A 92,363-nucleotide genomic window follows, 5' to 3' on the forward strand; every position below is an offset into this window, starting at 1 on the left:
GGCAGCAATGTGTGCCGCCGGAACGCGACGATCATTGCCTCCTCTTCCTCGCTGAGAACGGTTGAACGCGTGGCTCTCGGGCCGGTCTTCTGATCCTCCACCGTCGCACGCTTGCGCCACTTCGCAACGGTCTTGGGGTTGATGCCCAGCTCCTTGCTCAGCTGCGCGAGCGAAGCTTGCGATCGCTGTATTGCAGCTCTGACAGCGTGCGTGGTCGTGGCGCTCCCGTGACGAACTTGTCCCATAATGCTTCCTTCCATTCCCGAGAAAGGATCGCACCATCAAACCATGGGATCAAACATCTAGGGGCTGGCCCCCTCGTCTTTGCAAAGCTAGGGTGAACCAACCGCAAAACTGCAAAGAAAGGGCGCCATGGCGACGCAGAAACTCTATGCCGGGGCAAAGCTGCGCGAGATCCGCCAGCGGCTCACGCTCACGCAAAAGGATTTCGCCGCCAAGCTCGGCGTGTCCCTGCCCTATCTCAACCAGATGGAGAACAACAACCGGCCCGTCTCCACCACCGTCGTTCTGGCGCTGGCGCAGGAGTTCGGCTTCGATGTCACGGAGCTTTCGACCGGCGATAGTGAGCGGCTGGTGTCGGATATGCGCGAGGCGCTGGCCGATCCGGTCCTGGCCGAGGTGGCGGTGCCGCTGGCCGATCTGCGGCTGACGGCCTCGAATGCGCCTGCGCTGGCGCGCGGCTTTCTCGAATTGCACCGCGCCTACCGGCAGACCCATGAGCGCCTTGCGTCCCTCGACGAGGCTCTGGGTCGGCAGGATGTGCAGATGCAGCCCAGCCCCTGGGACGAGGTGCGCGATTTCTTCCACTATTGCGACAACTATATCGACGCGGTGGACCGGGCCGCCGAACATTTCGCTGCGCGCGCCCCGGCGGCCGGCGGCATCCGCGCCGCCGCGATCCGGGCGCTGAACACCGCCGGGATCAGCGTGGAATTCACCGACACCGACGCGCTGCGCCACTACGATCCGGCCTCGAAAACCCTTCACCTGTCCACCCGCGCCGCGCCGCCCACGCAGCTCTTTCAGCTTCTGCTTCAGGTGGCGCTTCTGGAACGCAACGATCTGCTGGAGGCGACGCTCGATCTCGCGCGGTTCCAGACCGACGCCGCCCGCGCCATCGCCAAGATCGGGCTGGCCAACTATTTCGCCGGGGCCGCGCTCATGCCCTATGCGGTGTTTCTGGCCGCCGCGCAGGACACCCGCCACGATCTCGAAGTGCTCGCCAACCGCTTCTCAGCCTCCATCGAACAGGTGGCGCACCGACTGTCCACGCTGCAACGCCCCGGCGCCAAGGGGGTGCCCTTCTTCTTCGTGCGCGTCGATCAGGCTGGCACCATTACCAAGCGCCACTCTGCCGCGCGTCTGCAATTCGCGCGCTTCGGTGGCGCCTGCCCGCTCTGGAACGTGCACCGCGCCTTTGAGACCCCCGGCCGCTTCCTGCGCCAGCTTGCCGAAACCCCCGACGGGGTGCGCTATGTCAGCCTCGCACGCGACATCTCCAAACCCGGCGGACATTTCGGCGCGCCCGTGCGGCGCTATGCCATCGCCCTTGGATGCGAGGTCAAATATGCCGCCGCGCTGGTCTTTGCCGATCACATGGATATCGACAATCCCAACGCCTATGAACCCATCGGCATTTCCTGCCGCATCTGCGAAAGGCGCGACTGCCACCAACGCTCCGTCCCGCCGCTCGAACGCCAGTTGACCATAAACGAGAACGAACGCCACACCCTGCCCTATGAGGTCGGCTGAGCGGTCCTGCCCGTCTTCTCGGGTGGAAAATACCTCGGGGGTCCGGGGTCGCCGTCCCCGGCGCACGCAGGCTGCGCGCCGCAAGGCGCTCGATCCGGAAACACCCGCCCGTCAACCGAAGGACCTTGAAGCGTTCTGCAAAGCCACGAAAACCCCACCCCTGTCAGATCGGAGACATGAAAAACTCATGCGACGTGTGATCCGTGTCATCGTCCTGACCGCCGCCGTGCTGATCGCCGGCCTGGCGCTCTCGGGCCATGTGGAACGCTGGGTGCTCTACCCGTTCGATCCGGCGCGCGTGGCGCCGGAGGATGTCGGGCTGGCCGGTGTGACGGTGCGCGAGGTCGAAAGCGGCGGCGAAACGCTGGTGGTCTGGACCGCCCCGCCGCGCCCGGGACAGCCGGTGGTCGTCTACTTTCACGGCAATGCCGGCAATCTCGCAGCGCGCGCGGGCCGGTTCCGGCGCTTTCGCGCGCGGGGCTACGGGCTCATCGCGCCCGGCTATCGCGGCTCGTCCGGCAGCAGCGGCACGCCCACGCAGGCCGCGCTTGTGGCGGATGCGGGCGCGGTGCTGAACGCCACCGCCGATCTGTCAGGCCCGCGCCTGTTCTATGGCGAATCGCTGGGCGCGGCGGTGCTGACGCAGGTGCTCGGTCAAAGTCGGGGCGGGGCCCAGCCCGCGGCGGTGGTGCTGGAGGCGCCTTTTGCCTCCCTTGCCACCCTGGCCGCGGGAATGCATCCGGCACTGGCCCCGCTGTCCACCCATCTCGAAAACCGCTGGGACAGCCTTCGCCATGCCGATCCGGGGCTGTCCGCGCCGCTTCTGATCCTGCATGGTGATCGGGACACGCTGATCCCGATAGACGAGGGGCGGCGCCTTTTCGACGCCGCCCCGTCTCGGGCCAAACACTTCCTTGCCGTTCCGGGCGCCGGTCACACCGATCTGTGGCGTTCTGACACCCTGCCCCGGCTGTGGCGTTTCATCGACGCTCAGGCGGTCTCTGTCAGATAGCGATAGATCTCGTCCTTGAGCGCCGCGCGCTCCTTGCGAAGCTGCCCCTCGGCCAGATCCTCGAGCGGCTCGACGTTGGTTTCCGCCCGGTGCACCCGACGGTTGAGATCGTGATAGGCGTCCGACAGCTTGCCGAAATGGGCATCCTTGCCCTTCAGCGCGCGCATCTTCTCCACCAGATCGGGGAATTCCTCGGCCAGTTCGTGCGGGGTATGGGACATATCTGTTCGCTCCTTCTTGTCTGCTATGGCTGATACTAGGCGCCCGGCCCCGCGTCCACATTGACCCCGATCAAACGGGCGGCGCGGGAACGCAAAAAATCACCTTTGCATCTCCTGCCAGCCCGGATGCACCCAGGGCACGTCATTGGCCGGTGGCAGCATCCCGCGCCCGAGGATGTGATCGGCCGCCTTCTCGCCCGTCATGATCGACGGCGCGTTAAGATTGCCGTTGGTGATGCGCGGAAAGATCGAACTGTCGGCCACCCGCAGCCCCTCCACCCCGATCACGCGGGTCTCGGGGTCCACCACCGCGCCCGGGTCGTCCGCCGCGCCCATCCGGCAGGTGCCGCAGGGATGATAGGCGCTCTCCACATGCTCGCGGATGAAGCCGTTCAACTCCTCGTCCGATCGCACCGCGTCGCCGGGCTGAATCTCGTGTTTGACGAAGGGCCGGAACGCCTCCTGCGCGAAGATCTCGCGGGTCAGGCGGATACAGGTGCGGAAATCGTCCCAGTCCGACTCCTGCGACATGTAGTTGAAGCGGATCTCCGGCGCGGCCGACGGATCGCGCCCGGCCAGTGTGACCGCCCCGCGCGAGGCGCTGCGCATCGGGCCGACATGGGCCTGAAAGCCGTGCCCCTCGGCCGCCGCCTTGCCGTCATAACGCACCGCGATGGGCAGGAAATGATACTGGATGTCAGGATAGGCCACGCCCGCCCGCGAGCGGATGAATCCCGCGCTTTCGAACTGGTTCGACGCGCCGAGACCGCGCTTGCCGAGAAGCCAGCGCGCGCCCACCAGCGCCTTGCCCCACAGGTTCCAGTAACGATAGAGCGTGATCGGCTGCGATGACGCCATCTGGACATAAAGCTCCAGATGATCCTGAAGGTTCTGCCCCACGCCGGGGCGGTCCGCGATCACCTCGATCCCGTGCTCGGCCAGATGCGCCGCCGGCCCGATCCCCGACAGCATCAGAAGTTTCGGCGAGTTGATCGAACTGGCCGACAGGATGACCTCGCGCCGCGCATACACCACCTCGCGGCGCCCGCCCCGCTCGATCTCCACGCCCACGGCGCGGCCCTGTTCGATCACAACGCGGCAGGCCAGCCCCCGCAGCAACTCGCAGGTGTCCCGCTTCAGCGCCGGCTTGAGATAGGCGCTGGCCGCCGACCAGCGCCGCCCCTTGTGCACCGTCATGTCCATCGCGCCAAAGCCTTCCTGCATCGCGCCGTTGTAATCGTCGGTGCTCTGGTATCCCGCCTGCGCCCCGGCCGTCACGAAGGCCGCGTGCAGCGGGTTGTCGCGCGGCCCGCGCGTGACATGCAGCGGCCCGTCCGTGCCGCGCCAGCCCGCGTCGCCGCCATGCCCGCCATCGTCCCATGTCTCCATGCGCTTGAAATAGGGCAGCACGTCGGCATAGCCCCAGCCCGCCGCGCCGCTGTCCTTCCAGTGGTCGTAATCCCCGGCATGGCCGCGCACATAGACCATCCCGTTGATCGAGGACGACCCGCCGATCACCTTGCCGCGCGGACAGGCCAGCCGCCGTCCGCCCAGATGCGGCTCCGGCTGCGAGCGGTAGCCCCAGTCATAGCGCGCCATGTTCATCGGATAACTGAGCGCGCCGGGCATCTGGATGAACGGCCCCGCATCGCTTCCGCCATGCTCGATGATCAGAACGCTGCGCCCCGCCTCCGACAGGCGATAGGCCAGCGCGCATCCGGCAGAGCCCGCGCCCACGATCACGTAATCGGCATTCATTCCCGGCCCCTTCGGCTTGCGGTCCCGCCGACACGTCGCCCCATGCGACGCCGCGAGAAATTAAACTGTTCATATCATTTCTTGAATACTCATACAATTTTTATCAGAACAATCGGGATTGCATGTCCCGCGCCGCGCGGCAAAACTGCCCGCATGAGCCGCAAACGCATCCGCGACATCCGCAACGAGGAACTCATCGACGCCGCCATCACCGCGGTGCACAAGCGCGGCTACGCGGTTGTGACCATGGCGGAAATCGCGCAGGAGGCCGGCGCCTCCGCCGCCTCGATCAACTATTACTTCGGCTCCAAGGAAAGGCTGATGGAGGCGACGATGCGCCGCCTTCTGTCAACGCTGCGCGCCGCCCTGCTGGACCGCTATGAGCACGCGACAACCCCGCGCGAGCGGCTGCTCGCGGTGCTGGACGCCAATTTCGACGACCGCCTGTTCACGGTCGAGCAATGCAGCCTGTGGATGCAGTTCTGGGCCAACGCCCCCTATTCGGCGAGCCTTGCGCGGCTGCACCGCATCAACCGCCGCCGGGTGCAAAGCCATTTCCGCGCCGAGCTGCGCGCGCTCGTGCCCGCCCCGCGCCGCGAGACGGTGCGCGAGGCGCTGCAATGCTACATGGACGGTGTCTGGCTGGAGGCCGCGCAATCGCCCGCCCCGCTCGATCCCGCCCGCGCCCGGCAGGGCGCGCGCCGCGTGGCGGGCCTGTTGCTCGACACGCCCCCCCCGGCCTGATCGCCGCTCCTCACTCCCCGCGCGGAAAGCGCTGGTTCTCTTCGAGCACGTTGAGATCCATGTGGTTGCGCATGTAGCGGTCCGAGGCATCGCGCAGCGGCTGGTAATCCCACGGGTAATAGCCGCCCTGCCGCAGCGCCTCATAGATCACCAGCCGCCGCGCCTGGCTCTCGCGCACCTCCGCGTCGAACCGTTCCAGATCCCAGCGTTCGGCGGCGGCGATGCGGAAGCGCTCGATCACCTCGCTGTGCGCCGGATCGGCCGCCAGATCATTCCGCTCCTGCGGGTCGGCCTCCATGTCGTAGAGCTGTTCGGGATCAATCGCGCAGTTGGTGTATTTCCACCGCCCCACCCGCAGCGCCACCATCGGCGCATAGGAGGCTTCGGCGGCATACTCCATCGCCGCCGGGCTCTTGCGCGGCCCGCCCGACCCCAGCGGCACAAGGCTCTCGCCGGTGGTCCATGGCATCACCTCCTCCATGCTCACGCCCGCCAGCTCGCACAGCGTCGGGCACACGTCGATCGTGCTCACCGGCGCCTCAACGCGCCCCGGCGTCATTCCCGGCGCTGCCACCATCAGCGGCACCCGCGCCGACCCCTCGTAGAACGACATCTTGAACCAGAGCCCCCGCTCGCCGAGCATGTCGCCGTGATCGCTCACGAACAGGATGATCGCCTCCTGCCGCGTCGCCTCCAGCGCCTCCATCACCTCGCCGATCTTGTCGTCGAGATAGGAGATATTGGCGAAATAGGCGCGCCGCGCGCGGCGGATATTCTCTTCGGTGATGTCATAGCTGCGCCAGTCGTTGGCGTCGAAGATGCGTTTGGAATGGGGATCCTGATCGTCATAGGGGATCGCCCCGACCTCCGGTTGAAGATGCTCGCAATCCTCGTAAAGATCCCAGTATTTGCGCCGCGCCACATAAGGGTCATGCGGATGGGTGAAACTCACCGTCAGGCACCAGGGCCGCGCGTCCAGACCGCGCGACAGGTCATAGATCTTCTGCACCCCCTGAAAGGCGACATCGTCGTCATACCCCATCTGGTTGGAAATCTCCGCTACCCCGGCGCCGGTGACCGACCCCATGTTGTGATACCACCAGTCGATGCGCTCTCCGGGTTTGCGGTAATCGGGGGTCCAGCCGAAATCGGCCGGATAGATATCGGTGGTCAGCCGCTGCTCGAAGCCATGAAGCTGATCGGGCCCGACGAAGTGCATCTTGCCCGACAGGCAGGTCTGATACCCCGCCCGGCGCAGATGATGGGCGTATGTCGGGATCGAGGAAGTGAATTCGGCGGCATTGTCGTAAACGCCGTTCTGGCTCGGCAATTGCCCCGACATGAAGGCCGCCCGCCCCGGCGCGCACAGCGGGCTGGCGGTATAGGCATTGGCGAACCGGGTGGACCGCTGCGCCAGCTTGCGCAGGTTCGGCGCGTGCAGCCACTCGGCCGGCCCGTCGGGAAACAGCGTCCCGTTGAGCTGGTCCACCATGAAGATCAGGATATTCGGTCGTGTCATCGTCGCGCCTCGCCATTGCCGGGAAACCGGGGCGACGCGCATCGCCCGCCAGCCCCCTCGGACACCGTTCTGGGATAGAACGCGGCGGTTTGGCAACCCCCGGCGCATCGGGGGCGGGCGCCGCTCAGCTCTTGGTCGCGCCCACAAGCGGCGTGATATGCCGCCGCCGCAGCACCGCCTCGCGCCATGTGATGAAGCTGACCGCCGCGATGATCAGACCGCCGCCCGCCACGACCCAGACATCCACACCCTCGCCGAACACCAGCCAGCCCAGCAGCACCGCCCAGACCAGTTGCAGGAAGCTGACCGGCTGTGTCACCGTCACCGGGGCCGAGGCAAAGGCCAGCGTCATCGCGTAGTGGCCCGCCGTGGCGAAGAAGGCGACAAGAAACAGGATCGCCAGATCGAAGAGCGTCGGCGTCACCCAGACCATGATCGCCGTCGGCGCCAGCCCGATCGTCACCGTGATCGACAGCATCGCCACCACGATCCCCGCGCTCACCTCGCCCGACATGCGCTTGGCCAGAAGATAGCTGCCCGCGAAGGTCACCGCCGTGACCAGCATCGCCAGATGCCCCGGGCTGATCTCGCGGAAACCGGGGCGCAGGATGATCGCCGCCCCGACAAGAGCGACGACAACCGCCGCGATCCGCCGCGCCGCCAGCGCCTCGCCCAGAAACAGCGCCGCCCCGATGGTGACATAGACCGGCGAGAGATAGTTCATCGCCGTCACCTCCGCGATGGGGATCTGCGTCATCGCATAGAACCAAAGCGCCACGCCCAGCGAATGAAACGCCCCGCGCAGCCCGAAAAGCCCAAGCTGCCGGCGACTGAGCCGGACGCGCAGCAAGGGGCGAATCACCGGGATCAGGAACACCAACCCGAGCAGGTAGCGCAGGAACGCGCTCTCGGCGGCGGGCACGCGCGGGCCGAGATACTTCACAAGCGCAGTGACGGCGACGAAATTCGCCCCCGCCAGCAGCATCCACAGCACGCCCCGAACCGGGTGGCTGGCGGCTGGCCTTGCTATCGCATCATCGCTCATGTGCCATAAACACCAGCTTTGGCCGGGAATGTCGAGATGCCGAACAGGTTAAGCAGATTGGCCCGTTCGCGGCGGATCCGGGCCGCGCCGCACGTTCCGTCGACCGTGCCCATTCGCCCCTTGGCACCGACGCGATACCGACAAAATACCGACGTTTTACCGACGTGGGTTTTCCAGCGTTCGCAAGGGCTTGGGTCGAGTCGCCCCTATTGCGTCACAAGCCGCGCGGCAATCGCCCACATCACCAGCCCCACCCCGGCATCGAGCATCCGCCACGCACGCGGGCTGGCAAACACCGGCCGCAAGAGCTTCGCGCCGTAGCCCAATGAAAAGAAGAAGAAAAAGCTTGCCGCCACCGCGCCCGCCCCGAACATCCATGCCGGCTCGTATTGCGCCGACAGCCCGCCCAGAAGCACCACGGTATCGAGATAGACATGCGGATTGGCCCATGTCAGCATCAGGCAGGTCGCCACCGCCCGCCAAAGCCCCGGCGCCGCGCCCCGCGCCGCCTCCAGCGCCTGCCCGCCACGCCACGCCGCCCGAAGGCTCATCCCCCCGTAAACAATAAGGAAAATCGCCCCGCCCCAGCGCGCCACATCGACGACCCACGGCAGGCTGAGCACCAATGCGCCAAAGCCCGCGACGCCAAGCGCGATCAGCACCGCATCCGACACCGCGCAGACCAGAACCAATGCGAGAACATGCTCCCCGCGCAATCCCTGCCGCAGGATAAAGGCATTCTGCGCCCCGATCGCAAGGATCAGGGACAGCCCAAGAACAAAGCCCGCTGCCGCCGCACCCATGCCCGCCCCGCCTTCTGTTGCGCCGGGCCTGCAGGTTGCGGCGCCGGATTAACGCGATCTCAACACCTTCCTGTCAGAGGTGACAGACAGACAAAACGCGCCCGTCGTCAGGTGTTGAACAGGAAATGCACCACGTCGCCGTCCTGCACGGTATAGGCCTTGCCCTCAGCGCGCATCTTGCCGGCCTCCTTGGCGCCCTGCTCTCCCTTGCAGGCGACATAATCGTCATAGGCGATCGTCTCGGCCCGGATGAATCCCTTTTCGAAATCGCCGTGGATCACCCCCGCGGCTTGCGGCGCGCGCGTGCCCTCCCGGATGGTCCAGGCGCGCGCCTCCTTGGGGCCGACGGTGAAGTAGGTCTGAAGGTTCAAAAGCTCGTATCCCGCCCGGATCAACCGGTCGAGCCCCGGCTCCTCAAGGCCCATCTCCTCAAGGAACATCGCCGCTTCCTCAGGGTCGAGCTGGCTGATCTCCTCCTCGATCCGGGCTGAAATGATGACATGCGAATTGCCCTGCGCGGCGGCCATCTCGGCCACGCGCCGGGAATGGTCGTTGCCGTCGGCGGCTTCCGCCTCGGCCACGTTGCACACGAAAAGAACCGGCTTCGTCGTCAGAAGCTGAAGCATCGTCCACGCCTTCGCGTCCTCTTCCGCGACCTCGACCACCCGCGCCGGCTGCCCGTTCTCGATCGCCTCCTGCGCCTGCGCCAGAAGCCGATCCTGCTGCTGGGCCTCCTTGTCGTTGCCCTTGAGCTTGCGCTGGAGGTTGGCGCGCCGCTTCTCGATGCTTTCCAGATCGGAAAGCATCAGCTCGGTCTCGATCACCTCGGCGTCGGAGACCGGATCGACACGGCCCTCCACATGGGTGACGTCGCTGTCCTCGAAACAGCGCAGCACATGCGCGATGGCGTCCACCTCGCGGATATTGGCGAGAAACTGGTTGCCAAGCCCCTCGCCCTTGCTGGCGCCCTTCACCAATCCGGCAATATCGACAAAGGTCATCCGCGTGGGCACGATCTGGCGCGAGCCGGCGATTTTCGCCAGCGTCTCCAGCCGCGCGTCAGGCACGGCCACGTCGCCGACATTCGGCTCGATGGTGCAGAACGGGAAATTGGCCGCCTGCGCCGCGGCGGTGCGCGTGAGCGCGTTGAACAGCGTTGACTTGCCCACATTGGGCAGCCCCACGATCCCCATCTTGAAGCCCATTGCCGGCCCTCCTAGTCGTTGCCGCGCCGCTTCTATGCCGCAAAGGGGCCGCACGCAAGCGGTGCGCCGGGCCTGCCGGGCCACGCCTGCGGCGATAAATGCCCCGGCCCGGCGCGCGAGGATTGCGCGAGGCCCGCTTTTGCGGCAATGGACAGGGCAGCCGCAGAAGAAGGACCGCAGGGATGAGCCGCATCGACGCCAAGTTCGCAGAGCTGAGAACCGAAGGGAAAAAGGCGTTCGTCGCCTACGTCATGGCAGGCGATCCCGACTACGCCACCTCGCTCGATCTGGTGAAGGGGCTGCCCGGCGCGGGCGTGGACATCATCGAACTGGGTCTGCCCTTCACCGATCCGATGGCCGACGGCCCGACGATTCAGCGGGCCGGACAGCGCGCCCTCGAAGGCGGCATGACCCTGCAAAAGACCCTCGATCTGGTGACAGAGTTCCGCAAGGACGATGCTACCACGCCAATCGTGCTCATGGGCTACTACAACCCGATCTACAATCGCGGCGTGGAGCGGTTCCTCGACGACGCGAAAACCGCCGGCATCGACGGGCTGATCGTGGTGGACCTGCCGCCCGAGGAAGACGAAGAGCTTTGCATCCCGGCGCAGAAGGCCGGGCTCAACTTCATCCGGCTGGCCACCCCGACCACCGACGACAAACGCCTTCCCAAGGTGCTGGAGAACACCTCCGGCTTCGTCTATTACGTCTCGATCACCGGGATCACCGGCGCGGCGGCAGCGGACGCCGGCGACGTGGGCCCCGAAGTGACGCGCATCAAGGCGCAGACCGATCTGCCGGTGATCGTCGGCTTCGGCATCCGCACACCGCAAAGCGCGCAGGCCATCGCCGCGGTCGCGGATGGCTGCGTCGTCGGCTCGGCCATCGTGGCCGAGATGGCGGCGGGCAAGCCGGTCGAAGAGGTCACGGCATTCGTCCGCTCTCTGGCGGCGGGCGCGCATCGGGCCTGATCCGGGCAGGTATCTGTATTCGAAGATTTTTTTGCAACTCTGCCGCCCGCAGGGCTTGAACGCGGCGTTGATCATTCAAATATTGTCGGTGCGGGCGGCGGATGCCGGAGCGCCGCAGGGACGAAGCGCCCCGGCGCCACCTGCCCCGCTCGCCACGCGATGTCTGCTTTTGACGAGACGAAAGGAGGTACGCGATGAACATTCAAAGCCTTGCACCCTGGACCCACAGCGAACCCGCACAGTGGCAGCGCGAGCGTGACCCGTTCATGACGCTGCAGCAGCAAATGAACCGGCTGTTCGACGACGCCTTTCGCGGCGTTGGCGGCAGCGCTGCGGCGCGCGGCGTGTGGCCCGCCGTGGACGTGACCGACAACGGCGATCATCTCCGGGTCGATGCCGAAGTGCCCGGCCTGAACGAAGACGATCTTGAGGTGACGCTCAAGGATGGCGTGCTGACGCTCAGCGGCGAGCGCCAGACCGAGAACGCCGATGCCGACAAGCGCATCACCGAGCGGTTCATGGGCCGCTTCGTGCGCCAGATCCCGCTGGGGTTCGAGGTCGACGAAGACAACGTCAAGGCCAGCTTCGATAATGGCGAGCTGACCATTACGCTGCCCAAGACGAACGGCGACGGCGCCAAGCGAATCGAGATCGGCAAGGCGTCCTGATCGGCGCCGGTGCCGGTCGACAGCGGCGGGCCCCTGTCGGCGCGCTTTTTTCATGCGACCAGAGTCCTGCGATCAGTCGCACCGCCTGCGCGGCAAGCGGTGTGCATTGCGTCTCGGGACGGGCTTCGGTAAACCTTCTTTACCAATCACGTGAAGAGGCCGACATGCCCGTCATCACCTGTATAGACGACCTCAAACGCCTCTATCAGCGCCGCGCCCCGCGCATGTTTTACGACTACACCGAAAGCGGAAGCTGGACGGAACAGACCTTCCGCGAGAACACCAGCGATTTCGCCGACATCCGCCTGCGGCAGCGGATCGCGGTGGACATGTCGGGCCGTTCGACCGCCAGCACCATGATCGGAGAGGACGTGACCATGCCGGTCGCCCTCGCGCCGGTGGGGCTGACGGGGATGCAATGCGCCGACGGGGAGATCAAGGCCGCCCGCGCCGCAGAGGCGTTCGGCGTGCCCTTCACCCTCTCCACCATGTCGATCAACTCGATCGAGGATGTGGCCGAGGCGACGACCAAACCCTTCTGGTTTCAACTCTACACCATGAAGGACGAGGATTTCCTGCGCCGCCTGATCGAACGGGCGAAGGCCGCGCACTGCTCGGCGCTTGTCATCACGCTGGACCTCCAGATCCTCGGACAGCGGCACAAAGACATCCGCAACGGCCTTTCCGCCCCGCCCAAGCTCACCCCCGCGACGATTGCCAACCTGATGACGAAATGGCGCTGGGGCATCGGGATGCTCGGCGCCAAACGGCGGCATTTCGGCAATATCGTCGGCCATGTCGAAGGCGTCAGCGACGCGGCCAACCTCGGCGCATGGACTGCCGAACAGTTCGACCCCTCGCTTGACTGGGCCAAGGTCGCCAAGCTCAAGGAGATGTGGGGCGGCAAGGTGATCCTGAAGGGCATTCTCGACGCCGAGGATGCGCGCATGGCGTTGAAGGTCGGCGCCGATGCGATCGTGGTCTCCAATCACGGCGGACGGCAGCTCGATGGCGCGCTCAGCGCGATCCGCGCCCTGCCCGCGATCCTCGATGCGGTCGGCGACAAGGTCGAGGTGCATCTCGACAGCGGCATCCGCTCGGGTCAGGACGTGCTCAAGGCGCTGGCGCTGGGGGCGAGGGGCACCTACATCGGGCGCGCCTTCGTCTACGGTCTGGGCGCGATGGGCCAGGCCGGCGTCGAGACTGCGTTGGAGGTGATCCGCAAGGAACTCGACACCTCAATGGCGCTCTGCGGCCGGCGCAATGTCACCGATCTCGATCGCGACGTGCTGCTGATCCCCGAGGATTTCGAGGGACGCTGGCAGGACTGATCGCACGCTTTGACAGCAACCCGCCAGCGCGCGATAGTCATGAAAAAACGGGGCCCGCGCGCGTGCAGATCTTCATCAAGCAGAACCTCGCCATGCTGGCGGTGCCCAAGACAGGCTCCACCGCCTTCGAAATGGCCCTCCGGCGCGAGGCTGACATCATCTTCGCCAAGCGGCGCAAGCACATGACCGCCGGGCAGTTTCACCACAAATGCGCCCCCTTTCTCGCAGAGATGTATGATGCCCGGCCGGAGCGGATGGCCGTGATGCGCGATCCGGTCGAACAGATCCGAAGCTGGTATCGCTACCGCGCCGCGCCGCGCCTCAAAGGGCAGGTCAACAGCGCCGCCGGACAGAGCTTCGACGACTTCGTGCGCGACGTGATCTCGGACGCCCCGCCCCCGCCCGCACAGATCGGAAGCCAGCACCGCTTTCTCACGCTGAGCGACGGCACCCTGCCGCTGCATCACCTGTTCGCCTATGAACGGCAGGCCAAGCTGCGCGCCTTTCTCGAAGAACGGTTCGGCAAGCCGCTCGACATTCGGCGCAAGAATGTCTCCCCCCCCATCGACGCCCCTCTCTCACCCGAGGTGGCGGCCCGCCTGAAAGCCGCCCGCCCCGGGGAATTCGCCCTCTATGACCGGCTGATGGAGGCAGGCGGGCACCTGCGGCAATCGGCCGTCTGATCGCGCGCGTCTGGCGCGGTTTTCCCCGCCTGCCCCCTTGTCAAATCCCCGACCCTGGGCTATGCGCTGCGCTTCACGCGGGGTTACAGCCTTGGAGGAACCCCGCCCGAACATATGGAGTTTACAAAATGGCTGGACAGATCCCAGATCTTCACGCCGAGGTCCGGACGGGGACAGGCAAGGGCGCCGCTCGTCAAGCACGCCGCGATGGCATGGTCCCCGGTATCGTCTTTGGAGGCGACAACGACCCTCTTCCGATCAACATCCCCTTCAACGCGCTGATGAAACGGCTCAATCAGGGCCGGTTCAAATCGACCCTGTTCAACCTGAAGGTCGACGAAGCGGAAGATGTGCGCGTGATCTGCCGCGATGTGCAGCGCGATGTCGTGAAGGATCTGCCCACCCACTTCGACCTGCTGCGCCTACGCCGCACCACGCAGATCAACCTCTTCATCCATGTCGAGTTTCTCAACGAAGAGACCTGCCCCGGCCTGAAACGCGGCGGCGTTCTGACCATCGTGCGCCCCGATGTGGAGCTGAAGGTGACCGCCGGCGACATTCCCGAAAAGATCGTCGTCGATCTGGCCGGGCTGGACATCGGCGACACGATCACCATTTCCTCGGTCGATCTGCCCGCCGGCGCGAAACCGACGATCGACCGCGATTTCGTGATCGCCAACATCTCCGCTCCGTCCGGACTGCGCTCGGAGGATGCCGCCGAGGACGAGGAAGACGCCGCAGAGGCCGAAACCGAAGAGACCGCGGAGGAGTAATCCTCTCCCTGCCAGTCAGAACACACCCGAACGCGGCCCCCCCGGGGCCGCGTTCTTTTCATGCCCCTCGGTCCCTGACGCGCCGGAACCCGAGGATCCGGCCCGTCGATGTCACCGGATCATAGGTCAGCCCCGAGCGTGACATGCAATCCACGATTTTCTTGACCACGCTGTCGGGATACCGCTTCGGATGCAGTTCCAGCACCACGAAGCGCACGAACGGCGGCCAGGATCGGTCGAACAGGAACCGCTCCGCCCCTTCGATATCCATGATCACGAAGCGCGGCCGATGCAGCATCAGCAGATCGCCGAGCCGCAGCGCCGGCACCTCTTCGGCCCCCTCGCGCGCAGTGTCGGACATCAGGATGCTGCCGCCCCAGAACAGCGCGCCGGCGTTGAACGCCAGCGTTTCCGACTGCAGATCACCCTCGCTGACCGCGCCGTGAATGAGTGTCACCGCATCCGCCCCGTTGAGCGAGAGATTGTGGCGCACCACGTCAATCATCTTCGGGTTGGCCTCGACACTCACCACGTTTTCCGGCCCCGCCAGCCGGGCGCACAGCGCCGTGACATACCCGAGCCCCGCCCCCAGTTCGAGAACCGGCATCCCCGCGCGCACCCGTTGCATCACGGCACGGGCCTCATGCACCTCGTAGGCCCCGCGCGACAGCCGGTCCGCGATCGCACTCTCCTGCAACCACTCCGGCAGTTCCAGCCTGACATCGTTGAGCGTGTATTGCCTCACCGTCCCCCCCTGCCCCTTTGATTGATTCCTACGGGGCGATTGCGTATATCGCAAGCCAATCGGGCAACAGGCAGGGGCAAGGCGTGATGCAACTCTTCGTGGGGCTGGGCAATCCCGGCGCGAAATATGCCCGTAACCGGCACAACATCGGCTTCATGGCCGTGGACCGGATCGCGGAGGATCATGGCTTCGGCCCGTGGAAAGCGCGGTTTCAGGGACAGTTGACCGAAGGCCGCCTCGGCGACGAAAAGGTGCTGCTGCTCAAGCCGGAAACCTACATGAACCTGTCGGGCCAATCGGTGGGCGAGGCGGTGCGCTTCTACAAGCTCACCGCGCAGGATGTCACCGTTTTCCATGATGAACTGGACCTCGCCCCCGGCAAGTTGAAGGTGAAACAGGGCGGCGGACATGCCGGCCACAACGGGCTGCGCTCCATCGGGCAGCATATCGGCGCCGACTTTCGCCGCGTGCGGCTCGGCATCGGTCATCCCGGTCACAAGGATCTTGTCTCGGCCTATGTGCTGCATGATTTCGCCAAGGCGGACGACGGCTGGCTCGACGATCTGATGCGCGGCATCGCCGACGGCGCCCCGCATCTGGCCACAGGCGACGGTGGCAAATTCACCAATGCCGTGGCGCTGCGCATGGGGCCGCCCGCCGGCAAACCCGACAAGACGCCGGACAAGCCCGCGAAAACGCCTCCCCCACCGCCAGACAAGGCCGGGCCGGACACGCCCAGCCCGCAGGAGGAGGACCGGCGCTCGCCCCTGCAAAAGCTCGCCGACAAGTTCCGCTAGCGCGCGCGCTCCATCGGATTCATTCTGCCCGGGCCGCGTGCGACCCCAACGCGCAAACTCACGGCGCGGCACGCGCCGCCGCGCCGCGCCCGGCCTAGCCGGACCCGGCCCTGACCTTTGGGCAGCGGTCGGACTGGTCCTGATCCTGAAGCACGCTACGGCGCGAGGTCTTGAAATCGCCCCGCACGTGATCCCACCAGTAGCCGAGATAGGATTTATCGGCGCGGGCGCTGAACACCTCGGGCGCACCCTCCGCCAGATCGGGAAGCCGGGTCCATGCGACATTGGGGAACGTGTGGTGTTCGTTGTGATAGCCGGTGTTGAAAAACAGCCGGTTGACCCATCCATAGGTGGACCGGGTCGGCGTGTGCACATCATCCCCGGCATGCTCGCTCAGCGATTGGCCAAGGTTGCTGATGCCGAACTTGCCCAGAAAGATCGACAGCGCCCAGTTGTGATAGAGCCAGCCCCAGACCCCGAAGAGCAGCAGCAGCGCGACATTCATCGCCAGCGACCAGCCGATGAAAAGACGCATCTGCCAGCGCGGCGCGGAGGACGCTCCGATCCGGCGCTGCCGGTCGTGGACCTCATGCCCGGTCAGGCGCTTGTAGAGACGCGGGAAAATCTCGTCGCTGATGATGAAGCCGAAGGGCAGAAGATGCACGATCAGCGTGGCCACCGTCAGCACCCGTTGCAGGCGCGGATGATCGCGGATCACCATATCGCGCGCCTTGAAGGCGCAAAGATCCTCATGCTCGTAATCGCGTTCATAGTCTCCGATGAACGGGTGATGGCTCGACAGGTGCTCGTGCTGATAGATGAGTTGCTTGCCGAAGGAGGCAAGGATCGTCTCAAGGCCAAGATCGAAGGCCAGCTTCGCCCGGTTGCCGCGAAAGATCAGCCGGTGCGCCGTCTCATGCACCAGCGATCCGGCCGCGTGAATGACGAACTGCCCCAGACAGAAGGCGGCCAGGAACACCACCAGAAGGTTGCTGCCCGACACGGCCCATGCCACCCCCCAATGCACCGCCAGTAGCACCGGAACGGCCAACACGGTCCGGCGGTCCGGTCCCGAAAGGCGGCGCAGCTCGGGATGCCCGGCCAGCGCCTCCTTGCGCATCTGCAAATGCCGCCGCGATTGCGGCGAGATGCTCGCGCGGTCACTCTCGACGGTGGTCTGCGCGCTCGCAGCCTGCCTGATGTCTGCCACTTTATCCGCCTGCCTGTTTTCATGGTGCCCGCCTTCATTCCTCAGGCGCAACCGGGCCAAGATGCCCGCAGGCGGTTGCAAGATCAAGCGCCGACACACATGGACCGGCTGGCAAAGGGACCACCGCGGTCGATACACACCGCCCGCCTCTTCACCTTTGCCATATACTCATCGCGAAGCGTTCGGAAAATCCGCCGTCCGCGGCTCCGGTCTTCGTCCAACCAGCCGGCAAACAGAAAATCGGGGACCGCCCGGGATCGCCGCGCCGTCTCACGCGCTCTTGGCCCTGCCCACCGAACGCCCCTTTACCCGGACAGAATCCCGATACCGGCACCGACGCGATACCGACGTGATACCGACGTTTTACCGACATGGGTTTTCCTGCAAAAACAGGGAATTAACCAGATTCGCCCTGATCGGAGAGCAGAACCGCCGACACCGGCACAAGTGCCACTTCTTCGACCCGGTCCTGCAACGCCCACAAAAGCAGCGCAGACACCGTGTCGGGCCGCAACCGACCCAGCATGATTACCCCGCCCTCTTCCTGCCGCGCCTTGAAGGCCGCGTGGTCGAGAAACCGCCGCATCACCACCGGCGATTGCCCCTCGCCGTCGAAGTCGCGGAACACGGTCGCCGCCGGAATGCCCTCGCGTTCGGCCAGTTTCCGCGCTGTATTCAGACCCTTGGGATGCATCACCAGCCCGTGCCCCGTCTCTTTCAGAATCTCCGTCACCTGATCGGAGACCTCACGAGAGCCCTGCACCCCGTCTGCGGTGCCCTCCAGCACCGCCGCCGCCTCCGGCAACGCCTCCAGATGCGCCTGCATCGCGACCTCCACATCGCGCGCCGCCGCCGTTTCCGGCAGGTCGATCATCGCCAGCACCTCGAAGCCCCGGCTGCGATAATATTCCATCTTTTCACGGGCATCGGGGGCCAGCGTGCTGACCGCGAAGCTCAGCGGATAGGGAAAGCTCTCCAGCGCCTCGACCCCGATCGCGGCCTGCCCGTCGTCGATCAGAACAATCGACATGAGCGGCTTTCCAGCCGGATCGTCATGCGCCGCGCGATACAGGTCGATGGCCCGCCGCGGCGCCTGCGCGGCGGCATCTTCCGCCACTCCGGCCGGGGAGTTATCCTCTCCGACCGTGGGCAGGCGGTTCGACTTGAGCTGCGGAAAACTCTCGCTGAGATCGCCCGCGGGCTTGAGAAGCGTCTCCTCCGTCGCCGCATCCTGATCGCCGGGCGCCGCCATCTCCGGGCCACTGCCATCTTCGATCTCGGGCGCGGACCGCATGCCCGAAGAGCCGGTCTCCGCCTCCGGCACCGCATCCTGCGATCCGACAGCGTCCGGGGCCTCTGCTACGGGTCCCGTCTCCGGCGCCGGATCGTCACCGGGAAGGGCGGCGCCCGCATCCTCGCCGGGGGCGGTGATCTGGCCGGGTTCGTCAAAGGCGCCTGTCTCGGGCACGGGCGGCGGTGCGGGTTGCGCCGGGTCGGTGGAGATCGACAGATCTCCTTCGGCCTCCGGGACTTCCGGGGCGGGGGCAGCATTTCCGGCCACCGGCGCATCGTCGCCGTTCGTGGACGGGACGATCCCGCTTTCCGCGCCGGGGAAGGGGACGTCCATCCAGTCCGACGCCGTCCCGGTCTCGGGCACCGGCGCGGGGGCGGTATCGGTATCGGGCAGCGCATCGTCGCCCGCCGGCTCGGTCGCCGGACCGCCGTCGCCCGAGGCGACAGGCGCATCCGCCTGCGAGGTCTGGTCGAGCCCGCCGCCGCCGCCCGCATCCTGCCCGCCGCGCGTCGCGGCGGTTTCGGTCTGCGGGGTCACGGTTGCGGGCAGCGGCGCCAGCAACGATGCGACCGCAAGCGCCAGCACCGCAAGCACCGCTCCCCAGATCAGACCGCCGATCACACCTCGCAACATCTGCTCGCCCCCGAATTCACGTCCCTGACCGGGGCACGCCGGCCCCTTGCCCCCTTGACCCTATGCGCCAAGCCTGAACATGTATATCCCGACCGGGCCCCGTGGCTCCACCCCGTTTCTCATGCCGGGACGATGAACGCCAGATGTTGCTACTGATCGACAACTACGACAGCTTTACCTACAACCTCGTGCATTACCTGGGCGAGCTTGGGGCCGATGTCGCCGTGCACCGCAACGACGCGCTGAGCGTGGCGGAGGCGATGGAAATGGCCCCGGCGGGCATATTGCTCAGCCCCGGCCCCTGCGATCCCGATCAGGCCGGCATCTGCCTTGCCCTGACGCAGGCCGCCGCAGAGGCGCGCGTGCCGCTTCTCGGTGTCTGTTTGGGCCATCAGACCATCGGGCAGGCGTTCGGTGGCAAGGTGGTGCGCTGCCACGAGATCGTGCATGGCAAGATCGGCACCATCCACCACGGTGGAAAGGGCGTCTTCGCCGGCCTGCCAAGCCCCTTCGCCGCCACGCGCTATCATTCGCTGATCGTCGACCGCGCCAGCCTGCCGGGTTGTCTTGAGATCACGGCGGAGCTTGAGGACGGCACCATCATGGGGCTGCGCCACCGCGAGTTGCCGATCGAGGGGGTGCAATTCCATCCCGAATCCATCGCCTCCGAACATGGCCACGCGCTCTTGCGCCATTTCCTCGACCAGATGCAGGTGCCCGCATGAGAGACGACATCCGCCCCCTCATCGGTACCGCCGCCGACCGCCCCCTCACCCGCACGGAAGCCGAGAGCGCCTTTCGCATCCTCTTTGAGGGGGAAGCGACACCAAGCCAGATGGGCGGGCTGCTCATGGCGCTGCGCACCCGCGGCGAGACGGTGGATGAATACACCGCCGCCGCGAGCGTCATGCGCGCCAAGTGCCACGCGGTGCGCGCGCCCGAGGGGGCCATGGACATCGTCGGCACCGGCGGCGACGGCAAGGGCACGCTCAACATCTCCACCGCCACCGCGTTCGTCGTGGCCGGCGCGGGCGTGACGGTGGCCAAGCACGGCAACCGGAACCTGTCGTCGAAATCCGGGGCGGCCGATGCGCTCACCCAGATGGGGGTGAACGTCATGGTCGGCCCCGAGGTCGTGGAGCGCGCGCTCGCCCAATGCGGCATCGCCTTCATGATGGCGCCCATGCACCATCCCGCGATGGCTCATGTCGGGCCGACGCGGACAGAGCTTGGCACCCGCACGATCTTCAACATCCTCGGCCCGCTGACCAACCCCGCCGGCGTCAAACGTCAGCTCACCGGCACCTATGACCGCACCCTCAATCGCCCGATGGCCGAAACCCTCAAGGCGCTTGGATCGACGCATTGCTGGATCGTCCACGGCTCCGACGGCACCGATGAGCTGACGATCACCGGCACGAGCTGGGTCTGCGCGCTGGACCCCGACGGCGTCATCCGCGAGGTGGAGCTTCATCCCGAGGACGCGAACCTTCCCGTGCATCCGTTCGAGCAGATCCTTGGCGGCACGCCGCAGGACAACGCCCGCGCCTTCCGCGCGCTGCTGGACGGCGCGCCAGGCGCCTACCGCGACGCGGTGCTGCTCAACGCCGCCGCCGCGCTGGTGGTGGCCGATATCGTCTCCGATCTGCGCGAGGGAGTCGGGATGGCGCAGGCCAGCATCGATTCGGGCGCGGCGCGCGGCAAGGTCGAGGCGCTCGCGCGCCTCACCTCCGGGGCGGCCTGATGCGACAGGGCGCACCGCTCGGCGGCTGGGGTTTTCTGCCATTCTTCTCTCAGACTCTGCCACGCATCGACGCGGCCTTGCGCACGGAAATCGCCCCCATTCTTCCCCCCGCAAAAGAGCGGTTCGCCGCCCTCACCCTCACGCCGCCGGGGGCCACACGCGTGGTGATCCTTGGGCAAGACCCCTACCCCACGCCCGGCCATGCGCACGGACTTGCCTTTTCCGTCACGCCCGGCACGCCGCTGCCGCGCTCGCTGGTCAATATCTTCAAGGAACTGCAAGATGATCTGGGCTTTTCTCGGCAAAGCGGCGATCTGCGCGGTTGGGCGCGGCAGGGGGTGCTGCTGCTCAACACCGCGCTGACCGTGCGCGCCCGCGAGGCCAACAGCCACCGCGATCTCGGCTGGCAGACGCTTGCCCATCAGGTGCTCGATCATGTCTCGCAACGTCCGACCGCCTTCGTGCTCTGGGGCCGGCAGGCACAGGCCCTTGCACCGCATATCCGAAGCGGCGATCATCTGATCATCGAAACCGCGCACCCCTCGCCGCTCTCCGCGCGCCGAGGGTTCTTCGGCTCCCGGCCGTTCTCGCGCATCAATTCATGGCTCGCGGACCGCGACGAGCCCCCAATCGACTGGACCGCTGAATGACTGAAACCGTTCTGGACCGGATCAAGGCCTACAAGCTCGAAGAGATCGCCGCCGACAAATCCGCCAAACCGTTGGAAGAGGTCGAGGCCGAGGCGCAGGCTGCCCCCCCCACGCGCGGCTTTGGCGTGGCGCTGCGCGATGCGGCGCGGGGCGGCTACGGGCTCATTGCCGAGGTGAAGAAAGCCTCGCCCTCCAAGGGGCTGATCCGCGCCGATTTCGACCCCGAGGCCCTCGCCCGCGCCTATGAAGAGGGCGGCGCCGCCTGCCTGTCGGTTCTCACCGACACGCCCAGCTTTCAGGGCGCGAAAGAGTATCTGACACAGGCGCGCGCGGCGACCAACCTGCCCGCGCTGCGCAAGGATTTCATGTATGACACCTATCAGGTGGCCGAGGCGCGCGCCCTCGGGGCCGACTGCATCCTGATCATCATGGCCTCGGTCTCCGACGCGCAGGCGCAGGAACTCGAAGCGGCGGCGACGCACTGGGGCATGGATGCGCTCATCGAAGTGCACGACGAGACCGAGCTTAAACGCGCAACCGCCCTCACGTCGGACCTGATCGGGATCAACAACCGCGATCTGAAGACCTTTGAGACCTCCCTCGACATCTCCCGCCGGCTGGCGCGGCTGGTGCCCGCCGAGCGGATGGTCATCTCCGAAAGCGGGCTGAACACGCCCGACGATCTTGCCGATCTGGCCCGTTTCGGGGTGCGCACCTTCCTCATCGGCGAAAGCCTCATGCGCCACGACGACGTGGCCGCCGCGACCCGCGCGCTGCTCGCCAAACCGCTGGTGCAGCCGGGGGGATTGTAATGGCCGGGCTCACGCATTTCGATCAGAAGGGCGATGCCCATATGGTCGATGTCTCGGACAAGGCCGTGACCTCGCGCATCGCCACAGCCGAAGGCCATGTGACCATGGCCCCCGAAACGCTCGCCACCGTGATGGAGGGGCGCGCGAAGAAGGGCGATGTGCTCGGCGTGGCGCGGCTCGCCGGGATCATGGGGGCAAAGCAGACTTCCACGCTCATCCCGCTGTGCCATCCGCTGCCCATCACCCGCGTCGCCGTGGAGCTGGAGCCGGACGAGGCCCTGCCGGGCCTTCGCATCACCGCCACGGTGCGCACCACCGGCCAGACCGGCGTGGAGATGGAGGCGCTGACCGCGGTGAACATCGCCGCGCTGACCGTCTATGACATGTGCAAGGCCGTGGACAAGGCCATGACCATCGGCGGCATCCGCGTGACCCTCAAGGACGGTGGCAAATCGGGCCGGTATGAGGCCCCATGATCTCCGTTTCCGACGCCCTCGCCCATCTGTTCGATCTCGCCCGCCCGCTGCCCTCCGAGGTGGTGCCGCTCTCGCAGGGCAACGGCCGCGTTCTGGCCGCGCCGGTCACCGCGCGACGCGATCAGCCGCCCTTTTCCGCCTCTGCCATGGACGGATATGCCGTCCGCGCCGCGGAGGCCGCCCCCGGCGCGCAGTTGATCGTGGTGGGCGAATCCGCCGCAGGCCGCCGTTTCGACGGCGTCCTCGCCCCCGGTCAGGCGGTGCGCATCTTCACCGGCGCCCCGCTGCCCGGCGGCGCGGACCGCGTGATCCTGCAAGAGGACGTGACCCGCGCCGGCGATCTGATCACCCTTGGCGACAGGCTCGACACCGGCCCGCACATCCGCCCGGCAGGGGCCGATTTCTGCGCCGGAGAGACGATGGAGCCGCCGCGCCTTCTGCGCCCCGCCGACATCGCGCTTCTGGCGGCGATGAACATTGCCGAGCTGCCGGTGACGCGCCGCCCCGTGGTGGCGATCTTGGCCACCGGGGATGAGCTTGTGATGCCCGGCGAAGACCCCGGCCCCGACCAGATCATCGCCTCCAACAGCTTCGGGCTTCAGGCGATGCTGCGCGATCTGGGCGCCGAGGCGCGGCTTTTGCCCATTGCCCGCGACACCCGCGCCTCGCTGGAGACGGCGTTTTCGCTGGCCGACGACGCCGATCTTCTGCTGACCATCGGCGGCGCGTCTGTAGGCGATCACGATTTGGTCGGAGAGGTCGCCGCCGCGTTGGGAATGGAGCGCAGCTTCTACAAGATCGCCATGCGTCCGGGCAAACCGCTCATGGCCGGGCACCTGACCTCCGGCGCGACGATGATCGGCCTGCCGGGCAACCCGGTCTCCGCCATGGTCTGCGGCCATGTCTTCGTGGCCCCCGTGATCCGTGCCATGCTCGGGCTGGGCCGCGCTCCGGCCCCGCGCGCCGCCGCCGTCCTCGCCGAAGACCTGCCCGCCAACGGGCCGCGCGAGCACTACATGCGCGCTGATGTGCAAGGCGACCGCCTCACCGCGTTCGCGCGACAGGATTCCAGCCTGCTCACGGTTCTGGCCCGCGCCAACGCGCTGCTCATCCGTCCGCCGCACGACCCGGCCCGCGAGGCCGGCCAAAGCGTGGATTACCTGCCGCTGTGAATCGGGCACCGATCTGGTGCACTCCCTTCATCTTTGTTCCAAGTACTCCCGCCACAGGCGCCTTACGCTGGGAACAGACACACCCCGTTGACACAAAACGGGAACATCAGTAGAACAAAACAAACGAACAGCAAGGGGGCAGTCATGCTCACCAAGAAACAACGCGACCTTCTCCATTTCATCCACACCCGCATGCAACGCGACGGCGTCCCCCCCAGCTTCGATGAGATGAAGGACGCTCTGGACTTGCGGTCGAAATCCGGTATCCACCGCCTGATCACCGCGCTGGAAGAACGCGGTTTCATCCGCCGTCTCGCCCACCGCGCCCGCGCGATCGAGATCGTGAAACTGCCCGAGAGCCTTGGCGGTCCCTCCTCGGCAGGGTTCGAGCCGCGGGTGATCGAGGGGCCGCACCCGGCGCCCGAACGCCCCGCCAATACCCGCGATCTGGAATCGCTCTATGCGCGCGAGCTTCCGGTGATGGGCAAGATCGCCGCCGGCGTGCCGATCGAGGCGATCAGCCATGTGCACCATCACGTCGCCGTGCCCGGCCAGATGCTCAGCAGCAACGCCCACCACTATGCGCTTGAGATCAAAGGCGATTCCATGACCGGCGCGGGGATCAACGACGGCGACGTGGTGATCATCCGCGAGGCGTCGACCGCCGACAATGGCGATATCGTCGTGGCGCTGATCGAGCAGGAGGAGGCAACGCTCAAGCGCTTCCACCATCAGGGCAGGTCCATCGCGCTGGAGGCTGCGAACCCGGCCTATGAAACCCGCGTCTACCCCGCCGACAAGGTGAAGGTGCAGGGCCGGCTCGTCGGGCTGATCCGCAGCTACTGACCGGCGGTCCAGGGCCGGGCGCTGCCGGCCCGCCGCGCCGTGACCCGCTGCAGCGTTCCCTCCTCGCCTGAGTGGAACGCCACCGCCCCGGTCCGGCGCAACCTGCCCGAATCGAGGATCTCGCAGCCGCCGGGCAGGTTGTCACGCGCCACCGGCAGCACCACGATCTGCCCCGGCGCGCATGTGTTGATCGCCTCCGCCGCCCGCCGGCCCGTCGCGTGCACCAGCGTCACGCCTCCTAGGTCCACACGGCGCAGGCCGCTGTCCTCCTCCCCGCGCCAGCGCGCGGCGGCCTCCTGCTGATCGGCGCCGTCGCCATCGTTCTCAAGCCAGATGCGCGCCACGAACCCGGCCCCGCGCGGCTTGCTCAGCGCCCGGCCCGCCTCTGTCATCACCCCCACCAACGCACCGTCGCGCGAAACAAGGGCGACAGGGCGATCCGCCTGCACCCAGAGTGCAAGGCCAACCGCCACCGGCAGAACGCCAGCGAATCGCCATCGCCCCTGCCACAGAAACACGCCCAGCATCCCCAGCGACACAAGCGGCAGCACCGCGCCGGAAGGTTTCGGCACGGCCACCCGCGCGCCCTCCAGCCCGGCCACCCAATCGGCCACGCCGAGAATCCAGCCCAGCCCCTGCCCCATGATCCACAGTCCGACCCCCTCCAGCCCCAGCGGGAGGAGACAGGCCGCGAGCACCGCCGCCGGAATGACCACCGTGCCCATCACCGGCACCGCCAGCAGATTGGCAAGCAATCCGTATGGCGCCACATGATTGAAATGCGCCGCCCCGAACGGCGCCGTGGCCGCCCCGGCCACCGCCGAGGAGATCACCACCGCCATCGCCGGGCGAACCCATCGCGGCCCCAACCACCCCTCGCGCCCGCGCAGCGCCCCGAAGGCCGCCACAAGCGCCGTGGTCGCGGCAAAGGACATCTGGAAACCGGGGCTCAGCACCGCCTCCGGCCGCAGCAACAGGACGATCAGAGCCGCAATCGCCACCGCGCGCAGGCTGATCGCGCGCCGATCCACCATGACAGCAAATAGCGCCACGGCCGCCATCACGAAGGCGCGCTGCGTTGCCACGCTTCCCCCGGACAGCAGAAGATAGACCGCCGCCGCCATGAGCGACCCGGCCGCCGCCATCTTCCGGGCCGGCAACCGCAACGCCAGAAAGGGGATCAATGCCATCCCGACCCGCAGAGCGGCGAAAACGAACCCCGCCAGAAGCCCCATGTGCAGCCCTGAAATCGCCAGAAGATGCGCGAGGTTGGAGACGCGCAGCGCCTCGATCACCTCCATCGGGATGCCGCTTCGGTCGCCCGTCGTCACCGCCGCCGCAAAGCCGCCGCGCGCCCCTTCAAACCGCGCGCGGATGGCCCGGGACATCCGCATCCGTAGCGCAAAGACCCGCTGCGCCCCATCCGGCGGCGCCAGTTGCAGAACCGGCGTGCGGGTATAGCCGACCGCGCCCAGCCCCTGAAACCAGGCGTGGCGCTGAAAATCGAAACCGCCCGGCTCCACCGGCCCGGCGGGCGGCGACAGGTGCCCGGTCAGGATCACCCGCATCCCCGGCTCCGGCGTGATGTATCCCTGCGCGCCGTGCAGAGAGACGCGCACCCGTCCCGGTGTGCGCACGGGCGGCACACGGTCGAGCGCCACATCCCCAAGCGTCAGCCGCAGCTTGTCGGAGGCGGAGCGGTCGATCCCGACCACCGTTCCCTCCACCGGCCCGTAATAGCGCCAGCCCAGAACGGGCGCCTGCACCACCATGCTGCGCCCGAGGCCGAGCACCATCCCCGCCACGACGAGCAACACCGCCCACAACAGGGGCGCATAGGCGGGACCGATCCGCAACGCCCCAAGGGCCGCCCCGCCGCCAAGCGCGGCCAGCAGGGCCACCGCCATGCCCCCCGGCTCCTGCCAGAGCACGAAGTATAGCCCGATCCCCGCGCCAAGCAGAACCGGAGTCCACGCGAAGAGATGTCCGCGCTGCTCCAGAAGCGCGGCCCCGATGACCCCTGCGACGCGCAAGTCTTGTCCTCTCTCCGGCGGATCGCTAGACAGGGCGCCAACGTTAATCCAGACTTGGTTACTGAAAGGTTAAGCTGGCTCATGACAGGCTCGGTCGTCACCCGTTTTGCCCCCTCGCCCACCGGCTTTCTGCACATCGGCGGGGCACGGACCGCGCTGTTCAACTGGCTCTATGCCCGTGGGCGGGGCGGCAAGTTCCTGCTCCGGATCGAGGATACGGACCGCGCCCGCTCCACCCCCGACGCGACGCAGGCGATTCTGCAGGGGCTGAAATGGCTTGGCCTGGATTGGGACGGCGGCGTCGTGAGCCAGCACGAGGGCGCCACGCGCCACGCCGAGGTGGCCCATCAGCTTCTCAATGCCGGCAAGGCCTATAAATGCTTCTCCACGCAGGACGAGATCGCCGCCTTCCGCGATCAGGCGCGGGCCGCGGGCACATCCACCCTCTTTCGCAGCCCCTGGCGCGACGCTGCGCCCGCCGATCACCCCGACGCGCCCCATGTGGTGCGGATCAAGGCACCGCTGGAGGGCACGACCGTGATCCGCGACCGGGTGCAGGGCGACGTGACGATCGGCAACGATCAGCTTGACGACATGGTGCTTCTGCGCTCGGACGGCAGCCCCGTCTACATGCTGGCGGTCGTGGTCGACGATCACGACATGGGCGTGACCCACGTGATCCGCGGCGACGACCACCTCAACAACGCCGCGCGGCAGATGTTGATTTACGAGGCGATGGGATGGAACGTGCCGGTCTGGGCGCATATTCCACTCATCCACGGCCCCGACGGCAAGAAGCTGTCGAAACGCCACGGCGCGCTTGCCGCACGGGAATATCAGGCCATGGGCTACCCGGCGGCGGGGATGCGCAACTACCTCGCCCGATTGGGCTGGAGCCACGGCGACGCCGAGTTCTTCACCGACGAACAGGCGCTCGAATGGTTCGACTTCGACGGTATCGGCAAGAGCCCCGCGCGATTTGACACCAAGAAGCTGGAGAATCTCTGCGGCCGGCATATCGCGGCGACGGACGATGCTGCGCTGCTGCATGAATTGCAGGATTTCATCGCTGTGACAGAGCGGCGCGCCCTGACCCGAACGCAGGCCGAGACGATGGAACGGGCGATGTATTGCCTCAAGGATCGCGCCAGAACCTTCCCGGAACTTCTTAAAAAAGCTGCATTTATTCTCAACGACCGGCCCATCGTGCCGGATGAGACGGCGGCCGGGCATCTTGATTCAGTATCCCGTCGTATACTGGGTGAATTGACGCCGCATCTGCAAAGTGCTAGCTGGACGCGCGAAGGTCTGGAGGCCGCGACAAGCGCCTTCGCCGACGCGAAAGAGATCAAGTTCGGCAAGATGGCCGGCCCGCTCCGGGCGGCCCTTGCCGGTCGGTCGGTCACGCCGAGTGTCTTTGACATGATGCTGGTCCTTGGCCGCGAGGAAAGCCTCGCGCGGATCACGGAGGCAGCACAGGCCAATGCGGAGAAAGGACAGGGGTAACCCGCCCTTAACGCTCTGCACGCAACAACCCCTCTGGCGGTCCGCGCCAGGGCTTGAGAGGAAGGGATGAGTTATGTCTGACACGAAGAGAACCGCGACCCTGTCGTTTGATGGTCAGTCTTTCGACTTGCCGGTGTATTCGCCGACGGCCGGCCCGGATGTGATCGACATCCGAAAGCTGTACGGTCAGGCCGGCGTATTCACCTATGACCCCGGATTCACCTCCACCGCGTCCTGCGACTCGACCATCACCTTCATTGATGGCGACAAGGGGGAGCTTCTGCACCGTGGCTACCCGATCGACCAGCTTGCCGAGAAATCGCATTACCTCGAAGTGTGCTTCCTGCTGCTCTACGGCTATCTGCCCACCGCGACGGAGCTTGAGGATTTCGAAGAGCGCGTGACGCATCACACCATGCTGCACGAGCAGATGCAGTATTTCTTCCGCGGCTTCCGGCGCGATGCGCACCCGATGGCGATCATGGTCGGCGTCGTGGGCGCCATGTCCGCCTTCTATCACGACAGCACCGACATCACCGACGAGTGGCAGCGCGAAGTCGCCTCGATCCGGTTGATTGCCAAGATGCCGACGATCGCGGCATGGGCCTACAAGTATTCCATCGGACAGCCCTTCGTCTATCCGCGCAACGACCTCGACTATGCGTCGAATTTCCTGCGGATGTGCTTCGCCGTTCCCGCCGAGGAATACGAGGTCAACCCGATCCTTGCCCGCGCGATGGACCGTATCCTGACGCTTCATGCCGATCATGAGCAGAACGCCTCCACCTCCACGGTGCGGCTGGCCTCCTCATCCGGCGCCAACCCCTTCGCCTGTATCGCGGCGGGGATTGCCTGCCTGTGGGGCCCTGCGCATGGCGGTGCCAATCAGGCGTGCCTCGAAATGCTCAAGGAGATCGGCACCCCCGACCGCATCCCCGAGTTTATCGACCGCGCCAAGGACAAGGACGATCCGTTCCGCCTGATGGGCTTTGGCCACCGGGTCTACAAGAACACAGACCCGCGCGCCAAGGTGCTCAAGCAATCCGCAGACGAGGTGCTGGAGCTTCTCGGGGTCGACAACAACCCGCTTCTGCAAGTCGCCAAGGAGCTGGAAAAGGTCGCGCTCAACGATCCCTATTTCGTTGAGAAGAAGCTCTTTCCGAATGTCGATTTCTACTCCGGGATCATTCTTGAGGCGATGGGCTTTCCCACCTCCATGTTCACCCCCGTCTTCGCCCTGTCGCGCACCGTGGGCTGGGTGAGCCAGTGGAAGGAGATGATCGCCGATCCGCAGAACAAGATCGGTCGCCCGCGGCAGCTTTATCTCGGTGAAACGCTGCGCGACTACGTCGATATCGAAGACCGCTGACCTCGGGCCTTGTCGGTCCCTGATCTTGCGGGCATCGCGCCATTTTCGGCGCGGTGCCTTGACTGTCGCACCCCAGTTTTACTCAAAGTGATTCGGTATCCGCACCAGGGCCATGTTTCCACGCTTGGGACAATCTTCGACGGGCCCCCAAGTGTCCAACATCAGGAAACACCGCCCGCACAGAAAGCTTCTTGAAAATCAATGCCGTAGGCAGAATGTGATTTTTTTGTGTTCTTTGTGTGAAAAGTCTCGGCCTAAATTCTCCTGCCCCGCGCTCAAATTCTGCCCAACAAACTTCTGCGCGTTTGACCCGTATGGATTTCAGGAGGAACCGACATGACCGGAGATGTCACGGAAACACCGGAGAAAGAGTCCGTCAAGATTACCCTTGGCTGCGAACCACGTATCATTGTCACGGTTACTGAAACCGATGGAAACCTGATGTTCAGCCTCGCGCCCGAAGACCCGGACGCGGAAATGCCCGATCTGGATGGTTTCTTCTTCAATGTCACCGATGAGTCCAAACTTGACACACTGACTGTTTTCCCAAGCGTCAACGTTGAAAACAGCGACGGCCTCAAGGTTACAGGATACGAGGCCGAAGCTGACAGCGCCGACAGCCTGAGCAATGGGGCCACCCTCACAGAGCAATACGATGTCGGAGTGCAATTTGGCACCACCGATGATTCGACGGAAGGCGAGGTCAATGAGATCGCCTTCACCCTGTATTCGGGAGGCAACCTGTCGCTCGACGATATCGACCTCGAAAGCTTCGCCGCAGTGATCAATTCCGATACCGAGGATGGTCTGGTGCTGACCACGAATGACGAGCTGAATGAGGGCGAAATCGAAAGCTTCGAAGGCGACTCGAACGATGATGGCGACAAGGAGGACCCCGACACCTGCGCCTTCACCGTCGAAGGCGAGGTCAATGTCGAGGTCATCATGTCAGAGCTTGAGGACGGCTCGATCCAGTTCGACCTGTCCGTGCTTCAGGGCGACGACCCCGACGCCACCGGCTCCATCGGGGATCTGCGCGGGTTGTTTTTCGATGTTGCCGACGAGGGCATCCTCGAAGGGCTCACCATCACCGGCGACGATGTGACCCGTTCGGAGTTCGAGGCCGATGGCGTAACCAATCTCGGTCAGGGCAACAATCTGAATGGCGAGATCGTGAATGAAAACGGGGCCTTCGATGGCGGCGTCTCCTTCGGCACGCCGGGCGCGGGCAAGGATGACATTCAGGAAACCAGCTTTATCCTGAGCCATCCCGACGGGCTCAGCCTTGCGGATTTCGAAGGGCAGGACATCGGGTTGCGCCTGACCTCCGTGGGCGAGGAAGGCGGGGACCGTGACGGCTCTCTCAAGCTGATCGGGCAATGCCCGCCGGGCGGCGACGATCCCAAGGATCCCGAATGCGAATACCAGTATGAGCTTGAGGACGTCATGAAACTCATGACGATGGAAGAGTCGGAAGACGACTCCGCCCCGGAAGAGGACGAGGACGACGGCCCCGGCGGCCCGCCGGCCCATGTCCGCGCCATGCTGGAAGAACATGGGGTCTTCGCCTGATCCACGCCCCTGTCCGACAAGATCAGGTCCGTCTTGGGGAGGGGCGGGCCTGACCGCCGGCCGCCTGACTGCAAAAGGGGATTTTGCAGACGGCGGCCGGCTTTTTTGGCTTTGCCCGCGTCAGGCCCGCGCGCCTGCGCCGATCAGCGTCCTTCGAATTGTGCCGGGCGTTTTTCGAGAAAGGCCAGAACGCCTTCCTGAAAATCCCGCGAAGCGCCGCTTTTGCCCTGCAGTTTCGCCTCGAGCGACAGCTGCTCCTCAAGGTCATTGCCCCAGGTCGCGCGGATCGCCTCCTTGATATGGCGATAGGCGGCAGTCGGCCCTTCGGCAAGGAATGCGGCCCGCTCGTTTACCCTGTCCTCGAACCGCTCATCGGGCACCGCCTCCCAGATCAGGCCCCAGTCGTCGGCCTGCTTCGCGCTGATCCGGTCGGCAAAGAGCGCCGCCCCCATCGCCTTGGCCTGCCCCATGGCGCGCGGCATGGCGTAGGTGCCGCCCGCGTCGGGGATCAGCCCGATCCGCGCAAAGGCTTGCAGGAAATAGGCGCTCTCGCTGGCGATCACCACATCCGCCGCCAGAGCCAGATTGGCCCCCGCGCCCGCCGCCGCGCCATTGACAGCGGCGATGGTCGGCACCGGGCAACCGCTCAGCGCACGCAGCATCGGGGCGTATTCGTCGCGCAGGATACGCTCCAGATCAAGCTCCGCCGCGCTGCCGCCATCGCCCAGATCCTGCCCGGCGCAGAAGGCCCGCCCCGCCCCCGTCAGCACCACAACCCGCGCCTCCTCACCGCTGCGGCGAAAGGCATGGGTCAACTCGGCGCGCATCTGCGCGGTCATCGAGTTCATCACGTCCGGCCGGTTGAGCGTCACCCGCGCGATCCCGCCGCTGAGCTCATAGGTTATGGTCTGGTAATCCATTTCGCGCCCTCTTTGCGTTGCCTGTCGGGGCCAGCATACCCGCGCCGCCCCGCGATCAAAGCACAACCGCGCGTCAGTCCTTCAGGATTTCGTCGAGCCGCGCCTGCTCCTGCGCGCTCAGGTCGTCCTCGCTGCGTCCCGGCGACGCCGCCCGCCGCCGCAGATAAAACCCCGCCACGATCAGCGCCAGCAAGAGCCCCGCCGGCCCCGCCGCCCAGAGCATGATGTTGCTCCCGCCCGTGCCCGGACGCAGCAGCACGTATTCGCCGTAGCGCGCCACGATGAAATCCATCACCTCGGCGTCGCTGTCGCCGGCCACCAGCCGCTCGCGCACCAGTAGCCGCAGATCCCGCGCCAGTTCCGCGTTGCTCTCGTCGATGCTCTCGTTCCGGCACACAAGGCAGCGCAGATCCTGCGACAGTTCGCGCGCCCGCGCCTCCAGCGCCGGATCGTCGAGGACCTCATCGGGCTGCACCGCCATCGCGGGCAGCGCCAGTGCCGCCACCGTCAGTGCGGCCCCGATCAGTCGTCGCATATTCATTCCGCCGGCACCCCCTGCGCCGGGGCGACCGGGGTCTTGCGCGCCGCGCCCGCCGCCACGCGGAACCGCCGATCTGTGAGAGACAGCGTGCCCCCCAGTGCCATCAGAAGTGCGCCGAGCCAGATCCAGTTGGTCAGCGGCTTGATATAGGTGCGCACGGTATAGCCGCCCCCGTCCTGCGCATCGCCCAGCACCACATAGACATCGCGCAGGAACCGATAATCAATCGCCGCCTCGGTCGTCGGCATCCCGGCCACCGGGTAGACCCGCTTTTCCGGATGCAGAAGTGCAATCTCCTGTCCGTCCTGGAACAATCGCACATCGCCCATGGTCGAGACATAGTTCGGCCCCTCGACCTGGCGCACACCCTCCAGTGTCAATTCAAACGCGCCCACGGTGAAGCTCTCGCCAATCCGGGCCGCGCGAATATCCTCTTCCTGCCACGCCGTCAGCCCGGCAATGCCGAGCATCGTCACACCCAGACCGGAATGGGCCACCACCCGGCCCCAGTCCGCGCGGGGCAGCCGCAGATAGCGCCCGACGTTGAAGCCCCGCCCGGCCCGGCTCCACAGATCGGTGAGCGCCCCGAACACCAGCCACGCGCCGAGGAAAAGCCCGATCGGTCCCACAAGGCTCCGCCCCGTCTGCATGGTCCATGCCAGCCCGGCGATCGCCAGCGCCAGCCCCAGCGCGGGAAACAGCGGACGGATCGCCCGGCTGATTTTCGCGCGCTTCCACGGCATCATCGCGCCGATCGGAAGCACCGCACCCAGCACCATCATGAAGGGCGTGAAGGCCATGTTGAAGAACGGCGGCCCCACGCTCAGCTTGCGGTCAAACAGCATCTCGGCCACCAGCGGCCAGATCGTGCCGACGAAGACCACGAAACAGGCCACTGCCAGCAACACGTTGTTGAGCAGCAGAACACTCTCCCGGCTGACCATCGAGAACATGCCGCGCGCCTGCAACGCCCCCGACCGGACCGCGAAAAGCGTGAGAGAGCCGCCCATGAACACGGCCAGAATCGCAAGGATATACACCCCGCGCTCCGGATCATTGGCAAAGGCATGCACGCTCGTGATCACCCCGGATCGCACGATGAAGGTTCCGATCAGGGAAAAGCCAAAAGCCATGATCGCCAGAAGAATGGTCCAGCTCTTGAGCGATTCGCGCTTTTCCACCACGATGGCCGAATGCAGCAGCGCCGCCGCGAGTAGCCACGGCATGAAGCTGGCATTCTCGACCGGGTCCCAGAACCAGAAGCCGCCCCAACCAAGCTCGTAATAGGCCCACCACGATCCCAGAGCGATCCCGATGGTCAGGAAAATCCACGCGGCGAGCGTCCACGGCCGTACCCAGCGTGCCCAGGCGGCATCCACCCGCCCCTCGATCAACGCCGCCACCGCAAAGGAAAACGACATCGAAAGCCCGACATAGCCGAGGTAAAGGAACGGTGGATGGAACGCGAGGCCGGGGTCTTGCAACAGCGGGTTGAGATCCTGCCCGTCAAAGGGCGGCATGGCCAGCCGCGTGAACGGGTTGGAGGTAAAGAGGATGAATCCGAAAAACGCCACGCCCACGGCGGCCTGCACCGCAAGCGCCCGCGCCCGCAGGCCGGGCGGCAGGTTGCCCCCGAACCATGCAAGGCAAGCCCCGAACAGCGTCAGGATCAGCACCCAAAGCAACATGGAGCCCTCGTGGTTTCCCCATGTGCCGCTGATCTTGTAGATGAGCGGCTTGAGCGAATGGGAATTGGCCACCACCAGCCGCAGCGAGAAGTCGGACCCGATAAAGGCCCATGTCAGCGCGGCAAAGGAAAACCCGGTCAGCAGAAATTGAATTTTCGCTGCAGGTTCGGCCACCGCCATCAGGGCGGGCCGCCCCGTCTGGGCACCGATCAGTGGAAGCGTGGCCTGCACGATCGCGGTGCAGGCGGCGAGGATAAGGGCAAAGTGGCCGAGTTCTACTATCATATTGCAATCTATAAGACGCCCGCCGCCCCGCGCCAATGGCAAAGGTGCCACGCGGGCGATCACATTGTCGCGGCCCGGCCATCATGCCGCTGGTCTGCGCGCTTTCACCGCTGCGCACCGCGGTCCCGCCCCCAGTCGCGCAGGGCCGGATTCGCGTCCGCCCCGGTCTCATCCTGCGCGCCTACTCTGCTGTCCGGCGTGCGCAACCCGCGCAGATCCTCGATACTCTCCACCACCTGCGGCGCGCGGCTCAGGCTGCGGGCGATGTCGCGCTGAAACGCCTGCCCCTTCGCCTGATAGCGCGCCCCGAAATAAAAGCTCACGATCACGCCAAGCAGCCACCACAGCGGCTCCGGCACAAGCGCGATACCCTGCATCCGCTCCGCGAACCATACGGGCGCGACCATCGCAGCAATGAACAGCCCGATACACCCAAGCGCCATCATCGGGCGCGGCAAACGGTTGATCCCGTCCATGATCGCGTCGAACCGCGACCGGCGTTGCCCTGCGAACTCTGCGCCGAACTGCTGCATCGCCTGCGCCCGCGCATCCGCGCCCCGCGCCGCGCCGGATTCGGCGTTTTCGCGGAAAACCTCGGCGGTTTCGCGAATCACATTGCGTCCGCCGCCGAAAACCGCCTCCACAATCGCCGCGATCAGCCCCATGCCGCGACCCTCCGCTGAAACGCGGCGTCCGACAGGTGATAGCGCGGCGCAATGAACTCCTCGGCCCGGCGGATCCAGCCGCCCTTGCCGCCCGCTCGCGTGCGGGCGTACTTGCGGCTGGCCGGACGCCTGTCGGCCAGCGCGAAGTAGTAATTGCGCCGCTCGATCCCGTAGGCATCCGCGATAAGATCGGGCGCGGCCCGCGCCGCACGCTCCGCCGCCGCGATGGTCTGCGGGCCGATCACGCCATCCACCGTCAGCGCCTCGCCCATGTCATTGAGCAGCTCTTGCAGAATCTTCACCGCGTTGGCGCCCGCGTTCACATACATGTCGAACACCGTCGCGCGCAGCACCTCGGGCAAGTCGCCGATCCGGGGTGTCTCGTAGTAATGCGCAATGAAAATGTCCCTGGCCTGCGCCCGGCTCAACCGCCGGACATCGGCCGTGCCCACATCCCCGTCGCCGTTCAGATCGACGCCAAGGCGCCGCATCGTGTGGATCGTCACGCCGTATTTCGTGGCCCCGCCGGGATCGTCCGGGTCGTTCACGAACCCGCCTTCCCGCGCCACGATCTCTTCGGCAATCTGCTCAACGCTTTTCATCGGGTCCGCCTCGCCGCTGTGATCATCGCGGCGCAGACTGGCGCAGATCGGTTAAGCGAGCCCAAGCGCGCCGCGCGTTGCATGTCCGGGGCGCGCTCCGTTCATTGCGGCCCGAGCGGCCCCCGGCACCGACGCGATGCCGACAAAATACCGACGTTATACCGACGTGGCGTTCGCGGCGTTAACCATGATCCGGCGACTCACGAAAAAGGCCCGCGCTCTGCCGGGCGCGGGCCTTTCCGAAATACGGCACAGATGGGGGTGATCAGGCGTCGGGCTCCTTGTAGACGCCTTGCTCCTTGAGCGCGTCCATCACTTCCTTCGGCATGTAGGTCTCGTCATGTTTGGCAAGGATTTCAGAGGCCTCGAAGACGCCGTTGACGTAACGCCCGGTTCCCACCATCCCCTGATTCTCGGCAAAGAGATCGGGCAGCACCCCCTTGAAGGTCACCGGCACCGATGCGCCGCCATCGGTCACCGAAAAGCGCACCGTATCGCCCTGCCCGCGCACGATGCTGCCCTCCTCCACCAGACCGCCAATCCGGAACGTCTCTCCCGGCCCCGGCGGCTCCTCCATCACCTGACTGGGCGAGCGGAAGAAGTTGATCCCGTCGCGCATGGCGTATCCAATCAGCGCGGTGGACACCAGAAGTGTCAACACCGCTACCATAATCACTTGAATTCGCCGCTTTTTTTTCAGGTTTCGCATGGTCTCTCCTCACGGGAAACAGGGCGCGAGCATGAGACCCGACGTCTCTTCCTCGCCCAGCATTAGGTTGGCATTCTGGATCGCCTGCCCGCTCGATCCCTTGGTCAGATTGTCCAGCGCGGCAATCACGATCGCCCGCCCTTCGATCCGGTCTCCCGTCACCCCGACATGGCAGAAATTGGATCCCCGCACATGCCGCGTGCTGGGCGCCTGCCCGAAGGGCAGCACTTCAACGAACGGTTCCTGCGCGTAGGAATCTCTCAGCACCTTGTGAATGGTCTTCGCATCGCCCTGCACATAGACGGTGGCAAGGATGCCGCGGTTTGCCGGGATCAGGTGCGGCGTGAATTGCACTTTCACAGGACGACCGGCCAAGACACTGAATTCCTGATCGAATTCGCCCAAATGACGGTGCGTGCCACCCACCGCGTAGGCATGATATCCCTCGCTCAACTCAGCATGTAGCAGGTTTTCCTTCAAGCTCCGCCCCGCGCCGGAGACCGCGCATTTGAGATCGAGAATGATCTGGTCGAGGTCGATCACCCCAGCGCTGATCAGCGGGCGCAGCGCATACTGCCCCGTTGCCGCGTTGCAGCCCGTCCCCGCCACAAGCCGCGCGTTGCGGATGTCCTCACGGTAAAACTCGGTCAGCCCGTAGACCGCCTCTTTCTGCAACTCCACCGCATCATGCGCCCCGCCATACCAGCGGGCATAGTCCTCCGGATCGCGCAGACGGAAATCGGCGCTCAGGTCCACCACCTTCATATCCGACGGCAGCTCGCGAATGACGGCCTGACTTGTCGCATGCGGCAGCGCACAGAAGCAAAGGTCCACGCCCCAAAAATCAATTTCTTCTATCTTACAAAGCGTTGGAAGGCAAAGGTGACGCAGATGCGGGAATACCTCAGCCATCTCCTGCCCGGCCTTGCGGTCCGCGCTCATCGCGACGATCTCCATCGCTGGATGGGTGGCGATCAGCCGGACAAGCTCCGCGCCGGTATAGCCGCTGGCGCCCAGAATTGCGATCTTGTGTGTCATCTCGTCATGGTCTTTCGGATCGGTGCGGCTGCAAGCCCTGCTGGCCGGGCCGCCTGAGTATTTACATAAGAACAAAGGGCAAAGTCGATAGGGCGCAGATTGTCCCACCCAACCGATTTGTCATGCCGCCTCAAAGGTGATCTGTCGTCGCATGAATTGTGTCGCGCGTTCCGACACCTTTCGCGGATTGCCGGTCGTCAGGAATTTCGCCTGCGTACCCGGCCCGATCATCCCGGGATGGCGCGTCAGGTAATCGGCAAGGCTCTCGGCCACCAACCCAGCCTGCGAATAGACCGTAACCTCCGGGCCAAGCGCCTCCTGAAACACGTCCTGCATGAGCGGGTAATGCGTGCACCCCAGAATGGCGGCTTCCGGATGCGGCATCTTCCGCTTGAGCGCCTCCACATGGCTGCGCACCAGCGCCTCGGCGAGGATCATGTCGCCTTCCTCGATGGCATCCACCACCCCGCCACAGCTTTGCGCCTCCACGTCGACACCGATGGCGCGAAAGGCCAGTTCCCGTTGAAACGCGCGGCTTGAGACGGTGGCAGGCGTGGCAAAAAGTGCGACATGTTTCACCGCCACCTCCCGCGGCGGGGAGTTGTCGCCCCATTGCCGTTCGGTCAGCGCCTCGATCAACGGCACGAACACGCCGAGCACGCGCTTGTCGCGGGGCACGAAATTTTCCTGCATCCGCCGCAGCGCTGCGGCGCTCGCCGTATTGCAGGCCAGAATCACAAGGTCGCACCCCTCCTGCCAGAGTCGGCTTACCCCGGCCTTGGTCAGCTCATGGATGTCATCGGCGCCGCGCACGCCATAGGGCGCATGAGCGCTGTCGCCGTAATAGACAAACGGCACCTCTGGCAGACGCTTTGAGACCGCATCCAGCACCGTCAGCCCGCCAAGGCCACTGTCGAAGAGTCCAACCGCCATGTTCCGCCTGCTCTTTTCCGGGGTTTCAGTTCCGGTATCTGTCCTCGAATTCGAACCCGTAGAGCGCATCGCCCGGCGGTTTCGGTGACAGAGCATAGGTTTCCCGCCGCAGGAAGTCCATCAACGCCTTGCTGTCTCCGGCGCGGGCGTTCAGTTTCTCGGCTGCGATCGGCTCTCCGATCACGACCCGGACAGGCGTATCCACCCGCTTTTTGAATTCTCGGAGCAGGAACCCCATGCGCAGCATTGCATGCAGATGGCTGGCGATCTGGAACAGGCGGCTTGTGTGTCCGTCGAAATAGACCGGCACAACAGCCGCGCCCGACCGTGCCAACATCCGCGCCGTGAACCCGCGCCAGCCGGGATCGAGCGGGCGGCCAAAGGGGGTTTGCGCCGTGCTCACGGTGCCGCCGGGAAAGATGCCGATCGCCCCGCCTGCCCGCAGATACTCCAGCGCCACGCGGCGCGTCTCAAGGTTGCGCATTGCCGCCGCCTTGTCGTCGTCGAAGCTCACCGGAAGAACAACACGGTTCAGATCCTCCGCTTTGCGGAACACCTGATGAGCGAGAATACGGAAATCGCCGCGCGCCCGTGACAGGATATGGCCCAGCATCAGCCCGTCGAGAATGCCGTATGGGTGATTGGCAATCATCAGAAGCGGCCCCTTTGCCGGAATAGTGTCCAGCGATCCGCCCATGACCTCCAGCGTGAGTCCATAGCGTTCGGTCATCACCTGCCAGAAATCCCGCCCGGACGCGATCTCCCGCTCGTAGCCCTCCGCCCGCTTGATGAGAGAGATCCGCCCGGTGGCATTCTCCATCATCCGGATCATCGCCCGCCCGCCTCGCGTTTCCGCCGAATGGGCATAGCTGATCTCGCGGGCGATCCCGGACTGCATTCGCATGGTCGACCTCATCTGCTGCGCGCTCTAAATGCGCCCAAGAGGATAGGCCAGTGCCTGTAACAGCATGATGACCACGGGCCAGTTCGTGCGCAGCGACAGGCGCTATTCCGCCGCCTGCGGCACCTCGCCCCCGCTTCGCAGCGCGCTGAGAAGTTCCTCACGCCTCTTGGCCGCCTTGGTCTCGTTGCCGGCCTTGACGGGTCCGAAGCCACGTATTGACAGCGGCAATTCGGCGAGTGCTATCGCCGCGTCATGGGCCGTGTCGCCCTGACCCGGCAGAACGTCATTCATGTCGCTTTCATACTGTCGGATGAGCGCGCGTTCCATCCTGCGCTCCGCACCATACCCGAAGGGATCAAACGGCGTGCCGCGCAGGTGCTTCATCCGCGCCAGAAGCGGGAAGAGATGACCCACCCATGCACCGAACTCACGCTTTTTCGGGCGTCCGTCAGGTCCGGTCTTACCAAGCATGGGCGGCGCGAGGTGGTATTTCATCTTGAAATCGCCCTCGAAGACCTCCTCGGCCTTGGCACGGCTTTCCAGATGCAGGCGCGCGACTTCGTACTCGTCCTTGTACGTCAGCAGCTTGTGATAGCCTTTCGCCACCGCCTCTTTCAGACGCGGGTCGGCGATTCCATCCAGCATCCTGCGATAGCGTTTCGCAAGCCGCTTGCCCTGATACTTCACAAGGTGATCGGCACGAAAGGCGATCCTTTCGTCAAGTGTCTTTGGTTTACCGACCACATTGGGCGTTACAATCCGTTCGGCCTCCTGCGGGTGGAGAACGGCCCAGCGACCAATGGCAAAGGCGCGCAGATTGCCATCCACCGCCGCACCGTTGAGGCGGATCGCCTCTTCGATGGCCTCGCGGCTGACCGGGACATAGCCCTGCTGCCAGGCCGCGCCGAACACGATCGTGTTGGAAAAGATCGAATCGCCAAGCGCCACGCGCGCCAGTTCCGAGGCATCGAACAGCGCCACCCGTTCTTTCAACCGCGCCTGAAGAGCAAGCTCCAACTGCCCTGTCGGAATGCGAAATTCCGTGTTGCGGGTGAACTCTCCGGTGACGATCTCATGGCTGTTGACCACAGCCCCCGTCCGACCCGCGCGGGTCAGGCCAAGCGTCTTGGCCCCCGCGCTGACCACCAGATCTCCCCCGATGAGCGCGTCTGCCTCCCCCGTGGCGACGCGGATCGCGGAAATATCCTCGGGCCGTTCGGCCAGACGGCAGTGGATATGCACCGCGCCGCCCTTCTGGGCCAGACCGGCCATCTCCATCATCCCGGCCGCCTTGCCGTCGATCTGCGCCGCCTGCGCCAGCACCGCGCCGATGGTCACGACCCCGGTGCCTCCCACGCCGGTGATCACCACGTTATGCGTATCCACGATAGTCGCGATCTCCGGCTCCGGCATGTCGTCGGGAAGGTCGATGTCGGCTGTCGCCTGCTTGCGGATCTTCGCCCCCTCAAGGGTGAGGAACGACGGACAAAACCCCTTCAGGCAAGAGAAATCCTTGTTGCACGCCGATTGATCGATGGCCCGCTTCCGGCCCAGCTCGGTTTCTTCCGGCACGATCGCGATGCAGTTCGACTGCACCCCGCAATCGCCACACCCCTCGCAGACATCGGTATTGATGAACACCCGGCGATCCGGGTCGGGGAAACTGCCGCGCTTGCGTCTGCGCCGCTTTTCCGCGGCGCAGGTCTGAACATAAAGAATTGCGGATACACCTTTGACATCACGTATTTTTTCCTGAACGTCCGGAAGCGCGTCGCGGGGCTGCATGGTCACGCCTTTGGGAAAGGCGTCGTGGTCGATATCTTCCTTGTCGTCATAGACGACCGCGACCTGCTTCACGCCCATGGCCACCAGTTCGCGCGCGATATGCGGCGCGTCCAACCCACCCTCGTTGGGCTGCCCGCCGGTCATCGCCACCGCATCGTTGTAGAGGATCTTGTAGGTGATGTTGGTGCCCGCGGCGAGCGCGGCGCGGATCGCCTGAATGCCGGAATGGTTATAGGTGCCATCGCCGAGATTCTGGAACACATGCTCGGTGTTCGAAAACGGCGCCTCCCCGATCCAGTTCGCGCCCTCGCCGCCCATGTGGGTGAACCCGGTGGTCTCCCGGTCCATCCACTGCACCATGTAATGGCAGCCGATCCCGGCATAGGCGCGGCTCCCCTCCGGCACCTTGGTCGAGGTGTTGTGCGGGCACCCGGCGCAGAAATGCGGGATGCGCGTGGCGATCTCCTGCGCATTGTCGGCGCGGCGCGCATCGGCCAGTTCGGACAGCCCCGCCTTGATCCGGTCGGTGCCGCGCCCCTCTTCCACGAAGATACCGCCCAGTTTCTCGGCGATCAGGATCGGATCGAGCGCCCCGCGCGTCGGGAAAAGCTCTTCACCGTGCATGGACCCCGCACCGCCACCCTTGTGCCAGCCATAAACGCGGCGCCCTTGCTGATTGTCGAAGATCGCTTCCTTGATCTGCACCTCGATCAGTTTGCGCTTTTCCTCGACCACAACGATCAGGTCGAGCCCTTCGGCCCAGTCGTAAAACCCCTTCATGTCGAGCGGGAAGGTCTGCCCCACCTTGTAGGTGGTCACCCCGAGCCGTTCGGCCTCGGCCTCGTCGATCCCCAGCAGGCTCAGCGCGTGCACCAGATCGAGCCAGTTCTTGCCCGCCGCGACCAGTCCGATCTTCGCCCCAGGCTTGCCCCACATGCGCTTGTCCATCCGGTTGGCATGGGAGAACGCCTCTGCGGCATAGCGTTTGTAATCGATCATCCGCGCTTCCTGCGCGTGCGGGGTGTCGATCAGCCGGATGTTCAGCCCGCCCTCGGGCAGGTCGATCACCGGGTTCACAAGCTGCATCCGCTGCGGATCGCCATCGACGACCGCCGTGGCCTCGATCGTGTCCTTCATCGTCTTGAGCCCGACCCAGACCCCGGCAAAGCGCGACAGCGCATAGCCGTAGATCCCGTAGTCGAGGATTTCCTGCACCCCTGCGGGGCTGACAACCGGCATATAGGCATCGACCATCGCCCATTCGGACTGATGCAGAACGGTCGAACTTTCGCCGGTATGGTCGTCCCCCATCGCCATGAGCACGCCGCCATTGGGCGAGGTGCCGGCCATATTGGCATGGCGCATCACGTCACCAGAGCGGTCCACCCCCGGCCCCTTGCCATACCAGAGCCCGAAAACCCCGTCATACTTGCCCTCGCCGCGCAGTTCAGCCTGCTGGCTGCCCCAGAGCGCGGTCGCTGCCAGATCCTCGTTGAGCCCCGGCTGAAACGTAACTTGCGACTCGGTCAGAACCTTCTGCGCGCGGGTCATCATGCTGTCCACCGCCCCGAGGGGAGAGCCGCGATAGCCCGTGACATAGCCGGCGGTATTGAGCCCCGCCGCCTCGTCGCGCGCCCGCTGCGCCAGCATCAGCCGCACCAGCGCCTGCGTGCCGTTCAGAAGAACCGGCGATTTCGTCAGGTCGTAGCGGTCGTTGAGCGATACTTTCTGGATGCTCATCTGGCGCCTCCCTTCGCTTGATGATGTCATGGGCAGTATAGCGCGATATTAGGTCACAATAACTGACCAACCAAGGAAAAACTGCCCTGCGATCCCGAAATCGTGACTGTACAGGTTCCGTTATTGCGCTGATTCCCGTAAGCAAGCCAAAGGGACAGGAAAGTTGCCGGAATGGATTGGGACAAGCTCAGAATATTTCACGCCGTGGCCGACGCGGGTAGCCTCACCCACGCCGGTGAAACGCTGCATCTGTCGCAATCGGCCGTGTCGCGGCAGATTCGCGCGCTTGAGGAATCGCTCAACACGACGTTGTTCCATCGCCATGCGCGGGGTCTGATTCTCACAGAGCAGGGAGAGCTGCTGTTCGACGCCACCACTGCCATGCTCAAGCGCCTCGACGCCGCCGCCGCGCGCATCCGCGACAGCGAGGACGAGGTGTTCGGCGAGTTGCGCGTGACGACCACGATCGGATTCGGCACGCTCTGGCTCGCGCCGCGCCTGCCCAAGCTCTATGAGAAGTATCCCGATCTGAAGATCGACCTGATGCTGGAAGAGCGCGTGCTGGACCTGCCCATGCGAGAGGCAGATCTGGCGATCCGCATGAAGGAACCAAGCCAGGCCGACCTCATCCGCAAACGTCTAATGGGCGTGCGCATGCGGCTCTACGCCTCGCCCGACTATCTTGCGCGCCGGGGTATCCCCGAGACGCTGGAAGACATCAGCAAACATCGCCTGATCTGCCAGAATCCAAACTCGGCGCAGGTCGGCGCGGGTGCCTCCATGGTGCAGGAACTCATGTCTTATGACATTCCGTCCCTGCTGACCGTGAACAACTATTTCGGTGTGTTGCAGGCGGTTCTGCACGATCTCGGAATCGGGGTTCTTCCCGACTATCTGATTCAGGACTTTCCCGACCTCGTGCGCGTGCTGCCGGACTATGAATCCATCGAAGTGCCGGTTTTCCTCGCTTACCCCGAGGAACTGCGCCATTCCAAGCGGATCGCCGCCTTCCGTGATTTCGTGCAGGATGAAATTATTACACATCGCAAGTTACTCAAGGAAAAGGGTAAAACCTGATTTCTCCTCGCCATGCGTCAGGTGCATAGCGGGCATGTCGCGTATACGGCATTCTTTCTCTTGAACGTTTCAACGTTGACGCATAATTCAGCTTCCGAAGATGTTGGTTGCTGAAAAGCGCATCATCTTCATACCTCCCTGTTGGACTATGGCCGAGCTTATTAGCTCGGCCTTTTTTTGCGCGCCCCGCATCGTGCCCCGGCTCCCCCGGCGCCCCCCTTCCCCCTTTCCCCTCAACCATCTATAGACGCGGCAACACTGGCCATCCCGGGGGAATTCGCCACATGCAGGAACCAGCCATCACCGAAGAGTTGATCGCCGCCCACGGTCTCAAACCCGACGAATACGCGCGTATCCTCGACATCATGGGCCGAGAGCCGACCTTCACGGAGCTTGGCATCTTTTCGGCCATGTGGAATGAGCATTGTTCCTACAAGAGTTCCAAGAGGTGGCTGCGCACCCTGCCCACCACCGGTCCGCAGGTGATCTGCGGCCCCGGAGAGAATGCGGGAATCGTCGATATCGGCGATAATCAGGCCGTCGTCTTCAAGATGGAAAGCCACAACCACCCCTCCTACATCGAACCCTATCAGGGGGCGGCCACGGGTGTCGGAGGCATTCTGCGCGATGTTTTCACGATGGGCGCGCGCCCCGTCGCCGCGATGAACTCCCTGTCCTTCGGCGAGATCACTCACCCCAAGACGCGCCAGCTCGTCAATGGCGTGGTCGAGGGGATCGGCGGCTATGGCAACTGCTTCGGCGTGCCCACCGTGGGCGGAGAGGTGCGCTTTCACGCTGCCTATAACGGCAACTGCCTTGTCAACGCCTTTGCCGCGGGCCTCGTGGACGCCGACAAGATCTTCTACTCCGCCGCCTCGGGCGTGGGCATGCCTGTGGTCTATCTTGGCGCGAAAACCGGGCGCGACGGTGTCGGGGGCGCCACAATGGCCAGCGCCGAGTTCGACGAGAGCATCGAGGAAAAGCGCCCAACCGTGCAGGTGGGCGATCCCTTCACCGAAAAACGCCTTATGGAGGCGACGCTGGAGCTGATGGCGACTGGCGCGGTGATCTCGATTCAGGACATGGGCGCGGCCGGGCTGACCTGTTCGGCCGTCGAGATGGGCGACAAGGGCGGTCTGGGCGTCAAGCTCCACCTCGAACGTGTGCCGCAGCGCGAAGAGGGCATGACCGCCTACGAGATGATGCTGTCGGAATCGCAGGAACGCATGCTCATGGTCCTGCGCCCGGAAAAAGAGGAGGAGGCGCGGGCCGTCTTCGACAAATGGGATCTCGATTTTGCCATCGTCGGCGAAACCATCCCCGAGGATCGCTTTCTCATCCTGCACAACAATGTGGTGAAGGCCGATCTGCCGCTGGCCACCCTGTCGGGCTCCGCGCCCGAATACGACCGCCCCTGGGTCGAGACGCCCGCGCCAGAGCCGCTTCCGGATCTGCCGGGGATTGACCCGGTGGATGGGCTGCGCGCGCTGATCTCCTCGCCCAACTACGCCGCGAAACAATGGGTCTATGACCAGTATGACAGCATGGTCATGGCCGACACGGTGCGCGGCCCCGGTCTCGGCGCTGGGATCATCCGGATTCACGGCACCGACAAGAAGCTCGCCTTCACATCGGACGTGACCCCGCGGTACGTGCGCGCCAATCCCTTCGAGGGCGGCAAACAGGCCGTGGCGGAGGCGTTCCGCAACCTTTGCGCAATGGGGGCAAAACCGCTGGCCTCGACCGACAACCTCAATTTCGGCAACCCCGAAAAGCCCGAGATCATGGGGCAGTTCGTGGGCGCCATCAAGGGGATCGGCGCGGCGGTGTCCGCGCTTGACATGCCCATCGTATCTGGCAACGTCTCGCTCTACAATGAAACCGACGGTCAGGGCATCCTGCCCACGCCGACGATCGGCGCCGTGGGCCTGATCGCCGCCGATGAAGAGCCGATCATCGGCGAGGTGCGCGACGGTCATGTTGCCGTTCTCGTCGGGGAGACATCGGGCCATCTTGGTCAGTCCGCCCTTCTCCACGAGGTGTTCAACCGCGAGGATGGCGATGCCCCTCATGTCGATCTGGACGCGGAACGGCGCAACGGCGATTTCATCCGCGCCAACCGGGAGTTGATCAAGGCCTGCACCGATCTGTCGGACGGTGGGCTCGCGCTCGCGGCGTTCGAAATGGCCGAGTCCGCAGGTGTGGGCGTTTACCTTGATACCGCCGACACCGCGACACTCTTCGGAGAGGATCAGGCGCGCTATCTCGTGGCCTGCAATTTCGATCAGGCCGAGGCGCTGATGATCGCCGCCGGTCGCGCCGGGGTGCCGATTTCATCGGTCGGGCGCTTCACCGGAAGCACCGTGCGCTTCGGAAGGTCCGAGGCGCCGCTGTCAGAGCTGGCAGAGATCTACCGCAGCAGCTTCGCCGCCGCGCTGGCCTGACGCGCGAACCACTCCCACAGGGGCCTGTCGGCTTACTCCCCCGTTCGCGGTGTCCTGATCCGGTCCAACAGGAACCGCGTTGATCCATCCCAGCGGTCCGGTGCTGTCTCGCCCCGCACCGCGGGCAGGATGGCACCGGCCAGTTCCTTGCCAAGTTCGACGCCCCATTGATCAAAGGAGTTGATCCCAAGCACGACCCCTTCGACAAACACCCGATGTTCATACAGAGCGACAATCTGGCCCAGCACATAGGGTGTGAGCTTTGGATACAGAAGCGTTGTCGAGGGCCGGTTGCCCGTAAAAACCCGGTGCCGCGCCAGCCTGTCGAGTGTCTTGCCGCTCAGCCCCCATGCCTCCACCTGACCGCGTGCGGTCTCCAGATCCCGCCCGGTCATGAGCGCCTTTGACTGTGCAAGGCAGTGCGCCACAAGGATCTCATGATGATCGACCAGATCCGCCTCATGCCCTTCCGCGCCCAGAAGGAACTCGCAGGGCACCACCTCCGTGCCCTGATGCAGAAGCTGGAAGAACGCGTGCTGCCCGTTGGTCCCGGCATCGCCCCAGACCACCGGCCCGCTGTCCGACTCAAGCGCGCTGCCATCCATCGCCACGCGCTTGCCGTTCGATTCCATCTCAAGCTGCTGAAGATAGGCCGGCAGCCGCTCAAGCCGCTGCTCATAGGGGATCACCGCGCGGGTAGCATGACCGCAGATCTGACGGTGCCACAACCCCACGAGCGCCAGCATCACCGGCATGTTCCGCTCTGGCTCCGCGCTCTGGAAATGCGCATCCATCGCCTGCCCGCCCTTCAGGAAGTCGAAGAAGGCATCCGGGCCGATGGAGATCATCAGCGACAGCCCGATCGGCCCCCACACCGAATACCGCCCCCCCACCCAGTCGCCAAAGCCGAACATTCGCTCTGGCGGAATACCGAAGGCGGCAACCTCTTCCTTGGCGGTGGAGATCGCCGCGAACTGCTGCGCCGGATCCTTGACGGCACGCGCCATCCACGCGCGCACCGCGCAGGCATTGGCCATCGTTTCCTGCGTGGTAAAGCTCTTGGAGGCCACAAGCACCAGCGTGCGCGCCGGATCCAGGCCGCCGAGTGTATCGGTCAGGTCGGCGCCGTCGACATTGGAGATGAAATGACAGCGCGGCCCGTCGTGATAGGGCTTCAGAGCCCGCACCGCCATCGACGGGCCCAGATCCGAGCCCCCGATACCGATATTGACCACATCCGTGATCCGCCCCCCCTGCCCAGCGATCCGCCCGTCGCGAACATCGGCGGCAAAGTCGGCCATACGTTCAAGCGTCGCGCGCACGCCGGGCATCACGTCCTGCCCGTCCACCGTGACCGGATCGCCGTCGAGATTGCGCAACGCCGTATGCAGCACCGCGCGCCCCTCGGTCGCGTTGATCGGTGCGCCACTGAACATCGCCGCGCGCCGCCCGGCCACATCAGCAGTTTCGGTCAACGCCACAAGCGCCCGGCGCGTATCCGTGTCGATATTCGTCTTGGAGTAATCAAAAAGAAGACCGTCATGAGAAACGGAAAAATCCTGCGCCCGCCCGTCTTCGGCAAACAGATCCAGGATCCGGCGCTCAAGGCTCTCGCGATGGCACCGCTTCAACGCGTCATTCATACACTCACTCCGTCCAGTGAACCGTGGTCCCGCCCAGAACCGCCTGCACCGGCGCCTCCTCCGGCGGAAGTTTCAGGGCCCGTTCAAGCGCGGCGCGCTTCTCGTCCCCGGAAATCAGCAAATGCTTGGACAGCGCGCCATTGAGCACCCGCGCGGTCAGCGTCACGCGCGCTTCCTGGCGGCTCGGCTCACGCACCGCCATCAGGATCGGCGCGTCGGGCGCCAGCGCCTGCTCCAGCCCCTCCATCCCCGGAAACAGAGAGGCCACATGCATGTCCGGGCCCATCCCCATCAGCGCCACCGCGATGGGCAGCTCCGGCCCGATCATCGATTCCAGTTCGGCCAGAACCTCCTCGGGCTCATGCGCAGCCGTGTAAAGCGGCAGGAACCGAGCCGCTGCGGCGCGCGCGGTCAGAAGCCGCTCTTTCACCAGCCGCGTGTTGGAGCACGGATCGTCCTCGGGCACCCAGCGTTCGTCGGTCAGTACGACGTCGATCCGCTCCCATTCCAGGTCGGCGGCGCACAGATCGTCGAACACCGGCCCCGGGCTCGTGCCCCCCGGCACCGCCAGTAACACACGCGCGCTTTCGTCCTGCATCAGCGCACTGTTCAATTCCCCGGCGATCGTGTTGGCCAGGTCAATGGCGAGCATCTCCTCATCGGGATAGGTCTCCAGTTTCATGAACCGATCTCCCTCCATTCGCGCCCGTCCCGGCGGATCAGCATCGCGGCATCATCCGGTCCGGCGGAGTAGGCATCATAGGGTTTAGGGGCGTCCCCGCGCGATTCCCAGCCCCGAATCACCGGGTCGGTCCAGGCCCATGCCGCCTCGACCTCGTCGTCGCGCATGAACAGGGTCTGGTTGCCCCGGATCACATCCATGATCAGCCGCTCATAGGCATCCGGCGCGTCAGCGTCCGAACCCAGCGCCTCGGCGAAACTCATGTCGAGCGGGACGTCCACAAGTCGCATGCCCCCCGGTCCCGGATCCTTGATCGTCACCTTGAGCGTGATCCCCTCATCGGGCTGCAACTTGATCCGCAACTCGTTGCGGTGCCGACCCGCCTCTGGCCCGAAAATCGAATGCGGCGCGTCCTTGAACACCACCGTGATCTGGCTGTCGCGCGCACGAAGCCGTTTGCCCGTGCGCAGGTAGAACGGTGTGCCCGCCCACCGCCAGTTGCTCAGATGACACTTGAGCGCGATGAAGCTCTCGGTTCTTGATCTGGGATTGTCCACATCCTCGCGATAGCTGGCAACGCCTTCCGCGGCGGTATACTGCCCGCGCACGATGTGGTGCGGCTCCACCGGGTCGAGCGCGCGGATCACCTTGAGCTTCTCGTCCCGCACCGTGTCGGGCTCGAATTTCGCGGGCGGCTCCATCGCGATGAGACACAAAAGCTGCATCAGATGATTCTGCACCATGTCGCGCATGGCGCCCGCCTTCTCGTAGAACGCGGCGCGGCCGGCCACGCCCACGCGCTCAGCAACCGTGATCTGGATGTGATCGACATACTGCGAATTCCACAGCGGCTCGAACAGCATGTTGCCGAAGCGCACCGCCATCAGGTTCTGAACCGTTTCCTTGCCGAGGTAATGGTCAATCCGATAGATCTGGCGCTCGTTGAATCGGGCCGCCAGCGCCGCATTCAGCGCCTGCGCGCTCTCAAGGTCGTGACCGAATGGCTTTTCCACGACAATCCGGCTACCGGCATCGGTCAGCCCACCCCCGGCCAAACGCTCCGCCAGATCCCCGAACAAGCTCGGCCCGACGGAGAAGTAAAACGCCCGAAGCCGCCCCGGATGCAGCCGCGCGGCAAGATCGGCCCAACCCCGCTCTCCCTGCGCATCCAGAGAAATGTAATCCAGCAGCTCCAGAAACTCATTCAAGCCACAAATACTGCACTCTTCGCGTTTGCTGAACTCATGGATGGCGCTGGCGACGAACTCCCGGTAGCCCTGTTGGCCGATCTCGCTCCGACCGGCGCCGATAATCTCGGTCTCGGATGGAATCTGCCCCGCACAGAACCGCCGGAACAGTCCCGGCAGGATCTTGCGCCGCGCCAGATCCCCGGTGCCACCGAAGATGATCAGGTCGAAAGGATCGACGGGAATGACTCGCGAAACCATGAATTCCTCTTGCCCGTGCGTGGTTTACCCCGCTCAACGCGGGCCGCATCACGCCTTGCAGCCCAACTCTAGCAGCAATCGCTGCCATCACAACTCCGTCAAAGGTGCCAAAGCGGGTTTTGTGTTCTTCCCCAATTGACTACCAAGACGCCATAGACAGAAGAGGATACGATGAAAGACATCGCCAATACCGGAAAGTTCAACGACCGTTTCGTGACCGCCGACGGTCAGGATCGTGCCTCCGTGCCGCTCAGCGACCCGCAGACACTCTGGTTCAATACCGGGACCTTGTGCAACATCGAATGCAACAACTGCTACATCCTCAGTTCTCCCACGAACGACGCGCTGGTCTATATCACCCCCGATGAGGTCAGCGCCTATCTCGATCAACTCGAATCCCGCGACTGGCGCGTGCGTGAGATCGGCTTTACCGGCGGGGAGCCGTTCATGAACCCCGACATGATCGAAATGGCCCGACGGTCTCTGGCGCGCGGCTATGAGGTTCTGATCCTGACCAACGCAATGCGCCCGATGATGCGCCCGAAGGTGCAGGAGGGTCTGCGCGCCCTTCAGGCGGAGTTCGGCGACAGGCTCACGCTCCGAATCTCGCTCGATCACTGGCAGGCGGAGGTGCATGACGCCGAACGCGGCGCGGGCAGCTTCGCCCGCACGCTCGCCGGAATGCGCTGGCTGCGCGATGCGGGTTTGCGCATGACGGTGGCGGGCCGCAGCCTCTGGCACGAGGGCGAAGCCAAGGCGCGCGCCGCCTATGCCCGGCTCTACACTGAAAACGGCTTTGCCATCGACGCCGAAGATCCGGCGCAAACCGTGCTGTTTCCCGAAATGGACGAGACGGTGGACGTGCCCGAGATCACGACCGGATGCTGGGACATCCTCGGGAAATCCCAGTCCGACGTGATGTGTTCCAGCTCGCGCATGGTGGTTAAGCGCAAAGGCGCCGCGCGGCCCGCCGTGATCGCCTGCACCCTGCTGCCCTACACCCCGGAATTCGAGCTTGGCGAAACGCTTGCCGAGGCCGAGGGAGAGGTGCGTCTCAATCATCCCCACTGCGCGAAGTTCTGTGTGCTGGGCGGGGCAAGCTGCTCGTCCTGAACGGTGCGTTCGGCGCCTCCGCGCCGCAAGCGGTTCTCCCAACAGTGCGGCACGTTAACCGGCTCGGCTCATGCAAGGCCGGAAAACGATGCCGACGCGATACCGACAAAATACCGACGTTATACCGACGTTATACCGACAGGCGAAATCCGGCATTTCCGCGAATTTGTCGCAACGATTAATGCGGGCCCGCGTCAGTGGAAGGTGAACTCTCCGACCACATTGCGCCACTCGCCCGGAGAGATCATCTTGCGATGTGCGAAGCGGACTGAATGCAGCGGACCGTCGATCTCATTTTGCCAGAATTCTATGAATTCGAACAACCGCTTATGGTCCGGCGCCTGATCGTAATCCTGCCAGACAAAGCTGTTGATGACATGGATATGATCGGGCATCCGATAGAACATTTCCGCCGTGGTAAGCCCATACCCCTTGAGCATCATTTCGGTTTCGGACATGGCCATTTTCGCGCCTCCTGAACTGCCTTATAAACCCATGATGCCATCAATAATTTAATTATCAATAAAAACAATATGTTAGCAGCGCCTCTCCGTGGCTGCCAAAGCATCTGGGGAAGGCCCATTGCAGCCCATATCCTGCCTCTGTTATAAGTCGGGTAACAAGATATAGTCCGCGCAGAAAAAGCGAGCACATACGTGAGCGATACGCCAGAACCACCTGAAAACGAAGAAGAATCCGGCCCCGGCCATATGGCGCACGATGGACCTACAATTTCCATCGAAGACGAGATGCGGGCCTCCTATCTCGATTACGCGATGAGCGTGATCGTGAGCCGGGCCATTCCCGATCTTCGTGACGGTCTCAAGCCGGTTCACCGCAGAATCCTCTATGCGATGAACGAAACCGGCAACACCCACGACAAGCCCTACCGCAAATCGGCGCGGCCGGTGGGCGATGTGATGGGCCGCTACCATCCCCACGGCGACAGTGCGATCTACGATGCCCTCGTGCGCATGGCGCAGGATTTTTCCATGTCGCTGCCACTGCTCGACGGCCAGGGCAACTTCGGCTCGATGGACGGCGACAACGCCGCCGCCATGCGCTATACCGAAGTCCGCATGGACAAGCCCGCCTCCTACATGCTGGCGGACATTGACAAGGAAACCGTTGATTTCCAGGACAATTACGACGGCAAGGATCGCGAACCAATGGTTCTGCCGGCGCGATTTCCGAACATGCTCGTCAACGGCGCCGGGGGCATCGCCGTGGGTATGGCGACCAATATCCCGCCGCATAACCTCGGCGAGGTGATTGACGCCACCCTTGCGCTGATTGAGGATCCTGATCTGAGTTCGGAACAACTGCTCGCGTATGTCCCTGGCCCCGATTTTCCAACCGGCGGGATCATGCTCGGTCGGTCCGGTGCGCGCAAAGCCTATCTCGAAGGGCGCGGCTCGGTCATCATCCGGTCCAAAACCCGCGTGGAGGAACTGCGCAAGGATCGCTATGCCATCGTCATCGACGAGATCCCGTATCAGGTGAACAAGGCCACGATGATCGAGAAGATCGCCGAGGCCGCTCGCGAGAAACGCATCGAAGGCATCGCCCATGTTCAGGACGAATCCGATCGCTCCGGCGTCCGCGTGGTTGTTGAACTGAAACGCGACGCGACACCGGAAGTGGTGCTCAATCAGCTTTTCCGATTCACCCCGATGCAGACCTACTTCGGTTGCAACATGCTCGCCCTGAATGGCGGGCGGCCCGAACAACTTACGCTGCGCAAGTTCCTGACATCCTTCATTGATTTCCGCGAAGATGTGGTCGCGCGGCGCACCGCCTACCTGCTGCGCAAGGCCCGCGAACGCAGTCATGTTCTGTGTGGTCTGGCCGTCGCGGTGTCCAATGTGGATGAGGTGGTCGCCACAATTCGCGGCTCTGCCGACGCCGCCGAGGCCCGCGAGAAACTCATGACACGGCGCTGGCCCGCTTCCGACATCGCATTTTATATCAGGCTGATCGACGATCCGACCCACACGATGAACGAGGACGGAACCTACAATCTCTCCGAGCTTCAGGCGCGTGCCATCCTCGATCTGCGCCTGCAACGCCTGACCCAGATCGGCGTGAAAGAGGTAACGGACGAGCTTGAGGATCTGGCTGGCAAAATCAAGGAATACCTGGAGATTCTCTCTTCCCGCGACCGGATCAAGGGGATCATCGTGAGCGAACTGCAAGAGGTGAAAGACCTTTTCGCCGTGCCGCGCCGCACCGAGATCGCCGACTGGTCCGGTGATATGGAGGACGAGGACCTGATCGAGCGTGAGGACATGGTCGTAACCGTGACCTCCGGCGGTTATATCAAGCGCACCGCGCTATCCGACTTCCGCGCACAGCGCCGCGGCGGCAAGGGCCTCGCCGGGATGCAGACCAAGGACGAGGACGTGGTGACCACGCTTTTCGTGGCCAACACCCATACGCCGCTTCTGTTCTTCACAACGGAAGGGATGGTCTACAAGCTCAAGACCTGGCGCTTGCCGTTGGGCGGGCGCACCTCACGCGGCAAGGCGGTGGTCAATATCCTTCCCATTCCCACAGGGGTCGGCATCGCCGCGATCATGCCTGTGGACGTTCCCGAAGCAGAGTGGGACAACCTTCAGATCATGTTCGCCACCTCGGCGGGCAATGTGCGGCGCAACGCGCTCAGCGATTTCACCAACGTCAAGCGGAACGGCAAGATCGCCATGAAACTGCCCGACGGGGTGGAACTGGTGAATGCGCGCATCTGCACCGAGAACGATGACATCATGCTGGTGACGGATTCTGGCCGCGCAATCCGCTTTGCAACCACTGATGTGCGTGTCTTCAAGGGGCGCGATTCAACCGGCGTGCGCGGTATCCGGCTCAGCGATGGCGACCGTGTCGTGTCGATGTCGGTGATCCGCCATTTCGAGGCCACGTCCGAAGAACGCGCCGCCTACCTGAAGATGCGGCGTGCGGTTGCGGGACTTCCCGATGACGTCGAGGGTGATGAAGATACCGTGGAAGGCTCCATCACACAGGAACGCTATGCACAGATGTCGGCGGCCGAGAACCTGATTCTGACCATCACCGCCCGTGGCATGGGCAAGCTCAGCTCCAGCCATGACTACCCCCTGCGCGGTCGTGGGGGTCAGGGTGTGGCGGCCATGGACAAGGCAATGCGGGGCGGCGCTCTGATCGCGTCCTTCCCGGTGGACCTGGAGGATCAGATCATGCTTGCCACATCCAAGGGGCAGTCGATCCGGGTTCCGGTCGAAGGCATTTCCTTCCGCTCGCGCAGCGCCGGGGGGGTGAAGGTGTTCAACACCGGCCCCGATGAGGAGGTGGTCAGCGTGGCCTGGATCGCCGATCAGGGAGACGAGGACGCGGCAGAGGAATAATCTGCCGGCGCGACTGGCGGAACCATCCCCCGAAGGCGGCCTCTCAGGCCGCCTTCAGCGCATAAAGCGCCCCGAATTTCGCTTCGAGATAGGACAGCAACGGTTCCGGCCCCGGCTCCATACCGCTGGCATGGGTGATCGTCTCACGCGGAAGACGCAATCCGCCATGCCGTTGCAGATTGTCACGAAGCCACCCCGTTGCCGCCGACGTATCGCCCTCGGCAAGCTGCGCATCAAGATCCGGCACCGCACCGCGCAGCGCCTCATGCAGGCACCCGGCGTAAACATTGCCAAGCGCATAGGTCGGGAAATACCCGAACAGCCCGACCGACCAATGCACATCCTGCAAACAGCCGTTGGACGGTTTGTCCACCGCATAGCCGAAATCCGCCTCGAAGCGATCGTTCCACGCGGCCTCAAGATCGCTCACAGGCAGATCGCCCGCCATCATTGCGCGCTCCAGATCAAAGCGCAGCATGATATGCAGATTGTATTGCACCTCGTCGGACTCGGTGCGGATATAACCGTCATGCACCCGGTTCACCGTGGCATAGAAGGACTCTTCATCCGCAATTCCGATATCTCCAAAGGCATCACGCATCTGCCCGTAAAGCCATCCGGTAAAGGCCCGTGAGCGGCCAAGTTGATTTTCGTAGATCCGGCTCTGGCTTTCATGCACCCCCATGGACACGCCCTGCCCCAGAGGGCTGAGCAGATAGGCGTCGTCGATCCCTTGCTCATAGCAAGCGTGGCCGACCTCGTGGATTGTGGAGTAGAGGCAGTTGAACGGGTCGATCTCGGAGGTTCGGGTGGTAATCCGCACATCATGCCCCGACCCTGACGAGAACGGATGCACCGCCTTGTCGAGCCGCCCGCGCGACATGTCATAGCCGAAGGTCCTGGCAAGCTGACGCGCCAGCCGCATCTGGGTCTGCGCGTCGAAATGCCCGGCGAGTGCCGGGGGCGCGGGCCGGTCCAGAACCGCCGCGCGCAAGGCGACCAGGCGGGGCCGCATCGCACCGAATATCTCATCGAGCGCCGCCGCGCTCATGCCCGGCTCATAATCCTGCAACATCGCATCATAGACATCGCCGCCATCTGCCAGCGCTTGGCCCTCCTGCTGCTTGAGCTGCACGACCTCTTCCAGCACGGGCAGAAAGGCCGCGACATCTTCATTCGCGCGCGCGATCGCCCATTGGCCCTGCGCCTTGCTCGTCACCTTGGCGATCCGGGCCGCGAGATCCGCCGGAATCTTGCGCGTCCGTTCATAGCTGCGCCTGATCTCGCGTACCTGCGCGCGGCCCACGGGATCGAGCGTTTCGGGGTCGATCGCATCAAGCCATGCCCCCACACGCGGATCAATGCGGCGGGCATGCAGCACGGTTTCCATCGCGGCCATCTCGTCGGACCGCTGATCGGCCGCGCCGCGCGGCATCATCGTTTCCTGATCCCAGCCAAGCCGGCCAGCGACCTGTGCAAGCGCCTCCGTGTCATGCTGAAACCGCATCAGTTCGTCATAGGCAGACATGGCTTATCCTTCTCGAATGGAACGGGCGACAGGGTAGTGTGACAGAAAGCGCGCGCGCAGGATCAGAACCCAGACCACCACGGCCAGAAGCTGATGCAGGATCGCGAGTTGCCACGGCGCGATATAAAGCACCGTTACGATGCCCAACACGACCTGCGCCACCAGCGCCGCCAACATGGCGTTGAACGCGGACCGCGTGACCGCATGCGCGGAATGGCGCCCGCGCAGCCAGACCACCACCGCGAAGATCAGCAGCAGATACCCCCAGACCCGATGAATGAACTGCACGAGCCCCGGATTTTCGAAGAAGTTGCTCCAAAGCGGTGACAATCCGAACATGTCGGGCGGCAACACCCCCCCCGCCATAAGCGGCCAGTCGGTGAAGGTCCGGCCCGCGTCGATCCCCGCCACCAGCGCACCAAGCAGGATTTGCACGAAGGACGCGTGCAAAAGCCCGGTGGAGAGCGAAAAGAGTTTCCCCTCACGCCCGCGCCGCGCCTGCATCAGATCTCGCTCCGGCCTGCCAAGCAGAAACACATACCAGGCAATGAAGCCCAGGATCACGAAGGCCAGCCCCAGATGCACCGCCAGTCGATAGGACGCCACGCTCAACCGCCCGTCCCCCAGCCCCGAGGACACCATCCACCAGCCCACGGCTCCCTGCACCCCGCCAAGCGCCCCGATGAGGAACAGCCGGCCATGCCAGCCCGGCGGCACCCGCCGCGCCACCGCAAAGCCGAGGTATCCGAAAAGCCAGACAAAACCGATCACCCGGCCCAGTTGCCGGTGCCCCCACTCCCACCAGTAGATCGTCTTGAAATCCTCAAGACCCATCCAGTGGTTCTGCTCCGTGAACTGCGGGATTGTCTGATACTTGGCGAATTCCGCTTCCCATTCGGCTTGCGACAGGGGCGGGATGGCACCAGTCACCGGCCTCCATTCGGTGATCGACAGCCCGCTATCGGTCAACCGGGTCAGCCCGCCCACCACGATCATCGTCACCACGAGCGCGAACAGCACCATGAGCCACACCCGCACGCCGCGCCGGGCCCCCTTCGGCCGCTTGTCGATCAGGCCCGATTGCGGCCCCGGTTTGGCAGGTGTTCCGCCCACCTCCTCAAAGATACTGCGCTTGTTGCTCATGTTCGCTTTCCTCACGTTGGACCGAAGAGTAGGGCGCACCCCGTGGCGCTTCAAGCGGTTAGCCCCGGTCTTTCCAACGCACCATTTGACGCAGGATGCCATGCAGCATCTGCACATCGGCGCGTGTGAGCGGCATGCGCGACCACAGGTTGCGCAGGTTCATCTTCATCCCCTCGGCCTTCGTCGGCGGGAAAAAGAAACCCGCCTCGTCCAGCCGCTCTTCGTAGTGCTGGGCGAGCTTGTCCATCTCGACGTGGCTGGCCCATTCCGTTTTGGCCATCTCCATCGTCTCCGGCGGCGCCATGCTGGTCCGGCGGCGCCATTCATAAGCAGTCAGAAGAACGCATTGCGCCAGATTGAGAGAGGCGAATTCCGGGTTCACCGGCACGTTGATGATCGCATTGGCCCGGGCAATGTCGTCGTTTTCAAGCCCCGCGCGCTCCGGCCCGAACAAAACCGCGACCCGCCCCCCGGCGGCGATCTTGTCCTGCGCCAGTTCCATCGCGCGCTCGGGCGTGACCACGGGTTTCGTTAATCCACGCGCCCGCGCCGTCGTGGCAAAGACATAGGTGCAATCCTCCAGCGCCTCGGCCGTGGTGGCGCAGAGCCTTGCCTCGTCGAGTAGTCGCCCCGCCCCGCTGGCCATCGCCACGGCCTTCGAATTAGGCCAGCCGTCGCGCGGGGCAACCACGCGCATCCGATCGAGCCCGAAATTCCACATCGCACGCGCCGCACCGCCGATATTCTCCCCCATCTGGGGGCGCACCAGAACGAAGGCGGGCTGGGGGCTGGGGTCGGACATGGTATCCTCTGCATCCGGGGCGAACGCACCGCTGATAGCCCCACCCCGCCGGCATGACAAGCCGAGGGCACAAACCACGCTCGCAATCCACCGCCCGGCCCGCCGCCAGCGTAGCCAAGACGGTTTATCCGCGATATAGGGGCACGACTCACGGCAAGAAGACGGAGCCCGCAAATGGCCGATCCCGAGCACCCGCAGATCTACCTCGTCACGCCGCCAGAGATCGAGCTCAGCCGCTTTCCCGACACGCTGGCAAGGGTGCTCGACAGCACCGAGATTGCCTGCGTTCGGCTGGCGCTGGCCACCCGCGACGAGGATCATGTTTCCCGCACGGCGGACGCGCTGCGCGAGGTGACGCATGCCCGCGACGTCGCCCTTGTCATCTCCGAACACCTGATCCTTGCGGAACGGCTCGGTCTCGACGGGGTGCATCTGACAGATGGTGCGCGCTCTGTCCGCAAGTCGCGCAAGGCCCTTGGCGACGATGCCATCGTCGGCGCCTTCTGCGGCGCTTCCCGTCACGATGGGCTCAGCGCGGGCGAGGCCGGGGCCGACTACGTCAGCTTCGGACCCGTGGGCCGGACACCGCTCGGCGATGGCGAAGTGGCCGAGAGCGATCTGTTTGCGTGGTGGTCGGATGTCGTCGAGATCCCGGTTGTGGCCGAGGGCGCGCTGGATGAAGAGTCGCTGCGTCGCCTTGCCCCGATCACCGATTTCTTCGCCATCGGAGAAGAAATCTGGCGGGCCGACGATCCGATCACCCGTCTGGCAGAGCTTCGCGCGACCTTCATCTGAGGCGTTCGGCGCCGGATTGTCCGTTCGCTCAGCGGCGGCTTGCAGCCCCCTGTCGGCTTGGTCTATAGGGTGTCGAAACTCGGAACATATCAGGGCGAGGACGCATGGCCGGCCATTCCAAATGGGCAAATATCCAGCATCGCAAGGGGCGTCAGGATGCCGCGCGATCAAAGCTTTTCTCCAAGCTGTCCAAGGAGATTACCGTAGCGGCCAAGATGGGCGATCCCGACCCGGAGAAGAATCCGCGGCTTCGTCTGGCCGTCAAGGATGCCAAGTCGAATTCCGTTCCCAAGGACGTGATCGAACGCGCGATCAAGAAATCGCAGGGCGGGGACGCGGACGACTATGAGGAGATCCGCTACGAGGGGTATGGCCCGAACGGGGTCGCTGTGATTGTCGAGGCGATGACCGACAACCGCAACCGCACCGCGTCGAACGTGCGTTCCACCTTTACCAAAAATGGCGGCAACCTCGGGGAGACCGGCTCTGTCGCGTTCATGTTCGAGCGCAAGGGCGAAGTGACCTACCCCGCTGATGCGGGCGATGCCGATACGATAATGATGGCCGCGATCGAGGCGGGCGCGGAGGATGTCGAAAGCTCGGACGACGGGCATGTGATCTGGTGCGCCGATACCGAACTGAACGACGTGTCCAATGCGCTCGAGGCCGAATTGGGGGAGTCCGAGTCCACCCGTCTGGTGTGGAGACCGACAAACACGACAGAACTCGATCTGGAGGACATGCAAAAGCTGATGAAGCTGATCGACGCGCTGGAAGACGACGATGACGTGCAGCGCGTGACGACAAACTTCGACGCCTCCGACGAGGTGATGGCGCAGCTTTGATCGCAGGGGCGCTCAGCCCCGCGTCGCCAGCGCCTCCTGCAACATCTCGCGCACGGTATCGGTGGGCACATCCGAGGTGATGAAGGCCTGCCCGATCCCGCGCGCGAGGATGAAACGAAGCCGTCCGTCCACCACCTTCTTGTCCTGCGCCATCAGATCCAGAAGCGCGTCGGCATCCGGCAAATCACCCGGAATATCCGCGAGATCGACCTTCATGCCCATATCGCGCAGATGCGCGCGCACACGGCCCGGCTCTTCTTGCGGACAAAGCCCCAGCCGCGCCGAAAGCTCGAACGCCAGCGCGCATCCGATCGCCACGCCTTCCCCGTGCAGGAGCCGGCCGGAATATCCGGTCGCGGCCTCAAGCGCGTGACAGAAGGTGTGCCCGAGGTTGAGCAGCGCGCGATCGCCCTGTTCGGTCTCGTCGCGCGCGACGATTTCCGCCTTCATCTCGCAGGCACGTTTCACCGCGGCGATGCGCGCCGGCGCGTCCCCGGCGGCAAGGGCGGGCCCGTGCCTTTCGAGCCACTCGAAAAACGCCGCGTCCCCCAGAAGCCCGTATTTCACCACCTCGCCATAGCCGGCAAGGAAATCGCGCGGCGGGAGCGTGCCAAGCACATCGGTATCGGCGAGCACCAGCGCGGGCTGATGAAAGGCGCCGATCAGGTTCTTGCCCTGCGGCGCGTTGATCCCGGTCTTACCCCCAACGGAGCTGTCCACCTGCGCCAGAAGCGATGTCGGGATCTGCACGAATCCCACGCCCCGGCGCAACACGGCCGCGGCAAAGCCGGTCAGATCCCCGATCACCCCGCCGCCGAAGGCCACGACCAGATCGCGGCGTTCAACCTTCTGATCCAGAAGCCATTCCACCGTGCGCTCGAACTGCACCCAGCCCTTCGTCGCCTCACCGGGCGGCAGGATCAACGCCTCCATCGACACGCCGCCAGCTGCCAACCCCGCGCGCAGGCCATCGAGATGGGCGGCGGCGACGTTCTCATCGGTGACAACGGCGACGCGTGGACGCGCGAGGTGCGGGCCGATCAACGCCCCCGCCCGCTCCAGAAGCCCGGGACCGATGTGAATGTCATAGCTCCGCGCGCCAAGCCCGACGTGAACCGTCTCCATCATTGCACCGCCTCCAGAACATCGGGTCTTGTGCGCAGCGCCGCGATCACCGCGTCGGTCATGCGCTCGATTGAAAAGGCCGGATCGGCCTGCACACGAAGATCGGCAAGCGCATAGATCGGCACGCGCTCCTCGTAAATCGCCTTGAGCGTGGCATAGGGGGCTCTGGTTTGCAGCAAGGGCCGCGTTCCCTTGTGGCGCACACGTTGCCAGAGCAGGTCGAGATCGGCATCGAGCCAGACCGCCACGCCCTTTTCGGTGATGGCGCGGCGGTTTTCGCGGCACAGATAGGCCCCCCCACCCGTGCTCAGCACACCATGCCCGGCGTCGAGCAGCCGCGCGATCACCTGGCTTTCCTTGCGCCGAAAAAACGCCTCCCCGTCGCGGGCGAATATTTCGGCGATGGTCATGTTGGCGGCGCTTTCGATCTCAGCGTCCGAATCGAGGAACGGCACACCGAGCCGCGCGGCAAGTGACCGGCCCACGGCCGTCTTGCCAGCGCCCATCATGCCCACCATCACAACCGTCTTTTTCAGCCTCACGCAGGTCTCCGCTTCCGTCTCGTCCTCTGCCGGAAAAAATCCGGGCGGAATTTCGCCTCAGGCCATTGAATGACGTGAACTTGAGCAAAAGACCATATATAAACCAAAAGAAAACGGGCAGGCACATCATCGGGGAAATCTCATGGGCAGAGTGTTCCGGACACTAGTCTATCTCATCGTTATCGCGGCCGTCGGGCTTGTGGGCTATGCCTATCTCGGTCCGATTTTCGGTGCCGACTTCACCGCCCCCAGCGAGGAAATCCGGGTGCCGATGACGCTCGATGCCGAATAAGGGCGCATATCTTGCCACGGTGCTGGCGATTCTGGCCGGACAGGCCGGCGCGCAAACCCCGCTGAGCGCGATCGACTGGCTGTCGACCACACCGACGGTCACGCTCGACATGGACACCGCACCGGGGGAGCCGCCCGTCGCCGAAAGCGCGACGTCCCCGGAGATTTCCGTCGGCAAGCTGGGCGAGGCGCGGCGCGATGCGGTGGGGCTTTTACCAGCGAGCGTGACCGGGCTTCCGGCGACGCTCTGGCAGTCCAGCCGGGCGGAGATGCTGGCGCGGCTCATTGCCGAGCAGCGGGTCAGCGACCTGCCCGCGATGCAGGCGCTGCTTTATACGCTCCTGCTGGCAGAGGCGAACCCGCCGCTGGGTGGATCCGGAGATCAGCTTCTGCTGGCGCGGATCGACAAGCTGGTTGATCTCGGGGCACTGGAACAGGCCAACGCGCTACTGGAACGAGCCGGCGCCGACACGCCCGCGCTTTTCGCACGCTGGTTCGATGTAACGCTTCTGATGGGACAAGAGGACACCGCCTGTGACGCGCTTCTGCGGGCACCGCATCTGGCACCCGGCTATGCGGCGCGCATCTTCTGCACCGCGCGGTCGGGCGATTGGCAGACGGCGGCACTCACGCTCGGCACGGCCAACGCGCTCGGGCTGCTGAGCAAGGAGGAAGACGCGCTCTTGCTGCGCTTTCTCGACCCTGAAGTCATTGGCCAAGAACCGATCCTCGTCGCTGCACGCAAGCCCTCGCCGCTTCTCTTTCGACTTTATGAGGCGGTCGGCGAAAGCCGGCCCACGACTCTTCTGCCGCGTGCCTTCGCCCATGCCGACCTGCGCGACACGGCGGGCTGGAAGGCGCAGCTTGAGGCGGCGGAGCGCCTGGCGCGAACGGGGGCCCTGCCCGGCAACCACCTTCTGGGGCTCTACACGGAACGCGAGCCGGCGGCTTCCGGCATGATTTGGGAGCGGGTGACGGCGGTGCAGAATTTTGACGCGGCGATGCGCTCTGGCGATGAGGGCGCTATTGCGGACACGATCATTCCCGCGTGGGAGGCGATGCGCGCCGCGCGGCTCGAGGTGCCCTTTGCGGGTCTCTATGCCTCCGATCTTCTGTCCATGACGCTCAGCGGTCCGGCGCAGGACATCGCGCGGCGAATCGTAATGCTCTCGCCGCGCTATGAAGCCGCGGCAGAGCGCGGCCCGGCTGACATGCTTGCCGGGCTTGCCAGAGGCAGCCCGCCGCGCACCCCGTCAGAACAGACAGCGCGCGCCATCGCGGATGCGTTTCACGGCGCGGGCGTGCCGCAGGAGCTTTCCGCCAAACTCGCGCGCGGGCAACTCGGTGAAGTCATTCTGCGTGCCATGCAGCTTTACACCCGTGGGGCCGCGGGCGATCCGGAGGCTTTGACCAAGGCGCTGGCGAGTCTCCGGGCTCTGGGGCTTGAGGATACCGCCCGCCGCGCCGCGCTTCAGGTGCTGCTTCTGGAGCGGCGGATATGACCGGGGCGGCGCGCTGGATCGCCACATTTCTTGAGGCGCAGGCCGCCGAACAGGGCGCGACCAGAAACACCCAGATGGCCTATGCGCGCGATCTTCAGGATTTCGGAGAGTGGTTGTCCCGGCGCCCCGGACAGTTCGAAACCGCCGCGCGCGAGGACATCGAGGCCTACCTCGTGCACTGCGAGACGCAGGGATTGGCGCAATCGACGCGGGCCCGGCGCCTATCAGCGATCCGGCAGCTTTACCGCTTTGCCTTCGAGGAAGGCTGGCGCGAGGACAATCCGGCCATTCGCATCCACGGGCCGGGCCGAAACCGCCGCCTGCCCGGAACGCTTGATATCGCGGAAGTGGACCGCCTGCTCGACGCGGCGCGCCGGTCGGGGCGGGCGGAGCAGGATCGCGCGCGCAATACATGCCTGATCGAGCTGCTCTATGCCACGGGAATGCGGGTCAGTGAGCTTGTCTCGCTTCCCGTGTCCGCGGCGCGGGGCGATCCCAACATGCTTCTGATCCTCGGCAAGGGCGGACGGGAGCGGATGGTCCCCCTCTCGCCGCCCGCGCGGGGCGCTCTGGCCGAATGGCTCACGTATCGTGACGCCGCCGAGGATGCCGCGCGCGCGAAGGGCAAGGCCCCCTCGACCTTCCTGTTTCCATCGCGCGGCAAGCTGGGCCATCTCACGCGGCACCGTTTCTACCTTCTGATCAAGGAGTTGGCGGTGGCGGGCGGCCTCTCTCCGTCCAAGGTCACGCCGCATACGCTGCGCCACGCCTTTGCCACGCATCTGTTGGCCAATGGCGCCGATCTGCGGGCGATCCAGACCCTTCTGGGCCATGCCGATATTGCCACGACCGAAATCTATACCCATGTGCTCGACGAGCGGTTGTCCGATCTGGTGCTGGAGCATCATCCGCTGGCGCGAGACGCACCGCCGGACGAGCCGTGACCGCACTGTCCCTTGATCGCGCGGCCCTTGCGGCCCATAACGCTTGCGAACAAGAGGACAGGTTATTTCATGGACGCGACATCTATGACATTCGACGCCGGGTTCTGGATCAGCATCGGGGCCATCCTTGCGCTGCTGGTGCTGTCGGGGTTTTTCTCGGGCAGTGAGACCGCGCTCACCGCCGCCTCACGCGGGAAGCTGCGCAGCCAGGCCGACAAGGGCAATCGCGGCGCGGCGCGCGCGCTTGGCATCACCGAGGACAACGAGCGGCTGATCGGCTCTGTCCTTCTGGGCAACAATCTGGTCAACATCCTCGCCGCCTCACTCGCCACGGCCTTGTTCACAAGACTGTTCGGAGAATCGGGCGTGGCGCTGGCGACCCTTGTGATGACCGTTCTGGTGCTGGTCTTCGCCGAGGTTCTGCCCAAGACCTATGCCATCACCAACGCCGAGGCGGCCGCCTCGAAAGTGGCCGCCCCGATCGCGATGGTTGTGACGGTCTTTGCACCCGTGGTGGGGGTGGTGCGGATGTTCGTGCGCCTTATGTTGCGGGCTTTCGGGGTGCAGACGGACCCTGACAGCCATATCCTCGCCGTGCGCGAGGAGATCGCCGGCGCGATCCAGCTTGGCCATTCGGAAGGCGTTGTCGAAAAGGAGGACCGCGACCGGATTCTCGGCGCGCTCGACCTGTCGGAGCGCGCGGTGGAAGAGATCATGCTGCACCGCTCCGGGATAGAGATGGTGGACGCCGACCACGCGCCCGAGGACATCCTCAACCAATGCCTCGAGAGCAGCCACACCCGCCTTCCGGTATTCAAAGACGACCCGGAAAACATCATCGGTGTGGTCCATGCCAAGGATCTGCTCCGGGCCATGTATCGCCAGATCGCCGAGCCCGACGCGACCATGGAAGATCTGAGCGGTTTTCGCATCACCGATGTGGCCAAGAAGCCTTATTTCGTGCCCGAAACCACCTCGCTCGATGAGCAGATGCGGCAGTTTCTGCGGCGTCGGTCGCATTTCGCGCTGGTGGTGGATGAATACGGATCGCTGCGCGGACTGATCACGCTGGAGGACATCCTCGAAGAGATCGTGGGCGAGATCACGGACGAATTCGACCCCGACGCCGAACATCCGATCCGCAAGGCAGAGGATGGACAGTATATCGTGGACGGGGCGATGACGATCCGTGACCTCAACCGCGCGAGCGAGTGGAACCTGCCCGACGAGGAGGCCAATACCGTGGCCGGGCTGGTGATCCACGAGGCGCAGATGATCCCGACCGTGGGGCAGGTCTTCTCGTTCCACGGATTCCGCTTCGAGGTGGTGGCGCGCAAGGACAACCGGATCACGCGTCTGAAAATCCGCCCGCTGTGAACGGAGCCGGGACACTTTTGGGCGAATCGGGGTTAACGCCCTGAAATCGTGGAAAAACCCGTTTCGGTATCGCGTCGGTATAACGTCGGTATTACGTCGGTGTCGGCAACCGGCGCGCGCGCCCCGTGCCCGCCGTTAACGCGGCGGGCGTTGCTTTACGAGTATTTGCGGAACAGAGAAAGGGAGAGGCGCGCCGGACCCGCAGCGGCGCGCAGGACGCGGCGGATGAGGTGTTCACCGGACAGGTGCATGTCGGTTTCCCCGACGGGGCCGGGTCAGTGTTTCAGGCCGCAGGCGTCGAACGCGGCGCGGGTGCGGGCCTTTTCCTCTTCGGTGAGTTGCAAAAGCGGCGCGCGCACCGGGCCGCCGACCTGACCGAGAAGCTCCTGCCAGTATTTGCCATGCGCCTGCGGCTTGCCGCCGGGTTTGGTGCCGCGGATCGCTTCGCGCACCGGATCGAGGCTGTCGCGGATCTTGCGGGCCACGTCGAATTTGCCGGCGAAGGCGAGCTGCGTGTAGTCGTGCATCCTCCGGTCGGTCTTCGTCTGAAGCTGATAGGGCGGCGAGGAGCAGAGATAGAGCCTCCAGCCCAGTTCCTCGATATTGTCGAGCCAGTCATCCTCGGACGCGGTGGAGACTTGGATCTTGTCGCCGACCATATGGGTCAGGCGCACATACATCTCGCGCGGGACGGAATACTTGATCGCCACGATATTGGGCAGCTCGGCCACCCGCGCGCACAGCTCCGGGCTCATGAGATAGCCGCTGTCGGGGTGGCTCCACATGGCGATGCCGATGTCGAGCCGGTCGCACAGCAGCTTGTAGTAGTTGTAGACGGTCTCGTCTGGGTCGGTGACGAAATGCAGCATGGGCGCGTGCACCACCACGTAGTCGGCGCCGCAGTCCTGCGCGTGGCGGGCCAGCTCCAGCACGGTGTCGAAATTCTGATCGGAGGCGGACATGATCGTCGCCGCCTTGCCGTCGCATTCCTCCACCGCGATCTCGATGTTGCGCTTGCGCTCCTCCAGCGACATGGAGAAGAACTCCCCCTGTTTGCCGGCGATGAACAGTCCCGCGATCTCCAGATCGTCGATCCAGTGGCGGATATTGTGGCGCAGCCCGTCCTCGTTGAACGATCCGTCCTCGTGGAAGGGGTTGAGCGCGGCGGCCCAGATGCCGCGCATATGCTCTCTGGCGTAGTCCTTGGCGTCGCGTTTGGCGTATTTCATGGAGCGATTCCTTGTTCGGCGGTGCGGATCGCGCGCCACAGCGTTTGCGCCGTCAGCGGCATGTCGAGGTCTTCGACACCCAGAGGGCGCAGCGCGTCGATGGCCGCGTTCAGAATGGCAACGGGGGCGCCGATGGTCCCCGCCTCTCCGACGCCCTTGGCGCCAAGGACGTTCATCGGGCTTGGCGTTTCGAACTTGTGCAGATCGAGCGGGGGCATGTCGGCGGCGCGCGGCATGGCGTAATCCATGAAAGAGCCGGTCAGAAGCTGCCCGTCGTCGTCATAGACCACCTGTTCGAGAAGCGCCTCTCCCAGCCCCTGCGCGAAGCCGCCGAGGATCTGCCCCGCGACCAGCGTGGGGTTGATGATCCGCCCGGTGTCATCGACGCAGGCGGCCCGCTCGATCCGGGGGGCGCCGGTGACGCGGTCGATGCTCAGCAGCACCAGATAGGCGCCGTAGCCCCAGGCCGGCCCCTTGTTCGTGTATCTGACCTCAACGTTTTGGGGCGCGTTGGCGCCCGCGTCGAGCCGGGCGCGCAGAACCTCGCAGGCGCGCAGAACGGCGCTACCGCCGATGGCGGTGCTGCGGCTGGCCAGCGCCCCGATCCCCTCGGGGCAGGTGCCGGTATCGCCGCAGTGCACGGTGATGCGGTCCATCGGGATGTTCAGTGTGTCGGCGGCGATCTGGGCAAAGGCGGTTTCGCGCCCGTGCCCCTGCGAGGAGGAGCCGCTGGCCACCAGCACATCGCCGTTTTCATCCACGCTCACCCGCGCGGTTTCCCAGCCGCTGCCCGACGGCTCGATATAAAACCCGGTGCCCACCCCCACCAGCTCACCGCGCGCGCGGCGGGCGTCGCGCTCGGCCAGCGCCTGTACGTAGCCGCCCTTGTCGCGCAGCAGGTCGAGCGCGCGGGCATAGTCGCCGGAATCGAGCACCTCGCCCGTCGCGGTGGTGTGCGGCAGATCGGCGGGGCCAAGCAGGTTGCGCGCCCGGATCTCCAGCGGGTCGATCCCGGTGGCCGCCGCCGCCTTGTCGATGAGCCGTTCCATCAGGCTGTTGGCCTCGGGTCGTCCGGCGCCGCGATAAATGCCCATGGCGGCCGTGGCGTGCATCATCGCGCGGGTGGTCACATCGACCGCCCCCACGCGATAGGCCGAGGGCAGGATCCGCCCCGCGTTCCACGCCGTGATCAGCCCGCTGTTGGGCAGCCAGTGGCCCAGAGGCGCCTCCACCCGCGCGCGCAGGCCGGTGAACCGCCCGTCGCGGGTCAGCGCCAGCGCCCCGTGGCTGGTCACGCCGCGCCCGTGGGTGGCGGCCAGAAACTCCTCCGACCGCGTGGCGGTCCATTTCACATTGCGCTTGAGCCGGAAGGCGGCCCAGACGGCGAACACCTCTTCGGGATAAAGCGAGGCTTTCATCCCGAAGGCGCCGCCGACATGCGGGGCGATGACACGGATCAGCGCAGCGTCAACGCCGAGGATCTGCGCCAGCTCGCTACGGGCGCGGTGCGGTGTCTGCGTCGAGAGCCAGACGGTCACGCCCCCCGTTTCAGCGTCATGGGCCACGGCGATCGCGCGCGGCTCCATCGGGGAGGGGGCGAGGCGCGGATGGCGCAGGGTGCACTCCACCACGATCTCCGCCCCGGCGAAGGCCGCCTCCGCATCGCCGCTTCGCCAGTGTTTCTCGGCCACGAGGCGGGGGGCGGGCGTCGGCGCGTCGGCAATGTCGGCAAAGATCAGTTCGGCGGCGTCCTGCGCGCGGGCGGCGCTGTCGGCCAGAACGGCGGCGACGGGCTGTCCCACGGCCCGCACATGCCCCGTGGCCAGAACCGGAAAATCGGGCCGATAGGTGATCGGTAGCGCCGGGTTCACCGCAAGATCGCCCAGATCCGCCACGTCGGCGCCGGTGAACACCCCGGCGACGCCCTCGGCCCCGGCTGCCTCGTCGGTGTCAACCGCGTCGATGGTCCCGAAGGGCACGGGGCTGCGCAGGAAGGCGACATGCAGCGGCGCGTCGAGCGCGACGTCGTCGGTGTAGAGCCCCTGCCCGCGCACCAGCGCCGCATCCTCGCGGCGCGGGACCGGCGCCCCAATATCCCTTGCCTGATTGTCCTGCATCATGGCCCCAAACAACTTCCTGAGCGCAGGGCGAAAAGAGCATGATCGCCGGGCCGGATAAAATACAAAGAACGGAACCTGATATAACCCAAATGGATAGCCACGGTTTCAGGTAGTGCGTATGGTGAGGGCGACAGCCGGAGCGCCCCCGAAACGGAGCGGGGTCGGTGTGATGATCGGCCTGATCGGCAACGCGGCCTGCCTGTCATGGCACTGACCAGAGCCTGCCGGGCCATCCCGAAAGGTCCGCCCTTGCGGCGATGGGCGTTGTGGCGTTCTATTCTCGAACAGATCCACCCGCCACCAGCGAGGAGAGCGCCCCATTGGCCCTGCGTCATTCCCGTATCGTCGAACGCGTTCTGACGCGACTGAAGCTCAAGCAGCTTCGGCTTCTTGTGGCGGTGGGCAAGCATCGCAACATCCAGAACGCCGCGCGCGAGCTGAACGTGTCGCAGCCCGCCGCGACCAAGATGATCAAGGATCTGGAGCTTGACTTCGAAGTGCGGCTTTTCGAGCGCACCAACCGCGGCGTGATCCCGACGATCTATGGCGAGGCGCTGATCCGGCATGGCAAGCTGATCTTCGCGCAGGTGTCGAACGCGGCGCAGGAGCTTGACGATCTCAACGAAGGCAGCAGCGGGCGCGTCGTGGTCGGCACGCTTCTGGCGGCCTCTCCGCATCTTCTGCCGATGGCCATCGAGGAGGTGCTGCGCCAACGCCCGAACGTCGCCATCAAGGTGGTGGAGGGCACCAACGAGGTGCTGATGCCCGCGCTGCGCGCGGGGGAGATCGACCTTGTGGTGGGGCGCCTGCCCACCCACCGCCACCGCAGCGAGCTGATGCAGCGGACGCTGTTCGAGGAAAAGATCCTGCCGGTGGTGGGGCGCGATCACCCGCTTGTGGGAAAAACCGACATCGGGTTCGACGATCTCAAGCAATACGGCTGGATCCTGCCGCCGGTGGAGACGACGCTGCGCCGGCAACTCGATCAGTACTTCATCCGGCAGGGGCAGTATTTCCCGCCCGTCGCGGTGGAATCGGTGTCCTACCTGACCAACCGCGCCCTGCTGCAAAGCCAGCATTTCATCGGCCTGATGCCCGCCCATGTGGCCGCGCAGGATCTGGCGACCGGCACGCTTGAGCGGCTGCCCTGGGCGTTGCCGTTCGGGATCGGGCCGGTCGGCGTCTCCTACCGCTCCGAGGAAAGCCTGTCGCCGGCGGGGGCAGCGTTTCTTCAGGCCCTGCGCGGGGTCGCCGCCGCGATGTGAGGGCGCGCCCCGTCACAGAAGCGCGGTGGACAGCGCCGGAAAATAGCTCAGCGCCAGAAGCGTCACCGCCACCGCAAGCAGGAACGGCCAGAGCGCGCGCAAGATCTCCCCGGTGCGCGCGCCGCTCATCGCCGAGGCGATATAGAGCCCCACGCCCACCGGCGGCGTCAGCAGCCCCAGCACGAGGTTGAGGCTCATCACCACGCCGAACTGATAGGGGTCGATGTCATAGGAGTTCATCGCGATCGGAAGCAGGATCGGTGTCACGAGAATAAGCGCCGCGATCCCGTCGATCAGCATCCCCACCACCAGCAGCATGGCGTTCACGATCAGCAGGAACACGAAGGGGTCCTGCGTCACCGAGGTGATCAGCGCCGCGAGCTTCTGCGGCAGCGCCTCGTAGATCACAACCCAGCCAAAGACATTGGCCGCCGCGATCATGAAAATCACCATCGCCGCATTGGTCGCGGTGCGCTTGAACAGCGTGAAAAGCTGCGCGGGGCGCAACTCCCGATAGATCAGCCAGCCAATGAGGAAGGCGATGAAAGAGGCGACCGCCGCCGATTCCGTCGGCGTGGCGATGCCCAGAAGGATGCCGCCGATGATCGCCACGGGAATCAGCGCCGCAGGCAGGCATTGCAGGAGCGCCCGGCGCGCGTCCGGCCAGCTCAGCCAGTTGCCCTTGGGGTGCTGATGCCAGATGCCGATGGCCGCGATCACCAGCGCGAAGGCCACCGACAGGATCAGCCCCGGAATGATCCCGGCGATGAACATGTCACCGATGGGGATCTGCGCCAGAACGCCGTAGATCACGAACAGCATGGAGGGCGGGATCACCGGCGCCAGAAGCCCCCCCGCCGCCGTGGTGGCGGCGGCAAAGCCCCGGTCATAGCCTTCCTGCTCCATCGCCGGCACCATCGCGCGCGACATCACCGCGATCTGGCTCGCGGCGGAGCCGATGATCGCCGCCATGAACATGTTGGCCAGAAGGTTGATATAGGCCAGACCGCCGCGAAACCCGCCGACAAAGACCCGCGCGGCGTTGATCAGCCGCTTTGTCATGCCGCCTTCGTTCATCAATTCGCCGGTCAGCATGAACAGCGGGATCGCCAGAAGGCCGTAATTCTCCACCCCCGAGAACATCTGCTGGGCGAAGCTGTCGAACAGAACGGTGTTGCCGCTCTCCCAGACATACCAGATCGCCGTCAGCGCCAGCACCAGCGCCACCGGCACCGCGCCGAAGAGCAGCAGGACAAAGACAACAGGGGTCATTTGGCGGGCTCCGTCCCGCCGGGCGGCTCCAGCAGGTTGGTGACACTGTGCAGCAGCGCGCCAAGGGCAAAGAGCCACATCACCAGCCAGACCCAGACCTTGGGAATCCGAAGCGTCGTCGTCGGTTCGGCATAGATGAAGTTGAAGGTCTCCGCCTGAAACGCCTCCACGTCGAATCCCGCGCGCAGCAGATCCAGCGGCATGAACCACCGCCAGCAGAACCACACCATCAGGCAGGCAAAGACGAAGATCACCAGATCGACGGCTTTCGCCAGGGGCAGCCGAAAGCGGGGGGGAAGGTAATCGCGGAAGATCGTCACCGCGATGGACTGCCGGTGATGCAGCGCGGCGGAGGCGGCCAGAAAGGTCATCCAGACCATGGCGTAGATCGCCAGCTCATCGGTCCAGTAGATCGCGGCACCGAGAGAACGGGTGACCACATTGAGCAGGATAAGACCGGAGATCGCCACCGCAAGCAGCGCCGCGAGGGTCAGTTCGGCCCATGCCCAGGCTGCCGAGATCTTCGCGAGCACTCTGTGATCTCCTCAAGCGAAACCGGGGCGCGCGCCAACGCGCCCCGGCGGGGTGCCATGCGTCCGGCCTTATTCCACGTCTTGCGCCGCGGCGCGGATATCGTCAAGGACCGCGCTGCGCTCGCTCCAGATCGCGTCCCATTCGGCCACCGCACCCTCGAAGAAATCGGCGTCCACCTTCATGTAAGTCTTGCCGGTGTCCTGAATCTGTTCAAGCCATTCGGGCTCTTTCTCCATGTAGCTGTCGATGGTGCTGTCGAGATGCTCCGCCATCAGCTCGCTGATCATCGCGCGGTCCTCTTCCGGCAGGTCGCGCCAGACGCGGGCCGAGACCAGCCCCACCATCGGGAACATCATGTGATCGGACTGAATGATCGTGTCGGCGTGTTCATAGTATTTCAGCAGCCAGATCAGTTCGGCGTCCATGTCGATGGCGTCCACCTGCCCGTTGGCCAGCGCGTCATAGACATCCGGAAGCGGCATCGGCGTGGGCGCCGCGCCGATGGCGTTGTAGAAATCGAGGATCGGATCGAACGGGGTGATCCGCAGTTTCAGTCCCTTGAGATCATCGACGCTGTCCACCTCGCCGCGGGTCACGATCTGGCGCAGCCCGGCCATGCCATAGCCGAGGCCGACAACCCCCGCCTTGGCCGGAAGCTGCTCCAGCAGATCGCGCGCGGTATCGGTGCGCAGGATGCGGGCCGCGTGGTCGATGTCGCTGGCCAGATAGGGCGCGTAGAAGGCACCGAAATCGGGCGCGCGGTTGGACACCTCGGCCACCGTCATGAACACCATGTCAAGCGCGCCGGTCTGCAACTGCTGCATCATCTGCGCCTCGTTGCCGAGCTGGCGCGAGGGGAAGACGGTGACGGAATGATCGCCCCCCGACGCCTCGTTGAGGTCGGCGGCGAAGCTCTCGGCCGCGCGCGTCCAGATATGCGGCGGCGGCGTGATCAGGCCCAGCCGGAATTCCGCCGCCTGCGCCGCCGTGGCCGCGCCGAGGGTCAGCGCCGCGGCCACGGCCGCCGCGGTCGATCTGAGAAGGTGGTGTGTCATGCGTGTCTCCCTTGGGTGTGTCTTGTTTTATTGTGCAGAGCCGCCCGCGCGAGGATGGGGCGGGTCCGGTCAGAGCGTGACCCAGCCCTCCGGCGGCTCCTTGCCCGGATGCACCTCGCCGCAGTTCGGGCAGGTGCGCGCCTCGGTCGAGGCATAGAATTTCTCGTAGATCGGCGGCAGGTCGCGCACGATGGACTGAAGCTGCGTCTCGGCGCGATGCACGCGGCTGCCGCAGTTGAAGCAATACCATTCGATGGCGTCAAGCTCGCCCTCGGCGCGCTTGGGCTCGATCACCAGCCCGATGGAGCCTTCCTGCGGGCGCTGGGGCGAATGGCGCACATGCGGCGGCAGCAGGAAGATCTCCCCCTCGCGGATCGGAACGTCATAGAATTCCTCTCCGTCATAGATCTTCAGCACCATGTCGCCTTCAAGCTGGTAGAAGAATTCCTCCACCGGGTCGTCGTGGTAATCGGTGCGCTTGTTCGGCCCGCCCACGACCGTGACCATCAGATCGGCGTCTTCCCAGATCTGCTGATTTCCCACCGGCGGCTTGAGCAGGTGCCGATGCTCGTCGATCCAGTTCTGAAAGTTGAACGCACTCAGTTTCGCCATTGCGCAGGTCTCCTCTTTGAGAGCAGCTTGCGCATCTTCTGGTATCAACTCAATCGTGATGCGTGAAATCCGGTATTGAAATTGCGAATATCTGAGGGCGCAGCCCCCCACGGACGGCAGGTCTGGCCTATCCCGCGTCGGTACGCCCGCGCCGGTCGCTGCGCAGCGCGGCATAAAGCACATGGGTGCGCCAGCGCCCGTTGATCTGAAGATAGGATTGCGCCACACCTTCGTATTTGAAGCCCGATTTCTCCAGAACCCCTCGCGAGGCGACGTTTTCGGGCAGGCAGGCGGCCTCGATCCGGCTCAGGTCGAGGTGGCGGAAGGCGTGATGCACCACCGCCTCGATGGCCTCGCGCATGTAACCGCGGCGGCTGTGCTCCTGCCCGATCCAGTAGCCGATGGTGCCCGCCTGCGCCGGGCCGCGCCGGATATTGTCGAGCGTGATCGCCCCCAGAAGCGTCTCATCCTCGCGCCGAATCAGGAACAGCGGCAGCGCCGTGCCCTGCGCGATGGACCGCTGCGCCCAGTAGACGCGGTTGGTGAAACTCTTGCGCCCAAGGTGATCGGGCGACCATGACGGCTCCCACGGGGTGAGAAACTCCGCGCTGCGTTCGCGCGCCGCGGCCCATGCGCGGAAATCCGAATGCACCGGCGGGCGCAGCGTCAGACGCTCCGTTTCGATCCGCAGCTTGCGCCGGGACCGCAGCATCAGGCAGCGCGCCGCCCCTGAAGGGCGTCGAGATCGGGGGCGCCGGACACCGGGCCGTAAAGCGCCAGCGCCGGGCGCGCCTCCACGGCCATATGCTCGGCGAAACGGCGCACGTCCTCATCCGTCACCGCCTCGATGAGCGCGACCGATTCGGCCGGATCGGGCACCCGGTCCCAGATCGCCAGCATCCGCGCCAGCCGCTCGGCCCGCGCCGAGGGGCTTTCCAGCCCCATGACAAGCCCCGCCTTCATCTGGGCGCGCGCGCGCTCGATCTCCTGCGGGCTCATGCCGTCGGCGGCGCGCTTGAGCTCATCAATCGTGATTTCCGCCAGCTCCGCGATCTGCGCGCCGCTGGTGCCGGCGTAGATCGTCGTCATGCCGGTGTCGCTATAGGCGCCGGTCTGCGCGAAGATCGTATAGCACAGCCCGCGCTTCTCACGGATTTCCTGAAACAGGCGCGAGGACATGCCCCCCCCGAGCGCCGTGGAATAGACCTGCGCGGTATAGATCGCCGGATCGCAGTAATCGGGGCTTTCCAGGCCAAGCGCGAAATGCGCCTGCTCCAGCGGCTTCTCAGTGCGGTATTCGCCCCCCGCGAAACGCGCGGGCGGGAACGGCAGCAGGTTGCCCGGCGTCATCGCGCCGAACAGATCCTCGGCCATGCGCACGATGGCGTCGTGATCGACCCCGCCGGCCGCCGAGAGGATCATCTGGTCGGGCCGGTAATGCTCGGACACGAAACCGGCCAGATCGGCGCGCGAGAACCCCTTCACCCGCTCTTCGGGGCCAAGGATGGTGCGCCCGATGGGCTGATCGGGATAGGCGCGTTCCTGAAGCCAGTCGAAGATCACGTCGTCGGGCGTGTCGAGCGCCTGTCCGATCTCCGAAAGGATCACGCCCCGCTCCACCTCGATCTCGCGCGGCGCGAACACGGGGTTGAGCACGATATCCCCGATCACATCGAGCGCGAGCGGCACATCCTCGCTCAGCACGCGGGCGTAATAGGCCGTGACCTCGCGGCTGGTATAGGCGTTGATATAGCCGCCCACATCCTCGATCGCCTCCGCGATGTCGAGCGCGCTGCGCCGCTTCGTGCCCTTGAACGCCATGTGTTCGAGGAAATGCGCGATGCCATTCTGGCTTTCGCGCTCATGCCGCGCGCCCGCCCCGACCCAGACGCCGATGGCGGCTGAGGCCAGGCCGGGCATCTGCTCGGTCACGATGCGAAATCCGTTGGGGAGTGTGTGCTGTCTGACGGTCAATTCTGGGCAATCCGGTCTTTGATCAGAGTCTGGAGCGCGGCAAGGTCATTGGGCACGCGGCTGACCCGTTCGGGCCGCGCCATCATGTCCCGCATATGCGCCGGCAGGTCCGGGCGCGCGCCGATGGCGGTTTCCACCGCGTCGGGGAACTTGGCGGGATGGGCCGTGGCCAGAGTGATCATTGGGGTTTCATCAAGATAATCTCCGGCCACCTTTACCCCAACGGCGGAGTGAGGGCAAAGCACTTCTCCGGTGCTGTCATGGGTGGCGCGGATGGTGGCGAGGGTTTCCTCCTCGGAGGCGCGGCCGGAGGTGAAATCCTCGCGCAGCGCCTGCATCGCGCCCTGACTTATGGTGAAGGCGCCGGATTTCAACTCCTCCATGAGCTGCGCCACCGCGTTCCCGTCGCGCCCGTAGGCATCGAACAGCGCCCGCTCGAAGTTAGAGCTGACCTGAATATCCATCGAGGGGCTGATCGTGGGGGTCACGCCCTCTTTCGTGTAGGCGCCGGTTTCCATCGCCCGGTGCAGGATGTCGTTGCGGTTGGTGGCGATCACCAGCCGGTTGATCGGAAGGCCCATCCGCTTGGCGATATAGCCGGCGAAGATGTCCCCGAAATTGCCCGTGGGCACGGCAAAGCTCACCTCGCGGTGCGGCGCGCCGAGCGAGACCGCAGAAGTGAAATAATACACCACCTGCGCCAGCACCCGCGCCCAGTTGATCGAATTGACCCCGGCCAGCCGCACCCCGTCGCGGAAAGCGAAATCGTTGAACATATCCTTGAGCCGCGCCTGACAGTCGTCGAAATCCCCTTCCAGCGCGAGCGCGTGAACATTCGCGTCCTCCGGCGTGGTCATCTGCTTGCGCTGAATGTCGGACACGCGCCCCTCGGGGAACAGGATGAACACATCCACGTTGTCCAGCCCCCGGAACGCCTCTATCGCCGCCGATCCGGTGTCGCCACTGGTCGCGCCCACGATGGTGACACGCTCGCCCCGCTTCTCAAGCTCGTGCTCGAACATCTGCCCGATCAACTGCATGGCGAAGTCCTTGAACGCCAGCGTCGGGCCGTGGAACAGCTCCAGCAGAAAGTGGTTGGGGCCAAGCTGCACCAGCGGCGCACGGGCGGCGTGGCGAAATCCCGCATAAGTCCGCGAAAGGATGCCGCGAAACTCATCGTCGGTAAAGCTGTCGCCGATAAAGGGGCGCATCACCCGAAACGCCGCCTCCTCATAGGACAGCCCGGCCAGCGCGGCGATCTCCGCTGCGCTCATTCGCGGGATCTCGGCAGGCACGTAAAGCCCGCCATCGCGGGCCAGCCCGGTCAGCATGGCCTCGGCAAAGCTCAAGTCCGGCGCGTTGCCGCGGGTGGAGATGTATTTCACGGGTCTACCCCTTCCTTGTCTGGCTGCGCATCAGGCGCAGATAGAATACGGTCATCAGAACCCAGACGGCGGCAAGCCCGAACCATGTGACGGCATATTCGAGGTGATCGTTTGGAATGCCCGCGCTGCTCACCGGCAGGGGCGTCACCGCCGGATCGGATTGGGATGTCTCGCGCACCACGATCAGGACCGGCTCGGTCTCAAGAGCGCGGGCCATCGCGGGCACGTCGCGGGCGAACCAGATGTTCGCCTCGGGGTCGGCTTCGGGCGTGAAGCTGTCGGTTTCTTCCGGCCAGTGCAGATTGCCGGTCAGGGTCACATCGACCGGCGCGCGCGGGGCGTTCTTTTCCTCGGTGGGGATCACGCCGCGATCGACCATGATCCGGCGCCCGTCCTCGGTCTCGAAGGCGGCGATCACGCGGTAGACCGCCCCCAGATCGCGGGTCGAGGCCAGAACGTGCAACTCATCGCCGGTGATCGTACCGCGCGTCTTTACTGCGAGAAAGCCGTGGGCGTCCGGCGCGGGGTCCGCCGGAAGCGGCACCGGATCGTCCGCGATGCGCGAGTCGATCTGCGCCAGAACCGCCTCTTTCCACGCCAGCCGCTGCACCTGCCACGCGCCCAGCGATAACAGGATCGCCGTTCCGACAATGCCGAAGGCAAGGGGCAGGACAAGGCGGGGCACCACGGCTCCTTTTGCTTGGGGTGGAACGCGAAATCGCGGGAGGTGTCCCTCCCGCGACGGGTGATCCGTCAAACCGGATCGAATTGCAAGGTGGCTTGGCCCGTTCAGCCGCCCCAGACGTAGATCGCGGCAAAGAGGAACAGCCACACCACGTCCACGAAGTGCCAGTACCAGGCCGCCGCCTCGAAGCCGACATGCTTTTCTTGGGTGAAGTGACCCCGTTGCAACCGGATCAGACAGACCAGAAGGAAGATCGTCCCGATGATCACATGCGCGCCGTGAAAGCCGGTCGCCATGAAGAAGGTCGCGCCATAGATATTGCCGGCAAAGCCGAAGGCCGCGTGGTTGTATTCATAGGCCTGAAGGATGGTGAAGAACACGCCCAGCACGACCGCAAGGATCAGCCCCCATTTCATGTCCTCGCGGTTGTTCTCATGCGCGATGGCATGGTGCGCCCATGTTGCCGCCGCGCCCGAACACAGCAGGATCAGCGTGTTGATCAGCGGCAGGTGCCACGGATCGAAGGTCTCGATCCCCGCGGGGGGCCACTGCCCGTCCACGATGGGCGAGCCCTCGGTCATCGGATAGAGCGCATGCTTGAAGAAGGTCCAGAACCATGCCGAGAAGAACATCACCTCGGAGATGATGAACAGGATCATCCCGTAGCGCAGACCGAGCTGCACCACCGGGGTATGATCGCCCTGCCGGCTTTCGGCCACCACGTCGGCCCACCAGCCGAACATGACATAAAGCGTGCCGACAAGCCCGATCAGAAAGAGCCACGGCCCCTTGTCATGCATGAACCAGACCGCGCCGAACAGCATGACGAAGCCGGCCAGCGCGCCCAGGAAGGGCCACAAGGACGGGGTGAGAATGTGGTAATCGTGGTTCTTTACGTGCGCCATTTTTGTCTTTTCCCTCGTTGGAAGGCTTAATTTACATCGGTTTCAGGGGACTGCGTCAAGGCCGCCTGCCGGGCCTCGGGCAACTCGATTTCATAGAAGGTGTAGGACAGGGTGATATGCTTGGTGTATTTCGCGTCCCGGTCGTCCACGATCTCGGGATCGACGAAGAAGGTCACCGGCATCTGCACCCGCTCGCCCGGTTGCAGCACCTGTTCGGTAAAGCAGAAGCAGTCGATCTTGGTGAAGAACCCGCCCGCCTCATAGGGGGCGACGTTATAGGTGGCCTGCCCCGCCACCGGCCGGTCGGTCGGGTTGTAGGCCTCATAGAAGGCAAGGCCCGTCTCCCCGATCCGCACCTCCATCTGGCGCTGCATCGGTGTGAACTCCCACGGCATGTCGCGTTCCTTGGAGGCGTCGAAGCGCACCTTGATCGTCCGGTCAAGGATCACGTCCGATCCGCCCTCGGCCACGCCGGTGGTCCCGGCGAAGCCCGTGACCCGGCAGAACCAGTCATAAAGGGGCACAGAAGCCCATGCCAGCGCGCCCATCACCACGACCACGCCCACCAGTTGCACAAGTGTCTTGTGTGTCTTTTGCATCGCCATCAGTTCTGCACCGCCGTTGCGTTTTCCGGTTCACCATCGCCGCGCGTGACCTTGACCACCGTCAGGCCGAACACGATGACGATGAATCCCGCCAGCACCAGCGCCAGGCCGAGGTTGCGGCCGAACCGGCGCTTGTGCAGCTCGTGTTCCTCGCGAAAGCTCATCTCACCAGCCTCCCAGCCCGTAGGGCGCAAGCGCCGCCTCGCCCAGAATGGCGCCGAAATGCAGGAAGAGGTACAGCAGCGAAAGCCCGAAAAAGGATTTCTCGCGCCGGTATCCGTCGGCCTGCGCCGCCGTCTCGTCCCGCCGCCAGATCGCCACCGCGCCGTACACAAAGAGCGCGTTCATCACGACCGACACCAGAAGGTAGATCGGCCCGCCCACCGCGGTAAAGCCCATCCCCACCGCGATCCCCGCCAGCAGCAGCGTGTAGACAAGGATATGCGCCCGTGTCGCGCGCCGCCCGTGGGTCACGGTCAGCATCGGCACCCCCGCGTCGCGGTAGTCGGATTTCATGAACAGCGCCAGCGCCCAGAAATGCGGCGGCGTCCACATGAAGATGAGCGTGAACATCAGCACCGATTCCACGCTGATCCCGCCGGTCGCCACAGCCCAGCCGATCATCGGCGGAAACGCCCCCGCCGCGCCGCCGATCACGATGTTCTGCGGCGTCCAGCGCTTGAGCCACATGGTATAGACCACCACGTAGAAGAAGATGGTGAACGCCAGAAGCCCCGCCGCCACCCAGTTCGCCGCGAGCGCGAGCATGATCACCGCGAAGACCGACAGCGTCATGCCGATGGCATAGGCCTCGTCCGGAGACACCCGGCCCGCCGGGATCGGGCGCTGCGCGGTGCGCGTCATCACCTTGTCGATATCGGCATCCCACCACATGTTGAGCGCACCCGACGCGCCGCCCCCCACCGCGATGAACAGGATGGAGGCGAAGGCGATCATCGGATGCACCGCCACCGGCGCCGCCAGCAGCCCCACCATCGCGGTGAAGACCACAAGCGACATCACCCGCGGCTTGAGCAGGGCAAAGTAGTCGGCAAACCCGGCATCGCGGTCGCTGGCTTGGCTGTGAAGGCTCGCGTCGCTCATGTCTCTCATCCGTTATGGCGGGTCACGCGACCCGCGCCGCCCAGTGGCGGGGCGCCCCGGCGCCCCTCCCCTTGCGGTGTCCTACTCTGCCGCCGCGACCTGCATTTGCCGCGGCGTGCCCGCGTAATCCTCGATCGCGCCATCCAGCCAGGCGTCGTATTCCTCCTGGCTGACCACCTGCACGGTGATAGGCATATAAGCGTGATCCTTGCCGCACAGTTCCGAACACTGGCCGAAATAGAGGCCCTCGCGCTCTGCCCTGAACCACAGTTCGGCCAGACGACCCGGCACCGCGTCCTGCTTCACGCCGAAGGCGGGAATCGTCCACGAATGGATCACGTCGGCGCCGGTCACCTGCATCACGACGGTCTTGTCCACGGGCACCACCACACGGGTATCGGTCGCCAGCAGGTATTCGTCGGAGTTGTAGCCATACTCGGCCAGATCCTCTTTTGGCAGCAGGAAGCTTTCGAACCCGAAGTCGTGATCGACATAGTCATAACCCCAGTACCACTGATAGCCGGTGACCTTGATGGTCAGGTCGGCCTCGGGGATCTCCTGCTGCTTGAACAGAACCGGCAGGGAAAACGCGCCGATGAGCACAAGGATCACGATCGGCCCGACGGTCCAGACGATCTCCACCGGGGTGTTGTGGGTGAAGGACGACGGGTTCGGGTTCGCCCGGCGGCGGAACCGCACCATCGCATAGAGCAACAGCGCGGAGACCAGCAGGGTGATGCCGGTGATGATCACGAGGATCAGGAAATCCAGCGACTGCAGGTCGCGCGCCAGCTCGGTCGCGGCGGGCTGAAACCCGGTCCCGCGATCCACGGGCTTGCCCACGGACTCCGCCTGCTGCGCGGCGGCGGGAACTGCGGTCAATGCGGCCAGAAGGCCAAAGGTTGGTTTGAGAATTCGCATGGCTCACCCTGATCGGTTGCGGTCTTCATCGGTATCTTGGCGGACGGTCTGCCGCACCTGCGGCGGAATCCGTTTGTTTTGTCGATGCTAAAGATCATATTCTGGCGTCCAGATAAAGAAAGATGCCTGCGGCGAACAGACGCTTTTTTTGATTTATGTCAAATTCCCGGGGAGAACCGCCCATGACCGAGTCCAAATTCCGCCCTTTCGAGACTACGCTCGACCCTGATCGCGCCCTGTCGCTGCTGCGCGAAGCGACTGCCGGGGCCGAGGATGGAGAGATTTTCCTCGAACGCCGCCGGGCCGAGGCGCTGGTCTTCGACGACGGGCGGATTCGCACCGCCAGCTACGACGCGGCGGAAGGATTCGGCCTGCGCGCGGTCAACGGCGCGGTCTCGGGCTATGCCCATTCCTCCGAGATTTCCGAATCCGCCCTGCGCCGCGCCGTGGCCACCGCGCGGCTGGCCGTGGGGAATGGCGGCGGGGTGCTGTCCGACGGGCCGCGCGCCACCAACCGCCACCTCTATACGGATGCCGACCCGATCACAGGGGCCGATTTCCCGGTGAAACTCGACACCCTGCGCGAGATCGACGCCTTCGCCCGCGATCTCGACCCGCGCGTGGTGCAGGTGACCGCCAGCCTCTCGGCCGCGCATCAGGAGGTGGAGATCCTGCGCCCCGACGGCAGCCATATCCGCGATGTGCGGCCGATGACACGGGTCAATGTCTCGATCATCGTCGAACAGGACGGCCTGCGCGAAAGCGGCACCGCCGGGGGCGGCGGGCGCGTCGGTCTGGACGGGCTTCTGCAACCGGCCGACTGGCAGGCCAAGGCGCGCGAGGCGCTGCGCATCGCGCTGGTCAACCTGCGGGCCGAACCGGCCCCCGCCGGGGCGATGCCGGTGGTGCTCGCCCCCGGCTGGCCGGGCATCCTGCTGCACGAGGCCGTGGGCCACGGGCTGGAGGGCGATTTCAACCGCAAGGGCAGCTCGCGCTTCGCGGGCCGCATGGGAGATCGCGTCGCGGCCCCCGGCGTGACCGTGGTCGACGACGGCACCCTGCCCGACCGGCGCGGCTCCATCACCGTGGACGACGAGGGCACGCCTTCGGGCCGCAACGTGCTGATCGAGGACGGGATTCTCGTGGGCTACATGCAGGATCGCCAGAACGCCCGCCTCATGGGGGTGGAGGCGACGGGCAACGGGCGCCGCGAAAGCTATGCCCACCCGCCGATGCCGCGCATGACCAACACCTACATGGAATCGGGCACCGCCGACCCCGAGACGCTTCTGGCCGAGATGAAGGACGGCCTCTACGCGGTGGGCTTCGGCGGCGGGCAGGTGGACATCACCAACGGTAAGTTCGTCTTCTCCTGCACCGAGGCGTATCGCGTCGAGGGCGGCAAGGTCCGCGCGCCGGTGAAAGGCGCCACGCTGATCGGCGACGGTGCCACCGCGATGCAGGGGATCCGGGGGCTGGGCAACGACATGGCGCTCGATCCCGGCATGGGCAACTGCGGCAAGGCCGGCCAATGGGTGCCGGTCGGCGTCGGCCAGCCCACGGTGCTGATCGACGGGCTGACCGTGGGCGGCGCGGGCACCTGACGGCGCCGCCGCTGGCCCGGCAGGCCTGTTTGCCCGCTTCACCTTTGCGCAAATACGCGATCCGCGCCCGCCGGCGCGCGGCGCGGCTGGCGGGACAGGGCGGGCGGGATGGGGCCCGTCAGACGCGCCGAAGCAACGTCCGCCGGGGTCACGATCGGGCTTTCACCCCGGGCCAAGGCGGCGGGACCGACGCGATACCGACGTTTTACTGACGTGATACCGACATGAGCCTATTCGATCTCATCATATAATTAACATGGATTTTCATGTAGTTACGCAAAATTCAAGAAAAATGCGCTTCGTCCCCGAATCGGTTTACCTGCCATTAACCACCCTGTCCCTAAAACGGTCTCAGCAAGCAGGCGGAGCCGCGGATGACCGAAGACGACCATTCTTCCACTCACCCCCAACTCCCACCCACCACGGAAGAAGAACGGTTCTCGTGGCTTCGCCTCTTGCGGTCTCGCCGGGTCGGCCCGACCACCTTCCACCGTCTTCTGGCAGAGCATGGCAGCGCGATTGCCGCTTTGGACGCGCTGCCCGAAATCGCCCGCGCCGCTGGCGAAACCTCCTACGAAATATGTCCCGAAACGGTGGTGGAGGCCGAACTGCGCGCCGCCCGCCGCGCCGGGGCGCGGATGATCGCCTTCGGCTCGCCGGGCTACCCTGCTCTGCTGGCGGATCTGCCCGACGCGCCCCCGGTCCTCTGGGCGAAGGGGCGGGCGGATCTGCTCCGTCAACCCGCCCTCGCGATGGTCGGCGCGCGCAACGCCTCCTCTCTGGGCACGCGCATGGCCCGGCGACTGGCCACCGATCTCGGCGCGCGGGGGTTTGCCATCGTCTCGGGCCTTGCCCGCGGCGTGGACACCGCCGCGCACAGCGCCGCGCTGGAGACCGGAACGATCGCGGTCTTTGCCGGCGGTATCGATGTGATCTACCCGGCGGAGAATACCCAACTGGCGGAAAACATTGCCGAAACCGGCCTGTGCCTGTCCGAGCAGCCGATGGGCCGCATGCCGCAGGCGCGCCATTTCCCGGCCCGCAACCGCATCATCTCGGGCCTCGCCCCGGCGGTTCTGGTGGTGGAGGCGGCGGCGCGCTCCGGCTCTCTCATCACCGCGCGCAACGCGCTCGATCAGGGGCGCGAGGTGCTCGCCGTGCCGGGCCACCCCCATGACGCCCGCGCGGCGGGCTGCAACATGCTGATCCGCGACGGGGCCACGCTGGTGCGCGGCGCCGATGACGTGCTGGAGGCAATCGGCCCCGCCGCCGCACCCGCCCGCGAGCAACAGGAATTGCCGCTCGACCCACCTTCCGCGCCGGCGCGCGCCGCATCGCCCCAACGCTCCCTGCGGGAGACGGCGGCGCTGCATCGGCAGATCCTGAACCGTCTCGGCCCCGCCCCGCTGGCCGAGGATCAGCTCATCCGCGATCTGGACGCCCCGGCCAATCAGGTCACGCCTGTGCTTGTCGATCTCGAACTTGACGGCCGGATCACGCGCCAGTCCGGCGGGCTGCTCTCGCGCGGCAAGGGCTGACGCCTCCCCCCTGCCCGCGGCCTCCCGCTCGGCGGGCGCATTGCCGGGCCGCATTGACATTCCCCCCTTCCACACGACACTTTTGCCCGCCATAACGCTCGCGCCCCGAGTCGGAAGGATATTGAATGCCCGTTGTCGTTGTCGAATCCCCTGCCAAAGCCAAGACCATCAATAAATACCTGGGGTCAGACTACACGGTTCTCGCATCCTACGGCCATGTGCGCGACCTGCCCCCCAAGGACGGCTCCGTCGATACGGAGCATGATTTCGAGATGAAATGGGAGGTCGGCACCGATTCACGCAAACATGTGAAGGCGATCGCCGATGCACTCAAGGACGACAACAACCTGATCCTCGCCACCGACCCCGACCGCGAGGGAGAGGCGATTTCATGGCACCTTGAGGAAACCCTGCGCAATCGCAAGGCGATCAAGAAGGACACCCCCGTCTCGCGCGTCGTGTTCAACGCGATCACCAAGGCCGCCGTGACCGACGCGATGGCCAACCCCCGCGATATCGATGCCCCGCTGGTGGAGGCTTATCTGGCGCGCCGCGCGCTCGATTATCTGGTGGGGTTCAACCTCTCTCCGGTGTTGTGGCGCAAGCTGCCGGGCGCCAAGTCGGCCGGCCGGGTGCAATCGGTCTGCCTGCGCCTCATCGTCGAGCGCGAAATGGAGATCGAGGCGTTCAACGCGCAGGAATACTGGTCCGTCAAGGCGCTGCTGGCCACCCCGCGCGGCCAGACCTACGAGGCACGGCTGACGCTTCTGGGCGGCGAGAAGCTCGACAAGATGTCGCTGAAGGATGGCACCGCCGCCGAACTGGCGGTGCAGGCCATCGAATCGCGCGATCTCAGCGTGGCGTCGGTGGAGGCCAAGCCGGCCGCGCGCAACCCCTCTGCCCCGTTCATGACTTCCACCCTGCAGCAGGAGGCGAGCCGCAAGTTCGGCATGGGCGCACGCCAGACCATGAGCACCGCGCAGCGCCTCTACGAGGCCGGGCATATCACCTACATGCGGACCGACGGCATCGACATGGCGCCAGAGGCGGTGATGGCCGCGCGCGACGCGATCAAGGACCGCTTCGGCGCCGAATATCTGCCCAAAAGCCCGCGGATGTACAAGAACAAGGCCAAGAACGCGCAGGAAGCGCATGAATGTATCCGCCCCACCGAAATGACGCGCGACGCCGCCGCGCTGAAGCTCCGGGACGCCGATCAGCGCAAGCTGTACGATCTGATCTGGAAGCGCACGCTCGCCTGTCAGATGGAAGCGGCCCGGCTCGAACGCACCACGGTGCAGATCGAAAGCGCCGACCGGCAGGTGGGGTTGCGCGCCACGGGTCAGGTGATGCTTTTCGACGGGTTCATGCGCATCTACGAGGAAGGCCGCGACGATACGGTGGTCGATGAGGACGACAAGCGCCTACCGCAGATCACCGAGGGCGAGCGCGCGGAAAAACGCTCCGTCACGCCCGAGCAGCATTTCACCCTGCCCCCCCCGCGCTATACTGAGGCGACGCTGGTCAAGAAGATGGAGGAGCTGGGCATCGGCCGTCCCTCCACCTATGCCTCCATCGTCACCACGATTCAGGATCGCGAATATGTCCGCAAGGACGGCAATCGCCTGATTCCAGAGGACAAGGGCCGGATCGTCACCATCTTCCTGCTCAATTTCTTCCGCAAATACGTGGGCTATGAGTTCACCGCCAACCTTGAGGAAGAGCTTGACCGCGTGAGCGCCGGAGAGGCCGACTACAAGGATTTGCTCGCCCGGTTCTGGCGCGATTTCTCCACCGCCATCGCCGAAACGAGCGAGCTGCGCATCACCGAGGTGCTCGACGTGCTCGACGATGCGCTCGCCCCGCAGCTCTACCCTCCGCGCGAAGATGGCAGCGACCCGCGCATCTGCCCGCTCTGTGGGACGGGAAAGCTGCACCTGAAGACCTCGCGCAGCGGCGGGTTCATCGGGTGCGGCAATTATCCCGAATGCCGCTACACGCGCCCGATCAGCGGCGATGCCGACGATGGTGGCGACCGGGTTCTGGGCGTCGATGACGGCGATGAGATCACGCTGCGCTCCGGTCGGTTCGGCCCCTATGTGCAGCGCGGCGAGGCGACCGAAGAGAACAAGAAGCCGCCCCGCGCCTCCCTGCCCAAGGGCTGGTCCAAGGACGAGATGGACCTTGAAAAGGCGCTGACCCTGCTCAGCCTGCCACGCGAGGTCGGCCCCCACCCCGACGACGGCGAGATGATCGAGGCCGGGATCGGCCGTTACGGGCCCTACGTCAAACACGGCCGGCTCTATGCCAACCTCAAGGAGGTGGACGACGTTTTCACCATCGGCATGAACCGCGCGGTGGAAGAGCTCGCAAAGAAGGCCGCCAGCCGCGGCGCCGGGCGCGGTGCGGCTGTCAAACCGCTGAAGGAACTGGGCGAGCACCCGTCCGAGGGCGGGCCGGTCAACGTGATGGACGGGCGCTATGGCCCCTATGTCAAATGGGGCAAGATCAACGCCACCCTGCCCAAGGAGACCGACCCGCAGGACCTCACGATGGATCGCGCGGTGGAACTGATTACCGAGAAGGCGGCGAAAAAAGGCGGGCGCAAACCCGCCGCCAAAAAGCCTGCCGCCAACAAGCCGGCGGCAAAGAAGAAGGCCGCGCCGAAAAAGAAAGCCGCCCCGAAGAAAAAGGCCGCCGAGTAGTTCGGGGCCGGACAGCAGCGGCAGACCCCGCCCCACGCCCCCGAAACCACGGGTTGAATCCCGCCGGCTGCCCCTCGCGCCGATCTTGCCACTGGTAAGGACGCGCAATTGTTCCTAAGTTCGCTATGGGGCTGACAGGGGTGCCGCGCAACATGTCCGATACCGGATTGAAAAAACTCGCCTTCGTTCTGCTTGTCCTGCTGATCCTCTTCGTGACCATCGGGGGGGGCGTGTAATGGCGCGGCGTTATGGCGGACCTCACAGCCCGGACGGCGCGGACACTGGCGGCGACACGCCCCCGCGCAGCGCCTTTGCCACCGCCCGTCGAAGTCGCGCGGGCGGACGCGTCAACCTGCTTTTCATCGTGCCCCTGCCGCTTGTCTGGCAGGCGTTCACGAGCGGTCCCGCCGGGCTCGTGCTCAACCTCGCGGCGCTGGGGCTCTTGCTGCTGGCGGCATGGCTCACGCGCGAGGGGCTGCTGGCGCAGGACGCCTATGAGGCGCGCAGGGTGGCCCGCCGCCCGGCCTTTCCGCGCAAGATGGCCGGCTCGGTGCTCACCGGCACGGGGCTGGCGATCGCCGGTTATGCGGTGGGCGGCGGAATCGTCGCGCCCGCCATCTATGGCGTGGTGGGCGCGGTGCTGCACGGGCTGGCCTTCGGCCTCGATCCGATGACCGACAAGGGCGCCGACAGCACCGATGCCTTTCAGACGCGCCGTGTCGCCCGCGCCGTGGACGAGGCCGAAAAACACCTCACCGCCATGTCGGAGGCCATCGCCCGAACCCGCGACCGAACGCTGCAGGCGCGGGTGGAACGGTTTCAGGCCACTGCCCGCGACCTCTTCCGCACGGTGGAACAGGACCCGCGCGACTTGACCGCCGCGCGCAAATACCTCAGCGTCTACCTGCTGGGCGCGCGCGACGCGACGGTGAAATTCGCCGACATCCATGCCCGCACCGGCGATGCGAAGGCCCGCGCCGACTACGAGGCGCTGCTTGACGATCTGGAGCGGAACTTCACCGCCCGGACCCGCAAGATGCTGCTTGACGACCGCTCCGACCTGACGATCGAGATCGACGTGCTGCGCGACCGGCTCCGGCGCGAGGGCGTCGCTCCGCAAAGTGATTGACCCCAACCAATAGACCCAAACGCACAAGGAATCCCCATGTCCGACCAAACCCGCCAGAAAGCCGAAGAGGAAATGGCCGAAATCGTCAACACCGCCGCCGTCGAGCTGCGCGAACCCGAGAACGCCGTTGTGCCGCTCGAACAGGCCGACGCGCCCCGCTCTGCCGAGATCACCCGCCGCCTCGCGGAAATCGACATGTCCGACAGCAATTCCATCGTCTCCTTCGGCTCGGCCGCGCAGGCGGAGTTGCAGCAGATCAGTCAGGCCATGCTCGCCGATGTGCGCAACAAGGATGTCGGCCCCGCCGGCAACGCCCTGCGCGAGATCGTCTCGTCGATCCGTGGGTTTACCGGAAGCGAGCTTGACCTCAACCGCAAGCAAAGCTGGTGGGAACGGCTGCTGGGGCGTGCCGCCCCGATCGCGCAGTTCACCGCCCGCTTCGAAACCGTTCAGGCGCAGATCGACAAGATTACCACCGATCTTCTGGGCCATGAACACAAGCTGCTCAAGGACATCAAGGGGCTGGACATGCTCTATGAAAAGACCCTTGATTTCTATGACGAGCTGGCCCTCTACATCGCCGCCGGAGAGGCGAAGATCGCCGAACTCGACGGCACCGACATCCCCGCCAAGGAACAGGAGGTGAAAGACGCCCCCGAGGATGAACAGGTGATGAAGGCGCAGCAGTTGCGCGACCTGCGCGCCGCACGCGACGATCTGGAACGCCGCGTGCACGATCTGCGGCTCACCCGGCAGGTCACGATGCAGTCGTTGCCCTCGATCCGGCTGGTGCAGGAAAACGACAAGAGCCTCGTGACCAAGATCAACTCCACCCTTGTCAACACGGTTCCGCTCTGGGAAACGCAACTGGCGCAGGCGGTGACGATTCAGCGGTCGGCGGAAGCGGCCTCGGCGGTGCGCGACGCCAATGATCTGACCAACGATCTTCTAACCTCGAACGCCGCCAACCTGCGCGAAAGCAACAAGGTGATCCGCGAAGAGATGGAGCGTGGCGTGTTCGACATAGAGGCGATCAAGACGGCCAATGCCGATCTCATCGGCACGATCGAGGAAAGCCTCCAGATCGCGGACGAGGGCAAGGCCCGCCGCGCCGCCGCCGAAGAGGAACTGAGGAAGATGGAGGCGGAGCTGCGCGACACGCTCGCCGCCGCCAAGGCCAAGTCCACCGGGCTGGGCGATACCGTCGCCACCTCCACCGGGAAGGCATGATCGTTTGCGCGCTCAATCCATCATAATCGGCGCGCTGACGCTTCTGGTGGTTGCAGGCTGTGACGAGTTTGCCCCCACCACGGAATCCCCGGCACCGGAACCTGCCGCCGCCCCCGCGCCGCGCGCACCCTCCGAACAAAGCGCGCAACTTGCCCGCTATTACTCGCGGGTGCAGGCCGAACTTCTCTCACGCGGGCTTCTGCGCACCGATGGCGGCGGTACAGACACCCCCTATTCCACGAGGATGCTCGCCGCGAATTTCGAGCGGATCACCTTCTTCGATGAATACGACGACACCGGCAGCCTGCGCCGCAGCGCCGGGCGCGAAAGCAACCTGCGTCGCTGGAAAGGGCCGGTGCGCATCGGCCTGACCTTCGGGCCCTCCGTCCATGATGAAATCCGAAGTGCGACCCGGACCGAAGTCCGCGACTATGCCGCGCGGCTGGCACGGATCACAGGCCATCCCATCACCACAAGCGAAAGATCGTCGAACTTCCATGTCCTCGTGATGGGAGAGGACGACCGCGACACGATGATGGACAAGGTGCGGGAGATTGCGCCCTATGCCGCCCCCTCCACCATCCGGCATTTCCGCTTCCTTCCGCGCGACATCCATTGCTTCGTGGTCGCCTTCTCGCGCGGGGGGGACCAGTACACCTATACCAGTGCCATCGCCCTGATCCGCGCCGAACACCCAGAGCTTCTGCGCAGCGCCTGCATCCACGAGGAACTCGCGCAGGGGCTTGGCCTTGCCAACGACAGCCCCGAAGCGCGCCCGTCGATCTTCAACGACGACGACGAATTCGCGCTTCTGACCGAGCATGACGAAAAACTGCTCGCCATGCTCTACGATCCACGCCTTTCTCCCGGCCAGAGCGGCGAAGAGGCCCGCCCCGTCATCCGAACCCTGGCCCGCGAACAGATGGGCCGCGATTGAGCGATATGCAGAACCTGCTTTCTCCTGATACCTTCGAGTTCGCTGCGCGCTATCTTCTCGCAGGGTACGTCGTGATCATCATCAGGTCTCGTTTCATCCTTGGCGTTCGGCCCAAATCCTCCGAACTCGTCGTGGAAGCGATTGTTCTAAGCCTGGTGAACCAGCTGTTCCTCATTTTTGTGGCACCACTGTTTGCATATATTCTGCTCACTCTTCAAAATTATGGGTTTACAGTATCCGTTCCCGACAAGGCCCTTCTGTTTCTTGAGGTGATCGTCAGCCCGGCGGCTATTGGTTTGTTGCTGGGCTGGAACCTGTCACATGGCTGGAACAATGCGATCCTGCGACGCTTGTCCATGCCGATTGTTCATCCGGTTCAACGGGCCCACGACTACGCATTTGGAAATGATCGCCAACCTTGTCTGGTGATCGTCACTTTTGAGGATGGCACCGTGATACGAGGGTATTTCGGAGAGTCTTCACTCGCTGCGAGTGACAGCAACCGTAGCGACATTTATCTTGAACGCCTATATAATGAAGATGAATCGGGACAATGGACTAAACCGCAGCCGGGGCGTTCCGGACTGGTCAGCCTGTCTTCGGTAAGGTCGATCGAATTTTTGGATGATGCGGGAGAGACTAATGACAAAAGATAAGCGCACATTTCTGGTCGATGGCTATCAGCCAAAGCCCAAGCTTGTGGCCAGAGGTTATCAGGCGCAAGGAGCGGGCAAAACGAACGGCAATAGCCACCCTCCCAAGCTGCCAAAAACCGAATCGGCCGTGAAAAAGCCGAAAGCATCCTAGGGCATGGGCATCTTCGATTTCCTCGCCGGCGAATTCATCGACGTCATCCACTGGACCGACGACACCCGCGACACGATGGTCTGGCGGTTCGAGCGCGAGGGCCATGAAATCAAATACGGCGCAAAGCTCACCGTGCGCGAGGGGCAGGCCGCCGTCTTCGTTCACGAAGGCCAGCTTGCCGATGTCTTCACCCCCGGTCTTTATATGCTGGAGACCAACAACATGCCGGTGATGACGACGCTTCAGCACTGGGACCACGCGTTCCAGTCGCCGTTCAAGTCGGAAATCTACTTCGTCAACACCACGCGGTTTTCGGATCTCAAGTGGGGCACGAAGAACCCGATCATCTGCCGCGACCCCGAGTTTGGGCCGGTGCGTCTGCGGGCCTTTGGCACCTATACGATCCGGGTGGGCGATCCGGCGCGATTCCTGTCGGAGATCGTCGGCACGGACGGCGAATTCACCATGGACGAGATCAGCTTCCAGATCCGCAACATCATCGTGCAGGAGTTTTCCCGGGCAATTGCCGGATCGGGGATTCCGGTGCTCGACATGGCCGCCAACACCCGCGATCTAAGAGTCTGATTCAAAACTATCTGAGCATTATTAATCCCTTGCGAGATGGCGTGTGACGCGTCGAATGTGGGCGATTGTGATCCACGCCTCTGCGCTGGCGATGGATTTTTCCCAATCTTTTGACAGGCGGCGGCATCGGCCCAGCCAAGCAAGGGTGCGCTCGACCACCCATCGGTGTGGCAGAACCTCGAACCCGTCGGCGGTGTCGGAGCGTTTGACGATCTGGACGCTCCAACGTCCGATGGCTTTCAGCGCATCGCGCAGTTTGGGTCCTGCATAACCGCCATCCGCAAAGACATGGCGCAGCATGGG

83 protein-coding genes and 2 pseudogenes are annotated in these 92,363 nt (G+C 64.9%); 39 read left to right on the forward strand and 46 right to left on the reverse strand.

Annotated features, from left to right (window positions below; all coding sequences use genetic code 11):
* Positions 1 to 245, reverse strand: a pseudogene (locus BMW66_RS13400) (IS481 family transposase); the annotation flags it as partial.
* Between the two features lie 127 nt (positions 246 to 372).
* Between BMW66_RS13400 and BMW66_RS13405 the strand changes: the two are divergent.
* Both BMW66_RS13405 and BMW66_RS13410 read left to right on the forward strand, forming a co-directional pair.
* Positions 373 to 1,773 carry a helix-turn-helix domain-containing protein gene (locus tag BMW66_RS13405; RefSeq protein ID WP_093119250.1) on the forward strand — a complete coding sequence of 467 codons (1,401 nt, stop codon included), beginning with the start codon at positions 373 to 375 and terminating at the stop codon, positions 1,771 to 1,773.
* A gap of 187 nt (positions 1,774 to 1,960) precedes the next feature.
* Positions 1,961 to 2,785, forward strand: coding sequence for an alpha/beta hydrolase (locus BMW66_RS13410; protein ID WP_093119252.1), 825 nt, complete (start codon positions 1,961 to 1,963; stop codon positions 2,783 to 2,785).
* On the opposite strand, the gene BMW66_RS13415 is transcribed toward BMW66_RS13410, so the two are convergent.
* Entirely contained in the window at positions 2,764 to 3,006 is a 243-nt protein-coding gene (locus BMW66_RS13415; protein ID WP_093119254.1) for an HP1242/YdcH family protein, read from the reverse strand. The genes BMW66_RS13410 and BMW66_RS13415 overlap by 22 nt on opposite strands.
* A gap of 99 nt (positions 3,007 to 3,105) precedes the next feature.
* On the reverse strand, positions 3,106 to 4,764 hold the full coding sequence (betA, locus tag BMW66_RS13420) for a choline dehydrogenase (protein WP_093119255.1): 1,659 nt from the start codon (positions 4,762 to 4,764) through the stop codon (positions 3,106 to 3,108).
* A gap of 153 nt (positions 4,765 to 4,917) precedes the next feature.
* Between betA and betI the strand changes: the two genes are divergently transcribed.
* A complete protein-coding gene (betI, locus tag BMW66_RS13425) occupies positions 4,918 to 5,508 on the forward strand; it encodes a choline-binding transcriptional repressor BetI (RefSeq protein WP_093119256.1) in 591 nt (196 codons plus the stop codon).
* 10 nt (positions 5,509 to 5,518) lie between these two features.
* On the opposite strand, the gene betC is transcribed toward betI, so the two are convergent.
* The 4 genes from betC to ychF all read right to left on the reverse strand — a co-directional run bounded on the left by betC (position 5,519) and on the right by ychF (position 10,080).
* Complete coding sequence (gene betC, locus BMW66_RS13430) at positions 5,519 to 7,027, reverse strand: choline-sulfatase (protein ID WP_093119258.1); 1,509 nt, start codon at positions 7,025 to 7,027, stop codon at positions 5,519 to 5,521.
* Between the two features lie 124 nt (positions 7,028 to 7,151).
* On the reverse strand, positions 7,152 to 8,072 hold the full coding sequence (locus BMW66_RS13435) for a DMT family transporter (RefSeq protein ID WP_245729482.1): 921 nt from the start codon (positions 8,070 to 8,072) through the stop codon (positions 7,152 to 7,154).
* Between the two features lie 206 nt (positions 8,073 to 8,278).
* On the reverse strand, positions 8,279 to 8,875 hold the full coding sequence (locus BMW66_RS13440; RefSeq protein WP_093119260.1) for a LysE/ArgO family amino acid transporter: 597 nt from the start codon (positions 8,873 to 8,875) through the stop codon (positions 8,279 to 8,281).
* Between the two features lie 107 nt (positions 8,876 to 8,982).
* Positions 8,983 to 10,080, reverse strand: coding sequence for a redox-regulated ATPase YchF (gene ychF / locus BMW66_RS13445; protein WP_093119262.1), 1,098 nt, complete (start codon positions 10,078 to 10,080; stop codon positions 8,983 to 8,985).
* Positions 10,081 to 10,262: 182 nt separating this feature from the next.
* Between ychF and trpA the strand changes: the two genes are divergently transcribed.
* The 5 genes from trpA (at position 10,263) to BMW66_RS13470 (ending at position 14,509) form a co-directional block, all read left to right on the forward strand.
* Positions 10,263 to 11,054 carry a tryptophan synthase subunit alpha gene (gene trpA, locus BMW66_RS13450; protein ID WP_093119263.1) on the forward strand — a complete coding sequence of 264 codons (792 nt, stop codon included), beginning with the start codon at positions 10,263 to 10,265 and terminating at the stop codon, positions 11,052 to 11,054.
* Between the two features lie 194 nt (positions 11,055 to 11,248).
* Complete coding sequence (locus BMW66_RS13455; RefSeq protein ID WP_093119264.1) at positions 11,249 to 11,722, forward strand: Hsp20/alpha crystallin family protein; 474 nt, start codon at positions 11,249 to 11,251, stop codon at positions 11,720 to 11,722.
* A 164-nt stretch (positions 11,723 to 11,886) separates the two neighbouring features.
* Positions 11,887 to 13,053, forward strand: coding sequence for an alpha-hydroxy acid oxidase (locus BMW66_RS13460; protein WP_093119265.1), 1,167 nt, complete (start codon positions 11,887 to 11,889; stop codon positions 13,051 to 13,053).
* Positions 13,054 to 13,115: 62 nt separating this feature from the next.
* Positions 13,116 to 13,736: a hypothetical protein gene (locus BMW66_RS13465; protein WP_093119267.1), complete on the forward strand. Its 621-nt coding sequence runs from the start codon at positions 13,116 to 13,118 to the stop codon at positions 13,734 to 13,736.
* Positions 13,737 to 13,864: 128 nt separating this feature from the next.
* Positions 13,865 to 14,509: a 50S ribosomal protein L25/general stress protein Ctc gene (locus BMW66_RS13470; protein WP_093119268.1), complete on the forward strand. Its 645-nt coding sequence runs from the start codon at positions 13,865 to 13,867 to the stop codon at positions 14,507 to 14,509.
* A 58-nt stretch (positions 14,510 to 14,567) separates the two neighbouring features.
* Here the strand turns inward: BMW66_RS13470 and BMW66_RS13475 are convergent, their stop codons facing one another.
* Positions 14,568 to 15,254: an FkbM family methyltransferase gene (locus BMW66_RS13475; protein WP_245729483.1), complete on the reverse strand. Its 687-nt coding sequence runs from the start codon at positions 15,252 to 15,254 to the stop codon at positions 14,568 to 14,570.
* An 86-nt stretch (positions 15,255 to 15,340) separates the two neighbouring features.
* On the opposite strand from BMW66_RS13475, the gene pth reads away from it, so the two are divergent.
* A complete protein-coding gene (gene pth, locus BMW66_RS13480) occupies positions 15,341 to 16,051 on the forward strand; it encodes an aminoacyl-tRNA hydrolase (protein ID WP_093119271.1) in 711 nt (236 codons plus the stop codon).
* A 94-nt stretch (positions 16,052 to 16,145) separates the two neighbouring features.
* Here the strand turns inward: pth and BMW66_RS13485 are convergent, their stop codons facing one another.
* A complete protein-coding gene (locus BMW66_RS13485; protein ID WP_093119273.1) occupies positions 16,146 to 17,261 on the reverse strand; it encodes a fatty acid desaturase in 1,116 nt (371 codons plus the stop codon).
* Between the two features lie 397 nt (positions 17,262 to 17,658).
* Positions 17,659 to 19,188, reverse strand: coding sequence for a divergent polysaccharide deacteylase family protein (locus BMW66_RS13490; protein ID WP_093119275.1), 1,530 nt, complete (start codon positions 19,186 to 19,188; stop codon positions 17,659 to 17,661).
* Positions 19,189 to 19,331: 143 nt separating this feature from the next.
* Between BMW66_RS13490 and BMW66_RS13495 the strand changes: the two genes are divergently transcribed.
* From BMW66_RS13495 to lexA, 7 genes are all read left to right on the forward strand, one after another.
* Positions 19,332 to 19,913, forward strand: a complete 582-nt coding sequence (locus tag BMW66_RS13495) for an anthranilate synthase component II (protein ID WP_093119276.1) — start codon at positions 19,332 to 19,334, stop codon at positions 19,911 to 19,913.
* Positions 19,910 to 20,932 carry an anthranilate phosphoribosyltransferase gene (trpD, locus tag BMW66_RS13500; protein ID WP_093119278.1) on the forward strand — a complete coding sequence of 341 codons (1,023 nt, stop codon included), beginning with the start codon at positions 19,910 to 19,912 and terminating at the stop codon, positions 20,930 to 20,932. The genes BMW66_RS13495 and trpD overlap by 4 nt, the downstream gene beginning before the upstream one ends.
* Positions 20,932 to 21,582, forward strand: coding sequence for a uracil-DNA glycosylase (locus tag BMW66_RS13505; RefSeq protein ID WP_093119280.1), 651 nt, complete (start codon positions 20,932 to 20,934; stop codon positions 21,580 to 21,582). Before trpD ends, BMW66_RS13505 begins: the two co-directional genes overlap by 1 nt.
* The gene (gene trpC / locus BMW66_RS13510; RefSeq protein ID WP_093119281.1) at positions 21,579 to 22,394 is read left to right on the forward strand and encodes an indole-3-glycerol phosphate synthase TrpC; all 816 of its coding nucleotides are present in this window, start codon (positions 21,579 to 21,581) and stop codon (positions 22,392 to 22,394) included. The genes BMW66_RS13505 and trpC overlap by 4 nt, the downstream gene beginning before the upstream one ends.
* Positions 22,394 to 22,870 carry a cyclic pyranopterin monophosphate synthase MoaC gene (gene moaC, locus BMW66_RS13515; RefSeq protein WP_093119283.1) on the forward strand — a complete coding sequence of 159 codons (477 nt, stop codon included), beginning with the start codon at positions 22,394 to 22,396 and terminating at the stop codon, positions 22,868 to 22,870. Before trpC ends, moaC begins: the two co-directional genes overlap by 1 nt.
* The gene (locus BMW66_RS13520; protein ID WP_093119285.1) at positions 22,867 to 24,042 is read left to right on the forward strand and encodes a molybdopterin molybdotransferase MoeA; all 1,176 of its coding nucleotides are present in this window, start codon (positions 22,867 to 22,869) and stop codon (positions 24,040 to 24,042) included. Before moaC ends, BMW66_RS13520 begins: the two co-directional genes overlap by 4 nt.
* Before the next feature lie 144 nt (positions 24,043 to 24,186).
* Positions 24,187 to 24,888 (forward strand): transcriptional repressor LexA, encoded by a 702-nt coding sequence (gene lexA / locus BMW66_RS13525; protein ID WP_093119286.1) that lies wholly within the window; start codon positions 24,187 to 24,189, stop codon positions 24,886 to 24,888.
* Here lexA and BMW66_RS13530 read toward each other — a convergent pair.
* On the reverse strand, positions 24,882 to 26,921 hold the full coding sequence (locus BMW66_RS13530; protein ID WP_093119288.1) for a ComEC/Rec2 family competence protein: 2,040 nt from the start codon (positions 26,919 to 26,921) through the stop codon (positions 24,882 to 24,884). The genes lexA and BMW66_RS13530 overlap by 7 nt on opposite strands.
* A gap of 81 nt (positions 26,922 to 27,002) precedes the next feature.
* Between BMW66_RS13530 and gltX the strand changes: the two genes are divergently transcribed.
* From gltX to BMW66_RS13545, 3 genes are all read left to right on the forward strand, one after another.
* Entirely contained in the window at positions 27,003 to 28,427 is a 1,425-nt protein-coding gene (gltX, locus tag BMW66_RS13535; protein ID WP_093119290.1) for a glutamate--tRNA ligase, read from the forward strand.
* Between the two features lie 73 nt (positions 28,428 to 28,500).
* Positions 28,501 to 29,796: a citrate synthase gene (gene gltA / locus BMW66_RS13540; RefSeq protein WP_093119292.1), complete on the forward strand. Its 1,296-nt coding sequence runs from the start codon at positions 28,501 to 28,503 to the stop codon at positions 29,794 to 29,796.
* Between the two features lie 336 nt (positions 29,797 to 30,132).
* Complete coding sequence (locus BMW66_RS13545) at positions 30,133 to 31,368, forward strand: hypothetical protein (RefSeq protein ID WP_093119294.1); 1,236 nt, start codon at positions 30,133 to 30,135, stop codon at positions 31,366 to 31,368.
* Positions 31,369 to 31,511: 143 nt separating this feature from the next.
* Here BMW66_RS13545 and BMW66_RS13550 read toward each other — a convergent pair whose 3' ends face one another.
* From BMW66_RS13550 to BMW66_RS13595, 10 genes are all read right to left on the reverse strand, one after another.
* Positions 31,512 to 32,288, reverse strand: coding sequence for an enoyl-CoA hydratase-related protein (locus BMW66_RS13550; RefSeq protein ID WP_093119296.1), 777 nt, complete (start codon positions 32,286 to 32,288; stop codon positions 31,512 to 31,514).
* A gap of 73 nt (positions 32,289 to 32,361) precedes the next feature.
* Positions 32,362 to 32,823: a cytochrome c-type biogenesis protein gene (locus BMW66_RS13555; RefSeq protein ID WP_093119297.1), complete on the reverse strand. Its 462-nt coding sequence runs from the start codon at positions 32,821 to 32,823 to the stop codon at positions 32,362 to 32,364.
* A gap of 2 nt (positions 32,824 to 32,825) precedes the next feature.
* Positions 32,826 to 34,802, reverse strand: a complete 1,977-nt coding sequence (locus BMW66_RS13560; RefSeq protein WP_093119299.1) for a heme lyase CcmF/NrfE family subunit — start codon at positions 34,800 to 34,802, stop codon at positions 32,826 to 32,828.
* Positions 34,803 to 34,906: 104 nt separating this feature from the next.
* Positions 34,907 to 35,467 (reverse strand): holin family protein, encoded by a 561-nt coding sequence (locus BMW66_RS13565; protein WP_093119301.1) that lies wholly within the window; start codon positions 35,465 to 35,467, stop codon positions 34,907 to 34,909.
* Positions 35,458 to 36,069: a holin-associated N-acetylmuramidase gene (locus BMW66_RS13570; protein ID WP_093119302.1), complete on the reverse strand. Its 612-nt coding sequence runs from the start codon at positions 36,067 to 36,069 to the stop codon at positions 35,458 to 35,460. The genes BMW66_RS13565 and BMW66_RS13570 overlap by 10 nt, the downstream gene beginning before the upstream one ends.
* A gap of 265 nt (positions 36,070 to 36,334) precedes the next feature.
* Positions 36,335 to 36,778 carry a cytochrome c maturation protein CcmE gene (gene ccmE, locus BMW66_RS13575; RefSeq protein ID WP_093119304.1) on the reverse strand — a complete coding sequence of 148 codons (444 nt, stop codon included), beginning with the start codon at positions 36,776 to 36,778 and terminating at the stop codon, positions 36,335 to 36,337.
* A 9-nt stretch (positions 36,779 to 36,787) separates the two neighbouring features.
* The gene (argC, locus tag BMW66_RS13580) at positions 36,788 to 37,816 is read right to left on the reverse strand and encodes an N-acetyl-gamma-glutamyl-phosphate reductase (protein WP_093119305.1); all 1,029 of its coding nucleotides are present in this window, start codon (positions 37,814 to 37,816) and stop codon (positions 36,788 to 36,790) included.
* A gap of 120 nt (positions 37,817 to 37,936) precedes the next feature.
* A complete protein-coding gene (locus tag BMW66_RS13585; RefSeq protein WP_093119307.1) occupies positions 37,937 to 38,749 on the reverse strand; it encodes a glutamate racemase in 813 nt (270 codons plus the stop codon).
* Positions 38,750 to 38,774: 25 nt separating this feature from the next.
* Entirely contained in the window at positions 38,775 to 39,653 is an 879-nt protein-coding gene (locus BMW66_RS13590; protein ID WP_093119309.1) for a lysophospholipid acyltransferase family protein, read from the reverse strand.
* Between the two features lie 102 nt (positions 39,654 to 39,755).
* Positions 39,756 to 43,178 carry an indolepyruvate ferredoxin oxidoreductase family protein gene (locus tag BMW66_RS13595; protein ID WP_093119311.1) on the reverse strand — a complete coding sequence of 1,141 codons (3,423 nt, stop codon included), beginning with the start codon at positions 43,176 to 43,178 and terminating at the stop codon, positions 39,756 to 39,758.
* A 171-nt stretch (positions 43,179 to 43,349) separates the two neighbouring features.
* Between BMW66_RS13595 and BMW66_RS13600 the strand changes: the two genes are divergently transcribed.
* Complete coding sequence (locus BMW66_RS13600) at positions 43,350 to 44,255, forward strand: LysR family transcriptional regulator (protein ID WP_093119313.1); 906 nt, start codon at positions 43,350 to 43,352, stop codon at positions 44,253 to 44,255.
* A 284-nt stretch (positions 44,256 to 44,539) separates the two neighbouring features.
* Positions 44,540 to 46,699, forward strand: coding sequence for a phosphoribosylformylglycinamidine synthase subunit PurL (gene purL / locus BMW66_RS13605; protein ID WP_093119315.1), 2,160 nt, complete (start codon positions 44,540 to 44,542; stop codon positions 46,697 to 46,699).
* A gap of 32 nt (positions 46,700 to 46,731) precedes the next feature.
* On the opposite strand, the gene pgi is transcribed toward purL, so the two are convergent.
* From pgi to zwf, 3 genes are read right to left on the reverse strand one after another with little or no spacing between them, the layout of a single operon-like run.
* On the reverse strand, positions 46,732 to 48,342 hold the full coding sequence (gene pgi / locus BMW66_RS13610; protein WP_093119317.1) for a glucose-6-phosphate isomerase: 1,611 nt from the start codon (positions 48,340 to 48,342) through the stop codon (positions 46,732 to 46,734).
* Between the two features lie 4 nt (positions 48,343 to 48,346).
* Positions 48,347 to 49,024, reverse strand: a complete 678-nt coding sequence (gene pgl, locus BMW66_RS13615) for a 6-phosphogluconolactonase (protein WP_093119318.1) — start codon at positions 49,022 to 49,024, stop codon at positions 48,347 to 48,349.
* Positions 49,021 to 50,472 carry a glucose-6-phosphate dehydrogenase gene (gene zwf, locus BMW66_RS13620; protein WP_093119320.1) on the reverse strand — a complete coding sequence of 484 codons (1,452 nt, stop codon included), beginning with the start codon at positions 50,470 to 50,472 and terminating at the stop codon, positions 49,021 to 49,023. Before zwf ends, pgl begins: the two co-directional genes overlap by 4 nt.
* Positions 50,473 to 50,643: 171 nt before the next feature.
* On the opposite strand from zwf, the gene BMW66_RS13625 reads away from it, so the two are divergent.
* A complete protein-coding gene (locus BMW66_RS13625; RefSeq protein ID WP_093119321.1) occupies positions 50,644 to 51,585 on the forward strand; it encodes a radical SAM protein in 942 nt (313 codons plus the stop codon).
* Between the two features lie 194 nt (positions 51,586 to 51,779).
* Here the strand turns inward: BMW66_RS13625 and BMW66_RS13630 are convergent, their stop codons facing one another.
* On the reverse strand, positions 51,780 to 52,049 hold the full coding sequence (locus BMW66_RS13630; protein ID WP_093119323.1) for an usg protein: 270 nt from the start codon (positions 52,047 to 52,049) through the stop codon (positions 51,780 to 51,782).
* Between the two features lie 192 nt (positions 52,050 to 52,241).
* Between BMW66_RS13630 and gyrA the strand changes: the two genes are divergently transcribed.
* Entirely contained in the window at positions 52,242 to 54,965 is a 2,724-nt protein-coding gene (gene gyrA, locus BMW66_RS13635) for a DNA gyrase subunit A (protein WP_093119325.1), read from the forward strand.
* Between the two features lie 43 nt (positions 54,966 to 55,008).
* On the opposite strand, the gene BMW66_RS13640 is transcribed toward gyrA, so the two are convergent.
* From BMW66_RS13640 to BMW66_RS13650, 3 genes are read right to left on the reverse strand one after another with little or no spacing between them, the layout of a single operon-like run.
* The gene (locus BMW66_RS13640; RefSeq protein WP_093119326.1) at positions 55,009 to 56,493 is read right to left on the reverse strand and encodes a carboxypeptidase M32; all 1,485 of its coding nucleotides are present in this window, start codon (positions 56,491 to 56,493) and stop codon (positions 55,009 to 55,011) included.
* A gap of 3 nt (positions 56,494 to 56,496) precedes the next feature.
* Positions 56,497 to 57,636 carry a heme A synthase gene (gene ctaA, locus BMW66_RS13645; RefSeq protein ID WP_093119328.1) on the reverse strand — a complete coding sequence of 380 codons (1,140 nt, stop codon included), beginning with the start codon at positions 57,634 to 57,636 and terminating at the stop codon, positions 56,497 to 56,499.
* Between the two features lie 58 nt (positions 57,637 to 57,694).
* Positions 57,695 to 58,438: an RNA methyltransferase gene (locus tag BMW66_RS13650; protein WP_093119330.1), complete on the reverse strand. Its 744-nt coding sequence runs from the start codon at positions 58,436 to 58,438 to the stop codon at positions 57,695 to 57,697.
* Positions 58,439 to 58,612: 174 nt separating this feature from the next.
* On the opposite strand from BMW66_RS13650, the gene BMW66_RS13655 reads away from it, so the two are divergent.
* A complete protein-coding gene (locus BMW66_RS13655; RefSeq protein ID WP_093119332.1) occupies positions 58,613 to 59,233 on the forward strand; it encodes a thiamine phosphate synthase in 621 nt (206 codons plus the stop codon).
* A gap of 104 nt (positions 59,234 to 59,337) precedes the next feature.
* Positions 59,338 to 60,078: a YebC/PmpR family DNA-binding transcriptional regulator gene (locus BMW66_RS13660; RefSeq protein ID WP_093119333.1), complete on the forward strand. Its 741-nt coding sequence runs from the start codon at positions 59,338 to 59,340 to the stop codon at positions 60,076 to 60,078.
* A gap of 12 nt (positions 60,079 to 60,090) precedes the next feature.
* Here the strand turns inward: BMW66_RS13660 and aroB are convergent, their stop codons facing one another.
* Both aroB and BMW66_RS13670 read right to left on the reverse strand, forming a co-directional pair.
* Positions 60,091 to 61,206: a 3-dehydroquinate synthase gene (gene aroB / locus BMW66_RS13665; RefSeq protein WP_093119335.1), complete on the reverse strand. Its 1,116-nt coding sequence runs from the start codon at positions 61,204 to 61,206 to the stop codon at positions 60,091 to 60,093.
* On the reverse strand, positions 61,203 to 61,796 hold the full coding sequence (locus BMW66_RS13670) for a shikimate kinase (RefSeq protein WP_093119336.1): 594 nt from the start codon (positions 61,794 to 61,796) through the stop codon (positions 61,203 to 61,205). The genes aroB and BMW66_RS13670 overlap by 4 nt, the downstream gene beginning before the upstream one ends.
* Positions 61,797 to 61,887: 91 nt before the next feature.
* On the opposite strand from BMW66_RS13670, the gene BMW66_RS20360 reads away from it, so the two are divergent.
* The 4 genes from BMW66_RS20360 to BMW66_RS13685 all read left to right on the forward strand — a co-directional run bounded on the left by BMW66_RS20360 (position 61,888) and on the right by BMW66_RS13685 (position 65,859).
* The gene (locus BMW66_RS20360) at positions 61,888 to 62,037 is read left to right on the forward strand and encodes a hypothetical protein (protein ID WP_175483249.1); all 150 of its coding nucleotides are present in this window, start codon (positions 61,888 to 61,890) and stop codon (positions 62,035 to 62,037) included.
* Positions 62,027 to 63,538 (forward strand): hypothetical protein, encoded by a 1,512-nt coding sequence (locus BMW66_RS13675; RefSeq protein ID WP_093119338.1) that lies wholly within the window; start codon positions 62,027 to 62,029, stop codon positions 63,536 to 63,538. Before BMW66_RS20360 ends, BMW66_RS13675 begins: the two co-directional genes overlap by 11 nt.
* A complete protein-coding gene (locus BMW66_RS13680) occupies positions 63,535 to 64,482 on the forward strand; it encodes a tyrosine recombinase (RefSeq protein ID WP_093119340.1) in 948 nt (315 codons plus the stop codon). Before BMW66_RS13675 ends, BMW66_RS13680 begins: the two co-directional genes overlap by 4 nt.
* A gap of 69 nt (positions 64,483 to 64,551) precedes the next feature.
* Positions 64,552 to 65,859: an HlyC/CorC family transporter gene (locus BMW66_RS13685; RefSeq protein ID WP_093119341.1), complete on the forward strand. Its 1,308-nt coding sequence runs from the start codon at positions 64,552 to 64,554 to the stop codon at positions 65,857 to 65,859.
* 275 nt (positions 65,860 to 66,134) lie between these two features.
* Here BMW66_RS13685 and BMW66_RS13690 read toward each other — a convergent pair whose 3' ends face one another.
* Both BMW66_RS13690 and BMW66_RS13695 read right to left on the reverse strand, forming a co-directional pair.
* A complete protein-coding gene (locus tag BMW66_RS13690) occupies positions 66,135 to 67,088 on the reverse strand; it encodes a dihydrodipicolinate synthase family protein (RefSeq protein ID WP_093119343.1) in 954 nt (317 codons plus the stop codon).
* On the reverse strand, positions 67,085 to 69,208 hold the full coding sequence (locus BMW66_RS13695; protein ID WP_245729484.1) for a xanthine dehydrogenase family protein molybdopterin-binding subunit: 2,124 nt from the start codon (positions 69,206 to 69,208) through the stop codon (positions 67,085 to 67,087). Before BMW66_RS13695 ends, BMW66_RS13690 begins: the two co-directional genes overlap by 4 nt.
* 320 nt (positions 69,209 to 69,528) lie before the next feature.
* Here BMW66_RS13695 and BMW66_RS13700 point away from each other — a divergent pair, with 320 nt between their 5' ends.
* On the forward strand, positions 69,529 to 70,473 hold the full coding sequence (locus BMW66_RS13700; RefSeq protein ID WP_093119375.1) for a LysR substrate-binding domain-containing protein: 945 nt from the start codon (positions 69,529 to 69,531) through the stop codon (positions 70,471 to 70,473).
* Positions 70,474 to 70,485: 12 nt separating this feature from the next.
* Here BMW66_RS13700 and BMW66_RS13705 read toward each other — a convergent pair whose 3' ends face one another.
* From BMW66_RS13705 to coxB, 13 genes are all read right to left on the reverse strand, one after another.
* Positions 70,486 to 71,745, reverse strand: coding sequence for a TRAP transporter large permease (locus tag BMW66_RS13705; protein WP_093119345.1), 1,260 nt, complete (start codon positions 71,743 to 71,745; stop codon positions 70,486 to 70,488).
* The gene (locus BMW66_RS13710; protein ID WP_093119347.1) at positions 71,742 to 72,278 is read right to left on the reverse strand and encodes a TRAP transporter small permease; all 537 of its coding nucleotides are present in this window, start codon (positions 72,276 to 72,278) and stop codon (positions 71,742 to 71,744) included. The genes BMW66_RS13705 and BMW66_RS13710 overlap by 4 nt, the downstream gene beginning before the upstream one ends.
* A gap of 69 nt (positions 72,279 to 72,347) precedes the next feature.
* Positions 72,348 to 73,334 (reverse strand): TRAP transporter substrate-binding protein, encoded by a 987-nt coding sequence (locus BMW66_RS13715; protein WP_093119348.1) that lies wholly within the window; start codon positions 73,332 to 73,334, stop codon positions 72,348 to 72,350.
* Positions 73,335 to 73,403: 69 nt separating this feature from the next.
* Entirely contained in the window at positions 73,404 to 73,946 is a 543-nt protein-coding gene (locus tag BMW66_RS13720; RefSeq protein WP_093119350.1) for a 3-hydroxyanthranilate 3,4-dioxygenase, read from the reverse strand.
* A 127-nt stretch (positions 73,947 to 74,073) separates the two neighbouring features.
* On the reverse strand, positions 74,074 to 74,658 hold the full coding sequence (locus tag BMW66_RS13725; RefSeq protein ID WP_093119352.1) for a GNAT family N-acetyltransferase: 585 nt from the start codon (positions 74,656 to 74,658) through the stop codon (positions 74,074 to 74,076).
* On the reverse strand, positions 74,658 to 75,920 hold the full coding sequence (locus BMW66_RS13730) for a M16 family metallopeptidase (RefSeq protein ID WP_093119354.1): 1,263 nt from the start codon (positions 75,918 to 75,920) through the stop codon (positions 74,658 to 74,660). The genes BMW66_RS13725 and BMW66_RS13730 overlap by 1 nt, the downstream gene beginning before the upstream one ends.
* Positions 75,917 to 77,305, reverse strand: a complete 1,389-nt coding sequence (gene thrC / locus BMW66_RS13735) for a threonine synthase (RefSeq protein WP_093119356.1) — start codon at positions 77,303 to 77,305, stop codon at positions 75,917 to 75,919. Before thrC ends, BMW66_RS13730 begins: the two co-directional genes overlap by 4 nt.
* A gap of 4 nt (positions 77,306 to 77,309) precedes the next feature.
* Positions 77,310 to 77,993: an SURF1 family protein gene (locus BMW66_RS13740; protein WP_093119357.1), complete on the reverse strand. Its 684-nt coding sequence runs from the start codon at positions 77,991 to 77,993 to the stop codon at positions 77,310 to 77,312.
* Positions 77,994 to 78,094: 101 nt separating this feature from the next.
* Positions 78,095 to 78,895, reverse strand: a complete 801-nt coding sequence (locus tag BMW66_RS13745) for a cytochrome c oxidase subunit 3 (RefSeq protein ID WP_093119359.1) — start codon at positions 78,893 to 78,895, stop codon at positions 78,095 to 78,097.
* Between the two features lie 26 nt (positions 78,896 to 78,921).
* A complete protein-coding gene (locus tag BMW66_RS13750; RefSeq protein WP_093119361.1) occupies positions 78,922 to 79,500 on the reverse strand; it encodes a cytochrome c oxidase assembly protein in 579 nt (192 codons plus the stop codon).
* Positions 79,500 to 79,664 (reverse strand): hypothetical protein, encoded by a 165-nt coding sequence (locus BMW66_RS20365; protein WP_175483250.1) that lies wholly within the window; start codon positions 79,662 to 79,664, stop codon positions 79,500 to 79,502. Before BMW66_RS20365 ends, BMW66_RS13750 begins: the two co-directional genes overlap by 1 nt.
* 1 nt (position 79,665) lies before the next feature.
* Positions 79,666 to 80,604: a heme o synthase gene (gene cyoE, locus BMW66_RS13755; RefSeq protein ID WP_093119362.1), complete on the reverse strand. Its 939-nt coding sequence runs from the start codon at positions 80,602 to 80,604 to the stop codon at positions 79,666 to 79,668.
* 81 nt (positions 80,605 to 80,685) lie between these two features.
* A complete protein-coding gene (coxB, locus tag BMW66_RS13760) occupies positions 80,686 to 81,525 on the reverse strand; it encodes a cytochrome c oxidase subunit II (RefSeq protein WP_093119363.1) in 840 nt (279 codons plus the stop codon).
* A 182-nt stretch (positions 81,526 to 81,707) separates the two neighbouring features.
* Between coxB and tldD the strand changes: the two genes are divergently transcribed.
* From tldD to BMW66_RS13800, 9 genes and pseudogenes are all read left to right on the forward strand, one after another.
* Positions 81,708 to 83,129 (forward strand): metalloprotease TldD, encoded by a 1,422-nt coding sequence (gene tldD, locus BMW66_RS13765; protein WP_093119376.1) that lies wholly within the window; start codon positions 81,708 to 81,710, stop codon positions 83,127 to 83,129.
* 374 nt (positions 83,130 to 83,503) lie between these two features.
* Positions 83,504 to 84,667 carry a DNA-processing protein DprA gene (gene dprA / locus BMW66_RS13770; RefSeq protein ID WP_093119364.1) on the forward strand — a complete coding sequence of 388 codons (1,164 nt, stop codon included), beginning with the start codon at positions 83,504 to 83,506 and terminating at the stop codon, positions 84,665 to 84,667.
* A 125-nt stretch (positions 84,668 to 84,792) separates the two neighbouring features.
* Positions 84,793 to 87,372 carry a type I DNA topoisomerase gene (gene topA / locus BMW66_RS13775; RefSeq protein ID WP_093119366.1) on the forward strand — a complete coding sequence of 860 codons (2,580 nt, stop codon included), beginning with the start codon at positions 84,793 to 84,795 and terminating at the stop codon, positions 87,370 to 87,372.
* A gap of 235 nt (positions 87,373 to 87,607) precedes the next feature.
* Complete coding sequence (locus BMW66_RS13780) at positions 87,608 to 88,501, forward strand: 5-bromo-4-chloroindolyl phosphate hydrolysis family protein (protein WP_093119368.1); 894 nt, start codon at positions 87,608 to 87,610, stop codon at positions 88,499 to 88,501.
* Between the two features lie 36 nt (positions 88,502 to 88,537).
* On the forward strand, positions 88,538 to 89,731 hold the full coding sequence (locus tag BMW66_RS13785) for a toxic anion resistance protein (protein ID WP_093119369.1): 1,194 nt from the start codon (positions 88,538 to 88,540) through the stop codon (positions 89,729 to 89,731).
* Between the two features lie 4 nt (positions 89,732 to 89,735).
* On the forward strand, positions 89,736 to 90,668 hold the full coding sequence (locus BMW66_RS13790; protein ID WP_093119370.1) for a DUF2927 domain-containing protein: 933 nt from the start codon (positions 89,736 to 89,738) through the stop codon (positions 90,666 to 90,668).
* Between the two features lie 5 nt (positions 90,669 to 90,673).
* Positions 90,674 to 91,324, forward strand: a complete 651-nt coding sequence (locus BMW66_RS13795; protein WP_093119372.1) for a DUF6338 family protein — start codon at positions 90,674 to 90,676, stop codon at positions 91,322 to 91,324.
* Positions 91,311 to 91,475, forward strand: a complete 165-nt coding sequence (locus BMW66_RS20370; RefSeq protein WP_175483251.1) for a hypothetical protein — start codon at positions 91,311 to 91,313, stop codon at positions 91,473 to 91,475. Before BMW66_RS13795 ends, BMW66_RS20370 begins: the two co-directional genes overlap by 14 nt.
* A gap of 3 nt (positions 91,476 to 91,478) precedes the next feature.
* A pseudogene (locus tag BMW66_RS13800) lies at positions 91,479 to 92,051 on the forward strand (SPFH domain-containing protein); the annotation flags it as partial.
* Positions 92,052 to 92,081: 30 nt separating this feature from the next.
* Here BMW66_RS13800 and BMW66_RS13805 read toward each other — a convergent pair.
* Positions 92,082 to 92,363: transposase (locus tag BMW66_RS13805; protein WP_139196180.1), on the reverse strand; the 282-nt coding region annotated here is incomplete at its 5' end.

This window comes from Salinihabitans flavidus (assembly GCF_900110425.1).
GTDB lineage: Bacteria > Pseudomonadota > Alphaproteobacteria > Rhodobacterales > Rhodobacteraceae > Salinihabitans > Salinihabitans flavidus.

Coding starts and splice junctions, on each gene's coding strand:
- pgi (WP_093119317.1), bottom strand. CDS start 48,342: ATGAATGACGCGTTGAAGCGGTGCCATCGCGAGAGCCTTGAGCGCCGG.
- BMW66_RS13520 (WP_093119285.1), top strand. CDS start 22,867: ATGATCTCCGTTTCCGACGCCCTCGCCCATCTGTTCGATCTCGCCCGC.
- BMW66_RS13650 (WP_093119330.1), bottom strand. CDS start 58,438: ATGTCCGACCCCAGCCCCCAGCCCGCCTTCGTTCTGGTGCGCCCCCAG.
- BMW66_RS13410 (WP_093119252.1), top strand. CDS start 1,961: ATGCGACGTGTGATCCGTGTCATCGTCCTGACCGCCGCCGTGCTGATC.
- ctaA (WP_093119328.1), bottom strand. CDS start 57,636: ATGAGCAACAAGCGCAGTATCTTTGAGGAGGTGGGCGGAACACCTGCC.
- BMW66_RS13565 (WP_093119301.1), bottom strand. CDS start 35,467: ATGGGGCTGATCGCGGCGATTGTGGAGGCGGTTTTCGGCGGCGGACGC.
- topA (WP_093119366.1), top strand. CDS start 84,793: ATGCCCGTTGTCGTTGTCGAATCCCCTGCCAAAGCCAAGACCATCAAT.
- BMW66_RS13435 (WP_245729482.1), bottom strand. CDS start 8,072: ATGAGCGATGATGCGATAGCAAGGCCAGCCGCCAGCCACCCGGTTCGG.
- betI (WP_093119256.1), top strand. CDS start 4,918: ATGAGCCGCAAACGCATCCGCGACATCCGCAACGAGGAACTCATCGAC.
- ccmE (WP_093119304.1), bottom strand. CDS start 36,778: ATGCGAAACCTGAAAAAAAAGCGGCGAATTCAAGTGATTATGGTAGCG.
- BMW66_RS13690 (WP_093119343.1), bottom strand. CDS start 67,088: ATGAAATACGCCAAACGCGACGCCAAGGACTACGCCAGAGAGCATATG.
- trpC (WP_093119281.1), top strand. CDS start 21,579: ATGACTGAAACCGTTCTGGACCGGATCAAGGCCTACAAGCTCGAAGAG.
- lexA (WP_093119286.1), top strand. CDS start 24,187: ATGCTCACCAAGAAACAACGCGACCTTCTCCATTTCATCCACACCCGC.
- BMW66_RS13595 (WP_093119311.1), bottom strand. CDS start 43,178: ATGAGCATCCAGAAAGTATCGCTCAACGACCGCTACGACCTGACGAAA.
- ychF (WP_093119262.1), bottom strand. CDS start 10,080: ATGGGCTTCAAGATGGGGATCGTGGGGCTGCCCAATGTGGGCAAGTCA.
- betA (WP_093119255.1), bottom strand. CDS start 4,764: ATGAATGCCGATTACGTGATCGTGGGCGCGGGCTCTGCCGGATGCGCG.
- BMW66_RS13415 (WP_093119254.1), bottom strand. CDS start 3,006: ATGTCCCATACCCCGCACGAACTGGCCGAGGAATTCCCCGATCTGGTG.
- BMW66_RS13470 (WP_093119268.1), top strand. CDS start 13,865: ATGGCTGGACAGATCCCAGATCTTCACGCCGAGGTCCGGACGGGGACA.
- BMW66_RS13505 (WP_093119280.1), top strand. CDS start 20,932: ATGCGACAGGGCGCACCGCTCGGCGGCTGGGGTTTTCTGCCATTCTTC.
- BMW66_RS13555 (WP_093119297.1), bottom strand. CDS start 32,823: ATGCGACGACTGATCGGGGCCGCACTGACGGTGGCGGCACTGGCGCTG.
- trpD (WP_093119278.1), top strand. CDS start 19,910: ATGAGAGACGACATCCGCCCCCTCATCGGTACCGCCGCCGACCGCCCC.
- BMW66_RS13680 (WP_093119340.1), top strand. CDS start 63,535: ATGACCGGGGCGGCGCGCTGGATCGCCACATTTCTTGAGGCGCAGGCC.
- BMW66_RS13780 (WP_093119368.1), top strand. CDS start 87,608: ATGGCGCGGCGTTATGGCGGACCTCACAGCCCGGACGGCGCGGACACT.
- purL (WP_093119315.1), top strand. CDS start 44,540: ATGCAGGAACCAGCCATCACCGAAGAGTTGATCGCCGCCCACGGTCTC.
- BMW66_RS13705 (WP_093119345.1), bottom strand. CDS start 71,745: ATGACCCCTGTTGTCTTTGTCCTGCTGCTCTTCGGCGCGGTGCCGGTG.
- BMW66_RS13745 (WP_093119359.1), bottom strand. CDS start 78,895: ATGGCGCACGTAAAGAACCACGATTACCACATTCTCACCCCGTCCTTG.
- BMW66_RS13695 (WP_245729484.1), bottom strand. CDS start 69,208: ATGATGCAGGACAATCAGGCAAGGGATATTGGGGCGCCGGTCCCGCGC.
- BMW66_RS13585 (WP_093119307.1), bottom strand. CDS start 38,749: ATGGCGGTTGGACTCTTCGACAGTGGCCTTGGCGGGCTGACGGTGCTG.
- BMW66_RS13715 (WP_093119348.1), bottom strand. CDS start 73,334: ATGACACACCACCTTCTCAGATCGACCGCGGCGGCCGTGGCCGCGGCG.
- BMW66_RS13640 (WP_093119326.1), bottom strand. CDS start 56,493: ATGTCTGCCTATGACGAACTGATGCGGTTTCAGCATGACACGGAGGCG.
- BMW66_RS13545 (WP_093119294.1), top strand. CDS start 30,133: ATGACCGGAGATGTCACGGAAACACCGGAGAAAGAGTCCGTCAAGATT.
- dprA (WP_093119364.1), top strand. CDS start 83,504: ATGACCGAAGACGACCATTCTTCCACTCACCCCCAACTCCCACCCACC.
- coxB (WP_093119363.1), bottom strand. CDS start 81,525: ATGCGAATTCTCAAACCAACCTTTGGCCTTCTGGCCGCATTGACCGCA.
- cyoE (WP_093119362.1), bottom strand. CDS start 80,604: ATGAGCGACGCGAGCCTTCACAGCCAAGCCAGCGACCGCGATGCCGGG.
- tldD (WP_093119376.1), top strand. CDS start 81,708: ATGACCGAGTCCAAATTCCGCCCTTTCGAGACTACGCTCGACCCTGAT.
- BMW66_RS13660 (WP_093119333.1), top strand. CDS start 59,338: ATGGCCGGCCATTCCAAATGGGCAAATATCCAGCATCGCAAGGGGCGT.
- zwf (WP_093119320.1), bottom strand. CDS start 50,472: ATGGTTTCGCGAGTCATTCCCGTCGATCCTTTCGACCTGATCATCTTC.
- BMW66_RS13440 (WP_093119260.1), bottom strand. CDS start 8,875: ATGGGTGCGGCGGCAGCGGGCTTTGTTCTTGGGCTGTCCCTGATCCTT.
- BMW66_RS20365 (WP_175483250.1), bottom strand. CDS start 79,664: ATGAGCTTTCGCGAGGAACACGAGCTGCACAAGCGCCGGTTCGGCCGC.
- BMW66_RS13570 (WP_093119302.1), bottom strand. CDS start 36,069: ATGAAAAGCGTTGAGCAGATTGCCGAAGAGATCGTGGCGCGGGAAGGC.
- aroB (WP_093119335.1), bottom strand. CDS start 61,206: ATGATGGAGACGGTTCACGTCGGGCTTGGCGCGCGGAGCTATGACATT.
- BMW66_RS13795 (WP_093119372.1), top strand. CDS start 90,674: ATGCAGAACCTGCTTTCTCCTGATACCTTCGAGTTCGCTGCGCGCTAT.
- BMW66_RS13785 (WP_093119369.1), top strand. CDS start 88,538: ATGTCCGACCAAACCCGCCAGAAAGCCGAAGAGGAAATGGCCGAAATC.
- moaC (WP_093119283.1), top strand. CDS start 22,394: ATGGCCGGGCTCACGCATTTCGATCAGAAGGGCGATGCCCATATGGTC.
- BMW66_RS13675 (WP_093119338.1), top strand. CDS start 62,027: ATGCCGAATAAGGGCGCATATCTTGCCACGGTGCTGGCGATTCTGGCC.
- gltX (WP_093119290.1), top strand. CDS start 27,003: ATGACAGGCTCGGTCGTCACCCGTTTTGCCCCCTCGCCCACCGGCTTT.
- BMW66_RS13455 (WP_093119264.1), top strand. CDS start 11,249: ATGAACATTCAAAGCCTTGCACCCTGGACCCACAGCGAACCCGCACAG.
- BMW66_RS13495 (WP_093119276.1), top strand. CDS start 19,332: ATGTTGCTACTGATCGACAACTACGACAGCTTTACCTACAACCTCGTG.
- argC (WP_093119305.1), bottom strand. CDS start 37,816: ATGACACACAAGATCGCAATTCTGGGCGCCAGCGGCTATACCGGCGCG.
- gltA (WP_093119292.1), top strand. CDS start 28,501: ATGTCTGACACGAAGAGAACCGCGACCCTGTCGTTTGATGGTCAGTCT.
- BMW66_RS13630 (WP_093119323.1), bottom strand. CDS start 52,049: ATGGCCATGTCCGAAACCGAAATGATGCTCAAGGGGTATGGGCTTACC.
- BMW66_RS13750 (WP_093119361.1), bottom strand. CDS start 79,500: ATGGCGATGCAAAAGACACACAAGACACTTGTGCAACTGGTGGGCGTG.
- BMW66_RS13625 (WP_093119321.1), top strand. CDS start 50,644: ATGAAAGACATCGCCAATACCGGAAAGTTCAACGACCGTTTCGTGACC.
- BMW66_RS13720 (WP_093119350.1), bottom strand. CDS start 73,946: ATGGCGAAACTGAGTGCGTTCAACTTTCAGAACTGGATCGACGAGCAT.
- BMW66_RS13655 (WP_093119332.1), top strand. CDS start 58,613: ATGGCCGATCCCGAGCACCCGCAGATCTACCTCGTCACGCCGCCAGAG.
- pgl (WP_093119318.1), bottom strand. CDS start 49,024: ATGAAACTGGAGACCTATCCCGATGAGGAGATGCTCGCCATTGACCTG.
- BMW66_RS20360 (WP_175483249.1), top strand. CDS start 61,888: ATGGGCAGAGTGTTCCGGACACTAGTCTATCTCATCGTTATCGCGGCC.
- BMW66_RS13405 (WP_093119250.1), top strand. CDS start 373: ATGGCGACGCAGAAACTCTATGCCGGGGCAAAGCTGCGCGAGATCCGC.
- BMW66_RS13725 (WP_093119352.1), bottom strand. CDS start 74,658: ATGCTGCGGTCCCGGCGCAAGCTGCGGATCGAAACGGAGCGTCTGACG.
- BMW66_RS13685 (WP_093119341.1), top strand. CDS start 64,552: ATGGACGCGACATCTATGACATTCGACGCCGGGTTCTGGATCAGCATC.
- betC (WP_093119258.1), bottom strand. CDS start 7,027: ATGACACGACCGAATATCCTGATCTTCATGGTGGACCAGCTCAACGGG.
- pth (WP_093119271.1), top strand. CDS start 15,341: ATGCAACTCTTCGTGGGGCTGGGCAATCCCGGCGCGAAATATGCCCGT.
- BMW66_RS13490 (WP_093119275.1), bottom strand. CDS start 19,188: ATGTTGCGAGGTGTGATCGGCGGTCTGATCTGGGGAGCGGTGCTTGCG.
- trpA (WP_093119263.1), top strand. CDS start 10,263: ATGAGCCGCATCGACGCCAAGTTCGCAGAGCTGAGAACCGAAGGGAAA.
- BMW66_RS13590 (WP_093119309.1), bottom strand. CDS start 39,653: ATGCGAATGCAGTCCGGGATCGCCCGCGAGATCAGCTATGCCCATTCG.
- BMW66_RS13550 (WP_093119296.1), bottom strand. CDS start 32,288: ATGGATTACCAGACCATAACCTATGAGCTCAGCGGCGGGATCGCGCGG.
- BMW66_RS20370 (WP_175483251.1), top strand. CDS start 91,311: ATGACAAAAGATAAGCGCACATTTCTGGTCGATGGCTATCAGCCAAAG.
- BMW66_RS13560 (WP_093119299.1), bottom strand. CDS start 34,802: ATGATAGTAGAACTCGGCCACTTTGCCCTTATCCTCGCCGCCTGCACC.
- BMW66_RS13460 (WP_093119265.1), top strand. CDS start 11,887: ATGCCCGTCATCACCTGTATAGACGACCTCAAACGCCTCTATCAGCGC.
- BMW66_RS13600 (WP_093119313.1), top strand. CDS start 43,350: ATGGATTGGGACAAGCTCAGAATATTTCACGCCGTGGCCGACGCGGGT.